Raw genomic sequence first — 115,343 nt, 5'->3', positions numbered from 1 at the left:
AATCCCCTGCCTGTTAACCACCAGCCGATATCTGGATAACTGCTCCTCATCTTCGCTGGAGACAAGCCGCAGCACAAGGTTAATATGATATACCCGCTTACCCTTGACTGCTGATATTCTGCCGTCTTTCCAGGTTCGCAGCAGCTTCTTGGCGTCGTCCATTTCCTCAAGAAATCGATCCATTTTTACACGAATGATTTCTGTAACAGCTTCGATCCGGGAATGCTCCTTCATCAGCTTCCCGCTTTTTATGCTTATGTCCTTGCGAAAGTGGATTATGTTTTCCGGGGGCAGTATGGTCTGGAAGGGATTCGCCCCTGCATTTCGAACCGCCTGAACACTGCGGGGTGTTTCCTTCAGCTGAACAAGGCGTACCATACTTTTTGTCTTGCCCACGTTTTTCTGCAGGATCTGATCCACCAGTTTCTCGGTGCGATCTGAAATAAAGCGCGGCATTATTCGCAGCAGGATTCCCCTGAGGATTTCCTTGATACGGTCTTTCAGCATATAGCTGACGACTATGATCATTGCCCAGGGAATACTGTAACTGGCGAAGAGCCGCTCGGCGAAGAAAGTCGCAACAATGGCGAAAGTCATGGCAGCCGCTGCTGCAACCCCCGCCAGAATATGACCGATCTTCCGGTTGGTACCCGTTTCTTCGCTGGACATATAGAGAACCGTCTGAGCCCACTTTTTCAGAATGCTCTCCCGGTACAGAATACGCTCAATCTCGCTGTCGTTTTTATTCTTCAGGACTGAAGGGTATTTCATCTCCCGACGGTGCTGATTCTCCGCTTTCATCATATTTTCTATTACAGATTGAATCTTGTGTCCGTCAAAAACCCGGTGAAGGTAAAACAGCATTTTTTCCGCCGAAAGGCTTATGGACTCATCACTCCAGCGCATCGCCGTTCGTATGCGGGAATTTATGGAAGGCTCCATGAACCTGGAATGGAATTCCCGGAACTGCTGCAAAAAGACGGATGCTTCATCGAGAAACTTTTCTGTCTTTTTTACCAGATGCTGACTGATTCCGGCAGAGGCAATATCACTGAGGAGCCTGTAGGTCGCCTTCATTTCCGCGGAAAAAAGATTGGCCAGGGTCCTCAGCTCATAGAGAACGCGATGCTCGCTCATGTCGGCAGAGAACGTAGCTGTATCAAGGTAGTTCCTTATTCTCGTCAGGGGACTGATTGAACAGCCGGGGTCAACCAGCCGGGCCAGAGGCACGTAGGAAATTGAAAAACGCGTATGACTCTTAACATCGGAAAAGAACTGGTCAACGCTGAAACGTTCATCGTTTATTCCGAGCTGTGCCGGCGTGAACATAAAGGCATCGATGCTGTAAGAAACCCGGTTTTTTTCCGTTGGAAGAGGATAGCGGTTCTTGATCTCCAGCTGCGTTTTTCCGTGAGCCCGAACCAGAGAGCCAAAATCGGTCATATCTTTATCTTCCCACCATAACTCTTTTCGGAGACATCCGCATCAACGCTTGTACACCTTAAAGAAATCGGTCTTGAAAGAAAAGTGGACATCCTGTCCAAACCGGAAGTTGTGTACCTCTCCATGGGTATTGGGATGAATCGCTGTAAGAAATCCATCCGAGTATTCTACCTTGTATTCCGTAGTTGCGCCAAGGAAACTGCTCACCTCTATTTTGCCGGTAAATTGTCCGGTATCAGGCTGGACCTCCACAGCCTCGGGTTTAATAGCCAGCATGACCTCATCCCCGGTATTCAGCCCTTCCTGAGCGTTTGCAGTGGGGATCCTGACCTCCGAGCCCAGAAGCGAGACAGTTACAAAGCTCTTATCCAGTTCAGTTATTTTTCCCTCGAAGAAGTTGGCGTTACCGATAAAATCCGAGACGAAGGGATCCGCAGGATGATTGTAGATATCCTCCGGACTTCCGCTTTGTACAATTTTTCCGTTATGCATGATAACGATAGTGTCGCTGATGCTGAGGGCTTCGCTCTGATCGTGGGTAACATACAGTGCCGTTATGCCGAGCAGCTGCTGTACCCGCTTGATTTCCGTTCGCGTCTGAATCCTGAGTTTGGCGTCAAGGTTGGAGAGAGGTTCATCAAATAGAATAATCTCCGGTTTGAGCACCAGGGCCCGGGCCAGAGCCACCCGCTGCTGCTGTCCTCCGGAAAGTTCTCCGGGATAGCGGTTCTCCAGTCCCACCAGGTTCACCATCTGTGCGGCCATAGCCACATCATTGCGGATAGTGTCCTTCGGCATTTTTCGGATCCGAAGCCCGTAAGCAATATTTTCAAAAATGGTGAGATGAGGAAACAGAGCATAACTCTGAAACACCATGGGCATATTGCGGTCAAAAGCCGGGACATTATTGATCTTTTTATCGTTCAGGATTATGTCTCCGGCGGTCTGTACTTCAAAGCCTGCAACCATGCGCAGGGTCGTTGTCTTCCCGCAACCCGAAGGACCAAGAAGGGTTACAAACTCACCCTTGGAAATCGAGAGAGAGATATTATCCACGGCACGAACAACATTGCCTCTGCCGTCATGAAAATCCTTAACCAGATTATTGAGCTGTAAATAGTTATTCTGTTGCATCGCCTGTTCCTTCTAATGCTTTGTTACTTTGTTGTGCCGAAGATCTGTTCCCGTCCCAGACCCGTGACCTTCATGATTATGAAAATGAAGACCATTATTACGATTATGAGGGCAAACGACATGACCGAGGCCGCTCCGAGTCGCATAATTTCCGTCTGGGCGAGAATAAGTACCGTCATGTGATTCCACCGTGCCGAGACAAGAAAAATAATGGCGCTGATTGCAGTCATGCTCCGCACAAAGGCAAAAGTCGCCCCGGAAAACAGGGCCGGGCGGATAAGCGGGAGGGTTATTTTGCGGAACGTCGCGGCACTGGTGGCACCAAGGTTTATTGATGATTCCTCTATTTCGTTGGAGATCTGTTTAAGGGCGGCAATCCCCCCCTCCACTCCAATAGGAACATTCCGGAAAACATAACAGGTAATAAGAATAAACGCTGTTCCGGAAAGCTCAAAAGGAGCCTTGTTGAAAGCGAGGATATACCCGATACCCACGGCTGTACCGGGAATAGCGTAGCTGAGCATGGAGATAAACTCCATGAGGTGCTTGCCGGGAAAATCCTTGCGCACGACAATATAGGCAATCGCCATACCGAACAGAGCTGTAATGGGGGTGCTTACAATGGCAAGAAAAAGCGTATTCTTCATGGTAGTAAAGCCCACGTCCCAGCTGTACACAAAATGGTTAAGCGTAAAACTCCAGTTGATTCCCCAGAGTTTTATAAAGCTTCCGCCGATGATGGTGGCATAAAAAAGCAGAATAAAACCGGAGATGGCTGCACAGACAAAAGTAAGAATTATTCTCAGGGCAGCAGAAGACTGGGCCGTGCTTCGCCGACTCGATTTTCCGGTAACCGTGACATAGCTCTTGTTTTTCATTATGTATTTCTGAACAAAAAAGACGCCGACGGTCGGTACCAGAAGCAGCATGGCCAGAGCAGTACCCCTGGGCAGGTTTCCCATACCAGTAAACTCCAGGTATGCCTGGACCGACAGAACGTTGAAGTTTCCTCCGATAATGATGGGATTGCCGAAGTCGGTCAGACTGCTGACGAAAACCAGCAGCCAGGAAGCAAAAATACCCGGGAGTGCCAATGGCAGGGTTACGGTAAGAAAAGCCCTTCCGCGTTTTGCTCCGAGATTCATGGCACAGGTTTCAAGATCAGGATCTATCCCCTGCAGAATACCCGAAAGGGTCATGTATGCAATGGGAAACATACTGACGGTCTGCACGATAACCAGACCTTTAAGTCCGTAAATATTGGCCATGTCCATTCCCAGCAGTTTTGAGGTGATAAGGCCGTTTCGTCCGAACAGAAGAATAACCGAGAGGGCAAACATGAAGGGAGGCGAGATGATCGGCAGCAGCGCCATTCCCTGAAAAAACTTTTTCCCGCCGATGCGCACCCTGGTAAGGGCAAAGGCAAACAGAAAACCGATAAACGTCGCCAGTGACGCAACAATAGCACCCAGGAGAACACTGTTCCTGATGGCGCTCAAATATTGAGAATGGGTCAGCACATAACGGTACACCGAACCGGAAAACTTACCATCCGGCGTCAGACTCATTTTGGCCGCCGCAAACATGGGGTAAAGAATAAACAGGACCAGCAGTCCGGTAATGATAAGTACACCGATCATCAGGGCCGGCTCCCTGGTGAGCTGATGAAAGCCGTTATTAATCCGTCGCGGATTCCGTGCAGTAATCATGAATAATGCTCCTTGGAAAAAACACAAAGGAAGGGCACTTCCCGTACATGGAAACGCCCTTCCGGATTACCAGTACGACTATTTCTTGGCTTCCGTCCTGGATTCACCACCAATGATGGCGTTCCATTTTTCCACCAGGCGGGTCTTGTTTTCTGCCGCCCATTCGTCATCCTGATCAATGGTGTTAACCTTGCTGATCGGCATGGCACCCTTGGGAAGGGGTACATCAACAAAGGGAACGACAAAGGCCGTGGTGTAGATTTCTGCAGCGGTTTCACTCAGGGCCCAGTCATAGAGTTTCTTCGCGGCTTCAAGTTCTTCCGCAGGCCCGCCCTTGATAAGACTGACGGATGCTACTTCATAGCCGGTCCCTTCGGAGGGAAAGGTGATTTCCAGAGGGTAGCCTTCGTTGACCAGTCGTACGCCGTCATGAGCATATCCGATGGCGACGGTTATCTCACCAATGGCGGCGTTCTTTCCCGGGGCGGAACCGCTGCGGGTATACTGGGTAATGTTCTGATCCAGCCGCTTCATGTAATCAAAGGCCTTCTCTTCGCCGTATATCTGGACCATGGTCGCCAGCACATTGTAGGAGGTTCCGGATGAACCGGGATTCGCCATCTGCACATGATTTTTGTACCTGGGATCCGCGAGTTCTTCCCAGGAAGTGGGGGCTGTAAGACCGAATTTCTCCAGGGCCTGGGTGTTGCTTTCGAAGCAGAGGGGGCCGGCGTAGATTCCGGACCAGTAACGGTCGGCATCGCGGAAGTTCTCAGGCATCGCAGCGGCAGGACTCTCGTAGGGCATGGTCAGTCCCTTGTTCTTTGCTTCGATATGACCAAGGCCCACCCCTCCGTACCAGATACTTGCCTGGGGATTCTCTTTTTCCGCCTCCATTCTGGCTACGCATTCCCCGGTGGAAAGCCGTACCCAGTCAACCTGTATGCCAGTTTCGTCTGTAAAAGCCTTGAATACCTTTCTGGCAAGTTCCTCGTCCAGGGTTGTATACGCTGTCACTTTACCGGCGCTCTCTTTTTCTCCCCCCGCAAAAACACCGAAAGAGACGAACAGCAGCAGCACCAGGGCTAATGCAATTACTCTTTTCATGATAATTCTCCTCCATATTTACCGTAATGATCTAAAGTCCCTTTCAGTGTAGAGGCAGCCCCTGTAACGGGCAAGAAACAATATGGTTACAATCGGGTTACGAAACGGTAACAGTGGGGACAAAGCGGTAACCCCGGCCCCACTGGTTTACAATCATTACCGGGTTCCGGGGGTACTTCTCAATTTTGTTGCGCAGTCTTTGAATATTTACTTTCACCATCTGCCGATAGCCGTCCCATTCATCGGCATCCCATACTTCATGCAGGATATCCTCAGAGCTGAGAACCATTCCCTGTCTGCTCATAAGCAGTTTTAACAGCAGATACTCGGTGGGGGTAAGCCGTATAACGCGGCCCCGGCAGATAACCTCTTCCGTATCAAGATTAATCCGGACATCCTCACTGATCAGGGTTTTCGGCGTTTTCAAGCTCGTGTTTCTGTCGACAAGATTGGCCACCCTGAGAATCAGCTCCCGGTGATTGAATGGTTTTCGGACATAATCGAGGGCGCCCGTCTCCAGACCGGACACAACATAATCATCCTCATCGTAACTGCTGAGCATAAGCACGGGTATATTCTGATTCTGCAGTCGCCGGCACACGGAAAAACCGTCTATTCCCGGCAGCGCGAGATCCAGTATTACCAGGTCGAAATCCTCATGTCCGGCGAGCTCGATGGCCGTCTCTCCGGTATCCGCGGCAGTAACGAGGTATCCTTCATCGGTGAGGAGAAAATGAAGAAGATCCAGAATATGCGGTTCGTCATCCACCACAAGGATCTTTTTCGCAGTATCACTCACTGATCATCTTCCTCATGATGAGGCAGCGTAAAGGAGACAGTAGTACCCACATGTTCCACAGAGCTGACATATACCTTTCCATTATGCTTTTCGATTACCTTCTTGACAATGGCCAGTCCTAATCCGGCACCGTCCAGCTGTTCATCCGACCAGCTGTCTCCCTGAAAAAACTCATTGAAGACCTTGGCTCGTTCCCCCAGCCGTATTCCGGAACCATTATCGCTGACAGAAACAACCATGGCCTGTTCATTTTCGTTTACGGAAATAATGATCCGTCCTCCATAGCGAAGATGCTTGACCGCGTTATGAACAAGATTTACCAGCACCTGATGTATCCATCCTTCATCCGCAGGCGGACGGGACAGGAGTTTCGGAAACGAGTAGCGAAGTTCGATCTGTTTTTCCTCCAGGACGGGCCGCATATGAACTGCAACATCCTTTATTAACCGCCGGATATCAATGGGGTGCAGACTGACCGTAAACCAGGCACTCTCCACTCGTATACTGGCAAGAATGGCGTCGGAGAGTGTTACCAGTCTGCGTACATTGCTCCCCACGGACTGGAGAAACTGATACTGCCGTGGACTCAAGGGACCGCCCCTGCCTTCACACATGATATCGACGGTGGACTGGATAACGGTAAGAGGCGTGCGAACCTCGTGGGCCAGGGTTGAAAGAATGGCATCCTTCGTTTGAAGGTTCTTTTCAGTTTCCAGGCGGATTGATTTCTGCTCACGATGAAAAAGCATGGAAAAACAGGCGGCGCAGGAAGCCGCAAGGGCTGCTGCAAGATACAGTGTCAGCGCCGGGGGACTTGCCGCTATCCCCGCCAGTAGAGGAGGAACGGAGGTCATCACCAGTGCAATCCGCTGCTTCCAGCCTGATTCATCGGCAAAGAGCAATCCCATTCGCAGTGCAATGACGGGAGTGAAAAACAGAAAATGAGGCAAGGAGAAAAATGATGCCGCACAGGAGGCAAGGACAAGTTCCGATGCAATTACCAGTCTGTTTTGAAAAAAAGAATGTTCGCCCCACCATATTTCTGCGAAGAACAGTCCGGCCAGTAACGAAACACCGGACACAGCCAGCAGAATTATCCTTTGTTCCCAATCACTCGGAAAATCAAGAAACAGAAAGAAGAGAAATACTATATACAACAAACGCCGGAGATAACGATCGAACCGGGCCATAAAGTATCCTACTCCGCTTCTGTCAATATTACAATCCTGATTGATATGGTCAAAAGACCAGGAAGAGAAAACCGCACCTATTATGAATCTGGTACGGGATAATGTGAAAAATGTATTCACGTATTCAACTGCCCTCTCCAGGGCCAGATAACTGCGGCACCTATGTCACCAAGTCAGGGAAAGAGCCTCTGCCATCGAGAATGAATAAAAGAAAAATCCGAAGAAAGTCATATACTTCAGAATATAATCTCTATTTTTCTATATATATCCATAGAGCTGCGACCTGAGACGGAAGATAATTTGACAAATACTTATAACGGATATTTAATAGAAAGAGGGGAAACATCCACAATAAAAATCCAGATTAGGAGAGTGCGTATGAAAAATGTTCTACTAGTTACATGCAGCCTGCTCTTAATTGTATTTCCACTTTTCTCAGGCGGGCAGCCGGAACAGACTGCCGCAGGTGAAAAAGAGACAGTGGAAATCACAGAACCGGTGACTATTCAATTCTGGCATGCCATGGGAGGCTCAAGAATTGATCTCATCCAGGGAATAGTGGATGATTTTATGAAGGCCAATCCAAATATAAAAGTTGAGGTACAATACACTGGATCGTACAACGACACCTTGAACAAAGTCAAAGCGGCATCGAAAGCGGGGAATGCCCCCCATGTGTTTCATATCTACGAAATCGGAACCCTTCAGATGGCCAACAGCGGGATCGTTACACCAATCTACGAAATCGAGGCATGGGATCCTATAGACTGGGAAACGTTTTTTTCGCCGGTACGTAATTATTACACAATCAATGGGAAACACTATTCCATGCCTTTCAATTCTTCGACTCCTCTGATGTATTACAATAAGACCTTCTTTGAACAGGCTGGTCTTGATCCCGAAAAGCCACCGAAAACATTCGAAGAAGTCATAGAATACTCAAAAATTCTCAAACAGAAGATTCCTCAATTAAAAGCTCCAATTTCATGGAACCTGAACAGCTGGTATTTCGAGGAATTTCATTGCCTCATGGACGCACCCTTTGTCAACAATGACAACGGTCGAATGGGTGAATATCCGACCAGGGCATTATTCAACGGCCAAGCGGGACAACGGATTCTCGAATGGTGGACAGGAATGGAGCGGGACGGACTGTTCCTCGACGTCGGACCTGGCTGGGCCAACCATCGAGCGGCCTTCGGTTCAGGGGAAGTTGCCATGGTAATGTCCTCCACATCCGATGTAAATCAGCTTACCGGTCTTCTAAAGGAAAAGGGATGGGAAATGGGTACCGGCTATATTCCCCGTCCGGAAGGGGCACGCGGCGGCGTAACCATCGGCGGAGGAAGTCTCTGGATAACCAACAATCATCCGAACGAAGAGCTCCTGGCTGCTCTGAAACTCGTAAAGTACATCTCCAGCGACGAGCCCCAGGTTCGCTGGCACAAAGGAACGGGGTACTTTCCCGTACGAGAGACTGCAATGGAAATGCTTGAAGCCGAAGGCTGGTTCGATGAGAATCCCAACTTCCGCACGGCTTTTGACCAACTCCTTGAAAGTCCCTATACCCTCAATACAGCCGGATCCCTGATGGGAGTATTCCCTGAAGCACGGTCACTTATAGAGACAGGAATCCAGAAGGTATATGCAGGAGAGATGACAGTCAAGGAAGCCCTTGATGAAGCGGCTGAAAAGACTACCAAATCGATGCTTGAATGGAATGAATTAGTCGAATAACCGCCGTATTTAGCGGGATGGGCGGCAGAATCTGCCGCCCGCCTGACAATTCAGAAAGGAAAAGGATCATGCAGTCCTATTTTCACAATAAACGGTTACCATACCTGCTATTACTGCCAACATTCATTATTCTGATAGTATTTCTTTTCTATCCTGCCATTGAAACATTCCGCTTGAGTTTCTACAAGGTTCATCCCTTCGGTCTCAAGACAATCTTTGCCGGTTTGCATAATTTTATCAATCTGTTTTCTGATGAAGTATATATCAAGAGTTTTATAACATCCGTCGTTTTTTCTCTCGCAGTGGTACTCGCAGGCCTCAGCATCAGTTTACTGATCGCTCTCATGCTGAATCAGGATATAAAAGGGATTAAAATCTACCGTACCCTGCTTATATGGCCCTACGCCCTGTCCCCGGCGATATCGGGAGCAATATTCAGATTCCTTTTTAACCCTGCCAATGGGTATATGAACCATTTTTTCCAGGTAGCCACCGGTATGAATGTGGAGTGGCTTACCAACAGCACCCTCGCGATTCTGGTGGTAACAGTGGCGGCCACATGGAAAAACCTCGGGTACAACATTATATTTTATCTTGCAGGTCTGCAGAATGTGCAGAAAGAAGCCATAGAGTCGGCAGCGATCGACGGGGCGGGCTCCGTCAAGAGGTTCATCTACATTACTTTTCCGATGCTCTCGCCTACTACCTTTTTTCTCCTGATAATGAATATTATCTACTCATATTTCCAGTCCTTCGGTTTGATAGATGTTCTCACGGAAGGTGGACCGGCGAATTCAACAAATATTCTTATCTATCAGTTATACAGAGACTTTTTTGTCAACGCGAAGACCGGATACGCCGCTGCTGAGAGTCTTATTTTGTTCACCCTTGTAGTGTTTCTTACATTGATACAGTTCAAGACAACCGGCCGTAAGGTCTACTATCAATAGGAAAAAGCCATGAAACGTACAAGATTACAGACAATCGCCCTGCATGCTGTGATAATCCTCAGCATCCTGATAGTCAGCCTTCCCGTTGTGCTTTCATTCGTTATAAGTACGCAAACACCGGCGGAAGTCTACTCTTCACCTCCTAAACTTCTTCCTTCCGCACATTTCAGTAATTACACTGCCGCGTGGCGAAGCGTCAGCCTCGGCCGGATGATGTTGAATTCAACAATTATTGCAGCTGCCGTGACAGCTGGAAAAATAGTATTCAGCCTGTTGGCGGCCTTTGCTTTTACCCACTTCGACTTCAAGGGAAAGAACCTGCTCTTCTTCATAGTAATCATAACCCTGCTGCTGCCCATACCGGTACGCATAGTAGCTCTTTTCGGCATCGTAAGCAGTTTCGGCTGGATAGATACATATGCCGGACTTATTTTTCCCTTCCTGGCAAGTGCAACCGGGACGTTTCTCTTCGTCCAGCGATTCCGTACCATTCCCCTTGAACTTCTCGATGCTGCCAAGATGGATGGATGTCACCCCCTTCGATACCTGTTTCAAATCCTTATTCCCTTATCCAAAAACTCAATTGGCGCCCTCACGGTAATCGAGTTTATATATATATGGAACCAGTATCTCTGGCCGCTGATGGCTACCAACTCCAAGCAGATGCGCGTAGTTCAAATCGGCGTCAAAATGCTTATCCAGGCCGAAGCGATGAATAACTGGGGCGTCATTATGGCAGGAGTCATGATTACCATGATTCCGCCCCTTTTTGTATTCTTTATTATGCAAGAGAGCTTTATGAAAGGATTCGCACTGGCTTCTGAGAAATGAAGAACCATTAGCCAACAACGGTTTCGATCATGCGCTTTTTTTCAGTCTCAAAGGTTCTTCATGCCTGATGAATGGACGACAGAAAATTGCGATCGTTACTTCTGTTCAATTTATCCCCAAAAGCAGATAAACTACTACTGTAGTACATATAAATAAATAATCTCATTACGTACTGCATAATATAATAATTCGGACAGGCATCCCGGAGAATTCCGGGATGCTGTGTAATACGGTTATTATGGGGAAATTACTGCCAAGGGAGTAAAATACTGATTACACAACGTCATATTTCCACCAAGTTCTAAATCTCTTAGATAGCCGATGACAGTGATTTCCTTACTACTCGATTTCAGTTCATCAATGATGATCTCTGGTGTATCATCAAGATTGAGAGAAAGACCTATATGATCATCGATATTTCGATTGAACGTATTACCCTTGTTTATCATTGACCAAAAGTAGTTACTTAAATCTGAATCCATCTCATTAACAACAAAGAACGGACAAAGTCCTTCTAATCCATTATCAACATCTGAGATCAAAATTTCTTCGAAGTAACCTGTAACCTGTAGATATCCAAAAGGAAAAGATGTTGAGTTGGAAAACAGGAAGGATTTAAAAGGATTTCCACTACCAGAAAAAGGGTTGTATAGACTACTCTTCTCCTTGATTAGAGTTGAATTGGCAGTAGTTAATTCTTCATTACGCTCTTTCAGTTTTTCATTTTCAGACTGGAGATTGTAAACCTTTGCTTTTAGCTCTGCGACTTCTGTAGAACGGTTTGATTCATCGGCTTCAGTACATGCGGTAGCTAAAAATAGAAATACAACAATGGTAGAAATTTTCAATGCTTTCATTTGTTACCTCATAAACCATGATTTTGATACTGGAATAGTAATTCTGTCATAATTACTCATACTTTGAACGACATTTCCATCAGCACCCATCCCAGGAGTCCTTCCATTTTTTAGAACATCTCGCTGTACTTGTTTATGTAAATGTGGCCCTGTTGAATTCCCAGTATTTCCACCTGTTCCCACAGAAGTCGTTTTATCAACGTAGAAACCTACTCTAATTTCAGGAGCGATGGAATCTAAGTGAGCAAGTACCTCAATATTAGATCCATCCTCACTTTCAATTCCGACATACTTACCAAATCCACAGCCTGGATCTTCATCTCTAATATATTTAATTTTACCCGGTCGATCCGGAAAAATAGGTGTACCTGTTGTTACGTTATTTCCTAAGTCATCTGTCTTCTTCAGATCGACACCTGTATGAATCCCATTAGATTTTGGGTAGTATCCCATTGATGCCATTTCAGCAGAGCCATAATCTTGAGTTATTTCCCATCCCTTATTCTGTTCATAGATTGCGTTGTACCAATGTTTTGCTGCATCGGCGCTTTCTAATCCCGTAGGATCAACATACATCACCGGATTATTACTCACATAACTATACCAATTCGCCGCTTCTACAATAGAAAACCCCTCCCTGTTCGGATCCCCCAGTTCCGGTCCCGCCGGATCCGCACTCAACCACCTCCCCCGCTTGGGATCAAGGTACCTGGCACCGTAGTAATACAGCCCGGTCTCTTCGTCCCACTCCTTTGCGGTAAAGCGGAAGGGGATCATGTCGTGGCTGTCGGATACCTGTTCCTCCCACAGCTCTCCGTAAGGCGTGTATTCCATGTGCTCGTACCGGCCTCCATGCCGGTCGGTCACGAAATGGGCGCTTCCCAGATGATCCGGATGGTAGTAGTAGGTGTTCGCAAGTTCATAGCTGTTATCGGTACTTCCGTTCCGGGATTCCAGGTTTAAACGTGTTGCAATGCGCGTTTCCCCCAGGTAGATGTGCTTGGACTGGCGGAAGTCGCTGTCCTCGTTTACCCCCTGCCAGAACTGGTCAAAATAGAGGGTCTCTTCTCCTGCCTGTATGTGGTACTTCACTGTCCGCTGGTTATCGGCGTCATAGGTGTAGGCCATGTTCACCCGCCTGTCAGCGTAGCCGGTCAGGCGGTTCTCCTCGTCCCACTCATAGCTTCGCATGGCGACGGTCTCTTCGCTCTCATCGGGATTCCGTATCAGGGCAAAGCCGCGGTTAACCGATCGCAAGACTCCGTCCTTCACCAGGGCAGAGATTCCGGCGGTTGCTTCGACTGAGGGGCCGCCTTCCCGTTCTTCTATTATGTTTCCATTGGCGTCGTAGCTGTAGTGGGTATTGCCGACCCACTGTACCCTGTGGGATTTTCCCTCCCAGTAGCGATACTCAAGGTTGTAATTCAGAGAACCCATGGGGGTTCGGTTCGGTGAGTAGCCTTGACTCGAGGTCTTTCGGCTGAAGTTCCCCAGGGAATCAAAGTCATACTCCTGGCTGTAACGGGAGGTATAGTCAACCTGGGTGTTGTAGGGGGTATGTTCGTAGGTCCCGCCTGCACTCACAAGCTGGTTCAGGGCGTCGTAGCTGTACTGTTGTTCGGTTCTGTAACCGTAGACCTCGTTTCTGTAGCCCTCGATGTTACCCACGGGGTCAAAACTGTACTCGATGTTCTGATACTCCCGGCAGCCGCCGGGATTGGTGGTTACGATGGTGTCGAGCCAGCGCCTCCAGGGATTATAGCTGTACTCGGTTACAACTTTGTTGCCGTACTCCATATATACCCGCTGTCCGTACTCGTCGTAGCCGATCTCTTCTATGTATACGGTGGTCGTTCCTTTGCTGACGCCTTCCACGTGATTTACCTGGCCGCCGGCGGTGTAGCTGTAGCTGACGACCTCCGTATCCGGGTACGTAATTGATTCAAGGCGACCCAGGTAGTCGCAGACAAAGCCTGTCTCCGCACTCTTCGCAGGGGCTCCGGGGGAGAGGCGATTTAAGCTGCGGCCCGCAAAAAGCACTTCACCGAGTTTTCCGTAGCGGTACTCGATGGTACCGGAGGAGTCGCTCCGCCGTACAAGGCGCCCGGCCTGGTTCTCATCAGTCTGGCTGCCTGTGCCGTATTCAAATGTGGTGTCTGCCGTTTCAGGATATTCTATTCGGATGAGCCGGTTGTGTCCGTCGTAGCTGTAGCGGATGGATTGTCCTTTTGCCCGCAGCCTGGAATCCACCTTTTTTAACGGGTTACCGGCTTCATCATACTCAAAGGTAATTCTCCCGGCGTCCGGGCTTTCGATGAGGGTTCTTCGGCCTGCCAGATCGTAGGCGTAGTCCACGGGATATGATATTCCTGTTTCCAGCTGGTATTCAAGGCTGCGGATCAGCTCGTTCAAGGCTGAGTACTCATAGCTTGCCCTCTTCAGGAGCTCTCCCCCGGGGGCCTTCTTTCTCAGTTCCCGGATGTTTCCCCGGGGGTCCTTGATTGTTTCGGTGATATTTCCCAGGGGGTCTGTTTTTATCTCCAGCAGATTGGCCGCTTCCACCCGGTAGCTGACCGAGATAATTGCGTCATCCTCCGGGTCCTCAGGATCATCGGGCAGCACGATACTGACTACCCGGTCCAGGGGGTCGTAGCTTGTGCCGGTTGGATTCTTGAGGCCCGCCAGGGGCGGAAGGTTTGAAAAAAATTCGCCCGTTCCCCCCGTAAAGACCGTTTGCCCTTCCTGCACGACACGCCCTGCTCCGTCAAAGACTATAGCGCCTGAGCAGTTCCAGCCGGTCCCTTTGGTATGAACCTCTCCTTCCCTCGCTGTCTGGATAATCCGCCCCAGCCCGTCGCTGGTTACGGCTGTCAGCAGGTCGTCTTCGGAGACAGGATCGTGACTTACCTTGTTGAGAGTCACCGCCTGCCAGGGGAATGCATCGCTGCGGTAATCAAAGGCGACTGCCGGCCGGGTTCCGGTATCATAGGGACTCCATACTTCCGTGAGCCGCCCGAAATTGTCATACGAACGGGTCTGTACATTGGCGTTCTGATCGGTCAGGACAAGCTCTTTGCCGTAACGGTAATCCCACTCCAATGAGCTGGAATAGCTCGGGGTAAAGGCGACCCGGTCATTCAGACTGCGGATGCTCACCGGGTAGGTATGGACCGCGTCATCATAGTCTATCTCAACAGCATGTCCCCGGGGGCCTTCCATGCGGATCAGATTCCCATAGCGATCCCACTCCAGCAAATGGGTGGACCACCGGTTTTCGCTGCTGTACTGGTCCAGTCTGATCAGGTTTCCCCGGGATCTGTCGTAACCCCCGAAACGGCGGCGCAGCAGGGTATCATCGCTGCCCCGCACTTCAATGGATTGGGGATGGGCATGCAGGTAGCGGCCTGAGTCCGGTTCAGCGTAGAAAATCTCCGCTGTCATGTCATCGTCAGGGTCGCGGGCCGAGCCATAGTCGGTTAGAAGTTCCACGTTGCCGTACTCATTGTACCTGCGGTATTCGATCAGCTTTTCGATGCAGGTCTGGTCTTCCGGAGAATAGAGCCGTTCGGTCTCCCTGGAGAGCTGCGGAAAGCGACTCCTGTCTGTAAGGGGAACCAGGTCATACGTACAGATCTTTTCGCTGTAAAGAAGAGCCCCGGAATCCTCCGGGTGTCTGTCGTAAACGGCGCGGCGGGTAAGGAGCCCCCGGCGATAGATGTTATCGTCATAAGCGGGGTTAAGGGCATAGGTGTCCTCCGTTACCGAAGCAATGTCCCAGTCACCGGGATCGCTGGACTGGCGGGATTCGAACCGGGTGATTCTGACTGTACCGAATCCGCAAAAAAGGCGTTCCCGCCGGTCATAGAAACCATCTCTGAACTCAAAGGACTGTACGTAACAATGCTCTCCCGGTCTGTCGGGATCGTCCTGGAAGCCGTCATTCACGCTGATCCTTTCCGGAACCCACCTGTTCTGCGGCATGGCGACGGTGTTGCCTGCTCTTCTGTAGCTGATTTCTGTGACCCCTCCGAAGGGGGATCGTATGGTTTTCAGGAGCCCCGCATGCCCCAGCCTGTTCTCCATGACCCGCACCCTGTTTTCTCCGGGGACCCGGAGTACGTGATCCGGCAGCCCGTCCCCGGTAATATCCTGAAACTTCAGAGTCGCCGCAGTATTGACATAGGATCCGTTTACCCCGGGGGAGATGTCGAAGCTGAGAACCGGATACCACAGGGGAATGGAAATGGTCAGAGAAGAATTGAGAGAAAGAGAGAGACCGGCAGCATACTCCAGGGTATCATCGATGTTGAAAGGATTCAGTTCTATTCCAAGCCTGTCTTCAAACTCCAGGGAAGCCGGATCGATGTCAAACCCCGGAAGACGGGTCGGCACGGACAGACCGGTAAAGGTATTGATTGCAGAAGATATCTGGCTGTTCAGGGATTCCCGCATAGCCTCTTTTAAGTCCAGATTAGTCCAGTCGTCCCGGTAAATTCTGACACTCTCTGATGCAAAGGAGTCACCAAGGTTAAACAGAACCTCAAAGTAGTCATCTTCAGCTCGTTTTGCCACCTGATCAGGCAGTCCGTCGCCGTTCACATCCGCCAGACGGAACAAGCTTCGGTTGGCATTCCCGGTCAGGCCGCAGCTTGCGCCGATGGAAACGCTGGGGTTCCCGAACCCCACCGATACGGTCCCGCCGAAGCTCCCGACATTTCCGTAATAAAGTCCCCGGGAATCAGTTGCACCTGTAAAATCGCCGGGGCTGGTAAAAAAGTCAACATCAAGGCCTCCTGCAAAAGTATTCACGGGAGCAAAACCTTCTCCGGTATTGATTGCAGCCAGGAGTGCTCCGGTTCCGTCCCGACGCAGCTGGTCAGGAAGCCCGTCGCCGTTGATGTCCCGCAGAGCCATACGCCGGGTGGTCGAGGAGGCCGTTCCGTTGATACTGAGGCCTAAGGGAGCTGCGATTCCCGAGGACACCTGTTTTCCGTCGATATAGAGGTTCTTAATTGCCCCAACCGCTGCCAGGGGTGAAGCACCGAAGCCCTCAGTGTTGTTCTCGCTAAAGCTGAGATAGTCGAATGCGGCAGTCCAGGGGACGGTATCTCCGAGAGAGAACGCCCCATCCTCATCGACAGCACCGTACATTACCTGCACCGATTTTCCACCCTCCGATGGAAAGTAGATTACATCCGGGTAGCAGTCGCCGTTAATATCCAGGAAATCCTTGTACAGCCAGGATTCACTGCTATTCCGGCTGCCCAGATACAGGCCGCCTGCAATGGAAAAACTGTTGTCCTGTCCTGAGTTTTTTCCTTTTCGTAAAGTCGAGAGGCAGCCGTCCCCGACCATGGTTCCGGTCCCGGGTGCTCGGTAGTAGCTGTCGCCTCCCACCCGGGCCGGATGAAAGAACTGACCGTCAATATAGGGAGCAAAGGTATATTCTGTGTAGCTGACCGAACCGTCATCACGCCATTCGGAATCCGAATAGCTGTTGTCCACACCGATCCAGGCCTCAGGGGAAACTTCGCGCATCTCCTCTTTTCCGTCCGTCCTGATGATCCGGTTTTCATCTTTTTCATTTTTGTTGAGGGGAAGAAAACTGGGGGGCGGCGGCGTAGAGGTTTCAGTATACTGATCCGGGCTGTGTTCATCGGCCCGGGCTTTGAAAAGCTCATTCTCATCCCAGAGGTAGTTCCCTGTCCAGGCCCCGTAAAACCAGCCATATGTGCCGCCTGCAAAGCTTTCCTGATGGTATTCTGTGTTTTCCACGGCGCTGGTGTCAACGTTGCTCGACGAGCCTCCTGCACCACCATCAAAATCACCAAGATCGATGCTCTCCAGAAATGAGTAATCCACCCTGTTCTCAGGGGAATAATCGATTTCCGAATCCGCCTGACGTATATCGATCACCTTCAGCCGGCACACGCCTTCATAATCGTACACAGGAATCCGGATCCTTCCGGCCGGGACCAGGCCTGCCGGTCCTTCAGTCGGAAGGGGACAAAAGGCTTCAAGCCCTTCAGCATCGACAGTCCCGATATCTTCCACACTGAAACTCCCGTCGGAGCTGTAGCGTATGCTCCGTTCAAGACGCGTCCATACGCTCAGCCCGACTTTTTCAAGGGCTGCTGAAATCTGGTTCGCTTCATCACTGCCTGAGCTAACGGCCTCGTCGAGCAGGTAATACTCCCCGTCATCCCGGTACCAGGGTAAAAGCTCATCCATTACCCGGTAACGCCGGAGAGCATCGACCATGGCTGATGACTCGTGAGAACTCAAATGTTCGGACAGGGCGTACCAATGTACAGCCTCGGGCTCGGAATACCGGGTAAAGCAGTCCTGTATGACGGCGGCCGTATCGGGATCCTGAGCGGACAGAAACACGGCGTACTCCTCCGTACTGAACAGAACGATACGAAAGGCATTCTCCTCAGGAAGCGTATCCAGAGCAGAAAGTCCGTTGTCAGACTGCCGGTCCAGGAGCTTAAGGAATGAGAGATACAGATCATCATCCATATCAGGCTGCGGGGTGTAGGAATCGTTCTGCTCATCGTACACAAAGGCCGCGGCGTACTCCGCCTCTTCCGCCGCGGTCAGGTCAGCTTCTGCTAAAACGGCGTTCCAGAGGCTGCCGTCAAGGGGAAATAGATCATCCGCCCTGAACTCCTCTCCTGCAAGCAGACTTTCTGTCAAAACCCCTTCAAAAGCCGCTTCCGGGAGCCTTCTGATCAGGGAGGTGCCGCCGCCCAGTACAAAGCGACGGGAAACACCGTCTTCCGGAAGATCGACACTGATGCCGGAAGCGCTGCTGTTTACCCGGGCTGAATCGAGCACTGTATCGGTATTTCCCTCCCGCCGTACGAGGCGAAATCCCGATTCACCGGGGATAAGAACATGGGAATAGAGAAGCTCTTCACCCGCTGAATCATGGGTACGGTCAAGGACAATCCCGCCGGAAAGACTCTGTTCCCCGAGGACTCCGGTGCTATCTTCGGCATCTATTATTTCAGCTGTCAGGAAAACAGCAGGAGCAGAGCGGGTATACGAGCGGGCGGAACCGTCGTGTTCAAGATACATACGTTCACCTTCAAGGAAGCTTGGACGAAGCAGGTTTCGCACCGCTGCGGTTCCGACCTGATCGCACAGGTCATCAAGATACTGCCGGGCAACAGCCTCTCCATCTGTGCCTGTGCGGTAATACATGTTCTCCTCCGGGGCCAGGGTATAAGCATAGAACAGCCGGTATCGTTCCGACGGATAAACCTTGCGGCCGCCGGACATGAGGTCCCTGACCTCCATTCGTGTCCCCGCCATGGTCATGAGACGCTGATACAGCTGTGCGGGAATCCGCGGCAGGCTGATAAAGCCTTCCCGAATCAGGGCATTCGCGACCCCTGCATCGCTTTTCGCGATATCTTTCCAGTTGCTTATGCGGTGATAGACGCTGATCGTCTGCTCTGAATCATTCGGATCTGTTATACAGGTCCAGTTGTAGATTTCATCAAAATCACTGTCAGGAAGGTGTTCATACTCGTAGGGTGGCGTCAGGAAATCGCCGTACTGTTCCCAGTCCTCAAAATACTCGATATCCCGATAACTCACCCTTGAACGCCAGGTAAGATCATCTCCCCGGGGCTCCCCCCTGGTATCCAGGTGAAAGTAGATTGATTCTCCGGCATTTATTGAAACAGTATCAATTGTCTGAGCATCCTCGGACGGCCCGGCCCGGGTAAAGGAGACATTGTGCGCGGTATCCGGAGTGCGGGTCCAGGCGCTTTCGTTCCGCTGATCCGCCCAGGCGGTATCGGCACAGGAAAACTCATTCTCCACTCTGACTGTTCCTGAGCGATAAGCCTTCCAGCGCCTGAGGGGTTCCTGAATATAATAGCTGTTTTCAAGGCTCCTGAGTTCGTTTTCGGAAATCTCGACAATCTCACCGGAGACCCCGGATGTGCGAAGCTGTCCATCCGTAAAACCGGTACCCTGCTGATTTTTCCTGTACCCTGATTCATCAGAGGCTATAAAATCCACAAAGCCGTCGCCGTCCAGATCACTGTAACTGCTTTTCGTTTTTGAACTACCCCACTGCCAGGTGGTCGATCCGGACAGGGGGAAAACCCCGACAGAAAGCCCTATATCGCAGGAAGTCGAGTCATTCTCGTTTACCTCCCGCGGCAGGCGTCCGAAATTGATGGTATTCTCAAAATCAAAGTAGTCCCCCCGGTTGGGAATACAGACAGCCTTTTTTCCCTTGGAGAGCACGATATCCGCGAGGCCATCACCGCTCAGGTCCAGAAGAGAAATCTCGGTCCTGCCGGAGGATGAGGACATTCCCGCCCGCAGTCCGAAGTTGGCGGCAACGACCCATTTAAGGCCTCCCCAGAAATCGATCTTCGGTCGCCGCAGGGTAACCCCCGTATAGAGGCTCCCTCCGAGGCTAAGGGAGCGATCCTTCTGCAGGGCAGGAACCTGCTCCGGATACCCAAGGCTGACCGAGGTCTCCTCAAACCCGGTATAACCGTCTTCCTGCTGCTTCGGGCTGTGATACTCAAATCCATAGCAGTAGAAACGCTGATCCCCTCCGTCATACTCGGCTGTTTCGATCAGCTGGGTCTGACCGAATATGTTCTGTTCATAGCTGAACTCATAGCGCCGGAAAAGCAATCCGTCACAGGAGATCTCCACCCCCCGCAACAGCCCTGCAAGCTTCGAGACAAAGCCCCCCCGGGCCTCGCTGCGCCGGTCCGGCCGGGCACCGCTGCTGAGGTCCAGGTCAAAGCGTACCCGGTAGAGGCCCTCTTCGCCGGTCTCTTCGTGTCCCGAATAACGGATCTCCCGCAGATAGACAGCGCTGTTTATCTCATCCCGGGTATACATGTAATCCGCGGTATTCCCGTTGGCGTCGATCACCCTGCTCAAATACCAGCAATAGATTTTTGTACGGTCCCTGCGGTCCGGTCCGATCCAGCTGTCTGTTGTTCCATACACCCGGGTGGTACCATTTTTGTCCGTAATTTCCCAGCGCCGGTCATCGTTCACAAACCAGAGGATTCTTTCAAAACTGCCCTCTTTTCGACGCTGATATTTTAACGCTCCATCCTCCATCTCTCCGGTGGCAACAAGCTCTTCTCCATCTATTGCGAAGATGTCTTCTCCGCCGTACTCCGGTAATCCGAAACGTGTATCTATGGCAACCGATGAAACCCCGATATCGAATCCCCGTCCCATCCAGCCGTTCTGATGTTCACTGCTGTAGGTCAGGGCGAGTTTCGGCGTCACTGCTCCCCTGCCCGTAGGTACCCGTAAGGGCAGCGAGAACCCCGCATCTCCCATGCCGGCTGCATCAAGTCCCTGAATCCGTGGGACACCCGCCGTGGGGTCCGCAGCCTTCAGGTCCTTTATGCTGTTTACATTAAAATCAACAGCCTGCGGCCCCTCCGGCAGGGTCAGGGTGGAAGTTATCATATCGGTAAAGTGGGTCGTCAGGCTGGTTATCGTCGCCTTTTGTCGATCGACCCTCCAGCGTTCAAGCCTCCTCCAGCGGGATTCCCGCCTGTCGTAATACCAGGTATAGAGGTTGGAGAGGGCTGTTTCCGACTCAAGGATCCTCCGGTCAAAAGGCAGGGTCACCTTTACCGCCCTCAGGAAACTCTGGTTTTCCGGCAGAAAACGGTACCCCGCCGCGCCGGAGCTGAGGTTCGACATACCGGCAGGCAGCCCCTCCACCAGACTCAACTTTTCGATTCGAATCATCACGGGATTTTCCACCGCCCCCGGCGGGACAAGAAGGGAGACCGTATCGGAGATATACTCTCCCCCGGATTCAGGGCTGACACAGAACTCCCCCAGAAAGCCGGATTCCTCCTGAACCGGCACGGTCCATTTGCATGGAGTGCCGGGCAGCACCTCCTGTCGCGGCGCCTCGGCATACACCGGTGGTGCCACAGTCCCGACAAGAAAGCATTCAAGCAACAGAAAGGCTGTCAGCCGTTTTTTTATGTTCATGCACGTTTTCCTTATTTTCACTTTTTCCACTACTGCTCGGTAAAAACCACCTGAACAGGATTCGCCGGAAAGATATCCGCAGGGGAAATGACAACGAGGTACCCGTTTTCTCCCCCTCCGTGCAGCGGTTCGACCTCATCGGAGAAGGTGATTTCGGGGGTTCCGTTGAAACTCAGTTCAAAACGGGACTCTCCGGAATCCCAGCGCAGCCCCACGACATTTCCCTGGTTGTATCCCTTCTTCAGATACTCCGATTCCCTCCAGGGGACAAACCCGTAAAACCTGTCCTCCACGACCTCGCCCAGGATGTACTCCCCCAGGGTGTTTATCATCACCGTCAGCATAGTCTCTCCCGTATCCGGATCGCTGCTCTCATAGTGGCAGAAAACAATACCGTATCCCGCTCCGGCGGCGCCGGAGATCTTGCTGCACTTCACTTCACGAAAGACAAAAGGTTGCTGGACCTCTCCGTTCAGGGCCCACAGGGTATAGCCCAGGGGGCTCCACCAGGCTGAATCACTGGTCGTGAAGAGGACCGTCCCCTCCTCATCCCCCTGGAGAAAAAGCTCCTCGACCTCTTCAAATCCATCTTTGCCGACCAGAGCATCATCAGCCTGTTTCGGAGTAACCGGACAGGCGAGCATCATCAGACTCAGCAGCACAGGAACTGCTGACAGGAGGCTCCAGCTCTGTACATTCTTTTTCACCCGCGGCATTCTCATAGAAAATCAATCCTGCTGATCCGCAGGCTGTATTTGACGACAGCACCTCCGCTCAAGGTCAGTTCTTCCCGACACTCCTCCGCCCTGGGGCGTATGCAGAACAGGAAGCTTGCCGTCGTTAAGCCCGTGTTCTCAAGGGGATACAAAACGCCGCTGGCGATGGTCTCCGCGGGCCCGGTCCCTTCCACCAGATAACTCAGATGCGATGAGTTCTGAGACGGTATCGGGTCCGACTGGATCACCACGATAGAGGCGCTGCAGCGCGGCGGAATGGTTATTTTGTACCAGTCGGTATCCTGAACCGTACTGTGGGTAACGGCATCCTCGTAATAGAAACTGTTTGCAGCAAGTTCGTGTTCCAGGCCTGCAGCCTGCTCTTTCGTGTTATTCGGCTCCCATATATCCCCGATGCAGTCGTTTCCCACCCCCAGCACCGGACTGGATGGACCGAACTCCCGGTTGCCCTTCTTCTTTGCCAGGGTATACAGGTAGCGTCCCTCATCTTCCACATCAGTGTCCCGGTAATGGGTCTCCGATCCCCGGTATAAAATTTCGTAGCTCAGGACTCCCGCGCTGTCTTCCGCACGCCGGAGGACATATTCATCCGCCGCCTCATCCTCCTCCCAGCTGACGGAAACCGTCAGCTCCTGCTGGAAGGATTCTACCCGCGGAGGTACGACCTCAGGGTCAGCGGCAAGACGGTCCATCTCTGTCAGCAAAGCATCAGAGCAACCGGCACACGAAATAAGCACGCAAAGCAGCAGGCATCCCTTTTTCATTGATTCCTCCCGTCGATTGATGGTTCCAGAGGCGCAAACTCGTATAATCCGTACACCCCGGTAACGACATTGCTCTGAAGTACAGAAAAAAAGGCAAGCTCAAGGGCGGTACGAAGTCCGAGTTTCCAGGAGTCATTCAGCCGGTAGCGGTAAGCTGCCTCCACAAAGACTCCAGGGGCGGCACTGAAGGCGCTGTAGCTGCCGTAGTACTGGCGGTCCTGGTTCAGGATGTCGAACTGCATGCTCACGCCTCCGCCAAGGACAATGCTCTGCCCATTCCTGAGTTCCGCCGCCGCCAGCAGCGGCAGGTTGATCCGCATACTGTGGAGCAGAAAGCTTTCATACTCCTTGTCATTTGTCGCCAGGGAATACGAAAGGGTGACTCCGGTCTGCAGCTCCCAGGGAACATCCCCGTGGTACCACAGGGGCGAGACCGGCACAAACAGGACCCCCGACTCTATCCGGCCGATCCCGATACTCACCTTTCCCAACTCTTCTCCTCCGGGGGACCAGTATCCCGGATGGATGGGTATGGAGAAGATCTTCCTGTCCGGTTCAGGTGCCGGTGTATAAGGAGCAAGGCCCACGTCACTATAAAAATAGTCCAGGATCTTCCTGCTGAGCTCATCCAGCATCCGATCGTAGTGGTCCGTAGCGTCCCGGCAAAAAAAGAGTTCTGCCACTGTATTCATTTCCCTGACGTAGAGCTTTATCTCGCAGTCCCAGCTGTACTCCTCTTCCCTGATATAGCCGTACAGCAGATAGTCGATACCGACGGTCTCACATAATTCAGCGGCTTCCAGAAAACTGCGGGGAGCGCCGTATTTCATCTCCGGAAGGAGTGTTACGGATACAGCGCCCTGGTGATCGCCGTCGTGCAGGAGGCGGACAAGGTCTTTACAGGGATTCTTCTGTTTAAGAAGACCGGGTCCCGCATTCAGGCTTTCCACAACCAGAGGAGCGACATGGATCTCAAGGGCTTCCAGGTTTCCCGCCACGAGGAGCAGGGCAATACAGCAGAAGCCCCGGAGGCGATGACACAGCAGGGGCGTTAAGGGATCACCCATCTTCGCCTGCCAGACGCTCAAGAAGTTCCCGGGCCTCTTCGGTCAGCTGAGGGTCCTCCTCTGATTGAAAGACCAGAGACAGTTCCTCCTGTGCCTCGTCCTTTCGACCGGTTTCCAGCAGGGCTTTTGCCCTGATCAGGTGCAGCTCCGGATTTTCGGAAAGCCGAAGCCCCTTTGCCGCCGCCCTCAAGGCTCCTTCAAAGTCGACAGCTTCAGAAGAATACCGGGCAATCTTCAGATAACAATCCGCAGCCTTTTTTGTATCCTCGGGTGTATTCAGTGTCAGGGAGGCAGCCGCCCTTTTCCACCAGCTTACTGCATCGTCAGTCTCGCCCAGCCTTATACAGCACTCCCCAAGCAGGCTGCAGGTTTCATAATTCTTCGGAACCGAAGGAGAGCTGAGAAGCTTCCTGGCACGGGGGTAGTTTCCCGAATTTGCGGCCGTGCGGGCTGCCCCGAGCAGCGCAGGAAAATAGGCAGGATCCCGCCTGCAGGCTGCCTCGTAGGAAGCAAGGGCCTGGCCATACTTCTTCTGATTCTCCAGCACTTCACCGCGGTACAGCAGGTAGCGGGGATTGTCCGGATCATCCTGTAAAAGCAGGGTAATCTCTTCTTCAGCCTCCTCGATACAGCCTTCCCCCCGGCAGGCGACAACGAACATCCGGGCAGCCTCGATATTACGGTCATCCACTTCGATGAGGTGCCGACAGTACCGACGCGCCCTCGGCCAGTCCTGTTCCTCAAGGGCAATACTTCCCATGGTCGCCAGGGCAAGGATGTTATGAGGCTCCCTGGTTAAGACCACAGCAAGATCGGCCCTGATCTCTTCCCGGCGTCCGGAGTCCAGAGGGTTTTCCCGGTAAAACGCTGCGGCACGGATCAGGCGCGCTTCATGGAAATCCGGCACGAGAGAAAGCACCTCCGACATGCTGACCGCGGCTTCTCCGTAGCGTTCTGCGGCGAAACTATCCTGCCCCTTTCTGAACAGGGACTGCACAAACAGATCATCCCCGGGGTCCTGTGGCCTGAAGTCTGTCTCCTTCAGGGCTGCGGCCAGAACTGTCTGTCCCCGGCGGACAGCTGCAAGATCAGAAGAAAATTGTCTGTTCATGGCGTACAGGCATTCGCTCAGGGAACGCTCTATCGTCTCAAGCCCGTTTAAGGCCTCCGCAGTACACTCGAAACCGGCGCTTACAGCTTCTTCAAGGTTCAGAACAGCTTTCATGCGTTCACCATGCTGAGTATGAAGAAGGTCACCGAGTTCGATAAAAGTGCTTTTTACACGGATAAAGGAGAGGATCTCCATGCCGACAAGCAGACAGAGTAGAGCGATTCCCGCCCCGCAGACAGCGGCACGCATTTTTTCTTTCATATACAGGGTAAACCGGCGAAAAATCCTCCTGATTTTACCGTATACAAAAATATGGAAAAAAAGAGCGGACTGTGATTTTTTGCTTTCCTGTGGTACATAGATAGTGACATGAACTGTTCAAGGAGCTGTACGTGAGAACCGCTTTCCGACTCTATCCTGGTATCGCCCTTCTGCTGATCCTTACCAGCGGCCTTTTCGCCCAGGCCCCGGAACCGGGGAGTTCCGAAGGCCCATATATGGTGGAGGAAATCAACTATCATATTGATGGAATCACCCGAAAAGGTGCACTCATGAAGGAGCTCGGCGACCTGAGAACAGGGATCTCCTTTCAGAGCGAAAACGAGCTGCAGAATTTTATAGCCGAACAGCGGCAGCTGCTTCTGAACCTGAGGCAGCTGAAGGAGAGCTCCCGGATTGAATACTCAGTTGGAGAAAAGACCGGCGGACACTACCCGGTACGCCTGGACATCTACACCGAGGACAGCTGGAACATAATCGTGCTCCCTATCCCCGAGTACGATTCCAACAACGGTTTTTCCCTGACTCTCAAGTACCGCGACCTGAATCTCTTCGGAACCCTGGAACGCTTCGCCCTGGATGTCGCCTGGGAACGCCAGGATGGGGATACGAACAACCGTCTGGAGCTGGAGTTCATCCTGCCCTTCCAGTGGCTGGAGCATCAGTGGCACTGGGACACGGCAGCCTACTGGGAATACACGGCGGGGGAGCATGATCTTGAGTCCTACACCTCCGTGGGCGTCGATCTTCCGATAAAAGACTACACCCCCACCCTGAGCTTCAGGGAGAGTTACAACTACGAGAGCACCGATATAGACAAAAACTGGATTACCTCCCGGCTGGAACTGGCGGAGGATTTCTCCACCGGCCTCTTCCTTCCCGGTTTCGGCCAGTTCATCTATACCCCTGGGATCTATACGGAGATCGATTACAAGTTCGATAAACCCATATCCCGGGAGAAGGAGGGACCCGGAATCGGCTACGGACAGCTCCTGACGGCCGGCCAGGTGGACTGGATCGGGAACTTCAGAAAGGGAGTGGATCTGCGGATCGAGAACACCAACACCTGGAACCTGCAGCACCTCTATTGGAACCGGGATGCCAGGGCTTCCCTCTCCGGATTCTATCCCCTTCCCTTCAGGATTCTTTTCTGGCCCTTCATGGTTTCCGGCAGGGTGGCCGGCTTTGCCGAGTTCGACGGCGAGTTCGAGGAAGAGGCCGCCAGTTATATCCGGGGCATCCGGGATTTGAAGATGGGTGAGGCTGTGGAATACGGGGGATTCATCAATACCGATCTGACCATGAGGGCCTTCACAATCCCTGATTTTGTGGAAGGACAGGGATCGGTCTTCTTCGACGCCGGATGGGTCAAGGAGCAGGATACGGCCTTTGATCCGGATAAGCACTTCAAGATGGGCCTGGGGCTTGAGGCCATCGGGTTTCCCTTTTTCGCCAGGGGATATTATATTAGAACATCCCTTGGGATCGATTTGAAGGCGGTTATCGACCAGGGCGACTGGGGAGGAGAGAATTATGAACTCTTCATCGTTCTTGGACACCACTATTAATCAGAGGAGAAGTGCCTTTTGCAGCCCGTTTTACCTTTCCTGGAGATACACCCTGTTTCCATCGGCCATGCTCATGTCTACCTGATCAAAGCGGGGGATACCGGGGTTCTTGTGGATACGGGTATTCCGGGATCGGAACAGAAAATACTGGCCGCCGCAAGCAAAGCAGGTCTCGAACCGAAGAAGATATCTCTTATCCTGCTGACCCACGCCCATTACGACCACGCAGGATCCCTGGCGGCGCTCAGGGAGGCAAGCGGGGCCCCGGTATGCTGCTCCCGTTACGAGGAAACTCATCTGCTTTCCGGCAGAACCCCCTTTCCCAAAGGTCTCGGATTGTACTCGAAAGCCGTATCAAAACTGGCGGGCACAATCCTGGCCGGAAGAAAACAGTTCACAGCAGTACAGCCGGATATTCTTATAACAGACGAGAGGGACCTGTCGGACTTCGGCATTCCCGGAAGGATCGTTCCCATGCCCGGGCATTCAGGAGGGTCCATAGCGCTGTTGCTGGAGAATGGAGCCGCCTTCATCGGCGATGCGGCATTCAACATTCTTCCCTGGTCGGTGGTTCCACCCTTTGCGGATGATCCGGAAGATCTGCTTACAAGCTGGCGATACCTTCTGCAGAGCGGCGCTGAACACTTCTATCCGGGCCATGGAAAACCCTTTTCCCGGGATAAGCTGGCAGGCAGCCTGGAAAAACTGATAAAAAAAGCACAAAGAGAATCAGGAGAAAAAATTGATTAACATCTACTCGTGGAACGTCAATGGTATTCGGGCGGCCCAAAAGAAGGGGCTTATGGAATGGTTCGGCGGAATACAGCCGGATATCCTCGCCCTGCAGGAGACCAAGGCCCAGCCGGAACAGCTGGATGAGGAGCTGATCTCCCCCGCGGGCTACACCGCCCTGTGGGCCAGCGCTCAGAAGAAAGGCTACAGCGGGGTCTCAGTCTACAGCAGGGAGGAGCCCCTGAAGGTGGATACCCTGGGGGCGGAGGAGTTCGACTCCGAAGGCCGGGGACTGGTCCTCACCTTCCCGAAGTTTACCCTGTTCAACTGCTATTTTCCCAACAGCCAGCCCGAAGGGGCCAGGCTCGATTACAAGCTGGATTTCTGCTCTTTCCTTCATGAAGCCGCGAAAGAACGGGTCGCCGCGGGGGAGAACGTCGTCATCGTCGGGGACTACAATATCGCCCACAAGCCCATCGACCTTGCAAGACCCGACCAGAACGAAAAGAACCCCGGCTACCTTCCGGAGGAGCGGGCCTGGATGGACAGCTTTACCGCCGACGGTTTTACCGACACCTTCCGGATGTTCACCAGTGAAGGCGAAAATTACACCTGGTGGTCCTATCGTGCCGGAGCCAGGCCGAAGAACATCGGCTGGCGTATCGACTACGCCTGCGTCAACGACGGTTTTGCCGGGGCGGTAAAATCCTCCTCTATCCACGCGGATGTGATGGGTTCGGACCACTGTCCGGTCTCGATCGAGCTGGATCTGTAACGGGTGTACACACAGTCATTGAATATGCTAAGCTCATGAACAGAGCGGCGCCCCGGTCGGCGCCGCGCTTTGTATGTAACTGATTTCCATCTTTTCAAGTACCTACCGAGCAGATAATCCTTCCGCCGCGACCGGACCGGCCCACGAAAAAAATGATAAACGTGGCGCCGCGACGTCGGATACAACGGAGAACCATAGATGTCTCAATCAACTCAAAGCTTTCAGGCCCTTGGTCTGGATACGCGGCTGCTCAAGGCCGTTGAAACTCAGGGCTACAGCAGCCCCACACCGGTCCAGTTCCGGGCCATCCCCCTGATCCTCAAAGGAAACGATGTACTGGGCGGCGCCCAGACCGGTACCGGCAAAACCGCCGCCTTTGTTCTGCCCCTGCTGCAGCGCCTTGCCAGGCCCGGCGGACGGGGAAGCGCCCCGCGGGTGCTGATTCTGACCCCCACCAGGGAGCTTGCCGCCCAGGTTCACCAGAGCGTTGTGGACTACGGCGCCAATATGCGCCTCCATTCCACGGTCATCTTCGGCGGTGTCGGCATCGGCCCGCAGATACAGGCCCTGCGCCGGGGAATCGATATACTGGTGGCTACCCCGGGACGTCTCCTGGACCATGTAGGCCAGGGAACCCTGGACCTCTCCCGAATCGAAACCCTGGTGCTGGACGAGGCGGACCGGATGCTGGATATGGGCTTTATCAACGATATCCGCAAGGTTATACGGGAACTGCCCGTAAAACGGCAGAACCTTCTCTTTTCAGCCACCTATTCCGACGATGTCCGCAAGCTGGCGAACTCCATCCTGAACAACCCCGTGGCGGTGGAGGTTACACCCCGCAATACCGCCGCAGAAACGGTAAGCCACGTGGTGCATCCTGTGGAGAAAGCCCGCAAGAGCGAGCTTATTACCCAGCTTATAAAGGAGCACAACTGGTTCCGCATCCTGGTTTTCACCAGAACCAAGCACGGCGCCGACAGGCTTTCGAAGCATCTGGCCAAGAACGGGATACCCTCTGCGGCTATCCACGGCAACAAGAGCCAGAACGCCCGCACCAGGGCCCTGAAGGAGTTCAAAGCCGGAAATGTCCAAACCCTGGTTGCCACGGACATTGCAGCCCGGGGACTGGATATCGATGATCTGCCCCACGTTATAAACTACGAATTGCCCAACGTGCCGGAGGACTACGTCCACCGCATCGGCCGGACAGGCCGGGCAGGGGCTTCGGGGCTGGCATCCTCCCTGGTGAGCGCCGACGAGAAGGGCTACCTGGATGGGATCGAGAAGCTCCTGAAGCGCAGGATCGAGGTACAGGAGATAAACGGCTTCCGGATGGAAAAGGATGCCGGCCCGCCCCCCCACATTGTCCAGGCCCAGCGGATGCGTGAACGCAGCCAGCAGCGCCGCCAGAGCCGGGACCGGAGCATTAACAGCCGCCGGAGCAGCCGAACTCATTGACGACAGCATAACAATTCCCGTATGTTGATACGCAGAAACGCCTGCGTACAACATAGGGGGAATTGCCATGCGGAACGTTCTTATTGCCGCAATCCTTGTTTTCGGGGCGGCGGCCCTGACCGCCCAGGTCACCGTGAGCCACGCCATCGCCCTGCACGGGGAACCCAAGTACGGCCCCGATTTTACCCATTTCGACTACGTCAATCCCGACGCCCCGAAGGGCGGAACTCTGCGCTACCACAGTATCGGGACCTTCGATAGTTTCAACCGCTATGCCCAGCGCGGTGATACACCCGCAGGCAGTGAGACTATCTACGACTCCCTGATGGTTTCGTCGGACGACGAGATCGACAGCATGTATCCGTTGATTGCCGAAAAAATCGAGTATCCCGCCGACTACTCCTATGTCATTTTTACCATAAATCCCGCCGCACGCTTCCAGGACGGAAGGCCAATCAGGGCGAAGGATGTGGTCTTTACCGTCCAGAAATTCCTCGAGGAAGGGGTCGAGTTCATCCAGACCTACATACCCGGTACTACCGGAAAGGTAATCGACGAGCTTACGGTTCGTTTTGACATTCCCGACGGCGATCGGGAAAAAATAATGTACCTAGCCTCGTTCCCCATTCTTCCACCCCAGTACTGGGAGAACCGGGATTTCAGCGAACCCACTACTGATGTCCCCCTGGGCTCCGGGGCTTACACGATCTCCGACTACAATATGGGCCAGTACGTGGTATACAAGCGTATCGAGGATTATTGGGCACTAGACCTCCCGGTAAATCGAGGCAGGCTCAACTTCGATTTCATCCGCTACGACTACTATCGTGACGAGAACGTGGCCCTGGAAGCCTTCAAGGCGGGGGAGTATGATTTTTACCTGGAAAGTATAGCAAAGAACTGGGCGACACTGCACAGCGGGCCAAATTACGACCAGGGATATATCATCAAAGAAGAAGTTCCTCACGAGATACCGGCGAACATGCAGGCCTTCGTTTTCAATACCCGGCGCCCCTTCTTCAGTGACCGGAGGGTACGGCAGGCCCTGAACCTCGCCCTGGATTTTCAATGGATGAACACGAACCTTTTTTACGGCCAGTATACCCGCACCCGGAGCTACTTCCAGAATACCGAATACGAAGCGAAGGGAATCCCCTCGGCGGAGGAACTGGAAATTCTGGAACCTATACGGGACAAAATCCCTGAAGAGGTCTTCACCGAAGAGTACAATCCTCCGGTAACCGACGGGTCAGGAAACATACGACCACAGATTCGGGAGGCCCTGAAAATTCTAAAAGAGGCGGGCTGGGAAATCCGGGAAGTAGCAGCCCCGGAAAAATCCCTGGAGGATCAGGAGGGGGATTCATCTAAAGAGAAGGAGACTGAAGAGCCGGGTTTTCTTGGAAAAATATGGCGAGGCATAAAGAGTTTTTTCTCCGCCATTTTTTCCTGGATCCTGGGGCTCTTCGGCGGAGATTCAGCGGGGGGTGTAAGACGCCTGGTCAATGTCGAGACCGGCGAACCGATGGAATTCGAACTGATCAATTACAGTCCCTCCACAGAGAGGGTCATCATCCCTCTGCAGCAGAACCTGGAGAGGATGGGAATTACCCTGAACATTCGAACTATCGATCCGACCCAGTACCTGAACAGATTGCGTGACAGGGATTTCGACATGATCTCCCAGGGTTTCGCCGCCAATGCGATTCCCGGTTCAGGTCTCCTGCTGCGATGGCACAGCGACTATATCGATTCAACCTATAATCAGGCAGGGGTGGAAGATGATGCGGTGGATTATCTTCTTGAGGGAATCGTCGATAACCAGAACGACCTGGACGCCCTGCTCTACTGGGGAAGGGCCCTGGACAGGGTTCTTACCTGGAATCACTATGTGATTCCCCAGTGGCACCTGTCGAAATTCCGGATTTCCTACTGGAACAAGTTTTCCAGACCGGAAACCCGCCCGAAATACGCTCTGGGAATAGACACCTGGTGGATCGATACGGAAAAAGCGGCAACGCTTCCAGACCGGTTTCAGCAGGAGTAAGGGATTCAGATGGGAAATTATATCCTGCGAAGGCTGATCTTGATAATCCCGACCCTGTGGGCGATCATCACCATAAACTTTTTCATAGTGCAGATTGCACCCGGCGGCCCGGTGGAACAGGCTATCGCCAGGATGAGCGGAATCGAAAGCAATATGACGATGGAACGCATCTCGGGACAGGGCGCGAGGGAAACGGCGGAGCCGGAGGCTGAAAAAGGAGGGTCCGGAACATCCCGATATCGGGGATCCAGGGGTCTGGCCCCTGAGGAAATCGCTGCCATCGAAAAGCGCTTCGGATTCGATAAACCCCTTCACATCCGCTACCTTACAATGCTGAAGAATTACGCCACCTTCAACTTCGGGGAGAGTCTCTTTCGCGGCCGCACGGTGATCGGCCTCATCGGCGATCGCATGCCGGTCTCCGTCTCCCTGGGAATCTGGAGCACCCTGATAATCTACCTTGTCTCCATTCCCCTGGGGATTCGCAAGGCCGTGAACCACGGCAGCCGCTTCGACGTCTGGAGCTCCACGGCGGTAATCCTGGGAAACGCGATTCCCGTATTCCTCTTCGCCATTCTGCTGATCATCCTCTTTGCCGGGGGAAGTTATCTGAAGATCTTTCCCCTGCGGGGGCTGCTGTCCGATAACTGGCGGGAGCTCTCCCTGTTAGGGAAAATCGGCGACTATTTCTGGCATCTGGCCCTGCCGATTACCGCCCTGGTGATCGGCGGATTTGCGACCCTGACCATGCTGACCAAGAACTCCTTTCTGGACGAGATAAACAAGCAGTACGTGGTTACCGCCCGGGCCAAGGGGGCCACGGAAAAGCGCATCCTCCGGAACCACGTTTTCCGCAACGCCATGCTCCTGATAATAGCCGGCTTTCCCTCCGCCTTTATCAGCATGTTCTTTACCGGGAGCCTCCTGATCGAGGTGATCTTCTCCCTGGAGGGCCTGGGTCTCCTGGGCTTCGAGGCCACCATGCAGCGGGACTACCCGGTAATGTTCGGCACTCTCTACATTTTCACCCTTCTGGGGCTCGTTCTGAACCTGATCTCCGATATTACCTATACCCTGGTGGATCCGCGAATCGACTTTGAAAGCCGGGAGGTGGCCTGATGAAAAAGCTCTTTACCGGCCGCCTTGCTGCGGAACGGCTCAGGCGCTTCAAGGCCAACAGACGGGGCTGGTACTCCCTGTGGATATTCCTGATACTCTTTGTTCTCAGCCTCTTCGCCGAACTCATCGCCAACGACTCTCCCCTGTTGATCTACTCCCGGGGACACATCTTTTTCCCGATACTCCGGGAGTACCCGGAGACCGCCTTCGGCGGAGAGTTCGAACTGGCCGCAGATTACCGGGATCCCTATGTCATCGAGCTGATAGAGGAGTCCGGCTGGATCCTCTGGCCCCTGATCCCCTACAGCTACGAGACAATCAACTACGACCTGCCATCCCCCGCTCCGTCACCACCCACGGGAGATAACTGGCTGGGCACCGACGACAAGGGGCGGGATGTGGTTGCCAGGATTATTTACGGTTTTCGGATCTCCGTCCTCTTCGGACTGACCCTGACCATTTGTTCCTCCATAATAGGTGTAGCCGTGGGGGCTGCCATGGGATACTACGGAGGCCGCCTGGACATTCTGGGACAGCGCTTCATGGAGATCTGGTCGGGGATGCCGACCCTCTTTCTTCTCATAATCCTCGCCAGTGTCGTACAACCCAACTTCTGGTGGCTCCTGGGTATTACTTTGCTCTTCGGCTGGATGAGTCTTGTGGGGGTGGTACGGGCGGAGTTCTTACGGGGCAGAAACTTCGAGTACGTTCAGGCCGCCAGAGCCATGGGGCTTTCCAACAGCAAGATCATGTTCCGGCATATCCTTCCCAACGCGATGGTGGCGACCCTTACCTTCATGCCCTTCATTCTCGGGGGAGCGGTAACCACCCTGACCTCCCTGGATTTTCTCGGATTCGGGCTTCCCGTGGGCTCGCCCTCCCTGGGTGAACTCCTGGCCCAGGGCAAGGCCAACCTGCAGGCCCCCTGGTTGGGAATCTCCGCATTTTTCGTGCTCGCGGGAATGCTGAGCCTCCTGGTCTTTATCGGTGAAGCGGTACGGGACGCTTTTGATCCCCGGCGGGCGGGATAGGAACAGAAGATGGAAAACAAACCCATGGAGAATCTTGTACATATCCGCAACATGAGTCTCGCCTTCAGAAAGGGCGAAGAACTGAACCGGGTGGTCCATAATGCGGAGATCGAAATCCGTCCCAACGAGGTCCTGGCTTTGGTGGGAGAGAGCGGCTCTGGTAAAACCGTCACGGCAAGTTCGATCCTGCGGCTTCTGCCGGATGAACGTGTCGCCTATCCCACGGGGGAAATCCTCTACCGGGGAACAGACCTCCTGAAGGCGGACCAGAAGACCCTGCACTCTATCCGCGGGGGTAAAATCGGCATGATCTTCCAGGAACCCATGAGCTCTCTGAATCCCCTGCACTCCATAGAAAAACAGCTCGCCGAGAGCCTTTTCCTGCACCAGGGACTGAATATCGAACAGGCCAGGCCCATCGCCCTGGAATGGCTGAACAAGGTGGGACTCCGGGATCCGGAAAAACGGCTCAAGGCCTTTCCCCATGAGCTCTCCGGGGGAGAGCGCCAGCGGGTCATGATCGCCATGGCCCTGATAAACGAGCCCGAACTCCTTATAGCCGACGAACCCACCACAGCTTTGGACGTTACCATCCAGGCCCAGATCCTCGACCTGATTCTGAAGCTTAAGGATGAACTCAATACAGCGGTGCTTTTTATCACCCACGATCTCTCCATCGTTCAGCGCATCGCCGACCGGGTCGCTGTCATGCAGCAGGGACAGGTTGTTGAAACCGCGGAGACAGCCAGTCTTTTTTCCTCTCCCCGGGCGGAATACACCAGACGCCTCATCGAGGCGGAACCCCACGATGAGCCTCCCGCGCCGGATCCCGATGCCGGGGCCATTCTCAGCACCAGGGACCTCAGGGTCTGGTTCCCCATTCAGAAGGGTCTGTTGCGCCGTACCGTGGACCACGTAAAAGCCGTCGACGGGGTCACCGTCACCGTGCGCAGGGGGCAGACCCTGGGAGTAGTGGGAGAGAGCGGCTCCGGCAAGACCACCCTCGGCAGGGCGGTCCTTCGGCTGACGGGGAGTCAGGGGGAAATAACCTTCAAGGGGTCAAGCCTTGCCGGAATCCGGGAGAAGGATTTCCGCCCCTTCCGGCGCAGCATGCAGATTATCTTCCAGGATCCCTACGGCTCCTTGAGCCCCCGGATGAGCGTTGAGGATATAATAGGCGAAGGCCTGGAGGTCCACACGGACCTGAAGCGGGAGGAACGGGAAAAACAGATCATTGCCGCCATGCACGAGGTGGGCCTTGACCCGGAAACCCGTTTCCGCTACCCCAACGAGTTCTCCGGGGGGCAGCGACAGCGCATCGCCCTGGCCAGGGCTTTGGTGCTGAAGCCGGACTTTATCATCCTCGATGAGCCCACATCCTCCCTGGACCGCTCGATCCAGTTCCAGGTCATGGAACTTCTCAAGGAACTTCAGGCACGCCACGGGCTGACTTATGTTTTCATCAGTCACGACCTTAAGGTCGTTCGATCATTGTGCCATTACATAGTCATCATGAAGGCCGGCAGAATTGTCGAAGAAGGGGAAGCCCGTAAGGTCTTCAGCTCCCCGGAGCATCCCTACACTCAGGAGCTTTTACGGACAGCCTTTGAAGGATAATCCGGAAGCGGGGGTACCGGAGGCGGTTCGGGAAGATCGAATACCGGCATCCAGCCCCCGGGACCTTCAAAAAGCAGCCCTTTCAGGTACTCCGGATCCGCGCTGAAGCGTTCAACAAGATAAGGGATATCCTCTTCCCTGACCTGCAGACGATCAAATTCAATCAGTCCCCGGAGGGTCTCATGAATGCTCTCCCTCACCGGGCTGGCAACGCCGGAAACCAGGGAGAGTCCCCAGGACTCCCTGGCGGCGTGGGACAGTTCCCGTTTCAGATTCGTCAGATAGGCTGAGTTGGTGCTCTCGATTGCCCGCTGTACCTGGGTTTCCCCCAGGGGTATGAACCTCTCCAGTATCTGCAGGAGGGATACGGCGAGTTCCTTCTGATCGTTGGCTTTTATATTGCTCTCCTCATGTTCCAGGCTGAACTCCTCGAGGCGCTCCTCTATGAGCCGTGCTGCCGGCAGGGTCTCCCGGGGCCCCAGACCGATGCTCCGCAGATGCAGACCAACCCCCCATCCGGATTCTCCGGGTTTAATCAGTCTCACCGGCACCTGGCTGTTGCGTCCTTCCAGAACCCGGGCATAGCGTTCCCAGGCCCCTTTGAAGGCCTGGTAGTTTTTCTCCACCCTCGAAGCGGATCGCCGCAGCTGACGATAAAGCTCCACCAGGGTGCGCATCCGTCGGATTTCGGATTTTCCGCTTTTTTCCGGATTAAAGTTCCTTACGAGCCTGTCCATCTCCTCGGTTATCATCTCCTGCAGGATCCTGGCGGAGCGAATCTGGGTAAAGGATGCCAGAACACGGCGTATGGCTTTTCTCCCTTTTTTCGCCTCTCCCCGGATGCCCTCCTTTTTCTCATCCGAGGCGGCATAGAGCCGCTCCGCCAGGACCCGAATCCGGCTGTTTCGTACAAATACGGAAGCCCGGTACTCCCTGCGGGTATGGGAAAGCCGCCGGGCGGCTTCGGTATAGGCCTTGTCACCGTAGTAACGAAGTTTGAAATAGGGATAGCGGCGTCCGCAGATCATCTCGAACACAAGTATGCAGACCTCTTCCACGTCCACCAGGCTCATCAGATTCAGGTTGTCCGCCTCGGCGGCGGCGAGAACCCGTCCGATAAAACCCCGGGTCCTGGTCCGGCCGAGTCGTCGGGAGGGCCCCATCCCTGCGGCCCTGAGCCAGACAAGTTTTGAGACCTCCTCGGAGGTGGAAGCGAGAAAATCACGATACTGTTCGAGGTGCTCTTTAAGAACGGTACTCTTTTCCTGGGCCCGGACCATCAGACCATAGCGGCGGTAAACCTCCACATCCCGCATGGCCGCGGCTATCTCCTTGTCCCCGGTCAGATCCATCAGGGCCGTGGCCGCCGCCTCCGCGCCGGCATCCGGGTTCTCCAGCAGGTACTTGGCACCCAGAACTTTTCTGCCGAAAGGGTCCAGCCCCGAGAGCTGCAGATCCCGAACCTCGATGATGCGGTCCGGCAGCAGATCAAAAACCCGCTGAAGACTGAGACGGTCGGCGTCCTTTTCGCTCCCCCTGGTCATGTTGTAGAGAAAGCGCACCGCCAAGGCAAAGACGGCGGCGATTACCGTATAGCCGGCAAAGTAGAAAAATACCTGGATAGGCGCCGACTTGCCGTAGCCGATGTAGTAGCCCCCCTGCAGGGCAAGGTAGGTTACGGGCCCCGCGGTCCAGGCAATCTGCAGAAAGGTCCTTCCCCATCGTTCTTTTCTTGCAGCCCCCCGTACCCGTCCGAGGATGGAATCCGTAAGGGAATACGCCGGGGCACTAAGGTCGGTACGCTCATCAAAAGAAGCCATATCCTTACCAGACTACTCCGGGGGGAAAGAAAAAGACAAGGGTTGATTCCGGACTGCCCGGCCTATTCGCTGGTGGAGAATTTTCCTATCTCCCGGTCCACCCCGGCCACAGCGGACCCGACCGCTTCGGAGAGCTGGCTGACATCTGCCATGGCCCTGTTTATTTCCTCCGCGCTGATCTTCATCTCCTCCATACCGCTCCTGGTCTGACTGGATATCTGCCGCAGACGGGTCATGGCGGCGGAAAAGGTCTTCGTACTTTCATCAATCTCGCCGGACCCGCTCGTTACTGTTCCGGACAACTCGTTAAGACGACCGAGGGCGGAGAGGACCTGTTCACTTCCCGAGGACATCTCACTCATGGCAGCGGTTATCTCTCCAAAGGCGCTGCCCACCTCCTCGGCCGTCCCCTTGCCGGAGGCAAAGGTTTCCAATGATATCCTACTGGTTTCGGAGGCCTCCTGAATGCGCAGGATAATCTCCTTCAGGGCATTGGATATATTCTTTGCATTGTTTCCCGACTCTTCCGCCAGATTGCGGATCTCCGAGGCGACCACCGAAAATCCCCGTCCGGCATCCCCTGCATGAGCAGCCTCGATGGCGGCATTCATGGATAAAAGGTTGGTCTGGGCGGATATGCGGTTGATGAGTTCCAGCATCTGCTGAATCTGCGAGACACTTTCGGCTACCTGGCGCACAACTGAGTCCGTTGCAAGTATCTTCTGCTCTCCGTCTTCCAGGGCCCTGTTCATCTCCCGGCTTGAGGAGATGCGCTTTTCCGCGATGGAACTTACCGAACGGATCTGGGCAATGGTCTGGTTCACCGCCGCCGAGGACTGTTCCACCACCGCGGCCAGGGAGTCAACGAGTTCTCCGAAGCGGTCGACGATACCGGCGATCTGATCCACCGAGTCTGCCGAGGTTTCGATATCCGAATCGAGCAGATGAACCTGCTCGAGCATCGAACTGATGGTTCCGGAAATCTCGGTAACCGCCGCAGAGGTTTCACCGGTATTCGCAGCCAGTTCATCCATACGGCCGGAGAGCTCACCCACCATGGAGCGTATCCCCACCACGAGTCCATCCATCCCTTTCAGGGCACTGGAAAGGGAGCGGCAGACTTCCCCCAGTTCATCAGACTTTTCGTAGCGGGGGGGATCGGCGAGATTCCCCGCTTCCAGGGAACGGGCGGCCCGGTTCAGTTCCGAAACCGGTACCTTGACGGCCCGCATTATTACCAGGAAGATTACCATCGAGAACAGAAGTGCCAGCCCGGCTCCCATCAGGGCGACCCGGTTTACAAGCCCAAAGCGCTGTTCCAGAACGAGTATCGCCTCCTTCAGTTCAGCCTGATGTTCCATAACCAGGGTATCGATTTCCTCGATAAAACCGGAGGAAAAATCATGAAAATCCCTGCTGTAGGGATTCGTTCCTGAGTTCCCCATGGACTGGCTGCGCTTTGCCATGTTCAGTCCTGTCCGGTAAAAGACCCCGAAGGAATCAGCCATAAGCTCCAGTTCCCGGACCAGCTCCTCCTCTCCCCGCCGGTGGTACTGATCTGCGAGTCCGGAAATCAGCTCCTCGACAGTATTTCTGCCCTCTTCCGCCCGGTCAAAGTCTGTGCTGTCCGCCGCAGAGCCCTCCGCGGCGACTCTGGTAAACCTGCTCTCAATAAAGAGGATCTGTTTTTCGATTTCCATCAGGTTAAATGTAGCGGAAAGATACTCGCTTTCCACTTTATTCAGGGCTTTGAGGTTCCGACTGTTGGAGAACAGCATAAAACCGACGACCAGAATAAAAATCATCATTATGATAACGAAGGCCAGACTCAGTCTGAATAACAGGGACGACTTTTGCATACAGTTCCTCGAATATAGATCTTTGCTGAAAATACTACCCGCCGTCAGGATTTTATTCAACTGCATCAGGGGACTTTATGTTTATTATCTCCAAAAAGATGTAAATCTCATTCTCCGGCGAATAAGTTCCACAATCCTCAGGGATTCAAGACCATCGGCATAGGATGAGAGGGGAACAGCCCCGGGTTCCTTTGCCAGCCTGACGGCATCCTCGAACATTCCGCTGAAGTAACCGGTCTTTTCCGGGAGCTCCGTCTCCACGGGAATCAGGGAGCGCATTTCGTCGTACCAGGGCGATTCCCGGCTTTCGAACTCTTCGTAGACCCCGTTTCCGATTCGAAGGCGCCCTTCCTCGAAGGAAAACTCCAGTTCGAAAACAACATGGTCCCGGTGATTGCCAACCTCTACACAGACGGGAACCGAAGCGCAGCGGGCCCCGGTAAAGATACTGCTGCTTTCCGGGGGGATTCCAGGAAGCCGTCGGATTCCCCTGATGGGTTCTGCCAGGAGAAAACTGATGATGTCGAAAAGGTGGGTCCCGTCATAGAGCAGCACCGCCTCCAGGGGCCTGTTCCGTCCCATAAAGAGCCGGGCGTTTACCGAGCGCACCGGACCGTAGCGCATACTCCTGATGCACTCCCGGGCGGCCAGGTAGTCCCTGGAGTAACGCCGTTCATGGTTGACCACGACCCTGGTACTGCTGCGCTGAAGACGCTTCAGCATGCGTTTCGCTCTGCCCAGGGAATCGCTTACCGGCTTTTCCAGGACCACCACGGGTATCCGGTACTCCAGGGCGAGGGCCAGATAATCGAGATGGGAGTCCGCGTGGGTGCAGATGTGAAGGATTTCGGGGGAGCTGTCCTGCAGCATCAGCCGGGGGTCGTCGTAGACCGGCACGTCGCCCCAGCGCCGGGAAAAGAGTTCCCTCCGCTCCGGATCGCTGTCCATGCCGGCGGCGATAAAGGTCTCAGGGTGGGCGCTGACAGCACCGGCGTGGCTGGCAGGTTTCTCCCTTTTTGTATCGTCTTCCAGGAGCGAGGCGATACGCCCGAGCCCGATTATGGCGCAGGGGATCACTCCTCTTCCCCCACTGCCCCGTCTTCCAAGCCGGGAAGCTCAAAGCCCTCTTTAAAGATGTTCAGCATGGCCACCAGGACGCTGGCCACTACCGGCCCAACGATGAATCCCATAAGCCCGAAGACCGCGAGCCCCCCAAGGGAAGCGACAAACACAAGCAGATCGTGCAGCCTGGCGTCCCGTCCCACCAGGCGCGGACGCAGCAGGTAATCGGCTCCGTAGGAGACTGCGCTTGCCATGAAGAGCACGAAGACCGCGGCCCAGACCCTGCCCTGGGCGAGCAGTATCAGGGCTCCGGGCACCATGATAAGGTAGGAGCCCACCAGGGGCACGATGGAGAGAATCGTCATGATGACTCCCCAGAGCAGCCAGGCCTTGATACCGACAAACAGAAAGGTCAGGGAGCCGATGAATCCCTGAATGAGCCCGATTATTACCGTTGCGGAAACCGCCGCTTTGCTGGTCCGGCGGAACTCCCCCGCCAGCCGTTCAACATGCCGGGGTTCCAGGGGCAGAGCCGTTTTCAACCCCTCCAGCATGGTCGGGCCGTCCTTGAAAAAGAAGAAGAGGGAAAAGAAGATTACGAAGGTATCCGCTATCCCGGAGAGGATGCCCGCGGAGGTCCTGTTTATAAGATCCGACACAAAGGAGGCTGTCTGGGAAAGGCTCCGGCTGGCCACGGAAGCCCAGTCTACCCTGGGCAGATCGAAGCGCTGCAGAATGGTAAGGCCCTTGATCTGCCCTATCAGGCCCTCGATTCCCGGGTCCTTGAGATAAGCACGCAGAAAACTGTAGAGATCCAGGGCCTGCACGACCAGAAGCTGGGCCACAAGATAGACGGGGACAGCCACAACCAGGAATATCAGAAAGGTTGTAAAAAACGAAGCCGCACCGCGGCGCCCCTTAAGAGAGCGGACTATCCTTTCATGGAGGGGATAAAAAAGATTGGCGATCGTCAGGGCCACAACAATGGGAACGAAAAAGAAGCGCGTAATATAGGCAAACAGGATCAGGGCCCCTGTGAGGATCAGCAGCAGAATTGTTCGGTTTTCCATACCGCTTCAAGGATGCCGTAATTTACCGTAAAGGGCAAGCCGCTTTCAGCTGTCGGTCCGGATTGTGTCGACAACTCCCCTGTTCCATGGTAGCCTTATTCTATGGAACATGTTCGCTGGGGCGTCGTCGGAGCCGGTCATGTCTGCGAAAACATGTCGGGGCCTCCCCTGTATCTCGTGGCACACTCATCCCTGGAGCTGGTTCACCGGCGGAACCGCGAAGAGGGAGAGGAGTTCGTCATCCGCCACGGCAAGGGACGCTACGTGGAAAGTTTCAGCGAACTTGTCGAGAGCGGCGACATCGATGCGGTGTATATCGCCACTCCCACGGAGCTCCACGAGGAGCAGGCCCTGGGCGCGCTGGAAGCGGGAAAGCATGTTCTCGTCGAGCACCCCATGGCACCGGGCTCCGGATCCTGTGAACGAATGCTTCAGGCAGCGGATAGGGCGAAACGAAAACTCGGCGTTGCCCTCTACCGCAGGGGATACCCTTCCGTAGAGAAGGTAAGGACTGTGGTTCAGAGCGGCCTCATCGGTACTCCTATTGCGGGCTACGTCAACAGTGAATTCTCCACCAGCCAGCGTATCGACCTTATGCGCTATCTTATGGGAGAGATGGCTGAGATCTCCCTGAGATCCGCCGATGTCTCCGATATCGGGTACGATACGGCATCACCCCTCCTCTGCCTCATGACCGGGAAGGGCATACCGGTGACCATGTCATTGAAATGGACGGAGACGGGAATGCCCGAAGGGCTGCTTGTTGAAGGCGATCAGGGGATAGTCCATCTGCAGGACCTTAAAGGGGGAGAGATCCTCGTTATTGCCCGGGGTGGAGAAGAGAAGATCAGCCTCTCCGTTCCGGGGCTTCCCTTCAGTCACTGGGGGATTGTCGAGAACTTTGTGGAATCCCTGACCGCCGGCTCTCCCCTCCTTTGCAGCGGAGAAGACGCTCTGAATCTCGCCCGGATCATGGAAGGGATCTCCCGGGCGAAGCCCGGAGGCCGGGCGGTTCCAGTATAGATCGTTTGTAATTTCACATCGAGGCCAAAAATATGTTATAAATAACGGTGTGTGATCTTACGACTCAGCGCTTCAAAAAATCCGGCGGAACGTCGACTAAAAGAACATCAAAAGGATAGAATTGTGGCCATCAAGAAATCTGAGCTTTACTCATCCCTTTGGGCTAGTTGCGATGAATTACGCGGCGGAATGGATGCCAGCCAGTACAAGGACTATGTCCTTTTTATGTTGTTTATAAAATATATATCCGATAAATACGCCAACTACGATGGGTTTGAGCCACCAGTAGTCATACCAAAAGGTTCCAGCTTTCAGGATATGATTAAACTCAAGGGCAAGAGCGATATCGGCGACAAGATCAACACGCAGATCATTCAGCCGCTGATTGACAACAATACACGTCTGGCCCGCAGCGACTTTCCCGACTTTAACGACCCGAACAAACTCGGAGAGGGCAAGGCGATGGTGGATAGACTCACCAATCTGGTGAGCATCTTCCAAAAGCCTGAGCTCGATTTTTCCAGGAACCGCGCCGATCACGACGATATTCTAGGGGATGCCTACGAGTACCTCATGCGGCACTTTGCTACTGAGAGCGGCAAGAGCAAAGGGCAGTTCTATACACCTTCTGAGGTCAGCCGCGTCATGGCGAAGGTCATAGGTATTTCTGCACAGAATGCTGTTGCCTCAACTACAGCCTATGACCCGACCTGTGGATCCGGATCACTGCTTTTAAAGGTGGCTGCCGAGGCAGACACACGCATCACCCTTGAAGGGCAGGAAAAAGACGTGACCAACGCAGGTCTTGCCCGCATGAACATGATACTGCACGATTTTCCGACAGCCAATATCCTTAATGGGAACACGCTCGCATCTCCAAAGTTCAAGGATGGCGAGAACTTGCGGACCTACGACTTTGTTGTAGCAAATCCGCCGTTTTCGGACAAAGCCTGGAGTACCGGATTCTCGCCTGCCGCTGATCTGTACCAGCGATTTGAATGGGGAGAGCCACCTGCAAAACAGGGTGACTATGCTTACCTGCTGCATATTATTCGCTCTATGAAAAGTACCGGCAAAGCGGCCTGCATCCTGCCGCACGGTGTGCTGTTTCGCGGCAATGCCGAGGCCGTTATTCGCAAGCGTCTGGTCCGCTCCGGGTATCTGAAAGGTATCATCGGGCTGCCTGCCAACCTGTTTTACGGCACCGGTATTCCCGCATGCATCCTGGTGCTCGACAAGGAAAATGCGCCTGCGCGCAAGGGCGTATTCATGATCGACGCCTCCAAGGGTTTTATCAAGGACGGCAACAAGAACCGTCTGCGCGAGCAGGACATCCATAGGATTGTCGACACCTTTAACAAGCAGACCAATACACCCCGCTATGCCCGCATGGTGCCTTTCGACGAGATTTCCGGCCCCAAAAACGATTACAACCTTAATCTGCCACGCTACATCGACTCTACCTCCCCGGAGGACATTCAGGACATCGACGGTCATTTGCGCGGAGGGATTCCCGACCGGGATATCAATGCACTGAATGCCTATTGGCAGGTGATCCCCGGCGTTCGGCAAGAACTCTTCGAAAGCGCTGGTCGTCCCGGTTATTCCAGGTTGAAATCGCCTATTTCTACTGTGAAGTCGGCCATTCTGGGTCACAGCGAATTTACGGCATTTAAAACGGCCGTAACGAAAATCTTTGATCATTGGCGCACAACCAACACACCGGCCCTGAAAGGCTTTAACAAGGAAGGACACCCCAAAGCGCTGATTGAGACCATTGCCGAGGACTTGCTGACAAATTTCCGTAATGCCCCGCTGCTTGATGCCTATGACATCTACCAGCACCTCATGGATTATTGGGCTGAAGCCATCCAGGACGATTGCTACCTGATCGCCGCCGATGGCTGGGTGGCCAGGCCCTATCGTGTCATGGAAGAGGTCAAGAGCGGCAAGAAAAAGGGCGAGATGAAAGACAAAGGCTGGGTCTGCGACCTGATCCCCAAACCCACTATCGTCGCTCGCTATTTCGCCGAAGAGCAGGCCGAGCTGGATGCCCTTCAAAACGAACTGGATGCTGTTAGCACCGGCCTCATCGAGTTAGCCGAAGAGCACGGCGGTGAAGAGGGTGCGCTGAAGGATGTTTCCACCAAGGGCGACGCCCAGGAGGCATACACCCAGGCGCTCGTCGCTGTGTGGAATGAGGAAGACAAAACCGCAAGTCGCGCTTACAGCGCCCTCATGGATCAGGCCGAGGAACACGCTACGCAGATCCGAGTTCTCACCGATCACCACTTTATTTCCGTGTTGAAGAACAACAAGGGCAATTTGACCCTCAAGGCAGTCAAAGATCGACTGGCCGCGACCAGCGATCCGAAGGAGAGCGCGATACTTACCAGTTATCTTGAAGCGGACAAAGAGCAGAAGGCTGCAACCAAAGAAGCGTCTGAGCTTCTCGCCAAAGTAGAGAAGCAATACCAGAAGCGACTCAAGGCCGACCCTCTGCCGGAGAATCTTGTCGATCTGCATGCCACAGTTCGTTTCCTGGCGCTGCTCGACGAGCAAAGCGCACTCAAAAGCAAGGTCAAGGAAGCGGATGCCGCACTGGACAAGCTGGCCTATGAAAAATACCCACAGCTCAGCGTGGACGAGATCAAGACCCTGGTCGTAGATGACAAGTGGCTGGCCACTCTGGCCATGGCCGTGCAGGGTGAACTGGATCGCGTCTCTCAGACTCTCACCACCCGCATTCGTCAGCTTGCCGAACGGTACGACACGCCGCTCCCGAAACTGGTGAGCGAAGTGACAGACCTGTCGGCCCGTGTCGATGAACACCTCAAGCGAATGGGGGCGGTATGGAACTGAAGCCGGGATACAAACAAACCGAGGTGGGGGTGATTCCGGAAGATTGGGAGATAGTACCATTTGCTGAGCTCTTTGCATTCCGCAACGGTGTCAATGCAGACAAAGCATCGTATGGTCAGGGTGTCCGCTTTATCAATGTGCTTGAACCGATTACCTATACTCATATTCACGGGCCTGAAGTTACCGGCCAGGTTACGTTGCCTGAATCAGTAATTTCTTCTTACGCAGTCCACATGGGTGACGTGCTATTCAATCGCACCTCGGAGACGCAGGATGAGGTTGCTTTAGCGGCAACATATCTTGGAACCGAACGTGTCGTTTTTGGAGGATTTGTCATTCGAGGTAGACCGCTCAACAAGCGCCTTAACCCTGTATATTCCGGGTATGCACTCCGCGCTTCCGTCATCCGTTCACAAATTGTTCCAATGGGACAAGGCGCAGTTCGCGCCAATGTTGGGCAACAGAATCTCGGGCTTGTCCTTGCACCCATTCCAACGCTTCCCGAGCAACGCGCCATCGCCACCGCCTTGAGCGACGTGGATGCCCTGCTGGATGGACTTGACCGGCTGATCGCCAAGAAGCGCAATCTCAAACAGGCTGCCATGCAGCAACTCCTCACCGGCGAGACCCGCCTGCCGGGGTTTGAGGGGGAGTGGGAGGTTAAGCGCCTTAGGGAGATAGTCGACTGCGCTCCGAGTGGGACATATGGTGTCGAACGGCAATCACCAACTTTGTTGCCAATGCCAGTCGCAACAACCGCCCAAATTTCGAACGATGACCGATGGAATGGCAAAATCATGCAAACACGGTTCTTTACCTCTGAACAGGTAGCGACTTATGGCGTTTCGGTTGGCGATTTGGTCGTTGTGAAATCCAGTGGCTCAGCGGCAAGCATTCAGTCCGGAAAGATGGTCCTTATTGATCGGTCATTGGCTGGAGCTTTTCTATTCAGCAATTTCCTGATGCGACTTCGTCCGAAAGCGATTTTCCCGAACTTCTTATATTTTTTCCTCACTTCAAATCGCATAAAAAGTATGTTGCCATCATTGTGTGAGGCATCGACATATCCCAACATCCGAATAAATGAATATCTTGAGATCGATATTCCAGTCCCAGAGACCAAAGAGCAAACCGCCATCGCCACCGTCCTCTCCGACATGGACGCCGAGATCGCCGTTCTGGAACAGCGCCGCGACAAAACCAAAGATCTCAAACTGACCATGATGCAGGAACTGCTGACCGGGAAGACACGACTCGTAGCAACGTCGAGAACAACTGTATGAGCCCGTCTCCAAAACACGACCCAAGCGGCAAGGTACGCCCCGCCTGGCCGGACGATTCCAAGGTCACCGCCGTATTTTCCCCATGCCAGCGATACCGTTATCAGTTGCGCGAAATTTGGGACCCGTCTCGACCGCTGGTGCTCTGGCTGTTGATGAATCCCAGCGTAGCGTGCCTCGACTTCAGCGATCCAACGCTCCGTAAGACAGGCAAGTTTTCACGCTCTTGGGGTTTTGGCGGACAGCTGGTAGGCAATGTCCATGCCTACCGGGCAACCGACAAGAATCGACTGCTTAAGGTGCATGACCCGGTGGGCCCGCAAAACGATCAAATGATTATTGAGATGGCCGCCGAAGCCGAAACCGTGGTACTGGCGTACGGCTTGCCTCCCAAAGCACTTCATCGGCATAGCAACGAAGTGGTCGCTCTCCTCAGCGATCATCCGCGACTCTGCTATCTGCGCCTGACAAAAAACGGAACACCGACTCATCCGTTATATCTACCGGGAAATCTAAGCCCTCAACCGTTTATTGTGAAATCATGATGAACAGACACCTTATCCGCAGGACTATATTGATATGAGAATACAAAAAATAGACGGACAAGATTACAAACTGCCCAATAATCTAAACAACTTCCAACTCGAAATGTATGTCCACCTAATCAACTGGAAATGGGAAAATATCACCAAGGATCCTGGACACGACCGCGGCATTGAATATGATGCCATCCTGCCAGAACGGTACGCTGAAAATCTCCGGGTTCTGCACAGGGACCTTGTCTCACGGATGATGGAACACCATGATCGTTTCCCTTTCCGTATCCACAAGTACTTCAACCACATGGCCAGCTCGCAGGCGGCAAACATTAATCTGTTCTTGCCAATTTTACTGAATCCCGGAGCAAATGAGATTATCAGAAAACTTAATCCAGACTTCGCACGTCTCGCCACTGATAAATTGGATCACGGCTGGAGAATTGAATATTGGGATGAACCCACAGGTGCGCTTAACGATAAGAGCGCAATGGCCGGAACCGATGCTGATCTGGCGATTGCCTACTACAACCACAACGACGAACCATGCCTTTGGTTGATTGAACACAAGTTGACGGAAAAGGAGTTCACGAAATGTGGAGGATATAAGAGCAAGGGGCGTACGGATAAAATACGCCACGACTGTACGCGAAACTTCCGTGAGATTATGGAAAGCAAAGATTCCTGCTACTACCACGATATCTGTGGGTACAGGTACTGGGACATTTCTGAAATCCACCGAGATTTCTTTGTAAATCATGCAAAACACGAAGAGTGTCCATTCCAGGGAGGCATGAACCAGCTTTGGCGTAACCAACTGCTGACATTCGCAGTAGAACAGCAAGGGACCTTCATGCATGCCCACTTCTCAGTTGTTCGGCATCCCAGGAATACGGCTCTTGATGCTTCCATCAAAGACTACATAGACCTGATCGGCAACAATTCGAAATTTTCAATATTTACTTCGAGGGATGTTATCCAGGCAGCAGAAACACTTCGAAATAATTCACTTAAGGAGTGGGCGGATTGGTATCGCACACTATACAAGCTATAAAAGAAATCGACAAAATATTATTGGATCCAGGGCTCGCAGAACTTAAACAGCGGCGTAAAATCTCCTGTATGTTCCGTTCTGCCATAATGTGCAAACTATTAACGAGAAAAAGAGGTTGATATGAGTTACCATAAAATGTCTCTGTATGATGCTATAAGCGAGATCGAAGGCGGCCGTATGTTTCTGCCCGCACTGCAACGACGCTTTGTTTGGGGCAAAGGGCAAATTGAGTTGCTATTCGACTCGATTATGCGTGGTTATCCCTTTGGGACTTTTCTTTTTTGGAAACTCGATAAAAAGAACGCGAATAACTATGTGTTTTACGAGTTCAATAGATTCTACGACGAGCGAACACCTTTCAATGATAGGAAAGTCGGTGCCTTTACACCGGATAAAATTACCGGTGTACTAGACGGCCAGCAACGACTGAGCTCAATCTATATTGGGCTCCAGGGTACACATACCGAAAAGGGCTACCGGAAACGTTCATCAAGCCCGGATGCATACAAGAAAACATATCTATATCTAAACCTTCTCTCCCTGCCCTATCGACAGAACATAGACGGGGGGCTAGAACAAGATGAACAGCGAAATTTTGAATTTCGCTTTCTAACCACGGCTGCTGTCAATAGCCACACCATGCGTCAAACGCAGGATAATCCCACAAACAAAGAACATATGTGCTGGTTCCGCGTCGGAGAGATTATGGAATGGCCGAAAGATCCCGACATTGATCACTACATCGACCAGGTGGCCATCTCCTGCGTTGATTCGTCACAAGCGGAAGCGCTTCGTGGTGCACGCAGGTTTGTCCGCAAAGGGTTGGCGGATCTTAACAAGCGGGTTCGGGAAGAACCTCTGATTAACTATTTTGAGGTCTCCAAGGATGACCTAGAAGACATCCTGAAGATATTCGTGCGAGTCAACAGTGGCGGGACTGTATTAAGCAAAACAGATCTTCTGTTTTCGACCATTGTAGCCACCTGGGACAACGGGCGAGAAGAGATCGAAACAATTCAAAAAACAATTAACGGATTAGGTCAGGGTTTTGGATTTGGTACAGAATATCTTATGCGTTGTTGTCTTGTTCTCAGCGACGGCCCTGTGCTTTATAAGGTTCATTCGTTCAAGGCTGAAAATGTACAGACAATACGTGAACAGTGGCAAAAGATTGCCAAAGCCATAGTGAGAACGGTTGAACTATTGGTAGAGTTCGGTTTTTCAAAAGAGACACTCACATCCAACAATGCTACTATCCCAATTGTGTACTACATATATAAAGGTGGTTCTCTGGATAAAAAGTCCCGGAATGAGCTGAGACTTTATCTGGTTCATGCATTACTGAAACAAGTTTTTGGATCATCCCAGGACCAGCTCCTCAGCAAAATTCGAAATACATTACGAGCAGACGCCCGACAATCCGATGGGTTTTATCCACTTAGAGATACCTACAAGACATTTGACTTTAGATGTTTTGCCGATGTACAGTTGCCGGGCGGCAAATCACTCAAGGTTACCGCAGAAGATGTAAATCGGTTTATTGAATACCGCAAAGGACCTGCCGCATTTGCCGTACTACAACTGCTTTATCCTCAGCTACGGTACGGAGAGAATTCTTTCCATCAGGACCATATCCATCCGGCTTCAAAGTTCTGTCGTGAAGAATTTGAGGCAATGGGCATTAATTCTGAGCAGTACGCACAATGGTGGGAATGGCGCGACCAGGTTCCCAATCTGCAACTTATGGAAGGGTCGCAGAATCAGTCCAAGAACGCAACACCATTGAAGGACTGGCTTCAGAGAATGTCCAATCGTGAACGTGAGCATTTCATCACGAGCAACTATTTCCCTGAGGAATTGAAGTTAGCGTTTGACGACTTCCCGGAATTCTTCAATGCCCGACGAGAAATTCTTAGAGAAGAGTTGGGGAATTTGCTCTACATTGCAGATGCTTTTGATACTACAACAGAAGACGATGATGAAATTGACCGCCTTCGCGACGAGGATGTAGAAGAGGCGGTATTCGAGGGTCAGCCACGGGATGGTTTAACGTGATGGAGAGAGTACGACCCGAACGAACCACCCAAACCCGGGTAATATCTCTTTTTACAGATGCAACCAACCCGAGTTATCTGGGTTATCACTACCTTGGAGACTGGCACAAACGAGAAAACAACCGTCCAATCGAGACAGACTATCTCAGGGAAAACCTCAATAGGCGCGGCTATTCGGATGCCCACATATCCGCCGCTCTGCAAAAGCTGGAAACCGCTGCCGACACCACTGGCGTCGCCCTCTACCAGGCCAACATGCGCACCTATAACCTGTTGCGCTACCCGGTCAAGGTGCTGCTTGCACCAGGTCAACCACACGTAGATGTGCACATCATCGACTGGGAGCATCCGGAGGAAAACGATTTTGCCCTGGCCGAGGAAGTAACTCTGAAAGGCGGCTATGAACGACGCCCCGATCTGGTTTTGTATATCAACGGTATCGCCATCGGCGTGATCGAACTTAAACGCAGTTCAGTGGAACTGGCTGACGGTGTACGCCAGCTGATTACCAACCAGGAAGAGATTTTTAATATCGGCTTTTTCAGCACGGTTCAGCTCGTCTTCGCGGGCAGCGATTCTCAGGGACTCCGTTACGGCACCACCGGTACCCCCGAGCAGTTCTTCGTTCAATGGAAAGACGAGGAAGGTGGCAGTGCAATGGAGACCGGGACATTGCTCGACAGACCTATAGCCCAGATGTGCGATAAAAAGCGACTGCTGGACATGATCCGCAACTTCATAATTTATGATGCGGGTCAGAAGAAGGTACCCAGACCTCACCAGTATTTCGGCGTCAAAGCAGCTCAGGAGCGCATCCGACAACGAGAAGGGGGAGTCATCTGGCATACCCAGGGCAGCGGCAAAAGCATTCTCATGGTGTTGATCGCCAAATGGCTGATGGAGCACGATCCGAATGCGCGAATTCTGGTTATAACCGACCGCGACGAGTTGGATAAGCAAATCGAGGGTGTCGTGCGCAACGCCGGGGTGATCGGCGAGGAAGCACCATCGCCTCGTATTACCTCGCGAGCGCAGTTCTTGGAGAAACTCAGCGCTACCACACCACGCCTGCTCTGTGCGCTCATCCACAAGTTCGATCCTGGCATCAAGAATGACCCGCCGCCGATTCATGGGCGTTTTTACATCTTTGTGGATGAGTGCCACCGGACCCAAGGTGGCGATATGAACAAACAGATGAAACACTGGATGCAAGACGCCATCTTCATCGGCTTTACCGGTACCCCGTTGCTGCGTAAAGACAGGAAGACCACCCGTGAGGTGTTCGGTACTTATATCCATACCTATAAATTTCATCAAGGAGTCGCCGACGGCGTAATTCTTGACCTCAAATACGAAGCCCGCGACGTACCGCAGCGACTGACATCACAGAACGCCATTGATGCCTGGTTCGATCGAAAGACCAGGAACCTGAATAATTTCCAGAAGGCTATTCTGCGCAAACGATGGGCAACCATGGAAGAATTAATGAGCGCAGGGGAGCGCAAGCAACGCATTGTCGCCAACATAATCGAGGATTTTGGCCTCAAACCGCGTCTGAATAACGATCGGGGTACGGCCATTCTGGTTGCGGCTTCCATTTATGACGCCTGTCACTATTTCCGGCTGTTCCAGAACACTTCTTTTGGCCAGTACTGTGGCATCATCACCTCTTACGAGCCAAACCATAACGCGATCTCAAGAGAGCCCGCCAACAGCGATGAGCGCTACAAGTTCGATACCTACACCCAGCATGTGCTGAAGAACGGCCAGACGACCAAACAGTATGAGGATGAAACCAAGCGGCGCTTTATTGAAGAGCCTGCCAACTGCAAATTGCTGATCGTGGTCAGCAAGCTTTTAACCGGCTTCGATGCCCCATCCTGTTCTTATATCTACCTCGATAACGAACTACACGACCATAATCTATTTCAAGCCATTTGTCGCACAAACCGTCTCGATGGAGACGATAAGGATTATGGGTATATCGTCGATTTCAAGGAGCTTTTTAGGGACGTGCAGCAGGCCATTGCGGTTTACAGCTCGGACAAGTTGGACATTGACGAAGGCAGCGGTGGGAGCAACAACATCCATCTCAGGGATTGGTTGAAAGAGGGAAAAGCGAAGCTCGAAGCTGCCCGCGAAGCCTTGAAATATCTTTGTGAGCCGGTTCCTGCACCGCGTGAGGTAGAGCAGTATCTGCGCTACTTCTGTGGTGACGCCAATGATCCAAATGCGCTGAATGACACTGAGGCTCTGCGTATTTCGTTCTACAAATCGGTGGCAACCTTTGTTCGGGCTTTTGCCGCCATTTCTCAGGATCTCGAAGAAGCCGGTTACTCCTCTACCGAAATCGCCTTGCTGAACAGAGAAGTTGAATTCTTCAGTGAGATTCGTGCTGCGATCAAGAAGCACTCCGGTGAAGAGCTTGACATCAAGCCCTATGAGGCGGACATGCGCCACCTCATCAACACCTATATTCAAGCCGAACCAGCTGACCCTCTGGGAACGGTGAACAACTATTCACTGGTTGAATTGATCATAGAGACCGGTATCCATGACGCCATCGCGAAGAAGCTCAACGATAAAGGAAAACTCTCAAAGAATGCTGTTGCCGAGGGCATAATCAACAACGTTCGCAAGACGATCATTCGCGATCAGTTGACCGATCCCAGGTTTTACGAAGAACTGTCGAAGTTGTTTGATGACCTTATAAAACAAAAGCGCGATGACACGGAATCCTATGAAGCTTTTCTCCGTAAAGCTGAAGCTCTGGTTGAGCAGATGGCCAAAGGTCAGGCTGATGAGGAAATCCCGGCTGAACTGGTTGGTAAACGTGAAGCGATGGTGATCTACAATAATCTGCCCTCGATTCTTGCCGATCCGACTGCTGCCGGAGAAGCAAGAGAAACCCCGGAGTACTTCGGAACAACGCGACTTGACCTGACGCTTGAAATCGACCATGCCATGAGAGAAAAAGCCCCGGCAGGATGGAGGGGTGACGACACACGTGAGAAACAAGTCCTCAATGCGCTGTTTCCTCTTGTTGGGCGGGATCGTGAAGCAACAAAGGCGATATTTGAAATTATCAAGAACCAGCCGGGCTATGCATGAACGAGACGATTTTAATTGGTGATATCGCAATTGCGGTGACACGGAAGAACATTAAAAATGTCCATCTTTCCGTTCATCCGCCAGAAGGCCGTGTGACATTATCCGCCCCTAAGGAAACACGACTTGAAGTAGCTCGTGCCTACGCGATCACAAAGATTGGTTGGATACGTGAGCAGCAAGAAAAACTGCGTAGCCAGGATCGGGAAACACCACGGGAATTCATTGAACGGGAAAGCCATTATTTATGGGGACGGAGACACCTGCTTTCAGTTCTTGAACAGGACGCAAAACCTTTTGTAAAGGTTGACCATAAACGGATCACACTGAGTATTCGACCAGGAAGCGATCAGTCTAAAAGAGCATCAATTATCCACAAATGGCATAAGACCCTCCTGCATGAGCTTATCCCCACCCTGATCAGTAAGTGGGAACCAAAACTCGGTGTACAGGTAACAGCCTATTTTCTTCAGCGAATGAAGACCAAATGGGGTGGGTGCAATCACACGGCGGGGCATATCAGGTTAAACACTGAACTAGTCAAAAAACCAAAGGATCTGATAGAATACGTTGTTGTACATGAGATGCTCCACCTGGTAGAGCCAACTCACAGCGACCGTTTTATTTCCTTGCTCACAAAGCACTATCCAGGCTGGCAAGAGGCCCGAGCTGAACTTAACGAATTGCCTTTAGCCGCAGAAGAATGGCGGGAATGACTACTTATCACTTTCCAATTTAAACTATCCTCGCTGCAGGGTATGGGGATATTGATTAAATCCGAATAATGCGGCTACGATAAACATGCAACAATAATCACAATTCTGCTCCTATATTCTTGGACAACCGTCGGCCAGTTTTATATTTTGACGTAGCGCTATTCACCTCCGCCTCCCGCCACAGGCAGCCCGCAGGCGGTAAAAATCTCCTCCACCATCTTCATGGTCTCCTTTCCCGGGGGTTTCACACCCTCCAGCGGATACTTCTGCCCCAGGGCCTCCCATTTGAACTTTCCCAGCTCATGGTAGGGAATCAGGTCCACCCGCTCGACCCCCGGGAGGGTGCTGATAAAACCCGCCGTTCTTTCGGCGGACTCAGGGTCGTCAGTGTAACCGGGAACGACCACATGACGGATCCAGAACGGCACTTTCCGGGAGGCGGCGTATTCCGCGAAGGCCCTGACAGGCGCAGGGGAGACCCCGGTAAGCTCCCGGTGCCGGGACTCATCGCTGTGCTTGATGTCGAGAAGAATCAGGTCCGTCACCGAAAGAAGCTCCCTGACCGCCGGCGAAAGGGAACAGTAGCCCGAGGTATCCAGGGCTGTGTGGATACCCCGTTTTTTCAGTCTTTTAAAGAGAGAAAAGAGAAATTCCGCCTGCAGCAGGGGCTCCCCCCCGCCGGCGGTAAGCCCGCCGCCGGAGGAGAGAAAGAAGGAACTGTAGCGCAGGATATCCTCCTCCACCTCGTCCAGGGTCTTGATGCTCCCCAGGCGGGGGTCCCAGCTGTCGCGGTTCTGGCAGTATTTGCAGCGCAGGGGACATCCCTGGAAGAAGATAACATAGCGTATTCCCGGCCCGTCCAGGGTACCGAAGGTCTCCACCGAATGAATCCGGGCGACTTTGTTTCCGAGACTCGTGGGGCTTTCTATCCTGCTTCTGTTTCCCTCAAATCCTTTCATGGAAGGTCCTGTTGATGACATCCAGCTGCTGTTCCCGGGTCAGCTTGACAAAGTTGACGGCATACCCGGATACCCTGATGGTCAGCTGGGGATAGAGCTCGGGATGCTCCATGGCATCCATGAGTACGGAACGGTTCAGGACGTTCACATTGATATGGTGCCCCTTGAGGCCGAAATACCCGTCCAGCAGGGAAATGAGGTTCCGCACCCGGTCCTCCCCCGCCTTGCCCAGGGTCCCGGGCTCGATGGAGAAGGTGTAGGAGATGCCGTCCCGGGCGTAGTCGTAGGGAAGCTTTGCCACCGAGGATGCCGAGGCCAGGGCGCCCCGGGTGTCCCGTCCGTGCATGGGGTTGGCTCCCGGAGCGAAGGGTTCTCCTTTTCTGCGGCCGTCCGGGGTTGCTCCGGTCTTCTTGCCGTAGACAACGTTGGAGGTGATGGTCAGGATTGACAAGGTCGGGTCGGCGTTCCGATAGGTCTTCCGCTCCTTGAGCTTGCTCATGAAGCTCTTTACGAGATCCGATGCCAGGCTGTCCACCCGGTCGTCGTTGTTGCCGAAGGCGGGGTACTCCCCTTCAATCTCGAAATCCACCGCCAGACCCCTCTCGTCCCGCACCGGCCGCACCTTCGCGTATTTAACCGCCGCCAGGGAGTCGGCACAGACGGAAATCCCGGCGACCCCGCAGGCCATGGTCCTGTAGACGTCCCGGTCGTGGAGAGACATCTGCAGGCTCTCGTAGCTGTAGCGGTCGTGCATGTAGTGGATGACGTTCAGGGTATCCATGTAGAGACCGGCGATCCAGTCCAGAACCGCATCGAAGCGACCTGTCAGTTCATCATAATCCAGGACCTCCCCCTCGAGGGGGGCCAGAGGAGGTGCAACCTGGGCGCCGCTGATCTCGTCCCGGCCGCCGTTGATCGCATACAGCAGGGCCTTTGCAAGATTGCAGCGTGCACCGAAGAACTGCATCTGCTTGCCGATACGCATGGCGGAGACGCAGCAGGCGATACCGTAATCGTCTCCCCAGTAGGGGCGCATCAGGTCGTCGTTCTCGTACTGAATCGAGCTGGTCTCCTCGGAAACCCTGGCGCAGTACTCCTTGAAGGGTCGGGGCAGATCCTTCGACCAGAGGACCGTCATGTTCGGCTCCGGTGCGGCACCCAGATTTATCAGGGTCTGGAGCATTCGGAAGGATGTAGCCGTAACCAGGGTCCGCCCGTCCAGGCCCATGCCACCGATACACTCGGTAACCCAGGTGGGATCCCCGGAAAAGAGATCATTGTACTCCGGGGTACGCAGAAAGCGCACGATCCGCAACTTGAGGACGAACTGGTCTATCAGCTCCTGGGCTTCCTGTTCGGTAATTACTCCTTCATCCAGGTCACGTTTGATGTAGATATCCAGAAAGCTGGAGACCCTTCCCAGGCTCATGGCGGCGCCGTTCTGTTCCTTCACCGCAGCAAGATAGGCAAAGTAGAGCCACTGAACCGCCTCCGCAGCATTCCGGGCGGGCTTTCGGATATCAAAGCCGTAGGAATCCGCCATGGCGGCCAGCTCTTTCAGGGCCCTCAGCTGCCCGGTAATCTCCTCCCTCAAGCGGATGGATTCCTCGTCCATGGCCGCGGGGCGGATACTCCGCTGCTGGGAAAGCTTGTCCTCAACCAGCCGGTCCACACCGTAGAGGGGCACCCTGCGGTAATCTCCGATAATGCGTCCCCGCCCGTAGGCGTCGGGCAGGCCCGTTATGATTCCCGCCTTCCTGGCGGCCTTCATCTCTTCGGTGTAGGCGCTGAAAACCCCGTCGTTGTGGGTGGTCCGGTATCGGGTAAAGATCTTCTCCATCTGGGGCGAAAGGGTGTAACCGTAGGCCTCGCAGGCCTTCGAGGCCATGCGTATGCCGCCGTAGGGCATGACCGCCCGCTTGAGGGGCGCATCGGTCTGCAGGCCCACGATCTTTTCCAGGGACCTGTCGATATAGCCCGGGGAATAGGCGTTTATTCCGGAGACCGTGTCGGTATCCACATCCAGGGTACCTCCTTTACGGTTTTCCTCCCCCAGAAGATCTTTGAGCTTCTCCCAGAGCTTCAGCGTATCAGCGCTGGGCCCCTGCAGAAAATCGGCTCCCCCGGTGTAGGGTTCGTAGTTACTCTGTATAAAGTCCCGCAGGTCAATCTCTCCACACCAGTCAGCCCTGGAGAATCCCCTCCATGCTTCCTGTTCGGCTGAAACACCTGCGGACGAAAAAGTATGAGATTTCATTGAAACACTCCTGTTAATAAAGTTTTCCCACGGTTTACACTATGCACGTTTTTCTTATTGGTCTGACCAATGTACTATACATTACTATATTTGTCAACTTTAATCCCGGGGCAAACCTGTTCTTTCCCCTGAAAAAGCGGTATTTTACTGACAGGAGAGGTAAAGAACAGGTATGGTACGAGTCCAGCGAATACCCCTTTTTCCCCTTAATCTGGTTCTGTTTCCCAACATGCCCCTGCCGCTGCACATCTTCGAACTGCGGTACCGGCGCATGATTCGCCGCTGTGTTGAAGACAAGGAGGAGTTCGGTGTAATTCTGCATACCGGAAAGGAGTTGACCCGGGTCGGCTGCACAGCGAAGGTCGAGGGCTTTCTCAAGGAATACGCGGACGGACGCTTCGACATCCTGTCCCTCGGGCATGAACGCTTTATGGTGCGCCGCTTCTTTGAAGACCAGTCCCACCTGGAGGCGGAGGTCCAGTTTTTCCGGGACCTTCCAGTATCTGCGCCGGAACTTCCGCGGCTTAAAGATCTCTCCAGCCGTGCGTCCGGGGGGCTCATGAGTCTTGCCGCCCTGGAGGAGTTCAACGTGGACGGAGAACTTCTTCAGAGCCTTGAACCGGAGGCGGTATCCCTTCTGATCTGCGGAACCGGGCTCTTCTCCCTGGAAGAAAAACAGACCCTCCTGGAAATGCAGAATACAAAGGAGCGCCTTGAACGGGGAGTACGGAGAATAGAAGATCGCCTCAAGCAGCGCCGGGCCGAGAAGAAGATCGAGGAGTTGCTGGGAGCTGAGATCGATTTTTCCAGCCTGATGAATTAGATCTGTCTATACCGCCGAAAGCCCCAGCCTGACCTGGTCCTTCAGGTCCTCCAGCTCCTTGGTCCAGTAGGCCTTGCTCCCCCATCCGGGAAAGTGTTTGAAAAAGCCTGCGTCCTTACGCTGCCGGGTACACCAGGCGCTGTAATGGAGGATCCGCATAAAGCGAAGGGCTTCTATCAGGTCCAGGGAGCGGCGGGGGAAGGATAAAAACTCCTCATAGCCCTCCACGAGCAGGTTGAGTTCCCGGGAGCACTCGTCCCGGCGGCCGGGCAGAAGGAGCCACAAATCCTGAACGGCGGGACCGACGGCCATATCGTCAAAATCAATCAGAAGAAGCCCCTCCCCCGGTCGGTCCAGGATGTTTCCCCGGTGGCAGTCCCCGTGAATCCGGTGATAGTCGAGACCCTCAAAAGCCGGGCTGATTCTTTCCACCGCCTCCAGGCAAAAATCCTCGAACTCCACCCGCAGATCCGGATGTACAAGGTCGGAAAGCTCCCGGATGTGGGACATGGTCGTTTCCTGCGGATGCAGCACCAGCCGGTGTTCAGCTTCCCGCTCGCCGGCCACCTGGTGAAGCCGACCAAGGAGCCTCCCCAGACGCAGCCACTCCTCTTCGCCCTCGGCATCGAAATTCCGCCCTCCCCGCTTCGGAAAAAGAGCAAAGAGATACTCCTCTTCGTTTCCTTCGTCATCCACGGCAATCACATCCTGGAGGGTATATCCCTCTTCGTCCGGGACAGGCACTACAACCGGAAGTTCCGCCTCGCGACAGTCCTCCAGGAACCGGTGCTCTTCGAGGATCGCCTCGTAGCTCCAGCGGCCGGGCCGATAGAATTTGGTAACGTACTCCCTGCCGTCATCGTCCCTGAGACCGTAGACCCGGTTTATATAGCTGGGAAAAGGGCTCAGGCTGCTTTCAAGAGAGAATCCCCAGGCCTGGGTCACCGCCTGAAGGACAAGCTCAGGGGTAAGCAGATCAAACCCGGACATTCTGATCCCTCCCGGTCCGAAACTCCTTCAGGAGTCCCCTGACCTTGTCGGGGACCCTGGCCACAAGCAGAATACCCTCTTCAGAGTACTCCTCCCTGCTCACCTTCCCGTTCCGGTGTACCAGGGCGACAAGATCGTGTCTGTCCGGGGGAATCAGAAATCGGTCCACCTCAAGGCCGTGGTAGAGCATCTTTTCCAGTGCCTCCGGCAGCTTATCAAGCCCTTCGCCGCTGCGGACGGAAAAGAACACGGCCCCGGGGTAACGGAGCATCAGGTGATCAAGGGTCTCCCTGTCGCAGGCGTCGGTCTTGTTGAAACAGGTAAGGACGGGCTTGTCCCCGGCGCCGATCTCCTTAAGGACCTGCCGGGTAACCGCCATATGGTCTTCCACCTCCGGGTTCGAGGCATCCAGGATATGGAGCAGGAAATCCGCCAGGACCGTCTCTTCCAGGGTCGACTTGAAGGCGTCCACCAGATCGTGGGGCAGCTTGCGGATAAAACCTACCGTATCGGTTAAAAGGAGTTCGTTTCCGCCCTCCAGCTTAATCCTGCGGGTTGTGGGATCCAGGGTGGCGAAGAGCTTGTCTTCGATCAGCAGATCCGCACCGGTCAGTTTGTGGAGCAGGGAGGATTTTCCCGCATTGGTGTACCCCACGATCGCCGCGGTGGGTACGGGCACCGATTCACGCTGTTTGCGCATGGTGCTGCGGTTCCGCCTGACCTGTTCCAGCTCCTCCTTCATGCGGGCGATCCTGCGAAGGACGATGCGCCGGTCGACCTCGAGCTGGGTCTCACCCTCGCCCCTGGTACCCCGGCTGCCTCCCCGCTGACGGCTCAGGTGAGTCCAGGCCCGGGTCAGCCGCGGCAGGGAGTACTCCATCCGGGCAAGACCCACCTGCAGCACCGCCTCCCTGGTTGAAGCCCGGGAGGCGAAGATATCCAGGATTACCTCATGCCGGTCGATAACGCAGCGCCTGCTCAAGGTTTCCCAGTTGCGCTGCTGGGAGGGAGAAAGATCCTCGTCGAAGATAATGCAGTCCACTTCCAGCTCTTCCGCCAGATCGGCAATCTCCTGAGCCTTTCCGCTGCCGAAGAGGTACCGCGATTTCGGCTCACGGACCGGGGCAATGAGGCCCTCCCGGACCTCCAGCCCCATGGTGTCCACCAGGCTCGCCAGTTCAGAAAGGGCGGCGGTACAGTCATGATCGCTCTGACCGGGAAAACGGGGAACAACAAGAAGGGCTGTTTCTGCATAGGTGGAAAGAATTCCTTCCGCCTCATGATCGCTGCGGTTCATCAGTGAAATATACAGGTGCGATGATCCCTCTGTCTACCGGAGCTGAATTTTCCCGCTGTTTGCGTCGGAAATCGCCCGGATAATCCCTCCCAGGGTCGATTCCGGGGTCCCCATGGAAACCCCTCCCCCCGCGGAGAGCAGAAAACGGGGGTTTCCGGCGTTCTGTTCAATACAGGAAACCGCGGCCTCATAGACCTCCTCTTCGCTCCCCTTTACCATGATGTCCAGGGGAGAGATATTGCCCATGAGCACAATCCTGTCTCCAACGAGCCTTCGAAGATCAGGTATGGGAACCTGATGCGAGAAATTGAACATATCTATTCCCAGGTCCGTAAGAAACCTGAAGGATACGGGGTTGGGGGTATCGTTATGGAGAACCTTTATCTTTGCCGGCAGGGAAAAGATCTCCCTGAAATAGTCATGGGCAAACTCCAGATAATCCTCTTCGCAGAGAAAACCCATAATGTCGTCCAGAACAAATATACCCCGGACTTCCGGGAGAACCTCAGCCTGGGCTTCGAGCCACTGTATTACCGTTTTTGTCGTCATCTTCAGAAGACGATGGGTCAGCTCCGGCTCTGTTTTCAGCCCGATCAGGAAGTTGGTCACCCCCATAAGATGGGACGCCAGGGTCATGGGTCCCCGGGCGGCGATCACGTTGATCTCCATACCCTCCGCCCTGACCAGGGGAAGAAGCTCCCGGTAGCGTTTTAGAATATCCGGCATCAGTCCGTCCCTGGCGGGATTTGCGGTTTGAGGCGGTCGACCTCGCTGATATCCTCGATTATATGTTTGATGGTGGGAGGCTGATTGTCGTAATACTCAACGGGAGTACCATAGCCTGAAGGTTCGGCGGCCATTCCCATCTCCACCCAGAACCCCGGGAAAAAGATAATCTCCGGGTACTTCCGGATTATCTCCATGTTCGATCGGAAATGAAGTTCCGGGTTCTTCAGGTATTCGGCGGTGGAAATATTCAGGAACGGGGGAATCCAGGGGCTGTCGACAATCAATGCAGCGTTTACATTCTTCTCTTTACCCTGGACCAGTCTCTCCAGGGTGTTCCATTGTTCAGGTAACATTCCGGTATCTCCTTTACTGGTACTGATGATTCAGCGGTACCAGTATGGGGCCGGGACAGTCACCTGTAAATAGACGGAAGTTACCAAAAAACTGAACAATTTTACTATTGCGGCCCTTACAGGCCCTGCAGAACCCTGCTTATCCGTTCAAGCACCTTTTTCCGGTCCAGGGGTTTCACAATATAGTTCTTTGCTCCAAGCATGAAGGACTTTTTTACCAGGTCCTGCTTTCCCAGGGCGCTGACCATGATGATTTTCGCATCCTTATCCAGCGCCATGATCCTCTCCAGGGCGGTAACCCCGTCCATCACCGGCATGGTGATATCCATGGTAACCAGATCGATGCCGCCCTTCTTCTCCTGATAGATTTCCAGGGCTTCCTTGCCGGTTCCGGCGGTTGCCACAACTTCAAAGCCCTCGGAGGTAAGAATCTGTCCGAGCTGCTTTTTTACAAACATGGAATCGTCCACTATCATGACCCGGTAGGGTTTGCCGTTGGGGCCGATCCCTTCGGGATCCTTCTGGTTTATGGAGGGAAAGTCCATCTTGGTTTTCAAATCATCTACCCCCGTTCCTGGATATGCACGCACCAGGGTGTCTGATTAATAATTCTAACGAAGGAGGCGAAAAATTCAAGTCCGTCCCCGCAGGAAGAGGAGTTTTCCTTCCTTTACCACCCCTTTTACGGCACTTTTTTCCCCCTCCCCGGGACCGGAGACAATACTCAGGTCGCATTCGTATCCTTCCCGGAGATATCCCTGCCGGTCATCCGAAGCGGTGAGCTTTGCTGCGTTTACGGTATAGAGACGGATCGCCTCGAAGGGAGAAAGCCTTTCGGCAGGGTTTGACAGCCGGGTCGCGGCCCGAATACCCCCCAGAGGATCCAGGGGCGTTATATACCAGTCGGAACCTCCCGTAAGCAGTACCCCCGCCCGGGCGAGGGAAGCGTAGCGGTTGCACCGGGCACGACCTTCCTTCCCCAGGTGTTTCTCGTACAATCCCCCTTCGCCTCCCCAGAGGGCGTCAAAGGCCGGTTGTACCGGAGCCGCTGCGGGCAGTCCCTCAAGGAGCTCGAGGCTCCTGTCGCTCACCATCTCGCAATGAATAATCTGATGATGAAGCGCTTTGGGATCTTCATCGTACACCCTTCTGAGCACCCCGGCTATCTGTTCCACCGCAGCCTCCCCTATGGCATGCACGCAGGCCTGAAGACCTTCCCTGTGGGCCTCCCGGACAAAACGGTACCAGAAGTCCTGGTCACGGTAGAGTGTTCCCCTGCTCTCCGGTTGGTCGGCGTAGGGTGCATTCAGGGCCGCCGTATGACTGCCGATGGAGCCGTCGCTCAGGAGACAGCCCCCCACCCGGGGGGATCCAAGCTCCAGGGCCCTGTTCACGTTGCTGATCTGGGGATAGGGAACAAAGTCGACGTCAAAGCGCTCCAGGTTGTCCCGAAGCAGGACGAAATGACGGGGGTCGCTCTCTCCGTCCCCCACCATGGTATGGACACGGGTCAATCCCGCCTTCAGGGCGATTCGAGAGGCCGCGTCGTAGGCGGAGAGGATTCCCTCCTCATCCACCATACTCTGAAACCAGGCGGAAGCCTCCCTGCTCAGCTCCCGGGTCAGGGGCAGTAACTGGGGAGCAGAACCGCTTTTCCAGGGGACCGCCCTGAGGGCGGCGCTGTTGACCATGCAGGAGTGGCCGTCAACCCGTTTGACGATAAGGGGGATATCCGGAACCGCCCTGTCCAGTTCAGTCAGGTTCGGAAAGCGTCCCTCGCGAATCCTGTGAACATCCAGGTTCCAGGCAAAGGCAAGCCCACCGAGAGGGCGGACTCCCGCCAGGGCCTCGATCACCTGCCTGAGGCTGCTGCAGCCTCCCAGGTCAAGGCAGAGGGAATAGAGACCTCCGTCGAAGGAATGGGTATGAGTATCGGTAAAGCCCGGGTATACCCATGCCCCGTCGAGATCGATTCGCTCAGCGTGCAGGTCGGCGGGAATCTCCCCGGACCGGCGATAGAGGCGGAGAATGGATCCCCCCTTCTCGAGGAGGGCGTCGTAATGGTCGTCCGGGGCTTCCATGGAACAGAAGCGGGCATTGGTAAATAATCTCATGCTGTGCTCTATAGTACTGTTCCTGCCGGACCGGGACAAGGCTGACCGTGTCCGTTCCAGGGAACCGGAACACCAATAAAGTCTTTGACAAGACGCCTGCAAGTTTCTACCATAGAGGGATGAAATACGCAGTACGTACCATTCTCGACGCCCGGGCGGAGCTTGCGGAGGGACCCTTCTGGGACGAAGAGGACCAGCATCTCTACTGGGTCAATATCAATGCCGGAGAGATCCATCGCTGTGATCCCTCTCCGGGTACGGATACCCTCGTTACAGCCGGCCAGAAGGTGGGAGCGGCGGTCCTCGACAGGGAGGGCAATTTTATCGCCGCCGGAGAAAAGGGATTCTTCCGCCTCTCCTCCGAAGGCGGCGACTCTGAGGAAATCGCCTCTCCCGAGACGGACAATCCGGACAGCCGCTTCAACGACGGCAAATGCGACCCCGCCGGAAGGTTCTGGGCCGGAACCATGTCCCTGAGCCGCACCACCGGTACGGCCGCCCTCTACTGTCTCGACGAGAAAGGGGCTGTAAGCCGCAGGGTGGAGGGGGTTACTGTCTCCAACGGCCTTGCCTGGGACCTGAAGCGCTCGCTGATGTTCTATATCGACACCCCCACAAAATGCGTGGTTGCCTTCTCCTGCAACATGGAAAACGGGGAGATATCCTCGCCGCGGATCGCCTTTTCCACCCCCCCGGAACTTGGAAGCCCCGACGGCATGACCATCGACGATGAAGGAATGCTCTGGATTGCCTTTTACCGGGGAGCCTGCGTCGCCAGGTGGAATCCGGAAAACGGGGAAATGATCGAACAGGTCGGAATCCCCGCACCCCATGTTACCTCCTGCTGCTTTGGCGGCAAAGATCGGGCGACCCTCTTCGTGACCACCGCCCGGCAGGGGATGGACCCTGAGGGGCTCAGGAAGTATCCTGAGGCGGGCGGAATCTTCGCCTTCGAGCCCGGTGTCAGCGGCGCTCCCGGTTATCGATACAGGGGATAAAAGGACAGGAAATGAAAAAACCAGAAGCTCAGAGACAGAATCAGCTGAAAAGCATCGACGATATCAACAGAAAGATCGAATCCCGCAAGGCCGTGGTAATGACCGCCGAAGAGGTTATCGCTTACGTGGAAAGGAAGGGCCTCCAGGAGGCGGCCCGGGAGATCGACGTGGTTACCACTGCCACCTTCGGTCCCATGTGCTCCTCCGGGGTATTCATGAACCTGGGGCACTCGAAACCCAAGATCCGCATAACCCAGGCCTGGATAGACGATGTGGAGGTCTATTCCGGAATCGCGGCGGTGGATCTGTACCTGGGCGCGACCCAGCTCCAGGTCAACGATCCCGCCAACCTCTACTATCCCGGGGAGTTTCGCTTCGGCGGCGGACATGTCATAGAAAAGCTCGTCCGGGGAGAAAAGGTACAGCTCTACGCCCGCTCCTACGGTACCGACGAGTACCCTTTACGGGAGCTTCGCAGTGAGTTCAGCCTGGCGGAAATAAACCAGGCGATCATGACGAATCCCAGGAACTGTTACCAGAACTACAACGCGGCGGTCAACTCCTCGGACAAGCTGATACACACCTACCTGGGAGCCCTGAAACCGGCCTACGGCTCCCTGGGTTACTCCTCCGCAGGACAGCTGAGCCCCCTTTTAAACGACCCCTGGTACCGTTCCATCGGTATCGGAAGCAAGGTATGGCTCGCGGGAGCGCCGGGAATCGTCTATGCCCCGGGGACCCAGCACAGTCCGGATGCCCCCAGGGGGGACACCGGCGTCCCCGTCGACGGGGCCGGGACCCTGGGACTTACCGGGGATCTCAAGCAGATGGACCCGGAGTTCGTGCGGGGGGTCTCAATCCGGGGCTACGGCGTCAGCCTGGCTCTGGGGGTGGCCATTCCCATACCCATCACCGGTCCGGAGGTGCTCAAAGGCTGTACCGTACGGGACGAGGATATCATGGCCCCGGTAATCGACTATGCCGTGGATTACCCGAAGAATACCGGCAAGGTTCTGACCCATGTCAGCTACGCCGATCTGCGCCGGGGAGAGGTCCGGCTCTTCGGACGAAGTGTTGAGACCGGAAGCCTCTCCTCCTATGCAAAGGCCCTGAAGGCGGCGAACCTTCTGGCCGACCAGATCAGAGCCGGAGATTTTACCGTCAACACCCCGGCTGCCCCGCTTCCGGCCACGGGCAGCTCATCCCCAATGCCCGCAGCCCTGCAGGGAGTACGCTGATGACAACCAAGCGCCTGATGCTCTATTTTCCCCGGTGCGAGACGGAAAAACCCATCGTCTACCACCTGGTAAAGGACTACGACCTTATCATCAACATTTTCCGGGCGAAGGTGACCCCCGACGAAGAGGGCTTCCTTGTTCTGGACCTGACCGGTTCCGACGAGGACATCGCCCGGGGAATCGACTGGGTACGGGAGCTCAACATCGAGGTCCGGGAACACCAGAAGGGCCTCCGCTGGGATGAATCCCTCTGCGTCTCCTGCGGAAACTGCATTCCCCACTGTCCCACCGGGGCCCTCCATTTCAACGGCGAGCCGGGCCGGGAGGTGGTTTTCGATGATTCAAAATGCGTTGAATGCCTGAGCTGCATCGAGAACTGCCCCTACGGAGCCTGTTCCTCCATAATCTGATGCACGAGTTTATCGAGTTCCGCCACCGGGAGGCGGCCTTTATAGTGGCAACTGAACGTTTCGATATCGTTAAAGCCGCGGTTAAAGGAATCCGCCGGGAGTTGGCCGCCTATATCGATGCGTTTCCGGATTTTCTGCGGGCCATGGCCCCCCTGGAAGAGCTGCCCGGGGAGCCCCCGGAGGCGGTACGGCGCATGCACAAAGCCTCCCTCCTGGTCGGCGTCGGCCCCATGGCCGCGGTAGCCGGTACGGTGGCCCAGATGGCCGCCGAAGCCGCCAGAACTGAAGGCTGCCGGGATACGATAATCAACAACGGCGGGGATATCTTTCTGCATGTACGGGAGGAGGCCTATATCGGCCTGTACGGAGGGGAAAGCGCCCTCTCCGGGAGGGTGGCCTTCAAGATTTCTCCGGAAGAGACTCCCCTTGCCCTCTGCTCATCATCCTCAAAAATGGGACACTCCCTCTCCCTGGGAAACTGCAGCCTGGCCACCGTATCAGCCGGGGACGCATCCCTGGCGGATGCCGCAGCTACCCTGGCGGGAAACCTGAGCAGAGACCCGGCGAGTGCACGGGAAGCCGCGGAACGTATCGCAGGGCTTCCGGGGGTACGGGGAGTACTTATACTGATCGATGACTCCGTCGCCATGGCCGGAGAGCTGCCGGAACTCGTGCCCTGCGACGACAGCCGGATACGGGCACGGGTTCTGCGGCACCCCTTAAGCCACAGCAGCCGCGACGGCTGCTGAAGGGTCAGTCCCTGCGGCCGAAGATGCGCAGGAAAAAGAGAAAGAGATTGATAAAATCGAGGTAGAGCTTCAGGGCTCCCATAATGGAGAGCTTTATATAGCCCGCCTCGTCGATGGAAGAACCGAACTGCCGGTTCCAGCTCTTGATCATCTGGGTGTCGTAGGCAGTAAGCCCCAGAAAAAGAGCCACACCCACCAGGCTGATGAGCAGCGAGAAGCTGTCGGAGCGGAAGAACATGTTGGCTACCATGGCGATGATCAGCCCGATAAGCCCCATAAAGAGGTAGTTGCCGATGGACGACAGGTCCCGTCGGGTGGTGGTGGCCCAGAGGCTCATTCCTGCAAAGGTACCGCCTGCCACGAAAAGGCCTGGGCGATGCTCTGCCCGGTATAGGCGAGGAATATCACCGACAGGGTAACACCGTTCAGGGCGGCGTATCCGGCGAATCCGAGGGTTGCGGCGGTGGCGCTCATCTGCATGAGCCGGGCGGAGAGGAACATTACCAGGACCAGCTCCCCAATTATTGCCCCGTAAAACAGGAGGGGATTGCGGACCAGGGACATGACCAGGTTTGGATTGGAGGCCATACCGAGGCTGATAACCCCGGTAAGCCCAAGACCAAGGGTCATCCAGACATAGACATTGCGCAGGATGCTCTGCTCCCGCACCTGGGCGTTCTGAAGTATTTGTTCACGAGTCATCTGTGAGGTCTCCTTATTCTGTTGTCAAAAATATACTGTATGGGCACCTGTACTATATGTGCCCGTGTATAAAATCCTGAAAAAGCGGGGGATCGTCAAGGGGCTTAATGCTTTATCCCCATACGGCCGGTATAATCCAGCCGGGAGAGCAGAATCCCCGGAACCTCAGGACGGGAAAAGTACTCGTCCACCGCCCTGCGGGCCCCTTCAAAGTGGCCGTAGTCGTCGATAATCAGCACCCCCCCGGGGGAAAGCAGGGGGTACAGAAGCTCCAGTTCCAGCAGGGTGGAGGCGTACCAGTCGGTATCAAGGCGCAGCAGGGCGATCCCTTCGGGCCGGTCGGCAGCCAGGGTCTCCGCCACGTCCCCGGGAATGGTGAGTATCTTTTCCGCCGGGTAATTCATCAGGCCAAGATTCGCCCGGACCTCGTCCAGCCCCACGGCCCAGGAATCGAGGGCGTGGCTCTGCCATTTCTCTTTTACCGGCCGCCGGTTCCAGGCGATGATGTCCTCATCCCCCGGTTCCGGCATTCCGGTAAAGGTATCGTAGAGCCTGATGGTCCTTGCTGCAGCTCCGAGCTCCTGCAGGGCCCCCATCATGAGCATGCAGCTGCCCCCCTTCCAGACGCCGCACTCCACGAAATCCCCGGGGATATTCCGCTCCTCAAGATACCGTACCGCCTGGTAGAGGCCGTATCCCCGTTCCATGCCGGTCATGGTAAAGGACTCCACCCGTTTCCAGAGCTGCCTGAAGGATTCCTCCATATCGATCCTGAACCGGTCGTTGGGAATCACTCCGTATCCTTCGGCTTCAAGAAGGGTTTTGAGATTTTCCCGCTCTGCAAAGGAGAGGGCCATCAGGATTCCCTCTCCGGTCCCAGGAGTTTCAGGAACTCATCCTCGTCGACAATCCGGATTCCCAGCTCCCGGGCCTTCTTCAGCTTGCTTCCGGCACCCTCCCCGGCAAGAAGATGGCTTACAGAGCCCGTAATGGAACCCACAGCCCGGCCTCCCCTGAGTTTGACCTCTTCCATGGCCTTTGAACGAGGTTTGAAGTTTTCAAAGCTCCCGGTAACGCACCAGACCTGGCCTTCGAAGATCCGGGGCAGCTGCCGATGGGTTTCCGTTTCTTCTTCACGGAAATTCAGTCCTGCTCTGCGGAGGGCATCGATCTGTCCCCGGATTTCCGGGTCCCGGAGACTCTCGAGAATCGAGGCCGCCGTTTTTTCGCCGATGCCGTGAATTTCCGCCAGTCTTTCCTCCTGCCTGTTATCCGCAGCCTCGAGGAGGGAGTCGATATCCCGAAAGCCTGCCTCTATCAGCAGCTCCGCGGCCTTCTGCCCCAGGTCCGGAATCCCCAGGCTGGGGAGAACGATCCTGAACGGGCGCTTTTTACTCTCTTCAATTCCCCGGCGTATAAGGTCGATCTTTTTCTCGCCGAAACCGGGAAGCCCGTTCAGCTTTTCGGTTTCGAAGGTGTAGAGATCCTCGATCCCGGCGACAAGGCCCTCGTCCATCAGAACGGCGGCGGTTTCCGGCCCCAGCCCGTCGATGTCCATCTGGTCCCGGGCAATAAAGAAGTTGATCCTTCCCCGTACCTGGTCGGGGCAGCGCCGGTTGGTACAGAAGTGGTGGGCCCCCCGGAGACTCAAGTCCTCCCCGCAGGAGGGACAGGTTTCGGGCATCGCCCATACGGGGGCGGAGGATTCACCCTTTTCTATCACCTTCTCCACCGCGGGAATAACGTCTCCCCGTTTGGAAACCGCCACCTGGTCTCCCGCGGACAGCTCAAGGGCTTCGATGTACTGCTGATTGTGCAGGGTAACGTTGGAGACCGTGGATCCTCCGATTCTGACCGGCTTTATTCTGGCCACCGGGGTAATTCTCCCGGTACGGCCGACCTGGACATCGATGCTTTCCACGGTGCTTACAGCCTGGGGGGACTCGAACTTGTAGGCGATGGCCCAGCGGGGATGGTGACCGGTATAGCCGAGACGCTCCCGGGGGGCAAGCTCGTTCACCTTGATCACCAGACCGTCGATTTCATAGCCAAGACCGCTCCGCCCCCGGTTCATGCGTTCCAGGAAAGGGCCCACTGCTTCAAGGGGTCCTGAAGAGAACTCAAGTCCGCTGCCGGTACGGAAAACCGGGCCTTCACAGGCGGACCCGAAAATCCCCAGCCGGGGATTGACCTTGAAACCGAGGCTCAGCAGGTAATCCAGGACAAGGTGGTGCTGATCGAAGGGCTCTTCTTCGCTGCCGGACATATAGCCTTCGTAGACGAAGATTTCCAGGGGCACCCGGGCAACCTCGCTGCTCTTCTTGCGCCGCAGGGTGCCCGCCGCCAGGTTGCGGGGATTCGCGAAGGGAACCTCCTGCTCGGCGTTGATCTCGTCAAAACGGTCCAGGGGCAGAAAAACCTCTCCCCGGACGGCGATGGAGACGGGCTGCGAAAGCCGCAGAGGTACCGAGCGGATTGTGCGGATATTGGCGCTTACATCGTTGCCCACCCGGCCGTTACCCCGGGTAACTCCCCTGGCCAGGACCCCGTTCTCGTAATAAAGAACGATGGAGGCCCCGTCGATCTTCTCCTCCACGACGAAGGAGAGCTCTTCCTCGGCATTTTTCGCGGTCTTGGCTACCCAGGCATCCACCTCCGCAGCGCTGTAGGCCTTGTCGAGACTCAGGACGGGAATGGTATGCTCGACCTCCGGGAGTTCTGCGGAAAGATCGCTTCCCACCCTGAGGGTGGGAGAATCCGGCTTTTTGAGTTCGGGATGCTTCTTTTCGAGCTCCTGAAGACGATCAAAAACCCGGTCGTACTCGGTATCGGAGACCGAGGGCCGGGCCAGCTGGTAATATTCGTGCTGCCATGCAAGCAGCTTTTCCGATAACGAGTCTATTTCCTGTTTCGGGTCCGGCATCAGTCTCTCTTGTTCTCCGGTTTATTCTGTCAGTACCCTTTGCGGATAAAGGCGTCCCGAAACCCCCTGGCCCTGAAGTTCATCAGGAGGGCTCCGCTTTCATCCGGCGATAAGGGACCGACCAGAACCTTATAATAGGCGTTATCCTGATTCAATACCAGCACCGGATAGGTACCTTTAAAACGTGCCGCCGTGGATTCGGCGCTTACCGGCGAGGTGTAGACCCCCAGCTGAAGATAGAGGGAGTCGGGTTCAACCTGAAGAGCCGTGGGCACATCCAGGGTTTCGACCTCTTCCTTTTCAGCCTGGACCAAGGCCTTCGACTCCTCCCCTTCAGAGGGTTCAGGCGGCCGGGCTTCCGCGGGTTCCAGCACCACCACGGTCTCGCCCTGAGGCTCCTCCGCAGGTGCGGCGGCCATCTCTTCTTCCGCGGGCTCCTCTTCAGCTTCCAGCCGGGGTTCCTCGATCAGCCGTGGAACGGCGGCAACGAAGCTCTCCTCTTCTCCGTTGTAGGGGGGCTGAGGCAGGGGAAACTGCTCGGCAATGGCGGCTTCCCGTTCAGCAGCCTCGGAAGGTACCGGGAGCTCGCCCAGTGCGAGTTCCTCCTCGCCGGGAGCCGCACCGTAGAGGTTGTCCGTTATTCCCATTGCGACTGCCTGGTCCTTCAGCTCCGGTTCGGCCAGGGGAAGATCCGGGACATCCTCTTCCGGGGCGGTGGCCACGAGCTCTTCAACACGAGGTCCTTCGTCCAGTTCGGCAGTTTCGGTCAATTCAGGGGCCTCAGGTTCAGGCTCCGGCTCCACTGCGATGTCCGCCACCACCGCCGGAGGCGCTTCAGCTGCTGCTTCGGGTTCAGGTCGGGCCGGGGACTCTTCTGTATCCCCGGTCTCTTCCGGTTCCGGCGGAACAACAGCCAGGGCTGCCGGGGGAACAGGCGCTGTCCCGGGTGCAGCCTCTGTAGCCGCGTAGCGGTCCAGGAAGGAGAGCTCATCCTCCGCACCGGGGTTGATATCCGGGTCGGGATGATAGGGACGGTCCTTGTCCTCTATGGAAAGACGCCGTGAGTTATCCGCCAGTTGTACCCGGGACCGGACGATCTGGTCATCCTCGATGCCGAGATTCTCGGCAGCCTCCCGGGAAAGAAGCAGAAACAGCCCCGGATCATCCAGACGATCGACAATGAGAACGGTGGCGGACATACCTGTCTCCAGGTTCTCCACCTCCACCAGGGTATTCCGGGGAAAGGAATTGGAGGCCCCGTAGAGCCCCGAGGAAGGAAACTCCCCATAGCGTCCCATGGCGGTGGTACCCTCCCATTCGGACTGAGAAAAAAGGGAAAAGGAAATCAGAGAGAATAATATGCTGAATATAAGAACTTTAGCTGTCGTCCTGATCATACATTTGTCTCCTCATCATACATCGCCGGCCTCCCCGTTTCCCTGACGCCGCAGCATCGAAACCGCATGATCGGCGATGGCACTGCCAAGGGCTGTACTGAGTTCTTCCGGACCGGCATCCTCACGGTTCCTGACATCCCCGGGGGAAAGGCTCCCCTGGGTCAGCAGCGTATCCTGCATAACATCATAAAGACGATACTGCGCCGAAGGGGCATTCAGTTGTTCCTCGTCTGTTTCAGGCTCTTCGTAAAGCAGATCGATCTCCAGTAAAAAGAGGGCTCCGCCGCTTTTTGCCATCCTCATGGAGAGTCTGTCGGAAGGCCCCTTCAACCTGGGATTCCCGGCAACCACTCCGGCATTGAACACAATGTGTCCTGCGTCGAAGAGCGCCGCCATTGCTCCGTCCTCCACGGCCGACTGCAGTTCCATCACCGACAGACGTTCAGGATCCAGGGAATTGGTGGTGAAAATAAGAACCGCATCACTGTAAAGAGCAGCCCCGCAGAAGACAAGAACTAACACGATGCCTGGCAAACGACGAACCATGGATACCTCCGGTTCTAGTATCGACTGCTTTTTTTCCGACTTGATCGCTTTTCCATATCCGTGGTAATGTGCCCATCATCAATGGAGTATTTTGTACTGCAGGTTCAAACCCGGGGAGAAGCCAGGGCCCTCAAACTTGCCCGGGCGGCGATGCGCGTGGCGGGACTGGATGAAGAGAACTATGGACGTCTGCTTTTCCCTCAGCGAACCCTTATGATCCGACGGCGGGGAAAAACGCGGAAGGAAACCACCGCAATCTACCCGGGATATCTCTTCATTGAAGCTGAGAAGCTGGAACCGGAGGTCTACTGGGCCCTGCGGCCCGTTCAGGGGATTTACAAGTTTCTCAAGTCGAACACCAACATCGAACCCCTCCACGGGGAAGACCGCCGGACACTCCTCCATTTTCTCGAGCACGGGGAAACGGTTGCGGCGTCAAAGGTACGCTTTGATGAGAACAACCGGATACAGGTCAAGGAAGGCCCCCTGAAAGGCCTTGAAGGCAGAATTATCAAAGTGGACAGACGAAAACGAAGGGCGAAAGTCCGCTTGAATATGTACGAAGACTCTTTTATGGTAGATTTCGGTTTTGAACTGATCGAAACATCATCGGAAGAAGAAAAATAGGAATGCAAAAAAGCGGTAGAACCATATATATAGTGGGCGCAGGCTTCGCAGGCCGCAAAATCGCGGAAGAGATAAAGACCAAGGGAACCTTTGGCCGGCTTGTCGCCTTCCTGGACGATGATCCCGGGAAAATCGGCACCAAGGTTGATGATATCCCCGTTCTGGGCCCCATTGCCCGTATCAGCAAAATTTTTGAGACCCGTCCCGCGGATGAGGCCCTGATCGCAATTCCGGGAGCCACGAACGACCAGCTCACGACCATCTACGAACATCTCTCTTCCGCTTCCTTTGACCGCATCCGCATTCTTCCCAACCTGGCACAGATAATCGACGGCGACGCTCATCTGATACAGACCAGGGAGATTGCCGTGGAAGATCTTCTTGGACGCACACCCGTCCGTATTCCCCTTAAGGAGACCCTCAGTTACCTGCGGGACAAGCGGGTATTGATAACCGGTGCGGGGGGAAGCATCGGTTCGGAACTTTCCCGGCAGCTCCTGTCCGCGGGGGCGGAACGTCTCTACCTTTTCGACAACGGCGAGAACAACGTCTATGAGATTGAAAAGGAGCTGAAGATCCTCCAGGAAGAGGGAGTCGGAGAAAAGGCCACCCTGGTACCGGTGGTGGGAGACCTCAAGGACAGGGAATATACCCGCTTCATAATCCAGCGCCTCAAGGCGGACATTATTTTTCACTGTGCCGCCTACAAGCACGTTCCCATGGCGGAGAGCAATCCCGTAGAGGTAATCAAGAACAACGTTTTCGGGACCCTCCATCTGGTGGAGGCGGTGCGGGAAAGCGCTGTGCCCAGGCTGGTACTGATCTCCACCGACAAGGCGGTGGAACCCCGTTATGTATACGGCGCCTCCAAGATGATATCCGAAGAGCTCGCCCTCGCCAGGAACAACGGCGATCAGCACTTTATGGTTGTCCGTTTCGGAAACGTACTGGACAGCCGGGGAAGCATCGTGCCCCTCTTCAAGAAGCAGATTCTCAAAGGGGGACCGGTAACCATCACGGACCCCAGGGCAACCCGTTACTTCATGACGATCCCCGAAGCCGTCTCCCTGGTGCTGAAATCGGGAGGTCTGGGAACCGGAGGGGATCTCTACGTACTGGATATGGGAGAACCGGTACCCATACGGGAGCTGGCGGAGCAGATGATCCGTTTTTACGGGTACGAACCGGGAACGGATATTCCCATTAATTACATCGGCCTCCGGCAGGGGGAAAAACTGAGCGAACGACTGTGGGCGGAAGGTGAAACCGGGGAGGCCACCGATTTTCAGCGGATTCTGAGACTCAGGCATCGCAGCAGAATCACGGGCAGCCTGGATGATCTGATCCGTGACCTGAAGCCGGTCTGTTTCTTTGATCCCCTCAAGCCCGAAACCTTCCGTGACCGCCGGGTCCTCCGTTCCACCCTGGCGAGGCATATTCCAAGCTTCGAGGTCCCCGATGACGAACCCCGGTACTGAGTTTATCCCCTTTGCCCTGCCCTCCATCGGCCGGGAAGAAGAGGAGGCGGTGCTGAAGGTCCTGCGCTCCGGCTGGCTTACCACCGGAAAAGAGACTCAGGCCTTCGAGGCGGAGTTCGCCTCGAAAGTGGGCAGCACCTGCGCCCTGGCCCTCAATTCCGCCACCGCGGGACTGCACCTCTCCCTGGAAGCCCTGGGTATCGGCCCCGGCGACACCGTGGTGACCAGTCCCTACACCTTTACCGCCACCGCCGAGGTTGTACGCTACCTGGGGGCGGAGCTCGTCTTTTCGGACATCACTCCCGGAGGCTTCAATATCGACCCCCGGATTCTGCGGGAAACCCTCCGTGCTGCAGAAAAAAACGGCCACAGACTCAAGGCCCTCATACCTGTGCATATCGGCGGCGAAGCCTGCGGGATGACGGAACTTCAAAGTATCGCCGGAGAGTTCGGCCTCGCCATTGTCGAAGACGCCGCCCACGCTTTTCCGGTCAGATCTGACGACGGCCGCTGGACAGGAACATCGGGAGATACCGGGGTATACTCCTTCTACGCAACCAAGACCATAACCACCGGCGAAGGCGGTATGGTTGTGACGGACAACGATAAAATCGCCGAACGCATACGTACCATGCGTCTCCATGGAATCGACCGCAGTATATGGGACCGCTACACCTCGGACAGGGCCCAGTGGGCCTACTCGGTGGTGGAAGCGGGGTACAAGTACAACATGACCGACCTGGCGGCGGCCCTGGGCAGGGTCCAGCTGGAAAAAGCGGAGACCTTTCTCGCCCGCAGAAAGGAGATTGCCGCAGCCTATACCGAAGCCTTCCGGGAGATGCCTGAACTGGATATACCCCGGACCTCCGGGGACCATGCCTGGCATCTCTACATCCTCAAGGTATCCCGGGATTCCCGGATAAACCGGGACAATCTGATTGAATCCCTGCGACGCCGGGGTGTCGGCACCTCCGTTCACTACATCCCCCTCCATCTGATGCCCTACTACCGGGACCGCTACGCCTTTTCTCCCGGAGACTTTCCCAATGCCATGGATGCCTATTCCCGCTGCCTGAGCCTGCCCATCTATCCGGGTATGAACGATGCCCAGGTTGACAGGGTGATACAGGCGGTCAAGAATGGTTGTAAAGCGGAATAAAGGGCTGTATGGAACAACGGCGCATTCAGTACATAGACGACTACTTCGACTCCCCCATGCTCCATGTATCCATCCTGCGATCCCAGGTTGAACGGGGTAAAATCAACCTGATCAGCTACCCTGACCCCCCCGACGGAATGCTCGTGCTGGGGGCCCAGGATATTCCGGGAGAGAACTGTATCCACCTCTCCTCGGGAAAAATCCCCATTCTGGCGGAAGGAACAATCCACTACCTCGGCCAGCCGGTGCTCCTGATCGCCGGCAATAACCGGCAGGAGATGGAAGAGTTCGCCGGCTATGTAAGCATCGATTACCGGGACATTACGGTGCTGCCTTCTTTCGAGAACTTTTTCGAGAAACAGATCATCAAAGAGCATCGACTCAGCCGGGGAAACCCCGAAAAGGTTCTGAAGGAGGCCTTTCAGATCCTCGAGGGCAGTTATTATGTGGACGAAACCCTCCCCTGGTCCCTGGATGCCCAGGGAGCATTCGCCCGTTATGAAGAAGGACGCCTCGTGGTCTACTCGTCTACCCAGTGGCTGCACCATGTGCGATCAACGGTAGCCGGAGTTCTTGATATACGACCGACCGATGTTACCGTACGCCGCACCGCCTTCAGCGCCCAGTTTGACGAGAAACTCTGGTACCCCTCCTTTCTGGCGGCCTACGCGGCCCTGGCGGCACAGGTTTCCGGAAAAAGCTGCAAACTGATCCTCAGCGCCAATGAGCTCCTCCATCACGGTCCCCGGGGGACCCCGGTGGCCATAGAACATCGCTCCGCGGTGGACAAGAACGGCGACCTGGCTGCCATCGACGTGACGGTTAACCTTGAATCCGGGGCCTTCCCCGTCTATTCCGAAGAAGCCCTGCAGAGGGCTTCCTCGGCGGCGGCGGGAAACTACAACTGCAAAAACGTCTCCGTTACAACCCGGCTCATAGAAACAACCCGGCGCCCCCTGGACTTTTCTCCGGGAGCGGGTCTTGCGGGCTGTTTCTTTGCCTCCGAGACCCATGCCAGCCTGATAGCCGAGGTATCCCAGACGGATCCTCTCAACTGGAAGCTCCGGAACCTGGATGAAAAGGAGAGCCCTCTGCCGGAACTCCTCACCAAAGTCGCTGCGGCTTCGGATTTCAGCCGCAAACATGCCGCCTACGAGCTGGCGAAAAAACGGCGCAGCAGTCCCGAGCAGGAAAACCGTCCTCTCCGGGGAATCGGAATCGCCGGGGTCTATCAGGGGAACGGCTTCTTCGGACGGGGAGAAGAGACAGAACGCTTCAAAGTCACAGCCCGGCTGGAGTCGGAAGGAGACCTCTACATCTTTACCTCCGGCCTTTCGGGTATGCATAAAACAGCATCCCTCGCACGGCGCCGGGCGGCGGAAATCCTGGGGATTCCCCGGAGCGGGGTCCATATCATCAATGACGACACCGACCGCATTCCGGAGAGCGGGCCGTCGGGACTTTCCAGAAACATCACGGTGGTGTACCGGCTGGTGGAGCGATGCTGCGAGGCCATTCAGAAAAAACGCTTCCGGAACCCCCTGCCCCTAGAAGCCTCCAGGTCGTTCAGGCTACCCGCGAAAGGGCGCTGGGAGGAATCCCAGCTTCAGGGAAGTCCCTATGCCGCCAGAAGCTGGGCGGCCTGCGTGGTGGAACTGGAACTCGATCCCATACTGCTGGAAAAGAGCGTTCGGGGGGTCTGGGTGGCTGTGGACTGCGGCGAAGTTCTCCACCGCCACCGGGCCGAAAGCGTCCTGGAAACCGGCATCCTGCATGCTGTGGAAGGCTGCACGGTAAACCTGCAGAATCTGGAAACCTCGGAATCCCCATTTCATCTCCCGAAGCTCAAGGACATACCCCCGGTGGAAATCAGCTTCAACCGCGGTTCCCGGCAGAAGTTTTCCTCCGGTATCGGAGATCTGCCCTACATCATGATTCCCCCCGCATTCACCGCCGCCCTGAGTCAGGCGGCGGGGGTCTATTTTGACCGCTTTCCCCTTCCCCCAAGAAATATTCACCAGTATATGGAGGGGACATGAGAATTCAGTTCATGTTGAACGGTAGTTCAGAAACCGTTGACGCCGAGGCTGACACCAGACTGATCAATGTGCTGCGGGAGCGTTACCACCTGATAGGGACCCATGCCAGCTGCTATTCCGGGGAGTGCGGCTCCTGTATAGTCCTGATAAACGGGGAGATATTCCACTCCTGTATGACTCCCCTCTTCCGGGTACGGGGAATGAGGGTTACCACCATCGAGGGTTTCGCCAAGCAGCACGCCTACAAGGAGGTCCTGGCAGGCTTTCGGGAAGCGGGGCTTTCACCATGCCGGTTCTGCGCCGCAGGCAGAATATTGACCACCCATGCCCTGCTGGAGATATCCCCGAACCCGGGAGAGGAAGAGATTGCCGAATACTATCGGGCCGTAAAGTGCCGCTGTACCGATTTTCGTACCTACCTGAAGGCGGTTCAATACACCGGCCGTCTGCGAAGGAACCGGCACCGTGTCAGTTAGAAAACAGAGGAACACAAAGGTATTCTCCCCGACGACCCTGCAGGACCTTCTTTCCTATTACCGGGACCACCCCGGGGCTGTTCCCTTTGCGGGGGGAACCTACCTGTTTCTGTCCAAAGGTCCGAGGGAAGGTTTCGGCGGTGAGCTTATCGATCTCGGCCACGTTTCCGAACTATCCCAGATCAGCCGTACCGAACGCTACATGGAAATCGGGCCTGCGGTCTCCATAAGCAAAATAATCAATACCGGGCGGCATGTCATGCCCAGATCCCTGTATGCCGCGCTGAGAAACATCGGTAACGCCGCGGTCCGCAACCACGCAACCCTGGGAGGCAACATCTGCGCCCGGAGTCACAGGCTTTCGACATATCCGGTCCTGCTGCTGCTGGATGTACGCCTGGAACTGCGTCGCGTCGGCAATACCCGCTGGGTAAACCTCAACCGCTTTATCAGCGGAGACGAAGGACCGCTCCTTGAGCCGGGAGAACTGGTAACAAGAATCCGTATCCCCTTTATGGACTGGGATGTGGAGCAGTTCCGTCAGCAGGAACGGCTCTTTACACCGGAGCATTTTATTTTCTGCGGGGTGGTCCGCAAACAGAAGGATGTGATCAGCGACCTGAGAACCAGCTTCTGCATCGGCAACCGCCTGACAATACGCACACGAAACATCGAGGCGGAACTCATCGGCAGGAAGCTTCCGATACCCCCGGAGGACGGACTCGAAATGGGGCGGATGCTTCACCAGCAGATCGAACGGAATCATCCGGAGATGGACAAATTCAACGTCCACCGCATACGGCGCAGCCTGAACTGGTTTCTCCAGATCCTCAACGATTCGGAGTAGTACAGATGACTATACGGAACCCTGGTCCGGAGGAATACCGGCAGCTCAGCCCGGAAGAGAAAAAGCAGCTCCTTGCCAACGGTAACAGGGTGGAAGACTGGAGCACCTTTTTTGTTTGCGATCCTTTTTTTCCCGACCTGATCAGAAACACCAGCTTCAGCGGAGAGATCAGGATACAGGGCCTCCATCCGGAAAGACGGAGTCATGACGGCAGGACGCTGGAGGTCGGAATCTGCAACAGCGAAATCCGCGACTGCCGCATCGGAGGGCAGACGGTAATCAGAAACCTGGCGTACTGCGCAAATTTCAACCTGGGGCAGGGATGCATCCTCTCGGATATACAGGAGATCTATACCCGCCCCGGAGCAAAATTCGGCTGCGGAATACGCAATCCCGGCGAGGAAGAATCCTCCCGTCGGCGCATCTCCCTGATCAACGAAGCCGGAGACCGCGGGGTACCGCCCTTCCCCGGAATGACGGGATCAGACGCCTTTCTCTGGTCCCGTTACCGGGAGGATTCAGAGCTGATGCGGCGCCTGGAAGAGATTACAGACCGCTCCTTCAGCGGATCAGACAGGGGAGAAATCGGCGAAAACACCTTTATCCAGGGCTGCCGCAGCCTGATCGATCTGCGAATCGGCAGCTTCTGCCGAATCAGGGGAGCGGATGTACTGGAGGACCTGAGCATTGATTCTTCCGGGGATGAGCCGACCAGCATAGGCTTCGGTACCATACTGCGAAGGGGTATTACCGGTCCCGGATGCAGCATTCTCGATGGAGCAATGGCGGAGGATTTCGTTCTGGCCTCCCATGTTACGCTCACAAAGGGGCTGCGTCTCTCCCACTGTTTTGTGGGAGACAACTCCACCATTGCCTGCTGCGAAGTCTCCAACAGCCTGATTTTTCCCTTTCACGAGCAGCACCACAACAACTCCTTCCTTATCGCATCCCTGCTCATGGGTCAGAGCAATCTGGCCGCCGGGGCAACCGTAGGATCGAATCACAACAGCCGGAGCGCCGACAACGAACTTCATGCGGGCAGGGGCTTCTGGCCCGGATTGAACGTCAGCCTGAAGCACCCCTCCAGATTCGCCTCCTTCACCCTGATCGCCAAGGGCAGCTATCCGTCGGAACTGGACATCCCCCTTCCCTTTTCCCTGGTGAACAACAACGAACATGACGGGTGCCTTGATATAATCCCCGCCTTCTGGTGGAACTACAACATGTATGCCCTGGTCCGGAACTCGCGAAAATATGCCGCCAGGGACAGGCGCATACAGCCCCGTCAGCACCTGGAGTTTGATTTTCTGGCCCCCGACACGGCCGCGGAAATCCGATCCGCCCTGGAACTTCTTGACCAGTGGGATCCGACGGGGGAAGCCGACAACCTGGAAGCTCCCCGGGGCCTGGTGGAACGATCCCGGCGGAGAGTCCGGATTCTGAAAGCCGCTGCGGCACGACAGGCCTACCGGGAAATGCTTCTCTATTACATCGCCAGCACCCTTCTGCCCGGTCTGGAAGAAAAAGGAGCCGGTTTGATCGCCGGGCTTCCCGGCGATACGGATACGGCGGATCCCCTGGAATGGATCAACATGGGAGGACAGCTGGTTCCGGAGCGGAAAGTCGACCTCCTGCGGGACGAGATCCGCAGCGGAAACCTGGCGGGATGGCAGGATATCCATCGTCGCTGTGAAAAGTGGGATAAGACCTATCCGGCGGAAAAAATACGGGACGCCTGGGCCTGCTTTCTTCTGCTCGAAGGGAATATCCCTGATGCCCCGGGATGGCAAAGACTCTTTACCGCGGCGGAACAGATTCAGGAGCAGATTGCCGGGGAGGTCTATAAAAGCCGCAGCAAAGATTTTCTCGACCCCTTCAGGACAGTAAACTTCCAGAACGAGGCAGAAAAAACCGCCGTTCTGGGCACGATTGACGGGAATGAGTTCGTACGGCAGATCCGGAAAGAGAGCGATGTCATGATCAGACGCTTCCGCTCGGTACGGCAGCTTCTGAAATAGCCCCGGGGGGCGTAAAAAAGCCCGGCGTCCTCCGCCTGCAGAAGAACAGGGAAGTTGCGCCGGGCGGCAGAAAGGGGCGATAATTCCTAGAACGCGCAGGTGAATCCAAGTTCGACGTAATCCGCATCATCGTACTGCGCCAGATCGGTGTAATCCTCTTCGCCACCGTAGAAGCCTGCCTGGAGCTCGACTTCGAAATTGTCCGCCGGCTTGAATACGATTCCAGGAGCAATCAGATAGTCCCGGTCTTCGAAGGTATATATCCCCTTGAGTTCCGGTTTGAGCATCTCATGGTCCCAGGAGTCGGTGAGCTTCAGGATCAGTCGCTGCCTGAAGTAGCGACCGTCGGGATCGTAATCCACATCATCCGAACGGACGATCTCCCGGTCATCCAAAACCAGGTTCCCGGTATATTGAAGATTGATATTCATATTACTGAAGGGCAGATCCCGATCGAAGCCGGCCAGACAGCTCATTCTGCTGTTGTGAACATAGGGATCGTCTCCGTCTGCATCCTCGCTCAGATACAAGGCCGACTCACCCCGCATGTTGAAGCCGCCGAAGACAGCTCCCGCCTCCAGACCGAAGGCATTTACCCGGTCGTAAGAGAGCTTCAGTCCGTTCACGGTTGCCGGATCAAGGGGATCCACAAAGCTTACCTTGACTGAGGGCTGTTTCAGGAAGCCATAGTAGTAGCTGACGCCCCAATCCAGGGCCCCGACGGTATCGGTATATCGCAGGGCAGCCTGGGAATAGTCCAGGGTATCAGTATCGGGATACAGGGCATCACCGTCCAGAAAATCTGCCAGTCCGGAGGGATCGGGATCAAGATTATCAACAAGGGTTTCCGCGTATCCGGCCAGGGCCTGAGCATCCCCGGGCGCCCAGGGGCCCTCGAGAGGTATCTCGTCTGCCCTCAGCGTCGGCAGGAAGACTATCTCCAGTTTTCCTCTCTCCCCGGGATAGAGGTTGAGCTTTATCATCGGAGTCGCCAGTCGCCGGTCAAGATAATCCGGGTTTACCGCGTCGGAAAGATCATCCGCATTCAGGAAATCGACGACATGCAGCTGATCGCCCTTACCCCAGACGACTTTCATCAGACCGGCTTCAAGCTCATACCCCTTGCCGTAATAGCGGAACCAGGCTTCATCCAGCAGTTTTTCCGGATGCTCAGCCAGCTTTGCACGATCGGCGTAAAGGTTGACGAAGATATCGGCCTTTTCCGCGGCATAACTGAAATTGATTCGTGCGCCGGGCAGGGCCTCAAGGGAATCTCCCTCCGCCGACAGGTCGCCGGCATCCTCCAGGGCTTTTTCGCTTACATAGGCACGGGTGCGGAAGATCAGCTCTCCGTCTATCTCGAGGGCGCCTGTAACAGCGCCCTCCTCGTCAAAACCTTCTATTTCATCAAAGCTGAAATCATCCGCTGACACCGGCACGATCAGAACAAAAGCCAAAATACATACCGGCACCACGGCTGTAAAGATTCGTTTCATCCCGTTCCTCCCTAGCGGACGCGTCCGGTTTCCAGGAAAGAGGTGGAAAAGAGCGCATCCGGCAGGGGCTCGTCATAGACAATCTTCTTGAAGGTAAGCCTGGTGGCGTGACCGGTCTGGACGTTCTCCATCAGAGTCTGCAGCGGAGTCCAGTAGCCCTGAACCTGCTCCAGCACCTCGACACTGAGCACTTTGAGAAGCGTCTCCTGCTTATCGTACATCTCGACTTTTACCGGAACAAAACTCGCTGTATCGAACCATGTGATCCGGTAGGAGTACTGGCTGTCTTCAGGGTCCTTGGCCCAGGCCTTGACCACATGGCAATCCCATTTCTCGAAGCGCTCTTCCCGCAGAAGCTCGTGATGGTCCCGCTCCACTTCCCGTGTTTCCATGTCGTCGTAGGTCGCATCAGAACCCATAAAGGATTTGTCTCCTTCGGAAGACGCGATACGCCTCACCCGCTTCAGGGCCGGCAGATAGATCCATTTATCATCGTCCCTGTTCTCGTTCTCAATCTGCAGATACCGGGTATCCTTGACTGACGCGGGACTTCGGAAGACCATTACCATGGATGTCAGGTCTCCCTCATCCCTGCCCCATTCCTCGATAAGCCGGCTTTTTACTTCGCCGTCACTCTCGATAAGGTCCATCTGTACCGCACTGTGACTTGTGTCCCCATCCTCAATATCATGAGCCCGGCGGGCGATCTCTGTACCGTCCAGCCCGAAGAGGCTCAAGGGGATCATTACTGCTGCTGCAACTGCTGCGATTCTTTTGATCATCTTGTTAACTCCTAAAAAAGATAGTGCTGTGTTATTGCTTCCCGCCTGACTTCCGGGTCATGAAAGAGGGGCGGAAGGTATTCAGAATAATGGGCAGAAGAACCAGTGCCGCCAGGGATGAAGTTCCCATTATTATCGCCACAAGAAGGCCGATATAGCGCAGAACGACAAAACCAGAGAACAGCAGCACCGCAAAGCCGAGACCTACCGCCAGCGCGTTGATCAGGATTGCCCGTCCGGAGAGCTTCAGGGAATTCCTGGTTACCTGCTGCAGATCGCCGCTCTTTAACCGTTCCTCGTGATAGTTGGTCATAAAGTGAATCGTATAATCCACTCCGATACCGATCGCGATGGATGCTATAAGGGATGTAACAATATCGAGATTGATGCCGGTGAGCCCCATGATTCCAAAATTGATCAGAATCGCCATGCTCAAAGGAACACAGCCGATCAATCCCGCCAGGATACTGCGGAAGGCCAGGGCAATGATGATGAAAACGATGACCAGGGCCACGACGAGACTCACTATCTGTGAACTGGTGACCATCCTGGTCAGCGCCAGCTCCATTTCGGCGGTACCCCCCGCTTCGAGCACATACCCATCGGGAAAATTCCGTTCCGCGAAGGCCCTGGCGTCTTTGATGACCTCGGCTACAGGTCCGGTGGCGTTATTGGTCATTTGTATCGTCATGCAGGCCTCAGTCGGTTCAAGCGCGTCATCGGCAAACTCATCCAGGGAGCCCGAATAGAGCAGCAGGTACTGGCTGATCAGATCGGCCAGGTCCTCCCGGGTTTCCACCGGATATCTGCCGGGATCGCAGGGAATTTCGTCGAAGGCAGCTCCGCGATAGTTGAACCTTCGCTGGATAAGCGTAACAAGCTCACCTCCGGTCAGCTCAGTGCCGGATTTCTCCAGGGCCGCTTCACTGATGAGTTCAAGAAAATCGCGGTACGTCATCTCTTTTGCATACTGTTCGTAGGGAAAGGGGGATTCCTTCTTTTCAGCTATTGTGGAAACCACCTCTCCCGCGGCCCCTTTCCCGGAATCTTCTTCGCCAAAGAAACTCGAGAACGAGGCATCCTCCTCCGGTTCAGCGTCGTCGAAGAAACTCGCAAATTCCACGTCGTCGTCTGAGGAAAATGAGGACTCCACAGGCGTGACAACGTCGCCGTCCGCCGGAACCTCCGCGGGGGGGTAGTTCATTATCATGTTCATCCGCCGGATAAAATCCGAGTAGGATATAATCTTGCCGATTTTTTCATGATGCTCGATCAGATAGGTTTTCAGGTCATCCATGACCTTCAGAATCTCGGGCCTGGCAAGATCCCCCGACTTCTCTCCTTTGATGACAAGACTGAAGATATTGGTACCGCTGAACGTCTTTGCAATGTAGTCGTTATGCTGCCGCATGGTACTCTGCTTTGGAAAGTAATCGAGCATCGAACTCTCGATATCGATCTGCGTCAGACCGTAGATCGAAAAAGCGATAATGATCACGGTTCCCAGAAGGAGCGCCGGTTTACGGCTGCGCAGATAGCTGAAGATCTTTATATAGAAGCGCTCCCGCATTTCAGCTGCATGGCCGGAGTCGCGCATCTTTGCATGATCTTTGGGCGGCTTGAGGCACAGTATTGCCGGAATAAAGGTCATTGCCAGAATCAGGGAAAAAAGAGTCCCCAGGGAAGAGAAAATCGCAAACATCCGCAGGGGAACAATCCGGGAGGTTACGATGGACATAAAGCCGGCAATGGTGGTAAGGCCTGCCATGAGCACAGGCTTGCTTACCCTTCGAACAGACCTGGCGACCAGTTCAGTGTGCTCAAGCCCGGAATCCGTCTCTGAAAGTTCATCGTAATAATGATTTAGAACATGGATGCCGTAGGCGCTGCCCACCGCGATCAACAGAACCGGCAGACACGTGGTGATAATGGTGAACTCGATCCCGGCCAGGGCCATTACACCGAAGGTCCAGACGGTTGCAATTGCGACAGTGATTACCGGAAGCAGCGTCGCCCGGGGCCGTTTAAAGGCCAGAAAGAGAATCGTAAGAATGACCGCCAGGACTACTGGAATCAGGATCAGAAGATCATGATACATGTATGCCCTGGCCCGCTGGGTTATGACCGGATGTCCCGCCATGCGATACTCGACACCGGAAAGACCTTTCTCCCTGATCAGGGATACGACCTTTGAATAGAGGATATCCAGGTCCCTGGCCTCATGATCATAGTCAATTGAAATGATCAGCTGGGTAGCTTTCAAGTCATCGCTGTAGACCATTTTTCTGTACATCCGGGGCCAGTCCATCAGCCTGCGGCGGATCTCTTCGATCTCCTCGCCGCTTCCGGAGAAATCCCTGGGGATGAGGGGACCGACCTCCATTCCTTCTTCGGTCCCCACGGGATAGTCCGTATTGGTCAGGGCCTTTACATCCTCGACAAAATCATAGGTTTCTATTTCTTTCACCAGCTCTGAAACATGATTAATAAGCGCCGGGGTCAGAATGCCCTTCTCTTCATCAGTCAAAGAGACAACCATCAGTATTTGATTCCCGTAGGTCTCGTCAAGCTGCTCAAGTTTCACATTCGAGGGATGATCATCGGGGAAAAAGACCCTTACGCTGTTATTAATGACAATTCCGGGAATGAGCAGACCGGTAATGATAGTTATAATCAATGTCATGGCAAGCACAAACTTTGGATGCTTCGTTATCCAGCTCATTAAAAACTCCTGATGCATTATATGCACTCTATGTGATATTCAGGTAAACATACGCTGCAAAGATCAACACATGGTGTGAATTATTCTTTACATCATTTACGCGATTATGGAATGAATAGACAAATCGAAGAGCTCGGTCAGGATTTCCTCCTGGGTTCTTCCTGTTGCACGCTCCAGAAGCTCATACTGGCTCGCCACCTGCTGCATGGAGGCCTGAATCATCTCTCCGAGAACCAGTGCGGTCAACTTGAAGTCCTTCAGGGGCCGAAAACTGCCGTCCCGGGTCCCCTCCTCAAGAATAACGGCAAAGAGGGAGAGTATTTTTTCTATCACGTCAAAACAGCGCCTGGCATCTTCCTGCTCCATGTTGCGCAAATTCAGTTTGACATTGAAATAGACGGTAAAATAGAAGTTATCGAAATCATCCTTATAGAAATCGAGGTAGGCACGTTTCAGGCGTCCGATCTTTTCCATCCCCGTTCCGCCCCCCTCGTAGGAGGCCTGAATCCGTTTATAGAGTTCCCTGAAGGCATTGTACATAAGAGCGAAGGAAATCTCCTCTTTACTCTTGAAATACAGATAAAGGGTACGGCGACTCAGCTCCGATTTTTCGGCGATGTCCAGCATGGTGGTATCCGTATATCCCTTGGAGATAAAAATCTGCCGGGCAGCGGTAATAATCTCGCTGATACGCCGCTTCTTATCCCGCTCTTTCCGTTCCTGAATCCCCATAGCCTGTCCTCCATCCCGATACGTACATCAATTCGCCGTCTATTATACACAGCATGCACTCTTTTTTCAGAAAAAACGGGCCGCCGCATGGAAAAACCGGCGGCCGTAGGGATCAGCGTATCCTGCTATGCGGCGACGCCGACGGGTTGAATTGTCTGAACAGTGTTATTGAGACTTATTCTGTCCAGTTCTTCCTGGGTGAATTCCTTCAGATGAATGCACCCGCTCAGAAGAGACACCGTCAGTAAGGACAACACCACCATCAATACAGTTCGTTTCATATCAACTCCTCCATCACAAGAAAATTACCCTTGCAATGTTTTATTTACACTCTATGTGTAATATATGTACGGAGAATGTATTTGTCAATACGATTTTTGCTTTTCCCGGGTTTTAATTGGCTTTACCTTGATATCGTATAGCGGTATAGTGGTGGAAACGAGAGGGGAATCATGCCGGAATTCGTTCATCTTCATAACCATTCCGACTATTCGCTCCTGGACGGAGCGGCAAGTATCGACAAGCTGGTAGACAAGGCCGCGGGGCTGGGAATGAAACACCTGGCCCTTACGGACCACGGAAACATGTTCGGGGTCCTGCGCTTCTACAAGGCCTGCAAAAACAAGGGAATCAATCCCATCATAGGCTGCGAATTCTACGTGGCACCGAAATCGAGACTGGTAAAAAGCGGCTCGGAAAACCAGAACAAGTACTATCACCTTGTATTGCTGGCGAAGAACCGTCAGGGCTATCAGAACCTTCTGGTCCTGGTATCCCGGGGCTACCTGGATGGGTTTTACTACAAACCCCGCATCGACAACGAGCTTTTACAGGAGCATGCCGAGGGGCTCATCTGCACCTCCGCCTGTCTCGCCGGCGAGATTCCGACGCATCTTCTCAACGGTCAGTACGAAGAAGCCAGAAAGACGGCGGAGTTCTACCGCGAACTTTTCGGGCCGGAGGGCTTCTATCTCGAGCTGCAGGACCACGGTATCCCGGAACAGAAACAGGTAAATCCCCGGATCATAGAGCTTTCCAGGGAGACCGGGATTCCCCTGATAGCGACAAACGATATTCACTACCTGGAAAAAGACCACGCCGAAGCTCAGGATATCCTGATCTGCATCGGAACCGGGAAAAAGGTCTCCGACGAAAAGCGGATGCGCTTCGACAGCCAGGAGTTCTATTTCAAGACCCCCGATGAGATGGCCGCCATATTCAGGGATACCCCGGAAGCCATCTCCAATACCCTGAAAATCGCCGAACAGTGCAGTCTCGAGATCCCCCTCCCCGGTCCGCTGCTTCCGGATTACGAAATCCCGGAGGATTTCTCCAGCCCGGAAGAGTATATGCGCCACATTGTTTTCCAGGGTCTTGCCAGGCTCTACCCTGAAATAACAGAAGAGATCCGCAAACGCGCCGAGTATGAACTCAGCGTTATTCAGGGAATGGGGTTTACCGGCTATTTTCTTATCGTATGGGACTTTATTGATTTTGCGCGAAACAGCGGTATCCCCGTCGGGCCCGGTCGGGGTTCCGGTGCGGGGAGCCTTGTGGCCTACGCCATGCGGATTACAGACATCGATCCCCTGAAGTACAATCTCCTTTTTGAGCGCTTTCTGAACCCCGAGCGGATCTCCATGCCCGACTTTGACGTGGATTTCTGCTTCGAACGCCGGGGCGAAGTCATTGACTACGTTACCCGCAAGTACGGCGCCGACAAGGTCGGAGCCATCTGTACCTTCGGAACCCTCAAGACCAAGGCTGTGCTGAAGGACGTCGCCCGGGTACTGGATATACCCTTCAACGAATCCAACGAAATCAGCAAGCTCGTTCCCGACGGCCCCAAGATCAACCTCGAAAAGGCCCTGGAGATGGAGCCCCGCCTCAAGGATTACCGGGAAAAGGGAGGCATTTACCGCCGGCTGATCGACACCGCCCTGGTTCTGGAAGGTATGAACCGCCACTCCTCAACCCACGCCTGCGGAATGGTCATCGGCCGCAGCAAACTCACCGACTACGTACCCCTCTACAAGGACTCCAAGACAGGGCAGGTCTCCACCGAGTTCACCATGGACCAGCTGGAGGAGTGCGGCCTGGTCAAGATGGACTTCCTGGGACTGAAAACCCTTACGCTGATAAAGAACACGGAAAAGCTCATCCACAAGATTGATCCCGGCTTCGATATCGAAAAAATCCCCGAGGACGACCCGAGCACCTTCAAAATGCTGGGAGAAGGCAAAAGTACCGCGGTTTTCCAGTTCGAAAGCTCCGGTATGCAGGGAATCCTGAAACAGGCAAAACCCTCAAGTATCGAAGAACTGATAGCCTTGAACGCCCTGTACCGTCCCGGGCCCATGCAGTTCATCCCCCAGTACATCGACTCCAAGATGGGCCGCGCCCCTATCCGCTACCCCCACCCGGACCTGCAGGAGGTACTGGAACCCACCTACGGGGTAATAGTCTACCAGGAACAGGTAATGCAGGTCGCCCAGATAATCGGCGGCTTCTCCCTGGGCAAAGCGGACATACTGCGCCGCGCCATGGGTAAGAAAAAAGAGAAGGAAATGGAGAAGATGAAGAAGGAGTTCCTTGAAGGAGCCGCCGTCCGGGGCTACGACAAGAAACTCGCCGATGACATCTTCGAAATGCTGAAACCCTTTGCGGGATACGGATTCAATAAATCCCACGCCGCCGCCTACTCCGTGGTGGCCTATAAAACCGCCTACCTCAAGGCCAACTATCCTGCCGAGTTCATGGCGGCCAACCTGACCAACGAAATAAACAGTCCCGACGCCTTCTCCGATTACCTTACCTCCACCAAGGAGATGGGAATCGAGATTCTGCCCCCGGATATAAACCTTTCGGAAAAGACCTTTACCGTGGTTGACGGGAAGATCTTCTACGGTCTCCAGGGAATCAAAAATGTCGGGACCGGCGCGGTGGAAGAGATTATCCGGATACGGGAAGAAGAAGGTCCCTACGACTCTTTTACCGATTTTCTCGACAGGATCGACCTGAAGCTGGTCAACCGCCGGGTAATAGAAACCCTGATTCAGGCGGGTCTCTTTGACCGCTTCGGACTCAACCGTGCGACTCTGCTGGGGAACCTGGAGCAGGTACTGGAGTGGACCATAAAGCAGAAAGAGAGCAGGGAGTTCGGCCAGACATCTCTTTTCGATCCCGCTGATGAAGCCAGCCTGTCCAGCTTTGAGTTCGATCCCCGGGAGGAGTTCGACCAGATGGAACTCCTGCGTATGGAAAAGGAGAACCTGGGCAACTACTTCTCCGGGCACCCCCTGGACAAGTACCGGGATATCTTCAAAAAATGCGTAAGCCTCAATGTCTCCCGGGCGGAAAATGCCGCAGCGGATAAGACATATACCCTGCTGGGGATGATCAAGTCTCTGCGGACGATTATTACCAAAAAGGGCGATCAGATGGCCTTTGCCATGTACGAAGACTTTAACGGCAGCATGGAGCTGATCTTCTTTCCAAAAACCTGGGCCCAGCTACGGGATGTGGTAAGCGTGGATATGGTAACAGGCCTGGAAGGAAAAATCGACAAGAATAAAGAGGACCCCAAGTTTCTGGTGGACCGCATCGTCGATCCCGCGGAACTGAAGGAGTCCACGGTATCGGAGATCCATATCCGTATATCCCGGGATGTTCACGATGAAGAGCTCCTCTACGAGTTCCGCTCTGCCCTGATAGAGCACAGCGGGGACTGTTCCGTGTATCTTCATCTGGGAAACGGCAGCGCCGGACGGGAGGTTATTATCCGCGCCAACGCCCAGCTCTCAACGAGCCCCGAGGTAATACCGAAAATCGGTTCCCATCCCTTAATAGAAGAAGTCTGGAAGGAGTAGTCTATGCAACAGGTAATGCGCTTTATCTCCGGGGCCCTCTCGGTCTACATGATTCTGATCTTTATCCGGGTTCTGATGACCTGGTTCCAGGGAGCGAGCTACGGAAGAGCCATGGAGGTTCTCCGTTCGGTTACGGACCCCTACCTCTACTGGTTCCGCAGGTTCCCCTTTCTGCGGGCGGGTTCCATGGACTTTTCTCCCCTGGCCGCGCTTATCGTGCTGGTAATTATCCTGAACATTACAAACCGCCTGGCCCTGACGGGAAGCATATCCCTGGGGATCGTTCTTGCCATTATCGTGGGCTCCCTGTGGGGGGCCGTCGGCTGGGTTCTCACCTTTTTCTTTATTCTTGTTCTGATTCGTTTTATTACCCTTCTCTTTCGCGCCTCCATGGTCTCCCCCTTTATTCAGACCCTGGACATTATTATCGCCCCGATCCTCCGATATTTCTCCCGTGTCATCCTCCGGGGACAGAACGTGACCTATCAGACCGGCCTTGCCCTCAGCGGCGCCATACTCCTTTTGACCCGGCTTCTGGGCAACCTGGTGTTCTACCAGATTCAGGGGCTCCTGGCCTCCCTGCCCTTTTAACCGGCCCACGTGTTTCTGCGGGAGCTGCGGACACAACCAGGGGAACTCAAAGGGATCGGCCCTCGAACCGCCGAGGCTTTTGCCTCCCTGGGAATTGAAAGCCTCGGAGATCTCCTGCTCCACGCCCCCCGATACTACGAGGACCGGAAGACGGAAGTTCCCCTGTCCAAAGGAGTCGGCGGCAGTCCGGTCAACACCATCGCCACCGTCATTGCCCACGACTGGTTTGGTTTCGGCAGGAGACGTACCTTGAAGGTCTGGATCGAGGACTCCTCCGGCAGGGCCGCCCTGAACTGCTTCGGCCGCAACTTTCTGCAGCAGAAGCTCCCCGTGGGAGCACAGATCCGGATTTACGGACAGTTTTCTTACCGCTTCGGGGAAATCCAGGCTTCGTCATTCGAGTTTGAAGCATCGGAAACTCCCTCCGGAACAAGCTCCTTCGGCTCGCTGGTACCGATCTATCCGGCGGGGGCCAGCCTGCGTCAGGGAGCAATCCGTAAAGCGATACACGAAGGCCTGGCCAAATACATCGACCAGATAGAAGACGAACTCCCCCCCATATACGCCCGGGAGGAAATTCCCGTCAGTAAAAAGAAGCAGCTCCAGGGACTTCACTGTCCCGAAACCCTTGACGAGGTCCGACTTGCCCGGCGAGCCCTGGCCTGGGAGGAGTTTTTCTATCTCCAGCTCAGCATCGCCCGCCGGGGTCTGGCTCTCCGTTCCACCAGAAAGGAGAGGACCACAGCCCGGGGAACCCTTGCCCGCCGGGTACTGGAGTCCCTTCCCTTTGAGCTGACCCGGGATCAGAAAACCGTCCTCCGGGAGATCCGGGAGGATCTGAGGGGTTCACGGCCCATGGCGCGTCTCATACAGGGAGACGTGGGAAGCGGCAAGACCCTCACCGCATTTCTTGCAGCCTGTGAAAGCATCGAAGCCGGTGAACAGGCCGCCTTCATGGCCCCCACCGAACTCCTGGCCCGACAGCATGCGGAAAACGCCGCCCGACTTCTGGAACCCGCGGGGGTGCGACTGGCCCTTCTTACAGGTTCGGTGCAGTCCCGGGCCAGAGAGGAAATCCTCTCCCGGCTGGAATCCGGGGAGATCGACCTGCTTATCGGAACCCACGCCCTCTTCTCCGAGGGGGTCCGTTTCAGATGCCTGGGGCTGGCAATAATCGACGAACAGCAGCGCTTCGGGGTCCTCCAGCGGGTAGCTTTGTCGCAGAAGGGGGAGGAGCCCGACACGCTGGTCATGACCGCCACCCCCATTCCCCGTACCCTGGCCATGACCGTTTTCGGCGACCTGGACGTCTCCGTTATCCGCAGCATGCCGCCGGGACGTAAACCGGTAATAACCCATCTGGCCCGCATGGGGCGGGAAGAGAAGGTCTACGAATGGCTTAAAAAGGAGGTCCGGACCGGACGACAGGCCTACTGCGTCTATCCCCTGATCGCCGAAAGCAGTAAGATGGACCTGAAAGACGCGGAAGGTATGTACGAGGCCCTGAAGCAGCGCTTCCCCGATTTCCGCCTCGGACTGATTCATTCCCGCCTGGACGAGGAGGAGAAGGTCTCGGTGATGAGGTCCTTCAGTTCGGGAGAGATCGACATCCTGGTCTCCACCAGCGTGGTGGAGGTCGGCGTGGACGTTCCCAACGCCACCTGCATGGTGGTGGAACATGCGGAACGCTTCGGCCTGGCCGCCCTCCATCAGCTCCGGGGCCGGGTCGGCCGGGGAGAGTTTCAGAGCTATATGTTCCTGGTCTACGCACCGGATCTGAGCGAGGAAGGAAAACGGCGCCTCAGGGTAATGATGGAGAACTCCGACGGCTTTGCAGTGGCCGAGGAGGACCTGAAGATCCGCGGCCCGGGAAACATGACAGGAACCGAACAGGCGGGATTCCTGCGCCTCCGCTTCGCGGACCCCGCGGCGGATGGAGAAACCATGCTCAGGGCCCGCAATCTGGCGCGAAAAATCCTGCAGGATGATCCTGGACTGCTGAAACCGGAGAACTCCCTCTTGAGACAGGTTATCAATCGTACCCGACCCTTTGAAGAAGAGCTGATAAACGGAGGCTGAATGCGCGTTACCGGAGGCCGCTACCGCGGCAGGACAGTAAAATGCCCGAAGGGGGTCATCCGGCCGGCCATGGACCGGATGCGGGAATCCCTCTTCAATATTCTGGGGAACATTTCCGGGGAGTCATTTCTGGACCTCTTTTCCGGCTCAGGGGTGGTGGGTATAGAAGCGGCCTCCCGGGGAGCGGAACCGGTGGTCCTGGTGGAAAAAGACCGGGGGAAACGCCCGGTGCTCCTTGAGAATATCTCCATGGTGGAAACGCCCATCAGGGCCCATATCATGGGGGCCGAACATTTCCTGAAGACGGGTGACAGTCTATTCGACTACATCTACCTTGACCCCCCTTTTCCTCTGGGAGGGAAAAAGGAATTCATACAGATGGCCGAGGGACGTCTGGAGGATGACGGACTGCTGATGATACATTTCCCCGAAGAGGATGATCCGGGAGAAACAACAGGGAGGCTTGTACGTTTCGATCTGCGGCTCTTCGGCAGGTCCAGGCTGGGTTTTTACCGCTTCAGGGATTAACGGGCAGGGATGGCGTTTCAGCTGTTCAGCAGTGTGAGCAGTCTCCGTAAGCGCCGGGGAATATCATCCGGCACAAAGTCGTGTTCCAGGGGCCTGTGCTCATCTGTCTGAGCCTGATAATCGCCGTACTCCTTTAGCCGCCGCTGCAGTTCTGCCGGGGGATTCTCGTTCATTGATGACCTTCCTTCCCCAGAAATATACCACAGTCCCGGTTTTTTCACCGGATTCTCGTAAGGACATCTCTAAAAACTCCCCTTGACTCCCCTCGCCAGGGGCAGGGCTTCGCCGTAAAGAAAGTCCTGGTATTCGCTCAGATCTCCCGGATTCACCGCTGTATCGTGTATCTGCAGCCCACCCACCCAGTCGGCCCTGAAGCGCTTTATGATCTTTCCGTTCTGCATAAAGAAGCCCGACGAAGATGGTATGTGGATCAGGAGCCGGCCGAAGGGGTAGCTTTTTCCGGAACGTTCGTCCTTCAGAATTGAGATAAGGGGCATTGTATCATCGCTGTATGTGTAGACCCGGCCGACAAAGATGTAGGCGCTGCGCTTTCCCCTGCTGTAAAGATACACCTTCTCCCCCGCACGGAAGGGGGCAAGGATCTGCAGGAACTCATCAAGAAGGCCTGAGTCGAAGCGCGGCCGGGGAGTAAAACGCTCCCAGTCGTGACGGTAGGGTCCGGAGTTCCGCCGGAGATATCCGATCACCTCCATACGGCTGTAGCCGGTGTGTCCGATAACAGGATTGGTCAGCTCGTCATAGACAGCTATTATCTGAAAAAGACGTACGAATTCATGAAGATAGCGGTTCTCGTTGGGGGGAGGAAAACCCGTACCGTCGGCATAGACCTTCTGCATCAGGGCGGTCATCCGGGTGAGGGCGGAAATATCATGCCGGTCCCGCAGCAGGTTGCGCAGGACAAGGATATTACGCTGCAGGAGTTTTATGCAGCGTTTTTCCGCGGCCGAGCTGCCGTCGATAATCGACGAAACGCTGACCTGATGATGTATATCCTCCTGAAAGAACCCGAGAAAACCGATAAGCACCCCTAAAGCCGCGTCAACGATAAACTCCTGGCTGTACTGAAAAAGGGAGTCCTGCTGGGCCTTGTTGCCGGGATCGAACCTCCGCTCCGTAAGGGGAGCTCCGGCAAGAATCCGCTTTTTATTTATATTCACCATGGTATTCAGAAAATAACAGCAGCAGTCCAGGGCGTGCAGAACAAAGGCGTCTCCCACGGTGGCAATACGCTCTCCGTCATACAGGGACTGCAGACGAATGGTATGAAATCCCACACGGGGAATGCGTCGTTTCTTTCCCCTGGTCTCCGACGACCTCACGTTCAGCTTTGAGAGCATGGAGTAGAGAGTATTGATCCCGTCCCGAAGGTAATGAACAGTGGACTCCGGCAGAATGGCGTGACTTCCGGCATCGATATCCGCCAGGTAGAGACGTTCCGGCCGAGGCTCCAGCAGAACACCCTTCGTTATCTGCTTCCGCTTTCCCGACGCCTGGAACTGACGTTCGTTCTCTGAAAAAGGAACATAACTGCTCTTGAGTTTTTCATAGAGCCTCCGGCGTACATGTTCCCAGGCATCCTCCTGGGAGTCCAGGAAACGACGGATAAGCTCATCCTCACTCTTCCCTTCGGTCTTATGCTGCTCTTCGTAACTCAGGGCAAGGGTCGGTACAACAGGTACCCGATGACGTCCGAGATGCCTGATAATCCGTTCATCGACAATGGTACCGGCTTTGGCAAAGGGTCCGGCATCAAAGAGCAGCCTGTCACCCTTTCCAAGACGGTCCACGCTTTTCATTTCTATGGAAGGCATAGCTTAAATTATATCCCTCTTCGTCTCTTGGTAAACCCCCGGCGTATCTGTTATAGTAGCCCGGACTGAATATGAGGAGCTTTGACTATGACCCCGAAACGACGGCTGCTTCAGATTCCCCCGGGAACAGAAGGGTTCTTTCTGGAAGAAGCCTTCCGGCACCGCAGAATCCTGAGCGAAATCGACGGCATTTTTACCGGATGGGGATATCTTCCCGCGGAAACGCCGGTTTTTGATTTTTACGATATCTATAAACCCCTGCTGGATACCTCCTCCTCCGAACGGGTATACCGGCTCATGGACCGGGAGGGAGAACTGCTCCTGCTTCGCAGCGACGTGACCCTTTTTCTTGCCAAGCAGATGGGTATGGCCCTGAACCGGGAAGACCTTCCCGTCCGGGTCTGGTATGCCGATTCAATACTGCGGCATCAGCAGAGCGACGATATCTCGAAAAATGAATTCTACCAGATCGGGGCCGAACTTATCGGCATACCGGGGCTGGAGGGAGACGCTGAGGTGCTGCTCATGGCGGCTGAGATTCTTGAGTTTCTCAAGGTGGATGCGGTTCTGCACCTCGGTTCCGCGGCCCTTGCCCATGAAGCCGCCAGGGGCCTGCAGGACGAAGAAGCAAAGGAACTCTTTTCCGCTATTGCCCTGCGGGACACGGAAACCATGAAAAACCTCCTGCTTCAGGGGGGAGCCGCGGATCCGGAACCACTGATCGGGCTTTTCAGCTTTCTGGGAAGCTCGGGAGAGTTCGAAGAGTTTCTCAGACGGCAGGGAGATTCCGTTGGTCCCGCCTGCAGTCCCCATCTGAGCAGGCTCCTGGAACTGGCAAAAATTATCGAAACCAGCGGTTCCTCCGGACCGGTCAGGATCGATCTGTCCGAGACGGGCAGCCAGAATTACCACACCGGTATTGTTTTTCAGGCCTACCTGGAGGGAGTGGATTCCGCCTTTCTCTCCGGCGGACGCTACGACAGGCTCCTGGAGACCTTCGGGTTCGACAGTCCCTCCGTCGGGTTCTCCCTGCTCCTGCGGAAAATCGAACCCCTGGTGGGTAATCCGGAGCGTTTCGCCCTTCCGGGAAGCATCGAACAGGCCCGGGGAGAGACTCTGCAGGAAAAATACAGGGATGCTGTACAAAAACGCGCCCGGGGAAGGATCGTACGCCTATGAACAGCCCGCTGACCCTTGCACTCCCGAAGGGACGTCTGACGGACCAGGTCCTGGAAAGAATGGAAACCGTAGGCCTGAAGGTCGAATTTGAAAAGAGAAAACTCGTGGCCTACGATGCCGACGGGCGGATAAAAATCTTCCTGGTAAAGAACGCCGATCTGCCGGTATACGTGAACAATGGTATCGCCGGCCTTGGCGTCTGCGGCGAGGACGTTCTGTACGAACACGGCTACCCCTTCGTTAAACTCCACACCTTCGATTTCGGATCCACCGCTATGTGTCTGGCCGGAAAAAAGGGGGCCCGTTTCAGCCTGAATAACGGCATGATCAAGGTGGCAAGCAAATTCACCCGATTCTCCCGGGACTATTTCCATGAGCGGGGAATCCCGGTGGAGGTTATCAAACTCAACGGATCCGTGGAGCTTGCTCCCGTCCTGGGATTGACTCCCTATATAGTGGACCTGGTGGAAACAGGGAACACCCTGAAGGCCAATAATCTGGAAGTTCTGGAAAAACTGGCGGAGATCAGGGTCCATTTGATAGCGAATCCCGCCTATTTTAAACTGCGGTTTCAGGAAATCCGGGAGTTCGTCGATACTGTAAAAGGTTAAAAACAAGGAAGAGCCATGGAAACACGACGGATTACACAGGAACGCAACACAAAAGAGACCCGGATCAGACTGATCCTCGACCTCGACAGCCCGAAGGAGCCGCAGATCGATACCCCGGTTCCCTTCTTCAACCACATACTCAATTCCATGGCCTTTCACGGCGGATTCTTCCTTCAGATAAACGCATCGGGAGATATCGACGTGGATCCCCATCACCTTGTGGAGGATACGGGTCTGGTCCTGGGGGATGCCCTGAGAGAGGCTGTAATGAGCTACGGATCGATACAGCGTTTCGGCCACTCGGTAATCCCCATGGACGATGCCCTGAGTGAAGTTACCGTCGACGCCTCGGGCCGTCCCTTTCTCGTTTTCAATGCCGATTTTCCCCAGGAATACGCCGGCAGCTTTCCCCTCTGTCTGCTGAAGGAGTTCTTTACAGCCCTCTCCACCCGGGGAGGCCTTACTGTTCACGGCAGCTGCCGCTACGGAGACAACAGCCACCATATGGCGGAAGCCCTGTTCAAGGCTCTCGGAAAAGCCCTGGGACAGGCTTTTATCAGAAAACAGGGTAATCCTGCTTCCACAAAAGGTTCCCTTCACGAATAAGCCAGGACAGCTTTCAATTCACATGAATGTTTGGAGAATTTTGATTATTTTAATAGTTGTTTAGGCATATTATATTGATTTTGCCGTGTGATTTTACTATAGTAGGAAAAGCGGGTTTTGCCGTTGATGAATAAAGAGAAGGCACTTGAGCTTATACCGACAGACGGTTTTATTAAGGTAGCAACAGAAAAAAAGGTCCCCCTGGACAGTCGGGACCGTTCTGCACTTATTCGTAAAGGTAATGAAATGTTCAATCGCGGTGAGATTGAACTGGCAAAACGGATCTTTCTAACTACCAGTTATTCAGACGGCCTTATAAGAATCGGCCGGTATTATGAACAGCAGAATAGACATATTGACGCATTGCGTATGTACTGGATTGCTCCGGCTCCGGAAAAACGGGATGCTTTAATAGAAACAATGTCATCAATTGTACGTAAATGGTTAAAAGAAGAGGGGTAAACGATATATGAGCGACAATAACGAAGAAATCAGGGAGCTCACACCCGAAGAGCAGGCCGAAGAAGAGCGGCTGAACGAAATATCCGAACTCTCGAAACGAGGATATCAGCTTTTAAAAGAGAATCTCATCGAGGATGCCATTGTCTGTTTCAACAGGATCCTCGAAATGGACGATAACAATAACTATGCCCTGGTCGGACTGGGAGATGCAGCCCGGAAGAAAAACCGGCACAGGGACGCAATAAAATACTACCAGCAGTGTCTGGCCTCCCATCCGGGGAACAACTACGCCCTGTTCGGCCTGGCGGACTGCTACAAAGCCCTGCACCAGTATTCCAACGCCATCGACATCTGGGAGCGCTATCTGGAGCACGACTCCAGCAACGTTACCGTCCTGACCAGGGTCGCCGACGCCTACCGCAAAGTGCGGGACTTCCGCCGCTCCAAGGAAATCTACCTGAAGGTCCTGGAGATGGAAGAGAACAACCCTTATGCCCTGATAGGCCTCGGTCATCTGCACTATGACTTCCGGGAATACGAGGAAGCCCTGCAGTACTGGGAAAAGATGCTGGAAGTAAAGCAGGACGATGTTGATATCCGGGTCCTCACCTCTCTTGGAAACTGTCACCGCAAGCTGAAAACCTACGAAAAAGGGCTGGTCTATTTTGGCAAGGCCCTTGAACAGGAACCAAACAACTTCTACGCCCTCTTTGGAATGGCAGACTGCTACAGAGGACTGGACCGGCACGAAGAGTCCCTTGAGTACTGGCAGAGGATTTTGCAGAAGGACTCCCGGAACAAGGTTATTCTGACCCGCGCCGGGGACTCCTTCCGGCACCTGGGAGACTTTGACAAAGCCGAAGAATATTATCGTCGTGCCCTGAACATCGAGTTCGACGCCTACGCGATTCTTGGACTGGCCCTGATCAATAAGGCCCGGGGTAATTACCGGGAAGCCATTGACAGCCTTCAGGGCCTCCTGAAAAACGATCCCAAGAACCATCGACTCTATACCGAGATCGCCGATTGTCATCTTGAACTCGGGGAAAAAGAGAAGGCCCTGGAGGTTCTGACCAGTTTCCAGCGCCTGGGCATTCGTAACGCCTACGTTTCCAATATGCTGGATACCCTGCGCCTGGGCAGATAAGCCCGTGCAATCCCTGCTTGCCCTTCTGCCCCGGGAAATCTCCGGGGTCCTTGCTTCGGAACCGGCGTTCCGGGGTCGTCAGATCTTTTCCTGGATCCACCAGAAAAATGTCAGAAGCTTCGGCGAAATGACGGACCTGCCGAAGCCCCTCAGACAGAAACTGGAAACTGAGCACACAATTCTGACTTCTCATGTCGACCTTGTTGAAGAGGCAGACGACGGCACTGTCAAAATCCGCCTGAAACTCGGCGACGGCTCCCTTATCGAGGCCGTCCTCCTGCGGGACGCCGGGGACCGGGTGACAGCCTGTCTCTCAACCCAGGTGGGCTGCGCCATGGGCTGCCGCTTCTGCAAGACCGCCACCATGGGCTTTATCCGCAACCTCGATGCAGGGGAAATAATAGAACAGCTCTACCTCCTCGAGGAGACCGCAGGGGGCAAAAGCATCGACAACATCGTTTTTATGGGAATGGGCGAGCCCTTCAATAACTATGACGAGCTGTCAAAGACAATCAGGATCCTGACCCATCCGGAAGGCCGGAACATGGGGCAGCGGCGCATTACCATCAGCACCTCCGGGCTCGTTGAAGGAATCAGTCGCCTGGTACAGGAACATCCCCAGGTTCGCCTGGCAGTCAGCCTTGTAAGTGCGGAGCCAGTAATCCGGAAAGAACTTATGCCCGTGGAAATCAGGAACCCCCTCCCCCGGCTGAAAGAGGCTCTCCTGGAATACCAGAAGGCCGGAGGGCGAAGAATAACCCTTGAATATGTACTGTTGAAGAATATAAATGACCGAAAAGAAGACCCCGGACTGATCAGAAAATTCGCCAATGGCCTGCGCTGCAATATAAACCTGATTCCCTGGAACCCCGCAGAGGGCATGCCGCCGGTAAACCTGCCGGAAAAAGGGAGCCTCCCCCTGGAGGAACCGGACAGCGGCAGGCTTGACTGGTTTCAGAAAGAACTTGAAAAGCTGGGACTCACGGTCGTCCTCCGCCACCGTAAGGGCCGGGGTGTAAACGCGGCCTGCGGTCAGCTGGCGACGAAGGGGAAGAAAGAATAGCGACCTCTTTCCCTACTCCACCGACTCCAGCACGGCCCGAATCCGCCGAACCCCGGCGGAAGAGGACTGTTCCTTCTGAATCCTGAAGTGCCCCAGTTCTCCCAGATGGCTTACATGGGGGCCGCCGCAGACCTCTTTTGAATAGTCTCCCATGGTGTAGACCTTGACCTTTTCCTCGTACTTGTCGCCGAAGAAAGCCAGGGCGCCGGCCTTTTGGGCCTGCTCCAGGGTCATAACCTCCATGGTAACCGGCAGGTCCCGCCGGATCTGTTCGTTGACCATGTCCTCCACGGCCCTGATCTCTTCCGGACTCATCTTGTCTGGATGGGAAAAGTCGAAGCGCAGCCGTTCCGGAGTTATGTTGGACCCTTTCTGGCTGACGTGCTCGCCCAGGACCGTACGCAGGGCCTTGTGCAGCAGGTGGGTTGCGGTGTGCAGCCGGGTAGTCAGTTCGGACTGGTCGGCAAGCCCTCCCTTGAAGGTCTTTTCCGCACCTTTCTTGGAGGCCTCCTGGTGCTTGGCGAAGGCCGCGTCAAATCCTTCCCTGTCGACAGAAAATCCGTGCTCGGCTGCGAGCTCTTCTGTGATCTCCACGGGAAAGCCGTAGGTATCATAGAGCTTGAAGGCGAGACGTCCGGGAATCTGCTTCTTCGGGTTCTTCTCAAGGCTCGGAAGAAGCTTTTCGAACTCGTGTTCACCCTTCTGCAGGGTCTTGAGGAATTTCTCCTCCTCGGAAGTGAGCTCTTTGAGGATAAAGTCCATCTTCTCCGCCAGTTCGGGATAGACCTCCCGGTACATATCAATCACGATCCGGGCCGGTTGAGAGAGAAATGCCCCCTCTATGCCAAGCTTCCGGCCGTGCCTGCTTGCCCGGCGAATCAGTCTTCGCAGGATGTATCCCTGTCCCAGGTTGGAAGGGGTGACTCCCCTGGGGTCGCCGATAATAAATGTTGCGGTCTTTACATGGTCTGCAATGATACGGATAGAGGTATCCGCCTCGTCTCCTCCACCGTAGGCGATGCCGGATATCCGGGTAATCTCTTCGATGATGGGCGTAAAGAGCTCGGTCTCATACACCGAGGCCTTACCCTGAAGAATCGTTATGGTCCGTTCGATTCCCATGCCGGTATCAACGCATTTCCGCTGCAGTTTTGCATATGTACCGTCGGCCTGCTTGTTGTACTGCATGAACACGTCGTTCCATACCTCGAAGTACTTCCCGCAGTGGCAGCCTGGCCGGCAGTCCGGGCCGCAGGCCTCCCTGCCGGTGTCCATGAACATCTCGCTGTCGGGGCCGCAGGGTCCCGTCTGGCCGGCGGGCCCCCACCAGTTGTCTTCTTTCGGCAGATAGTAAATGCGCTCTTCGGGAATTCCCAGGGAACGCCATACAGATGCGGACTCATCGTCCCGGGGGGCATCATCGTCTCCGGCAAACACCGTTACACTCAGCTTGTCCGGGCTGATTCCCAGCCATTCCGGAGAGGTGAGAAACTCGTAACTCATCCGTATGGCCTCATCCTTGAAATAATCCCCCAGGGACCAGTTTCCCAGCATCTCGAAAAAGGTAAGATGACTGGGATCCCCCACAGCGTCTATGTCGCCGGTTCGGATACACTTCTGCACATCCGTCAGCCGGGTTCCCGCCGGATGGGGCTCACCAAGGATGTAGGGTACAAGAGGGTGCATCCCGGCGGTGGTAAAGAGAACGGTGGGATCGTTCTCGGGTATTAGACTTGCGCCGGAAATAACGGCATGGCCGTGGCGCCTGAAGAAATCAAGATATTTGCTTCGTAGTTCATTGCCTGTCATAGGATTAGCATAGTACCGTCGAACTCGAAGGGGTGTCAAGATTTATCGAATCTTCCGGTATTCCACCTGTTTGTAAAAATGCCGTAAACAGCTATACTATAAGATATATTCTGCTGTCGGATACGGGTATTCGCCGGTACAACTGCGACTGCGAAAGGAAACAAATGACTGCGGCACAAAAAACAATCCTCCTTGTAGAAGATGAAGTCCTGGTGGCTGCAAGTCAGAAACTGACCCTCGAGGAGTACGGTTTTGCGGTCATACCGGCAAACAGCGGGGCACAGGCCATTGAATGCATAAAAAGGGACCCTTCAATAAATATGGTCCTTATGGATATCGATCTGGGACCGGGAAAACCGGATGGCACCGGAACCGCAGAAAAGATCCTGACCTTACGGGATCTTCCCATAATCTTCTGTACCAATCACGCGGAAAAGGAGATGGTAGACCAGGTGCGGGGAATCGCCAGGTACGGCTATGTTCTCAAGTACGCCGGCGAGTTCGTTTTGATTGAATCCATAAACATGGCCTTCGAATTGTTTGAAACCCAGAGCCAGCTGAAAAAGGAGAACGCCCGGAAGGAATCCGCCGAAGGGGCCGCGAATGAGCAGCTCAGGAATATCAGGTTCCTTGCCGACACGGCAGTTCAGTTCATAGACACCGCGGTGGACCGGAACATCTACAGGTACATAGGCGAATGCCTTCACACCCTGGTCCCGGAGGCATACATCACGGTTAACTCGGTTAACCAGAACGAGGGGGTTCTGACCACGGAGGCCCTGCTGGGGGTGGGAAACAGGTACGACAGGCTGATTTCCATAATGGGTCTCAATCCCGTCGGAAATACCTACAGGGTGGATTCATCCATATTTGAACTTGCAGGCGGAAAACTCGAAGAGTTCTCCGGGGGACTCCATGAGCTGACCTTCGGGGGAATTCCCAAAAGGGTCTGCAGCGCCCTGGAAAGTTTTTTTCAGATAGGCAGTATATACGGAATGGCCTTTATGGTGGACAAACAGATATATGCGACCTCCACATTCCTCATGAAAAGGGGGAACACCATAAAGAACAGCGAAACCATAGAGGCTTTCGTACGACAGGCAAGCATTGCACTGAAGAGACAGAAAATTGAGGAGGATCTGCGGAACAGCAGACAGGAGCTCCAGAACCTGCTCAGGGAAAAGGAACTGCTTCTCCAGGAAACCCACCATCGCATAAAGAACAACATGAACATGATCCACAGCCTGCTGTCAATTCAGTCCCGCTCCCTGGAAGACAAAAACAGCCGGAATATTCTCAAGGATGCTGCCGGCAGGCTGCAGACCATGATGCTGCTCTACGAACAGCTGTACCGTTCGGAGAACTATCGTGAACTCAATGCAAATGATTTCATCCCTCCCCTGGTACAGAGAATAGCGGATTCCTTTCCGCCGAGACCCGGTATAAACTGCTCCGTTGATGTGGAGAATCTGAAAATAAAGCCAAAGGTCATGACTCCTCTTGGGATTATTATTACCGAACTGATTACAAATTCCATGAAACACGCATTCAACGAAACTCCGGAGGGGCAGATCAGGCTGAAGGTGTCGAAAGGAGGCGATTCATCACTGAGACTTGTTTACAGGGACAACGGATCCGGATTGCCTGAGCATATTAAAACAGAAAAGGGTTCCGGGCTTGGCCTCAAACTGATTGACGCCCTTGTCCGTCAATTGGATGGTTCGCTGGAAATAGAGAACACGCGCGGCGTAAAGATTACTATTACCTGCAAAGCGGGCTGAGGAGCCTATTCTCCTCTGTCTTCGGCTTCCAGGTAGCGGATTACCGTTAATAAATCGAGATATCCCATGTCCACAGCTATTTCGCCAAAGAGACGCTTATCGCCATTCTTCTGCATCTGCAGTACCTGATCAACCTGCTCTCTGCTTAATTCTCCCTGCTGAACCAGAGCCTGTCCTATGGGGACGGAGAAAAACTCACCGCTGCTGACCATATCAAAGAACCTCCAGTTAAAAACGTATGGGCACCTTCAAATACTACTATAGAAGATTGATGCTTGAGAAGCCTTTGTCTTTGTTGTATTCTGACCCCGGTAATTCTATGCACTTCGATAATCAGGTAATCATACTGCTGCGCAATCTGGTAAGCCAGGGAGGCTTGATTCTCTTTTTCGCCTTTTTACTGACCAGAATACGCGGTCTTAAAAGAATGGTTCTTGCTACCAGTCCCAGGCCTCGTGAGATCATCGTACTTCTTCTCTTTTTTTCCGGCATCGGTATTCTGGGCACATACACGGGAATTCCGATAATGGGAGCCCTGGCGAATGCCCGGGTAGTGGGAGTTTTTGTGGGGGGACTTCTGGGAGGTCCTCTGGTGGGGATCACAGCAGGAATACTGGCGGGGTTCCATCGCTGGTCCATCGATATCGGAGGTTTCACCTCCGTGGCATGCATGGTGTCCACCATTACCGAAGGGCTTATCGCCGGATTCCTGAGTCCCCGTTTTCGCAGGGCGGAGAACAAATGGCTCTTCGCCGCCCGATGGGGGGCCACGGCGGAACTGGTGCAGATGCTCCTGATACTTCTGATCGCCAGACCTTTTGCAGAAGCCCTGCAGCTTGTCCAGATAATAGCCGTTCCCATGGTTCTGGGAAACGCCGTGGGCATCGGTATGTTCATCGCGGTTTCGGAGGATGCCTTCCGCGAAGAAGAACGTATCGCCGTCAGGCAGTCGCACCGGGTCCTGGCAACCGCACGGGAGACTACCGAATTCCTGCGTTCAGGATTCACACCGGAGACGGCCGCAATAGCGGCGTCAATTATCCTGAAAAACCTCAAGGTCTCTGCAGTCTCCCTGACGAACAGGGAAAAATGCCTCGCCCACAAGGGCGCCGGCGAGAACCATCATAAAGCCCTGGAACCCCTTCGAACAAACCTGACCCGTGAGGTTATTCAGAGCGGGTCATACCGCGTGGCCGGCACGAAGGAGGAGATAGGCTGCTCGGAAGAGGGCTGCCCCCTGAGTTCCGCGGTAATTGTGCCTCTGAAGGTCAAGGGAGAGACCGTCGGGACCCTCAAGCTCTATCGTACCGGTCGCAGAACGGTCAACTCCGTGGATACGGAGGTTGCCCTGGGACTGGCCACCCTCTTTTCCACCCAGATCGAGGTCAGTGAACTCCAGCGGCAGTCGGAGCTGCTGGCAACGGCGGAGCTGCAGGCCCTGCAAAGCCAGATCAGACCCCATTTTCTTTTCAATGCCCTTACAACCATAACATCCCTCATCCGGACCAAACCCCGGCAGGCCCGGGAGCTCCTGATCTCCTTGAGCGAACTGTTGCGACGCTCGCTGAAAAAGCCGGAAAATCACATTCCCCTGGAAGAGGAGCTCCGGTACATCCGTTCCTATCTGGAAATAGAAAAAAGCCGCTTCGGCGACAAGCTCAGCATAGAATATGCCGTGGAGGCCCCCGAGAACACCCTGCTTCCGCCCCTGACCCTGCAGCCGATTGTGGAGAATGCCGTCAAGCACGGGATAGCAGGCAAACTTCAGGGAGGGAAAATACGGCTCTCCGCCTGGCGTCAGGGGGAGTCGATCTGTTTTGAGGTCCGGGACGACGGTGTCGGAATGAATCCCGAAAAACTCAAACGGGCCCTGAATCCTGGAGATACCAGCGACAGCATCGGGCTGCGGAATGTAAACGAACGTCTGGAGTATCTCTACGGCAGCGGGCTCATGATAAGCAGTGTTCCGGGAGAAGGCACCACCGTGGGCTTTGCCGTTCCTGCGCCGGCCACAGCGTCCGTGGGAGCCTGAGGTGCGGGTACTCATCGTCGACGACGAACCCCTGGCCAGGGAGGAGATACGCTTTCTCCTGGAAGAGGCAGGCGGCATGACGATAGTGGGAGAAGGTGAAAACGGCTTCGCCGCCCTTGAACTGTCCCGGGAACTGAAACCGGACCTGGTGTTTCTGGACATTCAGATGCCCGGTAAAAACGGAATCGAAGCGGCCAGGGAAATACTCCGGCTGGAAAACCCTCCCACGATAATCTTCCAGACCGCCTATGACGAGTTTGCCCTTCAGGCCTTCGAAGTCCATGCCCTGGACTATCTGGTAAAACCCGTCTCCCAGGAACGCCTCAATAAAACCCTGAAACGGGTAAAAACCCGCCAGCCCTCGGTGGAGGATCTGGAACGCCTTATAAGCCGTCTCCATGCACCTGTACAGGCGGACCATAAACCCCTGCCCCTGTACGCCGGTGAGACTATCGTACCCCTTAAGCAGCAGGATATTATCTTTGTGGAAGCCCGGGGAAGGGAGGTCCGTATTGTCAGCAACAGGGGCGAGTTCTTCTACCACGGCACCTTCTGGCAGATCGAGGAGCAGCTGACCCACCCGGACTTTCTCCATTGTCACCGCAGTTATATTGTAAACATATCCCTGGTGGAACGCATTGATCTGTGGGTCAACAATACCTTTATGCTCCGCCTGGCAGGAACTGCAGAGATGATACCCGTCTCCCGGAGCCACATCGGGGAGTTTCGCAAGCGACTGAACCTGTAAATCACCGCAGGCAAGGCATTTCATGCCGGAATTTCGGCATTTCATGCCCCCGTCCCCCACAATCCTGAAAACAGACAGTAGGATGCCTCAAATTCCAACTTCAAGGAGGTTATCGAATGATAAGCTTTCTTCTCTCCCTGGCCGTTTTGATCGGGGGCTACTTTGTCTACGGCGCCTTTGTCGACAAGGTATTCGGCGTGGATCCCTCCAGAAAGACCCCCGCCCTGACCAGAGCCGACGGCATCGATTATGTGGAGCTTCCCTGGTATAAGATCTTCCTTATACAGCTCCTGAACATTGCAGGCCTCGGACCGATTTTCGGCGCCATCATGGGAGCCCTCTTCGGGCCCGCCGCCTTTCTCTGGATCGTGCTTGGTACCATCTTCGCCGGTGGAGTTCACGACTACTTTTCCGGAATGCTTTCCATCCGGCACGACGGAAAAAGTGTTGCGGAAATCGTCGGGTTTTACCTGGGCGACAAGATCCGGATGGTAATGCGGGTATTTTCCGTCGTCCTGCTGGTACTGGTAGGTACGGTATTCATGTACGGACCCGCGGGACTTCTCGCGAACCTGGGAATGGGTGGAATATTCGCCCAGAAGAGCTTCTGGCTCGTACTGATCCTGGCCTATTATTTCCTTGCCACCATCATTCCGGTGGATAAGGTAATCGGCCGCCTGTACCCGCTTTTCGGAGCGGTTCTCCTGATTATGGCAATCGGAATCGGAGGAGCTCTCATCTTCGGTGCCATGCCGATACCCGAGATCTCCCTTTCCAACATGCACCCGAAAGGGCTCTCCATGTGGCCCATGCTTTTTATCACCATAGCCTGCGGCGCTATTTCCGGCTTCCACTCAACCCAGTCGCCCATCATGTCCCGTTGTCTCCCCAATGAGAAGTACGGTCGCAGGGTTTTCTACGGCGCCATGGTGGGTGAAGGCATAATCGCACTGATCTGGGCAGCTGCCGCCATGACATTCTTTGACGGAGGCATTGCGGGTCTCCAGGCTACCCTGGCGGAGGGAGGCACCGGCCTCGTGGTCAACCGCGTATCCATCGGGCTTCTCGGCACAATAGGCGGAATTCTTGCCATTCTGGGTGTTATAGCCTGTCCCATTACCTCCGGCGACACCGCCTTCCGTTCCGCACGGCTTACCATCGCCGACTCCATCAATCTGGACCAGGCCCCCATAAAAAGCAGGCTCCTCCTGGCGATCCCGCTTCTGGGTGTCGGGTTTATCCTGACCTTCATCGACTTCTCGATTATCTGGCGCTACTTCGCCTGGTCGAACCAGACCCTGGCCACCATCGTCCTCTGGGCTGCCGCTGCATACCTGGCAGTAAACAGACGCTTTCACTGGCTGGCCACAGCTCCTGCAACCTTCATGACCGCTGTGGTTACAACCTATATACTCCAGGCCCCGGAGGGACTCCGGCTTCCCACAACAATCTCCTATCCTGTGGGACTGATTGCGGCCGCAGCGCTGCTTACCCTCTTCCTGCTGAAACTGCCCAAAAAAGAAGCTCTGGCTCCCGTTCAGTAGCCCGATTCATCGGCACTCATTTTACCCCCGCTGCAGGCGGGGGTATATTTTTGCCCTGTGCACTGGTATAGTATTTTGTATGGATGCACTACAGAACTGGAAGGCCTTTTTCAATGCCGAAGAGATGCGCAAGGAAGTTGTAGAGGGAGATGTAGTCCGGTACATCTACACGGGTAAACACCTGCAGGTGGTTGAGTACCATTTTCCGCCGAACAAGAGCTTTCCCGCTCACAGCCACGATGCCCACGAACAGATGGGCTATGTGGTATCGGGAAAAGCCTGTTTTACCGTCAACGGAGTAACAAAAGATCTGTTTCCGGGGGACTGGTATCATGCGCCCATCGGGATCGAACATGAAGTCAGAATATACGATGAGCCGACAGTCCTGCTGGATTTTTTCTCTCCCCCCAGGGACGATCTCAGGGGCTGAGGATCTATACCAGCTGGTCCCGGTCCACAAAATGGACCAGACCCTGGTCCGAAAGGCGCATAAGATAATCAAGAAACTCCCGGGCCGCTTCGTCAGCCTCGCGCCGGGGAATCGAACCCAGGTGCAGGATTTCCTCTTCCACCATCTGTCTGCGCCGGGCGGAGAGATTATGCAGGACCTTTTCACTTACCCGCATATCCCGCCCTTTGAGCATTCTGGCGATTTCCTCGTCGGGATGAGTCCGGAGAACGTCCTGAAGCTCCTTGTCATCCACATTCAACAGAAGATCCAGGGTGTATACCTTCTCCTTGATCTCTTTTCCAAGTTCGGGATTTGCCTCTTCAATCCCCCTGAGCAGCCGGTCCTCATGGTCAAGGGAAAGGTGTTTCAGGATCGCCGCCAGGGTTGAAGGACCGTCGACCTCCTGGGTAACGACCTTGCCCATGGACCTGATCTTCTCCCGCAGGGCTGTCTGCATCCTGTCCAGGGCGTCGTTGTCCACCTTGTCCATTCGTCCCAGCCTTCGTACAACCTCTACCCTGGTGGTGACGGGGAGGGATTTCAATACCGCGGAGGATTTTTTTGCCGACAAAAAACGCAGGACCAGGGCAATAACCCGCGGACTCTCCTTTTTCAGCAGGGTGGTAATCTGATGCGCCTCGTACTCTTCAAGAAACGAAAAAGGCCTCTCTCCGCCGAAGGGCACTACCTTTTTGAGGATCTGATCGGCCTTCTCTTTTCCGAAGGAGGCGGTCAGAATGGCGGATGCTACATCCACACCTCCGGTGGATGTATGGGGAGGAATTTTCAGGAACCCGAATTCCTTTAAAAGACTTTTCGCCTCCTCCGATGAAACAGACCGGACCTCCGCCATAGCTGCGGAAATCCTCAGGAGTTCGTCCTCGGAAAAATGTCGCATTATCTTTGCAGCATCGTCCTTGTCAAGCAGCAAAAGGAATTTTGCCGCCTTCTGCACACCATCCCCGTCTTTTACGGTTTTCAGGAGTCCCTGTGGTTTTAGTGAGGGTTTATTTCCGCTCGTCTGCGTCCCGCCGCCGGTATTGTCCGGGGAACCGTCAAACTGTGCCCAGTTCACGGGGCGTACAAGCGGTTTTTTATCAGCCTTGCCGGAATCCCCGCCGTAGGCCCGGGATATTTTGCGCCGCATATCCATACACAGAATAGTATCAGCCCCTTGAACAAGGGTCAACGAAGACGTGTTTTTCTCAGCAGCTCCAGATCCTTCCGTATGGTCGATTCCAGCTCCTCCGGCAGATAGTCCTGAAGAAGCTCAGTGAGGATCTCCTCGGCTTCATCGAGGCGCCCGGTTTTCTGACAGGCCGCTGCATAGGCATAGGCAGTTTTATAATCGAAGAGGTTCATTACATGGGCCTTTTTCAGATTCTCATAGCCCTCTTCCTTCATATCGATGGCGAGCTGTGCCAGACCGAGATTACGGTAAATGGAAGGTGCTTCGGAACGCAGGGAGACCGCCCGGGTAAGCAGTTCCAGGGCCTTGTAATAGGCCTTCTGTCGGTAAAAAGCGCAGCCCAGGCCTTCCAGTGCCTCTGCATCTTCAGGATAAAGGTCAAGATAATAGTAGAGGGTCTTTTCCGCCTCCTCATTGCGCCCGAGTTCGGTATACGCAATGCCGAGATTCCTGAGGGCATCCGGATCCTTCGGGTCTTCATACAGCACCTGCAGAAAGACCTCCTTCGCTTCTTCATAGCGGCCGTTTTGCAGCAGACTCAAACCTTTCTGGACAGTGGGAGTCACATACCCCTCCTTTCAGCAGAATAATCCATACCACTAAAGTAACAATAAAAGATCCCTTCGGCATCAGTTGGAAGCCTATATTTAATATGGTAAACTTTTCATATATGCAATCGCAAGAAAAAACCGGATTTTTCTTCCTTCTGGTCCTCTTGTGCTTCCCTGTCCTCCGGATGGAAGCAGAGAAACTTTACACCGTTACCGGAAGCATCACAAGCAGCCGGCCTGGAACAGTCTACCTGCAGATAGTCGACGAGGCCGGTTTCAACGAAGAGGAGACCGGATTTTTCCGTGGAGCGATAATCGAGATCAGTTCGCCCGATGAATCACCAGGCCTGTTTACACTGGAGAATATCCCTCCCGGTACATACGGTATCCGGTCTTTCCTTGACACCAATGGCAACGGGAAAATCGACTTTTCCCTGAGGGGAATAGAGCCCTGGGGCACCTACCGTCCGGTACGCCCCTTCATGAGGGGGCCTCGATTCAGGGAAATCGCCTTTTTCCTTGACGGAAATCTTGAGGATATAGAGGTTATTTTGAAATGATGCGCATTCGATACAACGCCCCCGTAACACTGACCTTTGCACTTCTGGCCACAACGGTACTTCTTTTTGACACAGTCACCCGGTCAAATCTCACCCTGCTCCTCTTTACCGCCCTGCCCCGGGGGAATTTTGATTTTGCAAATCCCCTGGCCTATGTCCGGCTGATAAGTCACATAGTCGGTCACCTGGGATGGGAGCATCTTCTAAGCAACTTTGCCATAATCCTCCTGATCGGCCCGATCCTGGAAGAAAAACACGGATCCCTGCGTCTTTTATGGATGATATTCTTTACTGCCCTGGTAACCGGACTGGTGAATACCCTCTTTTTCCATACCGCCCTTCTGGGTGCCTCCAGTATTGTCTTCATGATGATCATCCTGGTTTCCTTTACAAATGTAAGAAACGGCGATATTCCCCTGACCTTTATACTGGTTGTAATCCTTTATCTTGTAAAAGAGATTATCCTCATCACCGCCGCCGATGATGTATCCCAGACAGCCCATATTCTCGGTGGTATCTGCGGTTCTCTTTTCGGTTTCGGCGGGGGAAGAAGCGGAAGAACCGCAGCGGAACCTGAGACAGAATAGCGGTAAGGCCTTTCTGGTCCTGGCGGAAAAAACAACTCTTTACTGCCTTCTTCCAGAAATAGAATGAATTTGCTATTCTATACCTGTGAAGGTTGAAATAAACAACAGGGAAAACGGAGCCTGTCCCCTCTGTGTCAGAAACGGGAGCTGTGTGCTTCAAAAGACAATACGCCGGTCCCTGCAGGACTATGACGGCCAGCGAAATCACGAAATGGAACTGGTGATCTATACCTGTCCCAGGTTCAAGGAGAAAGCCTAAAGCCTATGTTCGATAAACTTGAAGAGTACGTTCTTCGGCACAAGGAACTCGAGACCCTTATCTCTGATCCCGACGTAATGAAGGATATCCGCCGCTACCGGGAGCTGATGCAGGAACATTCGCATGTAAGCGAGCTGGTTGACACATACAAGGGATACCTCGCTGTTGAGCAGGAGCACAGGGACGCCAGGGAACTGGCCGCAAAGGAGACGGACCCGGAAATGCGGGAGATGGCCAAAGAGGAGGTCGCCCGGCTCGAGGAACAGCTTGAAAAACTCACCCAGGAGCTCAAGCTCCTTATAATTCCCCGGGACCCCCTGGATTCCAAGAACATCATCATGGAAATTCGTGCGGGAACAGGGGGCGACGAGGCCGCCCTCTTCGCGGCGGATCTCTACCGCATGTACAGCCGTTTTGCCGAAGACAGAAAATGGAAAATTGAAATAATGGAAGCCAACCAGATGGAACTGGGGGGATTCAAGGAGATTGTGTTCTCCGTAAGCGGAAAGAACGTCTACGAAAACCTGCGGTATGAAAGCGGCGTCCACAGGGTCCAGCGGGTACCTGCCACCGAATCCGGGGGGAGGATTCACACCTCCGCGGTCACCGTGGCGGTTCTCCCCGAAGCGGAAGAGACGGACATCGAGGTTCAGGAGAGCGATCTGCGCATTGATACCTTCCGTGCCCAGGGTGCGGGAGGACAGCACGTAAACACCACCGATTCGGCAGTAAGGATTACCCACATCCCCACCGGACTTGTGGTCTCCTGCCAGGATGAAAAATCCCAGCATAAAAACCGCGACAAGGCCCTCAAGGTACTGCGGGCCAGGCTGTTTGAAGCGGAGGAAGCCCGCAAAGCCGCCGAGCGTTCGGCGACCCGGAAAAACCAGATCGGGTCGGGGGACCGCTCGGAGCGTATACGGACCTACAACTTTCCCCAGAACCGTCTGACAGACCACCGCATCAATCTGACTCTGTATAAGCTCGATTCCATCATTCAGGGAGATCTGGAAGAACTTCTGGAAACCCTGAAGGTCAGCGCCCGGGAGGAGATGCTCAAGGGTATCGCCTCCTAAAGAAAACAGGGAACAGAACAGATGACTTTTCGCGAATTACTTACCAGCGCAAGCCGTAGGCTGCAGGATGCCAGCACTCCCTATCTGGATGCTCTGGTGCTCCTGTCCCACGCTTCGGGAATGAAGAAGGAGCGTCTCCTGGCGGACCTTCCGCTCCAGGCCGATGAGATTACCGCCGTCCTTTTTGAAGGATTTATTCAGCGGCGTCTGGCGGGAGAGCCGGTTTCCTACATCCGGAACCGGAAGGAGTTCTGGGGTCTCGACTTCTACGTGGATTCCCGGGTCCTCGTTCCCCGGCCTGACACAGAGGTCCTGGTGGAGGAGGCCCTGCGGCTGATTGCCGGAAATCCGTCAATCCGGCGTATACACGACTCCTGCACCGGAAGCGGATGTATCGCTGTCGCTCTTAAATCGGAATACCCTGATCTGGACATCTCGATCTCCGATATCTCCGCCGATGCCCTGGAGGTGGCGGATTTCAACGCCCGCTCCCTTACGGGGAAGGCCCTCCCGTCCAGTCTCAGCAACCTTCTTAGTTCCGTCCAGGGATCCTTCGACCTGATTACCTGCAATCCCCCCTACGTGGAACATGACTATGTCGAGCATCTGAAGGAGAATAACTGGCCCGAACCGGCCCTCGCCCTGGACGGAGGCGAATCGGGCTTCGATCTCATTCCCCGACTGATCGAAGAAGCGCTGGATTCTCTTAATGAGAATGGCTATCTTATTATCGAAGCCTCTCCTGTTCTGGTTCCCCTGGTTGCGGAGACCATGGGTGAATATAATTATACCGATATAGTCCAGGTGACGGATCTGGCAGGGAAGGCGCGGATAGCCCGGGGAAGAAAGGGACCATGCAGACAAGAATAGAGCAGTTCGAAAAACAGTTAACCCGTTACACGCCGGAGGAGCGGAGCAAGATAATGGAAGCCCTCCTCTGGGGGGAAGAACTGCATCGCGAGCAGAAACGCGCCAGCGGAGAACCCTTCTACATACATCCCATGAAGGTGGCGGAGATTCTGGTCCAGCTGGAGATGGATTACGAGACCATCATCGCCGCCCTGCTCCATGATGTTCTGGAGGATACGGAAGGGACGAAAAAGGAGATGCAGCGCCGCTTTGGAAAAGAAATAGTCGCGCTGGTCAACGGAGTAACCAAGATCTCGATCCTCAGGGCAAAGAGTAAAAGCGTTCAGGGAGCGGAAACCATCCGGAAAATGCTTTTTGCCATGACCAAGGATATCAGGGTAATCCTGATCAAACTGGCCGACAAGCTGCACAATATGAGCACCCTGGAATACCTTCCCGAGGAGAAACGCAAACGTATAGCCCAGGAATGCCTCGACATCTATGCGCCTCTGGCGGACAGGCTCGGTATCTCCTGGGTAAAGATAGAACTGGAAGATCT

Annotated in this window: 90 protein-coding genes and 1 pseudogene (2 of these 91 running past the window's edge); 51 read left to right on the top strand and 40 right to left on the bottom strand. The window is 54.6% G+C overall.

The window, feature by feature from the left end; genetic code table 11:
- The 6 genes from B4O97_RS01030 to B4O97_RS01005 form a co-directional block, all read right to left on the bottom strand.
- Positions 1 to 1,443 carry the 5' portion of a hypothetical protein gene (locus B4O97_RS01030; RefSeq protein ID WP_083047436.1) on the bottom strand. 30 nt of this gene lie to the left of the window's left edge, so the window shows 1,443 of its 1,473 coding nt (coding positions 1-1,443); the start codon lies at positions 1,441 to 1,443; its stop codon lies beyond the left edge, outside the window.
- Positions 1,444 to 1,485: 42 nt separating this feature from the next.
- Positions 1,486 to 2,577 carry an ABC transporter ATP-binding protein gene (locus B4O97_RS01025; RefSeq protein ID WP_083047434.1) on the bottom strand — a complete coding sequence of 364 codons (1,092 nt, stop codon included), beginning with the start codon at positions 2,575 to 2,577 and terminating at the stop codon, positions 1,486 to 1,488.
- A gap of 23 nt (positions 2,578 to 2,600) precedes the next feature.
- Complete coding sequence (locus tag B4O97_RS01020) at positions 2,601 to 4,286, bottom strand: ABC transporter permease (RefSeq protein WP_083047432.1); 1,686 nt, start codon at positions 4,284 to 4,286, stop codon at positions 2,601 to 2,603.
- A 78-nt stretch (positions 4,287 to 4,364) separates the two neighbouring features.
- The gene (locus tag B4O97_RS01015; protein ID WP_083047430.1) at positions 4,365 to 5,393 is read right to left on the bottom strand and encodes an ABC transporter substrate-binding protein; all 1,029 of its coding nucleotides are present in this window, start codon (positions 5,391 to 5,393) and stop codon (positions 4,365 to 4,367) included.
- A 97-nt stretch (positions 5,394 to 5,490) separates the two neighbouring features.
- Positions 5,491 to 6,192, bottom strand: coding sequence for a response regulator transcription factor (locus B4O97_RS01010; protein WP_083047428.1), 702 nt, complete (start codon positions 6,190 to 6,192; stop codon positions 5,491 to 5,493).
- On the bottom strand, positions 6,189 to 7,382 hold the full coding sequence (locus B4O97_RS01005) for a sensor histidine kinase (protein WP_083047426.1): 1,194 nt from the start codon (positions 7,380 to 7,382) through the stop codon (positions 6,189 to 6,191). The genes B4O97_RS01010 and B4O97_RS01005 overlap by 4 nt, the downstream gene beginning before the upstream one ends.
- Before the next feature lie 300 nt (positions 7,383 to 7,682).
- Between B4O97_RS01005 and B4O97_RS01000 the strand changes: the two genes are divergently transcribed.
- From B4O97_RS01000 to B4O97_RS00990, 3 genes are all read left to right on the top strand, one after another.
- On the top strand, positions 7,683 to 9,119 hold the full coding sequence (locus B4O97_RS01000) for an ABC transporter substrate-binding protein (RefSeq protein WP_198946992.1): 1,437 nt from the start codon (positions 7,683 to 7,685) through the stop codon (positions 9,117 to 9,119).
- Positions 9,120 to 9,187: 68 nt separating this feature from the next.
- Positions 9,188 to 10,069 carry a carbohydrate ABC transporter permease gene (locus tag B4O97_RS00995; protein ID WP_083047423.1) on the top strand — a complete coding sequence of 294 codons (882 nt, stop codon included), beginning with the start codon at positions 9,188 to 9,190 and terminating at the stop codon, positions 10,067 to 10,069.
- A gap of 9 nt (positions 10,070 to 10,078) precedes the next feature.
- Positions 10,079 to 10,900 (top strand): carbohydrate ABC transporter permease, encoded by an 822-nt coding sequence (locus B4O97_RS00990; protein WP_083047421.1) that lies wholly within the window; start codon positions 10,079 to 10,081, stop codon positions 10,898 to 10,900.
- Between the two features lie 236 nt (positions 10,901 to 11,136).
- On the opposite strand, the gene B4O97_RS00985 is transcribed toward B4O97_RS00990, so the two are convergent.
- The 6 genes from B4O97_RS00985 to B4O97_RS00960 are packed head-to-tail and all read right to left on the bottom strand — an operon-like array spanning position 11,137 to position 25,708.
- Positions 11,137 to 11,757, bottom strand: a complete 621-nt coding sequence (locus tag B4O97_RS00985; protein ID WP_083047419.1) for a bZIP transcription factor — start codon at positions 11,755 to 11,757, stop codon at positions 11,137 to 11,139.
- Positions 11,758 to 11,760: 3 nt separating this feature from the next.
- Positions 11,761 to 21,768, bottom strand: coding sequence for a toxin TcdB middle/N-terminal domain-containing protein (locus tag B4O97_RS00980; RefSeq protein WP_083047417.1), 10,008 nt, complete (start codon positions 21,766 to 21,768; stop codon positions 11,761 to 11,763).
- A 29-nt stretch (positions 21,769 to 21,797) separates the two neighbouring features.
- Positions 21,798 to 22,475 (bottom strand): hypothetical protein, encoded by a 678-nt coding sequence (locus tag B4O97_RS00975; protein WP_143305466.1) that lies wholly within the window; start codon positions 22,473 to 22,475, stop codon positions 21,798 to 21,800.
- A gap of 11 nt (positions 22,476 to 22,486) precedes the next feature.
- Positions 22,487 to 23,269: a hypothetical protein gene (locus B4O97_RS00970; protein ID WP_083047413.1), complete on the bottom strand. Its 783-nt coding sequence runs from the start codon at positions 23,267 to 23,269 to the stop codon at positions 22,487 to 22,489.
- Positions 23,266 to 24,336, bottom strand: a complete 1,071-nt coding sequence (locus tag B4O97_RS00965) for a hypothetical protein (protein ID WP_083047411.1) — start codon at positions 24,334 to 24,336, stop codon at positions 23,266 to 23,268. Before B4O97_RS00965 ends, B4O97_RS00970 begins: the two co-directional genes overlap by 4 nt.
- Positions 24,329 to 25,708, bottom strand: coding sequence for a tetratricopeptide repeat protein (locus B4O97_RS00960; protein ID WP_083047409.1), 1,380 nt, complete (start codon positions 25,706 to 25,708; stop codon positions 24,329 to 24,331). Before B4O97_RS00960 ends, B4O97_RS00965 begins: the two co-directional genes overlap by 8 nt.
- Before the next feature lie 131 nt (positions 25,709 to 25,839).
- Between B4O97_RS00960 and B4O97_RS00955 the strand changes: the two genes are divergently transcribed.
- The 8 genes from B4O97_RS00955 (at position 25,840) to B4O97_RS00920 (ending at position 36,076) form a co-directional block, all read left to right on the top strand.
- Positions 25,840 to 27,294 (top strand): type 2 periplasmic-binding domain-containing protein, encoded by a 1,455-nt coding sequence (locus tag B4O97_RS00955; RefSeq protein WP_083047407.1) that lies wholly within the window; start codon positions 25,840 to 25,842, stop codon positions 27,292 to 27,294.
- Between the two features lie 18 nt (positions 27,295 to 27,312).
- On the top strand, positions 27,313 to 28,044 hold the full coding sequence (locus tag B4O97_RS00950) for an MBL fold metallo-hydrolase (RefSeq protein WP_083047405.1): 732 nt from the start codon (positions 27,313 to 27,315) through the stop codon (positions 28,042 to 28,044).
- A complete protein-coding gene (locus tag B4O97_RS00945; RefSeq protein ID WP_083047404.1) occupies positions 28,037 to 28,801 on the top strand; it encodes an exodeoxyribonuclease III in 765 nt (254 codons plus the stop codon). The genes B4O97_RS00950 and B4O97_RS00945 overlap by 8 nt, the downstream gene beginning before the upstream one ends.
- Before the next feature lie 198 nt (positions 28,802 to 28,999).
- Positions 29,000 to 30,262: a DEAD/DEAH box helicase gene (locus B4O97_RS00940; protein WP_083047402.1), complete on the top strand. Its 1,263-nt coding sequence runs from the start codon at positions 29,000 to 29,002 to the stop codon at positions 30,260 to 30,262.
- Positions 30,263 to 30,329: 67 nt separating this feature from the next.
- A complete protein-coding gene (locus tag B4O97_RS00935; RefSeq protein ID WP_083047399.1) occupies positions 30,330 to 32,309 on the top strand; it encodes an extracellular solute-binding protein in 1,980 nt (659 codons plus the stop codon).
- A gap of 9 nt (positions 32,310 to 32,318) precedes the next feature.
- Entirely contained in the window at positions 32,319 to 33,428 is a 1,110-nt protein-coding gene (locus B4O97_RS00930) for a microcin C ABC transporter permease YejB (RefSeq protein ID WP_083047397.1), read from the top strand.
- Positions 33,428 to 34,459 carry an ABC transporter permease gene (locus B4O97_RS00925; protein ID WP_083047395.1) on the top strand — a complete coding sequence of 344 codons (1,032 nt, stop codon included), beginning with the start codon at positions 33,428 to 33,430 and terminating at the stop codon, positions 34,457 to 34,459. The genes B4O97_RS00930 and B4O97_RS00925 overlap by 1 nt, the downstream gene beginning before the upstream one ends.
- A gap of 9 nt (positions 34,460 to 34,468) precedes the next feature.
- A complete protein-coding gene (locus B4O97_RS00920; RefSeq protein ID WP_233142870.1) occupies positions 34,469 to 36,076 on the top strand; it encodes an ABC transporter ATP-binding protein in 1,608 nt (535 codons plus the stop codon).
- Here the strand turns inward: B4O97_RS00920 and B4O97_RS00915 are convergent.
- From B4O97_RS00915 to B4O97_RS00900, 4 genes are all read right to left on the bottom strand, one after another.
- Positions 36,043 to 37,896, bottom strand: a complete 1,854-nt coding sequence (locus B4O97_RS00915) for a hypothetical protein (protein ID WP_083047393.1) — start codon at positions 37,894 to 37,896, stop codon at positions 36,043 to 36,045. The two genes, B4O97_RS00920 and B4O97_RS00915, sit on opposite strands and share 34 nt — an antisense overlap.
- A 62-nt stretch (positions 37,897 to 37,958) precedes the next feature.
- On the bottom strand, positions 37,959 to 39,755 hold the full coding sequence (locus B4O97_RS00910; protein ID WP_158084083.1) for a methyl-accepting chemotaxis protein: 1,797 nt from the start codon (positions 39,753 to 39,755) through the stop codon (positions 37,959 to 37,961).
- 84 nt (positions 39,756 to 39,839) lie between these two features.
- A complete protein-coding gene (locus B4O97_RS00905; protein ID WP_083047388.1) occupies positions 39,840 to 40,832 on the bottom strand; it encodes a Gfo/Idh/MocA family protein in 993 nt (330 codons plus the stop codon).
- Complete coding sequence (locus tag B4O97_RS00900) at positions 40,829 to 41,887, bottom strand: AI-2E family transporter (RefSeq protein WP_083047386.1); 1,059 nt, start codon at positions 41,885 to 41,887, stop codon at positions 40,829 to 40,831. The genes B4O97_RS00905 and B4O97_RS00900 overlap by 4 nt, the downstream gene beginning before the upstream one ends.
- A 102-nt stretch (positions 41,888 to 41,989) precedes the next feature.
- Between B4O97_RS00900 and B4O97_RS00895 the strand changes: the two genes are divergently transcribed.
- From B4O97_RS00895 to B4O97_RS00860, 8 genes are all read left to right on the top strand, one after another.
- On the top strand, positions 41,990 to 42,910 hold the full coding sequence (locus B4O97_RS00895) for a Gfo/Idh/MocA family protein (RefSeq protein WP_083047384.1): 921 nt from the start codon (positions 41,990 to 41,992) through the stop codon (positions 42,908 to 42,910).
- Between the two features lie 123 nt (positions 42,911 to 43,033).
- Entirely contained in the window at positions 43,034 to 45,772 is a 2,739-nt protein-coding gene (locus B4O97_RS00890) for an HsdM family class I SAM-dependent methyltransferase (RefSeq protein ID WP_083047382.1), read from the top strand.
- Positions 45,763 to 47,055 carry a restriction endonuclease subunit S gene (locus tag B4O97_RS00885; protein WP_083047376.1) on the top strand — a complete coding sequence of 431 codons (1,293 nt, stop codon included), beginning with the start codon at positions 45,763 to 45,765 and terminating at the stop codon, positions 47,053 to 47,055. Before B4O97_RS00890 ends, B4O97_RS00885 begins: the two co-directional genes overlap by 10 nt.
- Entirely contained in the window at positions 47,052 to 47,597 is a 546-nt protein-coding gene (locus tag B4O97_RS00880; protein WP_083047374.1) for a DUF1643 domain-containing protein, read from the top strand. Before B4O97_RS00885 ends, B4O97_RS00880 begins: the two co-directional genes overlap by 4 nt.
- A 34-nt stretch (positions 47,598 to 47,631) precedes the next feature.
- On the top strand, positions 47,632 to 48,642 hold the full coding sequence (locus B4O97_RS00875) for a PGN_0703 family putative restriction endonuclease (RefSeq protein ID WP_083047372.1): 1,011 nt from the start codon (positions 47,632 to 47,634) through the stop codon (positions 48,640 to 48,642).
- A 120-nt stretch (positions 48,643 to 48,762) separates the two neighbouring features.
- Positions 48,763 to 50,697: a DUF262 domain-containing protein gene (locus B4O97_RS00870; RefSeq protein ID WP_083047370.1), complete on the top strand. Its 1,935-nt coding sequence runs from the start codon at positions 48,763 to 48,765 to the stop codon at positions 50,695 to 50,697.
- On the top strand, positions 50,697 to 53,807 hold the full coding sequence (locus tag B4O97_RS00865) for a type I restriction endonuclease subunit R (RefSeq protein WP_198946991.1): 3,111 nt from the start codon (positions 50,697 to 50,699) through the stop codon (positions 53,805 to 53,807). Before B4O97_RS00870 ends, B4O97_RS00865 begins: the two co-directional genes overlap by 1 nt.
- Entirely contained in the window at positions 53,804 to 54,520 is a 717-nt protein-coding gene (locus B4O97_RS00860) for a M48 family metallopeptidase (protein WP_083047367.1), read from the top strand. Before B4O97_RS00865 ends, B4O97_RS00860 begins: the two co-directional genes overlap by 4 nt.
- A gap of 158 nt (positions 54,521 to 54,678) precedes the next feature.
- Here the strand turns inward: B4O97_RS00860 and pflA are convergent, their stop codons facing one another.
- A complete protein-coding gene (pflA, locus tag B4O97_RS00855) occupies positions 54,679 to 55,479 on the bottom strand; it encodes a pyruvate formate-lyase-activating protein (RefSeq protein ID WP_083047365.1) in 801 nt (266 codons plus the stop codon).
- A complete protein-coding gene (gene pflB / locus B4O97_RS00850) occupies positions 55,466 to 57,736 on the bottom strand; it encodes a formate C-acetyltransferase (protein ID WP_083047363.1) in 2,271 nt (756 codons plus the stop codon). The genes pflA and pflB overlap by 14 nt, the downstream gene beginning before the upstream one ends.
- Before the next feature lie 172 nt (positions 57,737 to 57,908).
- On the opposite strand from pflB, the gene B4O97_RS00845 reads away from it, so the two are divergent.
- A complete protein-coding gene (locus B4O97_RS00845; RefSeq protein ID WP_083047361.1) occupies positions 57,909 to 58,559 on the top strand; it encodes an LON peptidase substrate-binding domain-containing protein in 651 nt (216 codons plus the stop codon).
- A 6-nt stretch (positions 58,560 to 58,565) separates the two neighbouring features.
- On the opposite strand, the gene B4O97_RS00840 is transcribed toward B4O97_RS00845, so the two are convergent.
- The 6 genes from B4O97_RS00840 to B4O97_RS00815 form a co-directional block, all read right to left on the bottom strand.
- Entirely contained in the window at positions 58,566 to 59,549 is a 984-nt protein-coding gene (locus B4O97_RS00840; protein WP_083047359.1) for a serine/threonine protein kinase, read from the bottom strand.
- Positions 59,536 to 60,846 (bottom strand): GTPase HflX, encoded by a 1,311-nt coding sequence (gene hflX / locus B4O97_RS00835; RefSeq protein ID WP_083047358.1) that lies wholly within the window; start codon positions 60,844 to 60,846, stop codon positions 59,536 to 59,538. Before hflX ends, B4O97_RS00840 begins: the two co-directional genes overlap by 14 nt.
- A 33-nt stretch (positions 60,847 to 60,879) precedes the next feature.
- Positions 60,880 to 61,572, bottom strand: a complete 693-nt coding sequence (locus tag B4O97_RS00830) for a uroporphyrinogen decarboxylase family protein (protein WP_083047356.1) — start codon at positions 61,570 to 61,572, stop codon at positions 60,880 to 60,882.
- A complete protein-coding gene (locus B4O97_RS19725; RefSeq protein ID WP_083047354.1) occupies positions 61,572 to 61,928 on the bottom strand; it encodes a uroporphyrinogen decarboxylase/cobalamine-independent methonine synthase family protein in 357 nt (118 codons plus the stop codon). Before B4O97_RS19725 ends, B4O97_RS00830 begins: the two co-directional genes overlap by 1 nt.
- Positions 61,929 to 62,044: 116 nt before the next feature.
- Positions 62,045 to 62,485, bottom strand: coding sequence for a response regulator (locus tag B4O97_RS00820; protein ID WP_083047352.1), 441 nt, complete (start codon positions 62,483 to 62,485; stop codon positions 62,045 to 62,047).
- 75 nt (positions 62,486 to 62,560) lie between these two features.
- Positions 62,561 to 64,042: an amidohydrolase gene (locus B4O97_RS00815; RefSeq protein ID WP_083047350.1), complete on the bottom strand. Its 1,482-nt coding sequence runs from the start codon at positions 64,040 to 64,042 to the stop codon at positions 62,561 to 62,563.
- Between the two features lie 119 nt (positions 64,043 to 64,161).
- On the opposite strand from B4O97_RS00815, the gene B4O97_RS00810 reads away from it, so the two are divergent.
- From B4O97_RS00810 to B4O97_RS00795, 4 genes are read left to right on the top strand one after another with little or no spacing between them, the layout of a single operon-like run.
- Positions 64,162 to 65,040 (top strand): SMP-30/gluconolactonase/LRE family protein, encoded by an 879-nt coding sequence (locus B4O97_RS00810; protein ID WP_083047348.1) that lies wholly within the window; start codon positions 64,162 to 64,164, stop codon positions 65,038 to 65,040.
- Positions 65,041 to 65,051: 11 nt separating this feature from the next.
- Positions 65,052 to 66,278, top strand: coding sequence for a homocysteine biosynthesis protein (locus B4O97_RS00805; RefSeq protein WP_233142869.1), 1,227 nt, complete (start codon positions 65,052 to 65,054; stop codon positions 66,276 to 66,278).
- Positions 66,278 to 66,688 carry an NIL domain-containing protein gene (locus B4O97_RS00800; protein WP_083047346.1) on the top strand — a complete coding sequence of 137 codons (411 nt, stop codon included), beginning with the start codon at positions 66,278 to 66,280 and terminating at the stop codon, positions 66,686 to 66,688. Before B4O97_RS00805 ends, B4O97_RS00800 begins: the two co-directional genes overlap by 1 nt.
- Before the next feature lie 44 nt (positions 66,689 to 66,732).
- Positions 66,733 to 67,437, top strand: coding sequence for a UPF0280 family protein (locus B4O97_RS00795; protein WP_143305464.1), 705 nt, complete (start codon positions 66,733 to 66,735; stop codon positions 67,435 to 67,437).
- A gap of 4 nt (positions 67,438 to 67,441) precedes the next feature.
- On the opposite strand, the pseudogene B4O97_RS00790 reads toward B4O97_RS00795, so the two are convergent.
- The 5 genes and pseudogenes from B4O97_RS00790 to B4O97_RS00770 form a co-directional block, all read right to left on the bottom strand.
- Positions 67,442 to 68,067 (bottom strand): annotated as a pseudogene (locus B4O97_RS00790) (Bax inhibitor-1/YccA family protein).
- A gap of 176 nt (positions 68,068 to 68,243) precedes the next feature.
- Positions 68,244 to 68,996 (bottom strand): TylF/MycF/NovP-related O-methyltransferase, encoded by a 753-nt coding sequence (locus tag B4O97_RS00785; RefSeq protein WP_083047342.1) that lies wholly within the window; start codon positions 68,994 to 68,996, stop codon positions 68,244 to 68,246.
- Positions 68,996 to 71,062, bottom strand: coding sequence for an NAD-dependent DNA ligase LigA (gene ligA, locus B4O97_RS00780; RefSeq protein WP_083047340.1), 2,067 nt, complete (start codon positions 71,060 to 71,062; stop codon positions 68,996 to 68,998). Before ligA ends, B4O97_RS00785 begins: the two co-directional genes overlap by 1 nt.
- A 29-nt stretch (positions 71,063 to 71,091) precedes the next feature.
- Positions 71,092 to 72,459 (bottom strand): SPOR domain-containing protein, encoded by a 1,368-nt coding sequence (locus tag B4O97_RS00775; RefSeq protein ID WP_083047338.1) that lies wholly within the window; start codon positions 72,457 to 72,459, stop codon positions 71,092 to 71,094.
- 15 nt (positions 72,460 to 72,474) lie between these two features.
- Positions 72,475 to 73,005, bottom strand: coding sequence for a hypothetical protein (locus B4O97_RS00770; protein ID WP_143305462.1), 531 nt, complete (start codon positions 73,003 to 73,005; stop codon positions 72,475 to 72,477).
- Between the two features lie 81 nt (positions 73,006 to 73,086).
- Between B4O97_RS00770 and loaP the strand changes: the two genes are divergently transcribed.
- The 7 genes from loaP to B4O97_RS00735 are packed head-to-tail and all read left to right on the top strand — an operon-like array spanning position 73,087 to position 81,649.
- On the top strand, positions 73,087 to 73,632 hold the full coding sequence (gene loaP / locus B4O97_RS00765; RefSeq protein ID WP_083047335.1) for an antiterminator LoaP: 546 nt from the start codon (positions 73,087 to 73,089) through the stop codon (positions 73,630 to 73,632).
- A gap of 2 nt (positions 73,633 to 73,634) precedes the next feature.
- Entirely contained in the window at positions 73,635 to 75,110 is a 1,476-nt protein-coding gene (locus B4O97_RS00760; RefSeq protein WP_083047333.1) for a polysaccharide biosynthesis protein, read from the top strand.
- Positions 75,091 to 76,269 (top strand): DegT/DnrJ/EryC1/StrS family aminotransferase, encoded by a 1,179-nt coding sequence (locus B4O97_RS00755; RefSeq protein WP_083047331.1) that lies wholly within the window; start codon positions 75,091 to 75,093, stop codon positions 76,267 to 76,269. The genes B4O97_RS00760 and B4O97_RS00755 overlap by 20 nt, the downstream gene beginning before the upstream one ends.
- An 8-nt stretch (positions 76,270 to 76,277) precedes the next feature.
- On the top strand, positions 76,278 to 78,308 hold the full coding sequence (locus B4O97_RS00750; protein WP_083047329.1) for a xanthine dehydrogenase family protein molybdopterin-binding subunit: 2,031 nt from the start codon (positions 76,278 to 76,280) through the stop codon (positions 78,306 to 78,308).
- Positions 78,305 to 78,784 carry a (2Fe-2S)-binding protein gene (locus tag B4O97_RS00745; protein WP_083047327.1) on the top strand — a complete coding sequence of 160 codons (480 nt, stop codon included), beginning with the start codon at positions 78,305 to 78,307 and terminating at the stop codon, positions 78,782 to 78,784. The genes B4O97_RS00750 and B4O97_RS00745 overlap by 4 nt, the downstream gene beginning before the upstream one ends.
- Positions 78,774 to 79,631: an FAD binding domain-containing protein gene (locus B4O97_RS00740; protein ID WP_083047325.1), complete on the top strand. Its 858-nt coding sequence runs from the start codon at positions 78,774 to 78,776 to the stop codon at positions 79,629 to 79,631. The genes B4O97_RS00745 and B4O97_RS00740 overlap by 11 nt, the downstream gene beginning before the upstream one ends.
- Before the next feature lie 5 nt (positions 79,632 to 79,636).
- Positions 79,637 to 81,649 carry a DUF4954 family protein gene (locus B4O97_RS00735; protein ID WP_083047323.1) on the top strand — a complete coding sequence of 671 codons (2,013 nt, stop codon included), beginning with the start codon at positions 79,637 to 79,639 and terminating at the stop codon, positions 81,647 to 81,649.
- Positions 81,650 to 81,735: 86 nt separating this feature from the next.
- On the opposite strand, the gene B4O97_RS00730 is transcribed toward B4O97_RS00735, so the two are convergent.
- The 5 genes from B4O97_RS00730 to B4O97_RS19410 form a co-directional block, all read right to left on the bottom strand.
- Positions 81,736 to 83,145: a hypothetical protein gene (locus B4O97_RS00730; RefSeq protein ID WP_083047321.1), complete on the bottom strand. Its 1,410-nt coding sequence runs from the start codon at positions 83,143 to 83,145 to the stop codon at positions 81,736 to 81,738.
- 11 nt (positions 83,146 to 83,156) lie between these two features.
- Positions 83,157 to 83,927: an outer membrane lipoprotein-sorting protein gene (locus B4O97_RS00725; RefSeq protein ID WP_083047319.1), complete on the bottom strand. Its 771-nt coding sequence runs from the start codon at positions 83,925 to 83,927 to the stop codon at positions 83,157 to 83,159.
- Between the two features lie 31 nt (positions 83,928 to 83,958).
- Positions 83,959 to 86,649: an efflux RND transporter permease subunit gene (locus B4O97_RS00720; RefSeq protein WP_083047317.1), complete on the bottom strand. Its 2,691-nt coding sequence runs from the start codon at positions 86,647 to 86,649 to the stop codon at positions 83,959 to 83,961.
- A gap of 96 nt (positions 86,650 to 86,745) precedes the next feature.
- Positions 86,746 to 87,381, bottom strand: coding sequence for a TetR/AcrR family transcriptional regulator (locus tag B4O97_RS00715; RefSeq protein ID WP_083047315.1), 636 nt, complete (start codon positions 87,379 to 87,381; stop codon positions 86,746 to 86,748).
- 125 nt (positions 87,382 to 87,506) lie between these two features.
- The gene (locus B4O97_RS19410; RefSeq protein WP_158084082.1) at positions 87,507 to 87,662 is read right to left on the bottom strand and encodes a hypothetical protein; all 156 of its coding nucleotides are present in this window, start codon (positions 87,660 to 87,662) and stop codon (positions 87,507 to 87,509) included.
- 171 nt (positions 87,663 to 87,833) lie between these two features.
- Between B4O97_RS19410 and dnaE the strand changes: the two genes are divergently transcribed.
- From dnaE to rsmD, 4 genes are read left to right on the top strand one after another with little or no spacing between them, the layout of a single operon-like run.
- Entirely contained in the window at positions 87,834 to 91,250 is a 3,417-nt protein-coding gene (dnaE, locus tag B4O97_RS00710; RefSeq protein ID WP_083047313.1) for a DNA polymerase III subunit alpha, read from the top strand.
- A gap of 3 nt (positions 91,251 to 91,253) precedes the next feature.
- Entirely contained in the window at positions 91,254 to 91,841 is a 588-nt protein-coding gene (locus B4O97_RS00705; protein ID WP_083047312.1) for a YggT family protein, read from the top strand.
- 9 nt (positions 91,842 to 91,850) lie between these two features.
- A complete protein-coding gene (recG, locus tag B4O97_RS00700) occupies positions 91,851 to 93,920 on the top strand; it encodes an ATP-dependent DNA helicase RecG (protein ID WP_083047310.1) in 2,070 nt (689 codons plus the stop codon).
- The gene (gene rsmD, locus B4O97_RS00695) at positions 93,921 to 94,448 is read left to right on the top strand and encodes a 16S rRNA (guanine(966)-N(2))-methyltransferase RsmD (protein WP_083047308.1); all 528 of its coding nucleotides are present in this window, start codon (positions 93,921 to 93,923) and stop codon (positions 94,446 to 94,448) included. It abuts the gene before it with no gap.
- Between the two features lie 17 nt (positions 94,449 to 94,465).
- Here rsmD and B4O97_RS19405 read toward each other — a convergent pair whose 3' ends face one another.
- Positions 94,466 to 94,621, bottom strand: coding sequence for a hypothetical protein (locus B4O97_RS19405; protein ID WP_158084081.1), 156 nt, complete (start codon positions 94,619 to 94,621; stop codon positions 94,466 to 94,468).
- A gap of 69 nt (positions 94,622 to 94,690) precedes the next feature.
- Positions 94,691 to 96,280 (bottom strand): HD-GYP domain-containing protein, encoded by a 1,590-nt coding sequence (locus B4O97_RS00690; RefSeq protein ID WP_083047306.1) that lies wholly within the window; start codon positions 96,278 to 96,280, stop codon positions 94,691 to 94,693.
- A gap of 87 nt (positions 96,281 to 96,367) precedes the next feature.
- Between B4O97_RS00690 and B4O97_RS00685 the strand changes: the two genes are divergently transcribed.
- The 6 genes from B4O97_RS00685 (at position 96,368) to rlmN (ending at position 101,348) form a co-directional block, all read left to right on the top strand.
- Positions 96,368 to 97,459, top strand: a complete 1,092-nt coding sequence (locus tag B4O97_RS00685) for an ATP phosphoribosyltransferase regulatory subunit (RefSeq protein WP_083047304.1) — start codon at positions 96,368 to 96,370, stop codon at positions 97,457 to 97,459.
- Entirely contained in the window at positions 97,456 to 98,070 is a 615-nt protein-coding gene (gene hisG / locus B4O97_RS00680) for an ATP phosphoribosyltransferase (RefSeq protein WP_083047302.1), read from the top strand. The genes B4O97_RS00685 and hisG overlap by 4 nt, the downstream gene beginning before the upstream one ends.
- A gap of 15 nt (positions 98,071 to 98,085) precedes the next feature.
- Positions 98,086 to 98,676, top strand: a complete 591-nt coding sequence (gene hisB, locus B4O97_RS00675; RefSeq protein WP_083047300.1) for an imidazoleglycerol-phosphate dehydratase HisB — start codon at positions 98,086 to 98,088, stop codon at positions 98,674 to 98,676.
- 126 nt (positions 98,677 to 98,802) lie between these two features.
- Positions 98,803 to 99,138 carry a hypothetical protein gene (locus tag B4O97_RS00670; RefSeq protein ID WP_083047298.1) on the top strand — a complete coding sequence of 112 codons (336 nt, stop codon included), beginning with the start codon at positions 98,803 to 98,805 and terminating at the stop codon, positions 99,136 to 99,138.
- Positions 99,139 to 99,145: 7 nt separating this feature from the next.
- Positions 99,146 to 100,285, top strand: a complete 1,140-nt coding sequence (locus B4O97_RS00665; protein ID WP_083047296.1) for a tetratricopeptide repeat protein — start codon at positions 99,146 to 99,148, stop codon at positions 100,283 to 100,285.
- A gap of 4 nt (positions 100,286 to 100,289) precedes the next feature.
- Positions 100,290 to 101,348, top strand: coding sequence for a 23S rRNA (adenine(2503)-C(2))-methyltransferase RlmN (rlmN, locus tag B4O97_RS00660; protein WP_083047294.1), 1,059 nt, complete (start codon positions 100,290 to 100,292; stop codon positions 101,346 to 101,348).
- 12 nt (positions 101,349 to 101,360) lie between these two features.
- On the opposite strand, the gene B4O97_RS00655 is transcribed toward rlmN, so the two are convergent.
- A complete protein-coding gene (locus B4O97_RS00655; RefSeq protein WP_083047292.1) occupies positions 101,361 to 103,157 on the bottom strand; it encodes an alanine--tRNA ligase in 1,797 nt (598 codons plus the stop codon).
- Between the two features lie 164 nt (positions 103,158 to 103,321).
- Between B4O97_RS00655 and B4O97_RS00650 the strand changes: the two genes are divergently transcribed.
- Positions 103,322 to 104,938 carry a histidine kinase dimerization/phosphoacceptor domain -containing protein gene (locus tag B4O97_RS00650; protein ID WP_083047291.1) on the top strand — a complete coding sequence of 539 codons (1,617 nt, stop codon included), beginning with the start codon at positions 103,322 to 103,324 and terminating at the stop codon, positions 104,936 to 104,938.
- Between the two features lie 5 nt (positions 104,939 to 104,943).
- On the opposite strand, the gene B4O97_RS00645 is transcribed toward B4O97_RS00650, so the two are convergent.
- Complete coding sequence (locus tag B4O97_RS00645) at positions 104,944 to 105,150, bottom strand: hypothetical protein (RefSeq protein WP_083047289.1); 207 nt, start codon at positions 105,148 to 105,150, stop codon at positions 104,944 to 104,946.
- A gap of 107 nt (positions 105,151 to 105,257) precedes the next feature.
- Between B4O97_RS00645 and B4O97_RS00640 the strand changes: the two genes are divergently transcribed.
- From B4O97_RS00640 to B4O97_RS00625, 4 genes are all read left to right on the top strand, one after another.
- The gene (locus B4O97_RS00640; RefSeq protein ID WP_158084080.1) at positions 105,258 to 106,970 is read left to right on the top strand and encodes a LytS/YhcK type 5TM receptor domain-containing protein; all 1,713 of its coding nucleotides are present in this window, start codon (positions 105,258 to 105,260) and stop codon (positions 106,968 to 106,970) included.
- 1 nt (position 106,971) lies between these two features.
- On the top strand, positions 106,972 to 107,718 hold the full coding sequence (locus B4O97_RS00635) for a LytR/AlgR family response regulator transcription factor (RefSeq protein WP_158084079.1): 747 nt from the start codon (positions 106,972 to 106,974) through the stop codon (positions 107,716 to 107,718).
- A 116-nt stretch (positions 107,719 to 107,834) separates the two neighbouring features.
- Positions 107,835 to 109,262: a carbon starvation CstA family protein gene (locus B4O97_RS00630; protein ID WP_083047283.1), complete on the top strand. Its 1,428-nt coding sequence runs from the start codon at positions 107,835 to 107,837 to the stop codon at positions 109,260 to 109,262.
- A 79-nt stretch (positions 109,263 to 109,341) separates the two neighbouring features.
- Positions 109,342 to 109,692 carry a cupin domain-containing protein gene (locus B4O97_RS00625; protein WP_083047281.1) on the top strand — a complete coding sequence of 117 codons (351 nt, stop codon included), beginning with the start codon at positions 109,342 to 109,344 and terminating at the stop codon, positions 109,690 to 109,692.
- A gap of 4 nt (positions 109,693 to 109,696) precedes the next feature.
- On the opposite strand, the gene B4O97_RS00620 is transcribed toward B4O97_RS00625, so the two are convergent.
- Together B4O97_RS00620 and B4O97_RS00615 are read right to left on the bottom strand one after the other, a co-directional pair.
- Positions 109,697 to 110,860 carry a flagellar motor switch protein FliG gene (locus B4O97_RS00620; protein WP_158084078.1) on the bottom strand — a complete coding sequence of 388 codons (1,164 nt, stop codon included), beginning with the start codon at positions 110,858 to 110,860 and terminating at the stop codon, positions 109,697 to 109,699.
- A gap of 38 nt (positions 110,861 to 110,898) precedes the next feature.
- Positions 110,899 to 111,468: a tetratricopeptide repeat protein gene (locus tag B4O97_RS00615; protein WP_083047277.1), complete on the bottom strand. Its 570-nt coding sequence runs from the start codon at positions 111,466 to 111,468 to the stop codon at positions 110,899 to 110,901.
- A gap of 170 nt (positions 111,469 to 111,638) precedes the next feature.
- On the opposite strand from B4O97_RS00615, the gene B4O97_RS00610 reads away from it, so the two are divergent.
- From B4O97_RS00610 to B4O97_RS00590, 5 genes are all read left to right on the top strand, one after another.
- Positions 111,639 to 112,013 (top strand): DUF2141 domain-containing protein, encoded by a 375-nt coding sequence (locus tag B4O97_RS00610; RefSeq protein WP_158084077.1) that lies wholly within the window; start codon positions 111,639 to 111,641, stop codon positions 112,011 to 112,013.
- A complete protein-coding gene (locus B4O97_RS00605) occupies positions 112,010 to 112,600 on the top strand; it encodes a rhomboid family intramembrane serine protease (RefSeq protein WP_319416750.1) in 591 nt (196 codons plus the stop codon). The genes B4O97_RS00610 and B4O97_RS00605 overlap by 4 nt, the downstream gene beginning before the upstream one ends.
- Positions 112,601 to 112,864: 264 nt before the next feature.
- Positions 112,865 to 113,935 carry a peptide chain release factor 1 gene (gene prfA, locus B4O97_RS00600; protein ID WP_083047271.1) on the top strand — a complete coding sequence of 357 codons (1,071 nt, stop codon included), beginning with the start codon at positions 112,865 to 112,867 and terminating at the stop codon, positions 113,933 to 113,935.
- Positions 113,936 to 113,956: 21 nt separating this feature from the next.
- Positions 113,957 to 114,805: a peptide chain release factor N(5)-glutamine methyltransferase gene (gene prmC / locus B4O97_RS00595; protein ID WP_083047270.1), complete on the top strand. Its 849-nt coding sequence runs from the start codon at positions 113,957 to 113,959 to the stop codon at positions 114,803 to 114,805.
- Positions 114,790 to 115,343, top strand: partial view of a RelA/SpoT family protein gene (locus B4O97_RS00590; RefSeq protein WP_083047268.1) — the start only. Its footprint extends 1,438 nt past the window's final position; 554 of the gene's 1,992 nt are visible here — the first part of the coding sequence; its start codon is at positions 114,790 to 114,792; its stop codon lies beyond the right edge, outside the window. The genes prmC and B4O97_RS00590 overlap by 16 nt, the downstream gene beginning before the upstream one ends.

Origin of the sequence: Marispirochaeta aestuarii (assembly GCF_002087085.1) — a bacterium.
GTDB classification, from domain to species: domain Bacteria; phylum Spirochaetota; class Spirochaetia; order JC444; family Marispirochaetaceae; genus Marispirochaeta; species Marispirochaeta aestuarii.
The sequence above is the reverse complement of the archived record's forward strand: the minus strand, read 5'-3'. Positions and strand labels throughout refer to the sequence as shown.

Excerpts from the sequence above, each read along its gene's own strand:
- B4O97_RS00760 (WP_083047333.1), top strand. The coding sequence starts at position 73,635 with ATGCAAAAAAGCGGTAGAACCATATATATAGTGGGCGCAGGCTTCGCA.
- B4O97_RS19410 (WP_158084082.1), bottom strand. The coding sequence starts at position 87,662 with ATGAAACGAACTGTATTGATGGTGGTGTTGTCCTTACTGACGGTGTCT.
- B4O97_RS00895 (WP_083047384.1), top strand. The coding sequence starts at position 41,990 with ATGGAACATGTTCGCTGGGGCGTCGTCGGAGCCGGTCATGTCTGCGAA.
- B4O97_RS01005 (WP_083047426.1), bottom strand. The coding sequence starts at position 7,382 with ATGGCCCGGTTCGATCGTTATCTCCGGCGTTTGTTGTATATAGTATTT.
- B4O97_RS00640 (WP_158084080.1), top strand. The coding sequence starts at position 105,258 with ATGCACTTCGATAATCAGGTAATCATACTGCTGCGCAATCTGGTAAGC.
- B4O97_RS00630 (WP_083047283.1), top strand. The coding sequence starts at position 107,835 with ATGATAAGCTTTCTTCTCTCCCTGGCCGTTTTGATCGGGGGCTACTTT.
- B4O97_RS01025 (WP_083047434.1), bottom strand. The coding sequence starts at position 2,577 with ATGCAACAGAATAACTATTTACAGCTCAATAATCTGGTTAAGGATTTT.
- B4O97_RS00800 (WP_083047346.1), top strand. The coding sequence starts at position 66,278 with ATGACAACCAAGCGCCTGATGCTCTATTTTCCCCGGTGCGAGACGGAA.
- B4O97_RS19725 (WP_083047354.1), bottom strand. The coding sequence starts at position 61,928 with ATGTTACCTGAACAATGGAACACCCTGGAGAGACTGGTCCAGGGTAAA.
- B4O97_RS00805 (WP_233142869.1), top strand. The coding sequence starts at position 65,052 with ATGAAAAAACCAGAAGCTCAGAGACAGAATCAGCTGAAAAGCATCGAC.
- B4O97_RS00745 (WP_083047327.1), top strand. The coding sequence starts at position 78,305 with ATGAGAATTCAGTTCATGTTGAACGGTAGTTCAGAAACCGTTGACGCC.
- B4O97_RS19405 (WP_158084081.1), bottom strand. The coding sequence starts at position 94,621 with ATGAACGAGAATCCCCCGGCAGAACTGCAGCGGCGGCTAAAGGAGTAC.
- B4O97_RS00980 (WP_083047417.1), bottom strand. The coding sequence starts at position 21,768 with ATGAACATAAAAAAACGGCTGACAGCCTTTCTGTTGCTTGAATGCTTT.
- B4O97_RS00840 (WP_083047359.1), bottom strand. The coding sequence starts at position 59,549 with ATGTCCGGGTTTGATCTGCTTACCCCTGAGCTTGTCCTTCAGGCGGTG.
- B4O97_RS00725 (WP_083047319.1), bottom strand. The coding sequence starts at position 83,927 with ATGATCAAAAGAATCGCAGCAGTTGCAGCAGCAGTAATGATCCCCTTG.
- hisB (WP_083047300.1), top strand. The coding sequence starts at position 98,086 with ATGGAAACACGACGGATTACACAGGAACGCAACACAAAAGAGACCCGG.
- B4O97_RS00830 (WP_083047356.1), bottom strand. The coding sequence starts at position 61,572 with ATGCCGGATATTCTAAAACGCTACCGGGAGCTTCTTCCCCTGGTCAGG.
- B4O97_RS00770 (WP_143305462.1), bottom strand. The coding sequence starts at position 73,005 with ATGGTTCGTCGTTTGCCAGGCATCGTGTTAGTTCTTGTCTTCTGCGGG.
- B4O97_RS00925 (WP_083047395.1), top strand. The coding sequence starts at position 33,428 with ATGAAAAAGCTCTTTACCGGCCGCCTTGCTGCGGAACGGCTCAGGCGC.
- B4O97_RS00785 (WP_083047342.1), bottom strand. The coding sequence starts at position 68,996 with ATGGCCCTCTCCTTTGCAGAGCGGGAAAATCTCAAAACCCTTCTTGAA.
- B4O97_RS00720 (WP_083047317.1), bottom strand. The coding sequence starts at position 86,649 with ATGAGCTGGATAACGAAGCATCCAAAGTTTGTGCTTGCCATGACATTG.
- B4O97_RS00645 (WP_083047289.1), bottom strand. The coding sequence starts at position 105,150 with ATGGTCAGCAGCGGTGAGTTTTTCTCCGTCCCCATAGGACAGGCTCTG.
- B4O97_RS00970 (WP_083047413.1), bottom strand. The coding sequence starts at position 23,269 with ATGAAAAAGGGATGCCTGCTGCTTTGCGTGCTTATTTCGTGTGCCGGT.
- hflX (WP_083047358.1), bottom strand. The coding sequence starts at position 60,846 with ATGAACCGCAGCGATCATGAGGCGGAAGGAATTCTTTCCACCTATGCA.
- B4O97_RS00685 (WP_083047304.1), top strand. The coding sequence starts at position 96,368 with ATGACCCCGAAACGACGGCTGCTTCAGATTCCCCCGGGAACAGAAGGG.
- B4O97_RS00665 (WP_083047296.1), top strand. The coding sequence starts at position 99,146 with ATGAGCGACAATAACGAAGAAATCAGGGAGCTCACACCCGAAGAGCAG.
- B4O97_RS00880 (WP_083047374.1), top strand. The coding sequence starts at position 47,052 with ATGAGCCCGTCTCCAAAACACGACCCAAGCGGCAAGGTACGCCCCGCC.
- B4O97_RS00810 (WP_083047348.1), top strand. The coding sequence starts at position 64,162 with ATGAAATACGCAGTACGTACCATTCTCGACGCCCGGGCGGAGCTTGCG.
- B4O97_RS00670 (WP_083047298.1), top strand. The coding sequence starts at position 98,803 with ATGAATAAAGAGAAGGCACTTGAGCTTATACCGACAGACGGTTTTATT.
- B4O97_RS00870 (WP_083047370.1), top strand. The coding sequence starts at position 48,763 with ATGAGTTACCATAAAATGTCTCTGTATGATGCTATAAGCGAGATCGAA.
- B4O97_RS00655 (WP_083047292.1), bottom strand. The coding sequence starts at position 103,157 with ATGACAGGCAATGAACTACGAAGCAAATATCTTGATTTCTTCAGGCGC.
- B4O97_RS01015 (WP_083047430.1), bottom strand. The coding sequence starts at position 5,393 with ATGAAAAGAGTAATTGCATTAGCCCTGGTGCTGCTGCTGTTCGTCTCT.
- B4O97_RS00605 (WP_319416750.1), top strand. The coding sequence starts at position 112,010 with ATGATGCGCATTCGATACAACGCCCCCGTAACACTGACCTTTGCACTT.
- B4O97_RS00610 (WP_158084077.1), top strand. The coding sequence starts at position 111,639 with ATGGAAGCAGAGAAACTTTACACCGTTACCGGAAGCATCACAAGCAGC.
- B4O97_RS00885 (WP_083047376.1), top strand. The coding sequence starts at position 45,763 with ATGGAACTGAAGCCGGGATACAAACAAACCGAGGTGGGGGTGATTCCG.
- B4O97_RS00915 (WP_083047393.1), bottom strand. The coding sequence starts at position 37,896 with ATGGCTTCTTTTGATGAGCGTACCGACCTTAGTGCCCCGGCGTATTCC.
- rsmD (WP_083047308.1), top strand. The coding sequence starts at position 93,921 with ATGCGCGTTACCGGAGGCCGCTACCGCGGCAGGACAGTAAAATGCCCG.
- B4O97_RS00875 (WP_083047372.1), top strand. The coding sequence starts at position 47,632 with ATGAGAATACAAAAAATAGACGGACAAGATTACAAACTGCCCAATAAT.
- B4O97_RS00920 (WP_233142870.1), top strand. The coding sequence starts at position 34,469 with ATGGAAAACAAACCCATGGAGAATCTTGTACATATCCGCAACATGAGT.
- B4O97_RS00900 (WP_083047386.1), bottom strand. The coding sequence starts at position 41,887 with ATGGAAAACCGAACAATTCTGCTGCTGATCCTCACAGGGGCCCTGATC.
- B4O97_RS00965 (WP_083047411.1), bottom strand. The coding sequence starts at position 24,336 with ATGGGTGATCCCTTAACGCCCCTGCTGTGTCATCGCCTCCGGGGCTTC.
- B4O97_RS00910 (WP_158084083.1), bottom strand. The coding sequence starts at position 39,755 with ATGCAAAAGTCGTCCCTGTTATTCAGACTGAGTCTGGCCTTCGTTATC.
- B4O97_RS00750 (WP_083047329.1), top strand. The coding sequence starts at position 76,278 with ATGGAACAACGGCGCATTCAGTACATAGACGACTACTTCGACTCCCCC.
- B4O97_RS00690 (WP_083047306.1), bottom strand. The coding sequence starts at position 96,280 with ATGCCTTCCATAGAAATGAAAAGCGTGGACCGTCTTGGAAAGGGTGAC.
- B4O97_RS00935 (WP_083047399.1), top strand. The coding sequence starts at position 30,330 with ATGCGGAACGTTCTTATTGCCGCAATCCTTGTTTTCGGGGCGGCGGCC.
- B4O97_RS00930 (WP_083047397.1), top strand. The coding sequence starts at position 32,319 with ATGGGAAATTATATCCTGCGAAGGCTGATCTTGATAATCCCGACCCTG.
- B4O97_RS00620 (WP_158084078.1), bottom strand. The coding sequence starts at position 110,860 with ATGCGGCGCAAAATATCCCGGGCCTACGGCGGGGATTCCGGCAAGGCT.
- B4O97_RS00730 (WP_083047321.1), bottom strand. The coding sequence starts at position 83,145 with ATGAAACGAATCTTTACAGCCGTGGTGCCGGTATGTATTTTGGCTTTT.
- B4O97_RS00865 (WP_198946991.1), top strand. The coding sequence starts at position 50,697 with ATGGAGAGAGTACGACCCGAACGAACCACCCAAACCCGGGTAATATCT.
- dnaE (WP_083047313.1), top strand. The coding sequence starts at position 87,834 with ATGCCGGAATTCGTTCATCTTCATAACCATTCCGACTATTCGCTCCTG.
- B4O97_RS00985 (WP_083047419.1), bottom strand. The coding sequence starts at position 11,757 with ATGAAAGCATTGAAAATTTCTACCATTGTTGTATTTCTATTTTTAGCT.
- B4O97_RS00995 (WP_083047423.1), top strand. The coding sequence starts at position 9,188 with ATGCAGTCCTATTTTCACAATAAACGGTTACCATACCTGCTATTACTG.
- pflB (WP_083047363.1), bottom strand. The coding sequence starts at position 57,736 with ATGAAATCTCATACTTTTTCGTCCGCAGGTGTTTCAGCCGAACAGGAA.
- B4O97_RS00715 (WP_083047315.1), bottom strand. The coding sequence starts at position 87,381 with ATGGGGATTCAGGAACGGAAAGAGCGGGATAAGAAGCGGCGTATCAGC.
- B4O97_RS00625 (WP_083047281.1), top strand. The coding sequence starts at position 109,342 with ATGGATGCACTACAGAACTGGAAGGCCTTTTTCAATGCCGAAGAGATG.
- loaP (WP_083047335.1), top strand. The coding sequence starts at position 73,087 with ATGGAGTATTTTGTACTGCAGGTTCAAACCCGGGGAGAAGCCAGGGCC.
- ligA (WP_083047340.1), bottom strand. The coding sequence starts at position 71,062 with ATGCCGGACCCGAAACAGGAAATAGACTCGTTATCGGAAAAGCTGCTT.
- B4O97_RS01020 (WP_083047432.1), bottom strand. The coding sequence starts at position 4,286 with ATGATTACTGCACGGAATCCGCGACGGATTAATAACGGCTTTCATCAG.
- hisG (WP_083047302.1), top strand. The coding sequence starts at position 97,456 with ATGAACAGCCCGCTGACCCTTGCACTCCCGAAGGGACGTCTGACGGAC.
- B4O97_RS00775 (WP_083047338.1), bottom strand. The coding sequence starts at position 72,459 with ATGATCAGGACGACAGCTAAAGTTCTTATATTCAGCATATTATTCTCT.
- B4O97_RS00815 (WP_083047350.1), bottom strand. The coding sequence starts at position 64,042 with ATGAGATTATTTACCAATGCCCGCTTCTGTTCCATGGAAGCCCCGGAC.
- B4O97_RS00990 (WP_083047421.1), top strand. The coding sequence starts at position 10,079 with ATGAAACGTACAAGATTACAGACAATCGCCCTGCATGCTGTGATAATC.
- B4O97_RS00705 (WP_083047312.1), top strand. The coding sequence starts at position 91,254 with ATGCAACAGGTAATGCGCTTTATCTCCGGGGCCCTCTCGGTCTACATG.
- B4O97_RS00755 (WP_083047331.1), top strand. The coding sequence starts at position 75,091 with ATGACGAACCCCGGTACTGAGTTTATCCCCTTTGCCCTGCCCTCCATC.
- B4O97_RS00860 (WP_083047367.1), top strand. The coding sequence starts at position 53,804 with ATGAACGAGACGATTTTAATTGGTGATATCGCAATTGCGGTGACACGG.
- B4O97_RS00940 (WP_083047402.1), top strand. The coding sequence starts at position 29,000 with ATGTCTCAATCAACTCAAAGCTTTCAGGCCCTTGGTCTGGATACGCGG.
- B4O97_RS00845 (WP_083047361.1), top strand. The coding sequence starts at position 57,909 with ATGGTACGAGTCCAGCGAATACCCCTTTTTCCCCTTAATCTGGTTCTG.
- prfA (WP_083047271.1), top strand. The coding sequence starts at position 112,865 with ATGTTCGATAAACTTGAAGAGTACGTTCTTCGGCACAAGGAACTCGAG.
- pflA (WP_083047365.1), bottom strand. The coding sequence starts at position 55,479 with ATGAAAGGATTTGAGGGAAACAGAAGCAGGATAGAAAGCCCCACGAGT.
- B4O97_RS00650 (WP_083047291.1), top strand. The coding sequence starts at position 103,322 with ATGACTGCGGCACAAAAAACAATCCTCCTTGTAGAAGATGAAGTCCTG.
- B4O97_RS00735 (WP_083047323.1), top strand. The coding sequence starts at position 79,637 with ATGACTATACGGAACCCTGGTCCGGAGGAATACCGGCAGCTCAGCCCG.
- B4O97_RS00960 (WP_083047409.1), bottom strand. The coding sequence starts at position 25,708 with ATGAAAGAAAAAATGCGTGCCGCTGTCTGCGGGGCGGGAATCGCTCTA.
- prmC (WP_083047270.1), top strand. The coding sequence starts at position 113,957 with ATGACTTTTCGCGAATTACTTACCAGCGCAAGCCGTAGGCTGCAGGAT.